Annotated in this window: 114 protein-coding genes, 1 tRNA gene and 2 pseudogenes (2 of these 117 cut by a window edge); 49 read left to right on the top strand and 68 right to left on the bottom strand. The window is 67.3% G+C overall.

Annotated elements, in window-relative coordinates; genetic code table 11:
- Positions 1-545, bottom strand: the start of a protein-coding gene (locus BLS11_RS09460; protein WP_092536484.1) for a PQQ-dependent sugar dehydrogenase. The gene continues 835 nt to the left of window position 1, outside the view; only the first 545 of its 1,380 coding nucleotides appear in the window; it begins with the start codon at positions 543-545; its stop codon lies off the left edge, out of view.
- Positions 546-666: 121 nt separating this feature from the next.
- Here BLS11_RS09460 and BLS11_RS09455 point away from each other — a divergent pair, with 121 nt between their 5' ends.
- The gene (locus tag BLS11_RS09455) at positions 667-1,650 is read left to right on the top strand and encodes an ABC transporter ATP-binding protein (protein ID WP_092536481.1); all 984 of its coding nucleotides are present in this window, start codon (positions 667-669) and stop codon (positions 1,648-1,650) included.
- The gene (locus BLS11_RS09450) at positions 1,647-2,408 is read left to right on the top strand and encodes an ABC transporter permease (protein ID WP_092536478.1); all 762 of its coding nucleotides are present in this window, start codon (positions 1,647-1,649) and stop codon (positions 2,406-2,408) included. Before BLS11_RS09455 ends, BLS11_RS09450 begins: the two co-directional genes overlap by 4 nt.
- A gap of 38 nt (positions 2,409-2,446) precedes the next feature.
- Here BLS11_RS09450 and BLS11_RS09445 read toward each other — a convergent pair whose 3' ends face one another.
- Positions 2,447-3,472 (bottom strand): DUF7972 family membrane protein, encoded by a 1,026-nt coding sequence (locus BLS11_RS09445; RefSeq protein WP_092536475.1) that lies wholly within the window; start codon positions 3,470-3,472, stop codon positions 2,447-2,449.
- A gap of 164 nt (positions 3,473-3,636) precedes the next feature.
- On the opposite strand from BLS11_RS09445, the gene BLS11_RS09440 reads away from it, so the two are divergent.
- Positions 3,637-4,293: a bifunctional 4-hydroxy-2-oxoglutarate aldolase/2-dehydro-3-deoxy-phosphogluconate aldolase gene (locus tag BLS11_RS09440; RefSeq protein ID WP_092536472.1), complete on the top strand. Its 657-nt coding sequence runs from the start codon at positions 3,637-3,639 to the stop codon at positions 4,291-4,293.
- On the opposite strand, the gene BLS11_RS09435 is transcribed toward BLS11_RS09440, so the two are convergent.
- Positions 4,290-4,982 carry a carbonic anhydrase gene (locus tag BLS11_RS09435; protein ID WP_092536469.1) on the bottom strand — a complete coding sequence of 231 codons (693 nt, stop codon included), beginning with the start codon at positions 4,980-4,982 and terminating at the stop codon, positions 4,290-4,292. The two genes, BLS11_RS09440 and BLS11_RS09435, sit on opposite strands and share 4 nt — an antisense overlap.
- Before the next feature lie 247 nt (positions 4,983-5,229).
- Here BLS11_RS09435 and BLS11_RS09430 point away from each other — a divergent pair, with 247 nt between their 5' ends.
- The 3 genes from BLS11_RS09430 (at position 5,230) to BLS11_RS09420 (ending at position 10,241) form a co-directional block, all read left to right on the top strand.
- Positions 5,230-5,703, top strand: a complete 474-nt coding sequence (locus tag BLS11_RS09430; protein ID WP_092536466.1) for an Lrp/AsnC family transcriptional regulator — start codon at positions 5,230-5,232, stop codon at positions 5,701-5,703.
- Positions 5,704-6,361: 658 nt separating this feature from the next.
- A complete protein-coding gene (locus BLS11_RS09425) occupies positions 6,362-7,846 on the top strand; it encodes a proton-conducting transporter transmembrane domain-containing protein (RefSeq protein WP_092536463.1) in 1,485 nt (494 codons plus the stop codon).
- A complete protein-coding gene (locus BLS11_RS09420) occupies positions 7,836-10,241 on the top strand; it encodes a DUF2309 domain-containing protein (RefSeq protein WP_092536460.1) in 2,406 nt (801 codons plus the stop codon). The genes BLS11_RS09425 and BLS11_RS09420 overlap by 11 nt, the downstream gene beginning before the upstream one ends.
- A gap of 107 nt (positions 10,242-10,348) precedes the next feature.
- Here the strand turns inward: BLS11_RS09420 and BLS11_RS09415 are convergent, their stop codons facing one another.
- The 6 genes from BLS11_RS09415 to BLS11_RS09395 all read right to left on the bottom strand — a co-directional run bounded on the left by BLS11_RS09415 (position 10,349) and on the right by BLS11_RS09395 (position 15,052).
- Complete coding sequence (locus BLS11_RS09415; RefSeq protein ID WP_092536457.1) at positions 10,349-11,950, bottom strand: PH domain-containing protein; 1,602 nt, start codon at positions 11,948-11,950, stop codon at positions 10,349-10,351.
- 1 nt (position 11,951) lies between these two features.
- Positions 11,952-12,419, bottom strand: coding sequence for a PH domain-containing protein (locus BLS11_RS09410; RefSeq protein WP_092536453.1), 468 nt, complete (start codon positions 12,417-12,419; stop codon positions 11,952-11,954).
- 120 nt (positions 12,420-12,539) lie between these two features.
- The gene (locus BLS11_RS09405) at positions 12,540-13,304 is read right to left on the bottom strand and encodes a DUF7260 family protein (RefSeq protein ID WP_175454417.1); all 765 of its coding nucleotides are present in this window, start codon (positions 13,302-13,304) and stop codon (positions 12,540-12,542) included.
- Complete coding sequence (locus BLS11_RS09400) at positions 13,295-14,365, bottom strand: metallophosphoesterase family protein (RefSeq protein WP_092536451.1); 1,071 nt, start codon at positions 14,363-14,365, stop codon at positions 13,295-13,297. Before BLS11_RS09400 ends, BLS11_RS09405 begins: the two co-directional genes overlap by 10 nt.
- Positions 14,362-14,496, bottom strand: coding sequence for a hypothetical protein (locus BLS11_RS19860; RefSeq protein WP_258555426.1), 135 nt, complete (start codon positions 14,494-14,496; stop codon positions 14,362-14,364). Before BLS11_RS19860 ends, BLS11_RS09400 begins: the two co-directional genes overlap by 4 nt.
- Before the next feature lie 97 nt (positions 14,497-14,593).
- Complete coding sequence (locus tag BLS11_RS09395) at positions 14,594-15,052, bottom strand: copper resistance protein CopD (RefSeq protein WP_092536449.1); 459 nt, start codon at positions 15,050-15,052, stop codon at positions 14,594-14,596.
- Between the two features lie 109 nt (positions 15,053-15,161).
- Here BLS11_RS09395 and BLS11_RS09390 point away from each other — a divergent pair, with 109 nt between their 5' ends.
- The gene (locus BLS11_RS09390; protein WP_092536446.1) at positions 15,162-15,461 is read left to right on the top strand and encodes a DUF8113 family protein; all 300 of its coding nucleotides are present in this window, start codon (positions 15,162-15,164) and stop codon (positions 15,459-15,461) included.
- A 150-nt stretch (positions 15,462-15,611) separates the two neighbouring features.
- Here the strand turns inward: BLS11_RS09390 and BLS11_RS09385 are convergent, their stop codons facing one another.
- Both BLS11_RS09385 and BLS11_RS09380 read right to left on the bottom strand, forming a co-directional pair.
- Entirely contained in the window at positions 15,612-15,863 is a 252-nt protein-coding gene (locus BLS11_RS09385) for a hypothetical protein (protein WP_092536443.1), read from the bottom strand.
- A gap of 97 nt (positions 15,864-15,960) precedes the next feature.
- Positions 15,961-16,833: an inositol monophosphatase family protein gene (locus tag BLS11_RS09380; RefSeq protein WP_092536440.1), complete on the bottom strand. Its 873-nt coding sequence runs from the start codon at positions 16,831-16,833 to the stop codon at positions 15,961-15,963.
- Positions 16,834-16,944: 111 nt separating this feature from the next.
- Here BLS11_RS09380 and BLS11_RS09375 point away from each other — a divergent pair, with 111 nt between their 5' ends.
- Positions 16,945-17,460 carry a macro domain-containing protein gene (locus BLS11_RS09375; protein WP_092536437.1) on the top strand — a complete coding sequence of 172 codons (516 nt, stop codon included), beginning with the start codon at positions 16,945-16,947 and terminating at the stop codon, positions 17,458-17,460.
- 238 nt (positions 17,461-17,698) lie between these two features.
- On the opposite strand, the pseudogene BLS11_RS19060 reads toward BLS11_RS09375, so the two are convergent.
- Positions 17,699-17,833: pseudogene (locus BLS11_RS19060) on the bottom strand (succinylglutamate desuccinylase/aspartoacylase family protein); the annotation flags it as partial.
- A 55-nt stretch (positions 17,834-17,888) separates the two neighbouring features.
- Positions 17,889-19,088 carry an ABC transporter permease gene (locus BLS11_RS09365; RefSeq protein ID WP_139172790.1) on the bottom strand — a complete coding sequence of 400 codons (1,200 nt, stop codon included), beginning with the start codon at positions 19,086-19,088 and terminating at the stop codon, positions 17,889-17,891.
- A 141-nt stretch (positions 19,089-19,229) separates the two neighbouring features.
- Between BLS11_RS09365 and BLS11_RS09360 the strand changes: the two genes are divergently transcribed.
- From BLS11_RS09360 to BLS11_RS09350, 3 genes are all read left to right on the top strand, one after another.
- The gene (locus BLS11_RS09360) at positions 19,230-20,192 is read left to right on the top strand and encodes an ABC transporter permease (protein WP_092536428.1); all 963 of its coding nucleotides are present in this window, start codon (positions 19,230-19,232) and stop codon (positions 20,190-20,192) included.
- A gap of 81 nt (positions 20,193-20,273) precedes the next feature.
- Positions 20,274-20,648, top strand: a complete 375-nt coding sequence (locus BLS11_RS09355) for a winged helix-turn-helix domain-containing protein (RefSeq protein WP_092536425.1) — start codon at positions 20,274-20,276, stop codon at positions 20,646-20,648.
- The gene (locus BLS11_RS09350) at positions 20,648-20,941 is read left to right on the top strand and encodes a DUF7521 family protein (RefSeq protein ID WP_092536422.1); all 294 of its coding nucleotides are present in this window, start codon (positions 20,648-20,650) and stop codon (positions 20,939-20,941) included. Before BLS11_RS09355 ends, BLS11_RS09350 begins: the two co-directional genes overlap by 1 nt.
- Before the next feature lie 41 nt (positions 20,942-20,982).
- On the opposite strand, the gene BLS11_RS09345 is transcribed toward BLS11_RS09350, so the two are convergent.
- The 3 genes from BLS11_RS09345 to BLS11_RS09335 form a co-directional block, all read right to left on the bottom strand.
- The gene (locus tag BLS11_RS09345; protein ID WP_092536419.1) at positions 20,983-21,318 is read right to left on the bottom strand and encodes a DUF8000 family membrane protein; all 336 of its coding nucleotides are present in this window, start codon (positions 21,316-21,318) and stop codon (positions 20,983-20,985) included.
- 179 nt (positions 21,319-21,497) lie between these two features.
- Positions 21,498-22,064, bottom strand: coding sequence for a DoxX family protein (locus tag BLS11_RS09340; protein WP_092536416.1), 567 nt, complete (start codon positions 22,062-22,064; stop codon positions 21,498-21,500).
- 134 nt (positions 22,065-22,198) lie between these two features.
- Complete coding sequence (locus tag BLS11_RS09335) at positions 22,199-24,112, bottom strand: DEAD/DEAH box helicase (protein WP_092536414.1); 1,914 nt, start codon at positions 24,110-24,112, stop codon at positions 22,199-22,201.
- A 240-nt stretch (positions 24,113-24,352) separates the two neighbouring features.
- On the opposite strand from BLS11_RS09335, the gene BLS11_RS09330 reads away from it, so the two are divergent.
- The 3 genes from BLS11_RS09330 to BLS11_RS09320 are packed head-to-tail and all read left to right on the top strand — an operon-like array spanning position 24,353 to position 27,643.
- Positions 24,353-25,804: a COG1361 family protein gene (locus tag BLS11_RS09330; RefSeq protein WP_092536411.1), complete on the top strand. Its 1,452-nt coding sequence runs from the start codon at positions 24,353-24,355 to the stop codon at positions 25,802-25,804.
- 4 nt (positions 25,805-25,808) lie between these two features.
- Complete coding sequence (locus BLS11_RS09325) at positions 25,809-26,498, top strand: ABC transporter ATP-binding protein (RefSeq protein WP_092536408.1); 690 nt, start codon at positions 25,809-25,811, stop codon at positions 26,496-26,498.
- Positions 26,495-27,643 (top strand): ABC transporter permease, encoded by a 1,149-nt coding sequence (locus BLS11_RS09320; RefSeq protein ID WP_092536405.1) that lies wholly within the window; start codon positions 26,495-26,497, stop codon positions 27,641-27,643. The genes BLS11_RS09325 and BLS11_RS09320 overlap by 4 nt, the downstream gene beginning before the upstream one ends.
- A gap of 78 nt (positions 27,644-27,721) precedes the next feature.
- On the opposite strand, the gene BLS11_RS09315 is transcribed toward BLS11_RS09320, so the two are convergent.
- From BLS11_RS09315 to ribH, 4 genes are all read right to left on the bottom strand, one after another.
- On the bottom strand, positions 27,722-28,780 hold the full coding sequence (locus BLS11_RS09315; RefSeq protein WP_092536402.1) for a zinc-dependent alcohol dehydrogenase family protein: 1,059 nt from the start codon (positions 28,778-28,780) through the stop codon (positions 27,722-27,724).
- A 91-nt stretch (positions 28,781-28,871) separates the two neighbouring features.
- Positions 28,872-29,327: a hypothetical protein gene (locus tag BLS11_RS09310; RefSeq protein WP_092536399.1), complete on the bottom strand. Its 456-nt coding sequence runs from the start codon at positions 29,325-29,327 to the stop codon at positions 28,872-28,874.
- Between the two features lie 146 nt (positions 29,328-29,473).
- On the bottom strand, positions 29,474-30,625 hold the full coding sequence (locus tag BLS11_RS09305) for a pyridoxal phosphate-dependent aminotransferase (RefSeq protein WP_092536396.1): 1,152 nt from the start codon (positions 30,623-30,625) through the stop codon (positions 29,474-29,476).
- A complete protein-coding gene (gene ribH, locus BLS11_RS09300) occupies positions 30,622-31,026 on the bottom strand; it encodes a 6,7-dimethyl-8-ribityllumazine synthase (RefSeq protein WP_092536394.1) in 405 nt (134 codons plus the stop codon). Before ribH ends, BLS11_RS09305 begins: the two co-directional genes overlap by 4 nt.
- Positions 31,027-31,212: 186 nt before the next feature.
- On the opposite strand from ribH, the gene BLS11_RS09295 reads away from it, so the two are divergent.
- The 14 genes from BLS11_RS09295 to BLS11_RS09230 all read left to right on the top strand — a co-directional run bounded on the left by BLS11_RS09295 (position 31,213) and on the right by BLS11_RS09230 (position 45,606).
- Positions 31,213-33,132, top strand: coding sequence for a flippase activity-associated protein Agl23 (locus BLS11_RS09295; RefSeq protein ID WP_092536391.1), 1,920 nt, complete (start codon positions 31,213-31,215; stop codon positions 33,130-33,132).
- A gap of 89 nt (positions 33,133-33,221) precedes the next feature.
- The gene (locus tag BLS11_RS09290; RefSeq protein WP_092536388.1) at positions 33,222-34,373 is read left to right on the top strand and encodes a 5-(carboxyamino)imidazole ribonucleotide synthase; all 1,152 of its coding nucleotides are present in this window, start codon (positions 33,222-33,224) and stop codon (positions 34,371-34,373) included.
- 4 nt (positions 34,374-34,377) lie between these two features.
- On the top strand, positions 34,378-35,013 hold the full coding sequence (gene purE, locus BLS11_RS09285) for a 5-(carboxyamino)imidazole ribonucleotide mutase (protein ID WP_092536385.1): 636 nt from the start codon (positions 34,378-34,380) through the stop codon (positions 35,011-35,013).
- A 141-nt stretch (positions 35,014-35,154) separates the two neighbouring features.
- Positions 35,155-35,568, top strand: coding sequence for an NADH-quinone oxidoreductase subunit A (locus tag BLS11_RS09280; protein ID WP_092536382.1), 414 nt, complete (start codon positions 35,155-35,157; stop codon positions 35,566-35,568).
- Entirely contained in the window at positions 35,565-36,269 is a 705-nt protein-coding gene (locus BLS11_RS09275) for an NADH-quinone oxidoreductase subunit B (protein WP_092536379.1), read from the top strand. Before BLS11_RS09280 ends, BLS11_RS09275 begins: the two co-directional genes overlap by 4 nt.
- Positions 36,266-37,933: an NADH-quinone oxidoreductase subunit D gene (locus tag BLS11_RS09270; RefSeq protein WP_092536376.1), complete on the top strand. Its 1,668-nt coding sequence runs from the start codon at positions 36,266-36,268 to the stop codon at positions 37,931-37,933. Before BLS11_RS09275 ends, BLS11_RS09270 begins: the two co-directional genes overlap by 4 nt.
- Positions 37,933-39,021, top strand: coding sequence for a complex I subunit 1/NuoH family protein (locus BLS11_RS09265; RefSeq protein ID WP_092536373.1), 1,089 nt, complete (start codon positions 37,933-37,935; stop codon positions 39,019-39,021). The genes BLS11_RS09270 and BLS11_RS09265 overlap by 1 nt, the downstream gene beginning before the upstream one ends.
- Positions 39,018-39,479: a NuoI/complex I 23 kDa subunit family protein gene (locus BLS11_RS09260; protein ID WP_092536370.1), complete on the top strand. Its 462-nt coding sequence runs from the start codon at positions 39,018-39,020 to the stop codon at positions 39,477-39,479. The genes BLS11_RS09265 and BLS11_RS09260 overlap by 4 nt, the downstream gene beginning before the upstream one ends.
- Positions 39,480-39,591: 112 nt before the next feature.
- Positions 39,592-39,852: an NADH-quinone oxidoreductase subunit J gene (locus BLS11_RS09255; RefSeq protein WP_092536367.1), complete on the top strand. Its 261-nt coding sequence runs from the start codon at positions 39,592-39,594 to the stop codon at positions 39,850-39,852.
- Positions 39,849-40,217, top strand: coding sequence for a proton-conducting membrane transporter (locus BLS11_RS09250; protein ID WP_092536364.1), 369 nt, complete (start codon positions 39,849-39,851; stop codon positions 40,215-40,217). The genes BLS11_RS09255 and BLS11_RS09250 overlap by 4 nt, the downstream gene beginning before the upstream one ends.
- Positions 40,217-40,519: an NADH-quinone oxidoreductase subunit NuoK gene (gene nuoK, locus BLS11_RS09245; protein ID WP_092536361.1), complete on the top strand. Its 303-nt coding sequence runs from the start codon at positions 40,217-40,219 to the stop codon at positions 40,517-40,519. Before BLS11_RS09250 ends, nuoK begins: the two co-directional genes overlap by 1 nt.
- Position 40,520: 1 nt before the next feature.
- Complete coding sequence (gene nuoL / locus BLS11_RS09240) at positions 40,521-42,560, top strand: NADH-quinone oxidoreductase subunit L (RefSeq protein WP_092536358.1); 2,040 nt, start codon at positions 40,521-40,523, stop codon at positions 42,558-42,560.
- Complete coding sequence (locus BLS11_RS09235; protein ID WP_092536355.1) at positions 42,557-44,086, top strand: complex I subunit 4 family protein; 1,530 nt, start codon at positions 42,557-42,559, stop codon at positions 44,084-44,086. Before nuoL ends, BLS11_RS09235 begins: the two co-directional genes overlap by 4 nt.
- Positions 44,086-45,606 (top strand): NADH-quinone oxidoreductase subunit N, encoded by a 1,521-nt coding sequence (locus BLS11_RS09230; protein WP_092536352.1) that lies wholly within the window; start codon positions 44,086-44,088, stop codon positions 45,604-45,606. Before BLS11_RS09235 ends, BLS11_RS09230 begins: the two co-directional genes overlap by 1 nt.
- Before the next feature lie 117 nt (positions 45,607-45,723).
- Here the strand turns inward: BLS11_RS09230 and BLS11_RS09225 are convergent, their stop codons facing one another.
- Entirely contained in the window at positions 45,724-46,125 is a 402-nt protein-coding gene (locus BLS11_RS09225; protein WP_092536349.1) for a DUF7522 family protein, read from the bottom strand.
- 130 nt (positions 46,126-46,255) lie between these two features.
- Between BLS11_RS09225 and BLS11_RS09220 the strand changes: the two genes are divergently transcribed.
- Together BLS11_RS09220 and BLS11_RS09215 are read left to right on the top strand one after the other, a co-directional pair.
- Positions 46,256-47,725, top strand: a complete 1,470-nt coding sequence (locus BLS11_RS09220; protein ID WP_092536346.1) for a DHH family phosphoesterase — start codon at positions 46,256-46,258, stop codon at positions 47,723-47,725.
- 92 nt (positions 47,726-47,817) lie between these two features.
- On the top strand, positions 47,818-48,606 hold the full coding sequence (locus tag BLS11_RS09215; protein WP_092536343.1) for a CBS pair associated ParBc domain-containing protein: 789 nt from the start codon (positions 47,818-47,820) through the stop codon (positions 48,604-48,606).
- Here the strand turns inward: BLS11_RS09215 and BLS11_RS09210 are convergent, their stop codons facing one another.
- The 3 genes from BLS11_RS09210 to BLS11_RS09205 all read right to left on the bottom strand — a co-directional run bounded on the left by BLS11_RS09210 (position 48,607) and on the right by BLS11_RS09205 (position 50,238).
- Positions 48,607-48,837 carry a DUF7543 family protein gene (locus tag BLS11_RS09210; protein ID WP_092536340.1) on the bottom strand — a complete coding sequence of 77 codons (231 nt, stop codon included), beginning with the start codon at positions 48,835-48,837 and terminating at the stop codon, positions 48,607-48,609. It lies immediately after the preceding gene.
- 58 nt (positions 48,838-48,895) lie between these two features.
- Positions 48,896-49,069: a hypothetical protein gene (locus BLS11_RS19395; RefSeq protein ID WP_175454416.1), complete on the bottom strand. Its 174-nt coding sequence runs from the start codon at positions 49,067-49,069 to the stop codon at positions 48,896-48,898.
- Positions 49,070-49,176: 107 nt separating this feature from the next.
- Positions 49,177-50,238: a DUF7544 domain-containing protein gene (locus BLS11_RS09205; RefSeq protein ID WP_092536337.1), complete on the bottom strand. Its 1,062-nt coding sequence runs from the start codon at positions 50,236-50,238 to the stop codon at positions 49,177-49,179.
- A gap of 108 nt (positions 50,239-50,346) precedes the next feature.
- On the opposite strand from BLS11_RS09205, the gene BLS11_RS09200 reads away from it, so the two are divergent.
- On the top strand, positions 50,347-51,459 hold the full coding sequence (locus BLS11_RS09200; protein ID WP_092536334.1) for an aminopeptidase P family protein: 1,113 nt from the start codon (positions 50,347-50,349) through the stop codon (positions 51,457-51,459).
- A gap of 28 nt (positions 51,460-51,487) precedes the next feature.
- Here the strand turns inward: BLS11_RS09200 and BLS11_RS19390 are convergent, their stop codons facing one another.
- The 16 genes and pseudogenes from BLS11_RS19390 to BLS11_RS09130 all read right to left on the bottom strand — a co-directional run bounded on the left by BLS11_RS19390 (position 51,488) and on the right by BLS11_RS09130 (position 65,837).
- The gene (locus BLS11_RS19390) at positions 51,488-51,664 is read right to left on the bottom strand and encodes a zinc ribbon domain-containing protein (RefSeq protein ID WP_175454415.1); all 177 of its coding nucleotides are present in this window, start codon (positions 51,662-51,664) and stop codon (positions 51,488-51,490) included.
- Between the two features lie 98 nt (positions 51,665-51,762).
- Positions 51,763-52,752, bottom strand: coding sequence for a DUF4382 domain-containing protein (locus BLS11_RS09195; protein WP_092536331.1), 990 nt, complete (start codon positions 52,750-52,752; stop codon positions 51,763-51,765).
- Positions 52,749-52,940: pseudogene (locus tag BLS11_RS20005) on the bottom strand (hypothetical protein); the annotation flags it as partial. The pseudogene BLS11_RS20005 and the gene BLS11_RS09195, both read right to left, overlap by 4 nt.
- Positions 52,941-53,071: 131 nt before the next feature.
- Positions 53,072-53,740 (bottom strand): dethiobiotin synthase, encoded by a 669-nt coding sequence (gene bioD, locus BLS11_RS09190; protein ID WP_092536328.1) that lies wholly within the window; start codon positions 53,738-53,740, stop codon positions 53,072-53,074.
- Positions 53,737-54,936 carry an aminotransferase class I/II-fold pyridoxal phosphate-dependent enzyme gene (locus tag BLS11_RS09185; protein WP_092536325.1) on the bottom strand — a complete coding sequence of 400 codons (1,200 nt, stop codon included), beginning with the start codon at positions 54,934-54,936 and terminating at the stop codon, positions 53,737-53,739. Before BLS11_RS09185 ends, bioD begins: the two co-directional genes overlap by 4 nt.
- 4 nt (positions 54,937-54,940) lie before the next feature.
- The gene (locus BLS11_RS09180; protein WP_092536322.1) at positions 54,941-55,969 is read right to left on the bottom strand and encodes a (S)-8-amino-7-oxononanoate synthase BioU; all 1,029 of its coding nucleotides are present in this window, start codon (positions 55,967-55,969) and stop codon (positions 54,941-54,943) included.
- A 31-nt stretch (positions 55,970-56,000) separates the two neighbouring features.
- Positions 56,001-57,113: a biotin synthase BioB gene (bioB, locus tag BLS11_RS09175; protein WP_092537232.1), complete on the bottom strand. Its 1,113-nt coding sequence runs from the start codon at positions 57,111-57,113 to the stop codon at positions 56,001-56,003.
- A gap of 345 nt (positions 57,114-57,458) precedes the next feature.
- Positions 57,459-58,544: a phosphotransacetylase family protein gene (locus BLS11_RS09170; RefSeq protein ID WP_092536319.1), complete on the bottom strand. Its 1,086-nt coding sequence runs from the start codon at positions 58,542-58,544 to the stop codon at positions 57,459-57,461.
- A gap of 4 nt (positions 58,545-58,548) precedes the next feature.
- Complete coding sequence (locus BLS11_RS09165; RefSeq protein ID WP_092536316.1) at positions 58,549-60,642, bottom strand: acetate--CoA ligase family protein; 2,094 nt, start codon at positions 60,640-60,642, stop codon at positions 58,549-58,551.
- Between the two features lie 156 nt (positions 60,643-60,798).
- A complete protein-coding gene (locus BLS11_RS09160; protein WP_092536313.1) occupies positions 60,799-61,089 on the bottom strand; it encodes a DUF7967 family protein in 291 nt (96 codons plus the stop codon).
- A 69-nt stretch (positions 61,090-61,158) separates the two neighbouring features.
- On the bottom strand, positions 61,159-62,418 hold the full coding sequence (locus BLS11_RS09155; RefSeq protein WP_092536310.1) for a putative manganese transporter: 1,260 nt from the start codon (positions 62,416-62,418) through the stop codon (positions 61,159-61,161).
- Between the two features lie 190 nt (positions 62,419-62,608).
- Positions 62,609-63,085 carry a YbaK/EbsC family protein gene (locus BLS11_RS09150; RefSeq protein WP_092536307.1) on the bottom strand — a complete coding sequence of 159 codons (477 nt, stop codon included), beginning with the start codon at positions 63,083-63,085 and terminating at the stop codon, positions 62,609-62,611.
- Between the two features lie 176 nt (positions 63,086-63,261).
- Positions 63,262-63,546 (bottom strand): DUF7545 family protein, encoded by a 285-nt coding sequence (locus BLS11_RS09145; RefSeq protein ID WP_092536304.1) that lies wholly within the window; start codon positions 63,544-63,546, stop codon positions 63,262-63,264.
- 67 nt (positions 63,547-63,613) lie between these two features.
- Entirely contained in the window at positions 63,614-63,952 is a 339-nt protein-coding gene (locus tag BLS11_RS09140) for a DsrE family protein (RefSeq protein WP_092536301.1), read from the bottom strand.
- A 276-nt stretch (positions 63,953-64,228) separates the two neighbouring features.
- A complete protein-coding gene (locus BLS11_RS09135) occupies positions 64,229-65,296 on the bottom strand; it encodes an NAD(P)/FAD-dependent oxidoreductase (RefSeq protein ID WP_092536298.1) in 1,068 nt (355 codons plus the stop codon).
- 115 nt (positions 65,297-65,411) lie between these two features.
- Positions 65,412-65,837: a hypothetical protein gene (locus tag BLS11_RS09130; RefSeq protein WP_092536295.1), complete on the bottom strand. Its 426-nt coding sequence runs from the start codon at positions 65,835-65,837 to the stop codon at positions 65,412-65,414.
- A gap of 98 nt (positions 65,838-65,935) precedes the next feature.
- Here BLS11_RS09130 and BLS11_RS09125 point away from each other — a divergent pair, with 98 nt between their 5' ends.
- Entirely contained in the window at positions 65,936-66,220 is a 285-nt protein-coding gene (locus tag BLS11_RS09125; protein ID WP_092536292.1) for a DUF357 domain-containing protein, read from the top strand.
- A 138-nt stretch (positions 66,221-66,358) separates the two neighbouring features.
- A complete protein-coding gene (locus tag BLS11_RS09120) occupies positions 66,359-67,084 on the top strand; it encodes an SOUL family heme-binding protein (protein ID WP_092536289.1) in 726 nt (241 codons plus the stop codon).
- Positions 67,085-67,153: 69 nt separating this feature from the next.
- On the opposite strand, the gene BLS11_RS09115 is transcribed toward BLS11_RS09120, so the two are convergent.
- The 3 genes from BLS11_RS09115 to BLS11_RS09105 form a co-directional block, all read right to left on the bottom strand.
- On the bottom strand, positions 67,154-67,672 hold the full coding sequence (locus BLS11_RS09115) for a GrpB family protein (protein WP_092536286.1): 519 nt from the start codon (positions 67,670-67,672) through the stop codon (positions 67,154-67,156).
- A gap of 124 nt (positions 67,673-67,796) precedes the next feature.
- The gene (gene cysS / locus BLS11_RS09110) at positions 67,797-69,284 is read right to left on the bottom strand and encodes a cysteine--tRNA ligase (RefSeq protein ID WP_092536282.1); all 1,488 of its coding nucleotides are present in this window, start codon (positions 69,282-69,284) and stop codon (positions 67,797-67,799) included.
- Between the two features lie 170 nt (positions 69,285-69,454).
- On the bottom strand, positions 69,455-69,958 hold the full coding sequence (locus BLS11_RS09105) for a DUF7523 family protein (protein WP_092536279.1): 504 nt from the start codon (positions 69,956-69,958) through the stop codon (positions 69,455-69,457).
- A gap of 169 nt (positions 69,959-70,127) precedes the next feature.
- Between BLS11_RS09105 and BLS11_RS09100 the strand changes: the two genes are divergently transcribed.
- Together BLS11_RS09100 and BLS11_RS09095 are read left to right on the top strand one after the other, a co-directional pair.
- Entirely contained in the window at positions 70,128-71,003 is an 876-nt protein-coding gene (locus BLS11_RS09100; protein WP_092536276.1) for a CbiX/SirB N-terminal domain-containing protein, read from the top strand.
- Positions 71,000-72,118 carry a DR2241 family protein gene (locus BLS11_RS09095; RefSeq protein ID WP_092536273.1) on the top strand — a complete coding sequence of 373 codons (1,119 nt, stop codon included), beginning with the start codon at positions 71,000-71,002 and terminating at the stop codon, positions 72,116-72,118. The genes BLS11_RS09100 and BLS11_RS09095 overlap by 4 nt, the downstream gene beginning before the upstream one ends.
- Positions 72,119-72,163: 45 nt before the next feature.
- Here BLS11_RS09095 and BLS11_RS09090 read toward each other — a convergent pair whose 3' ends face one another.
- From BLS11_RS09090 to BLS11_RS09075, 4 genes are all read right to left on the bottom strand, one after another.
- Positions 72,164-72,856 carry a helix-turn-helix domain-containing protein gene (locus tag BLS11_RS09090; RefSeq protein ID WP_092536269.1) on the bottom strand — a complete coding sequence of 231 codons (693 nt, stop codon included), beginning with the start codon at positions 72,854-72,856 and terminating at the stop codon, positions 72,164-72,166.
- Positions 72,857-72,948: 92 nt separating this feature from the next.
- A complete protein-coding gene (locus tag BLS11_RS09085; RefSeq protein WP_092536266.1) occupies positions 72,949-73,527 on the bottom strand; it encodes a DUF7524 family protein in 579 nt (192 codons plus the stop codon).
- A gap of 43 nt (positions 73,528-73,570) precedes the next feature.
- Positions 73,571-73,756, bottom strand: coding sequence for a methytransferase partner Trm112 (locus BLS11_RS09080; protein ID WP_092536263.1), 186 nt, complete (start codon positions 73,754-73,756; stop codon positions 73,571-73,573).
- A gap of 161 nt (positions 73,757-73,917) precedes the next feature.
- Positions 73,918-75,249 carry an adenylosuccinate synthase gene (locus BLS11_RS09075; RefSeq protein WP_092536260.1) on the bottom strand — a complete coding sequence of 444 codons (1,332 nt, stop codon included), beginning with the start codon at positions 75,247-75,249 and terminating at the stop codon, positions 73,918-73,920.
- A 241-nt stretch (positions 75,250-75,490) separates the two neighbouring features.
- Between BLS11_RS09075 and BLS11_RS09070 the strand changes: the two genes are divergently transcribed.
- Both BLS11_RS09070 and BLS11_RS09065 read left to right on the top strand, forming a co-directional pair.
- Positions 75,491-75,796: a hypothetical protein gene (locus BLS11_RS09070; protein ID WP_092536257.1), complete on the top strand. Its 306-nt coding sequence runs from the start codon at positions 75,491-75,493 to the stop codon at positions 75,794-75,796.
- 22 nt (positions 75,797-75,818) lie between these two features.
- Entirely contained in the window at positions 75,819-76,013 is a 195-nt protein-coding gene (locus tag BLS11_RS09065) for a hypothetical protein (protein WP_092536254.1), read from the top strand.
- 51 nt (positions 76,014-76,064) lie between these two features.
- Here the strand turns inward: BLS11_RS09065 and BLS11_RS09060 are convergent, their stop codons facing one another.
- On the bottom strand, positions 76,065-78,254 hold the full coding sequence (locus BLS11_RS09060) for a DUF7527 domain-containing protein (protein ID WP_092536251.1): 2,190 nt from the start codon (positions 78,252-78,254) through the stop codon (positions 76,065-76,067).
- A 371-nt stretch (positions 78,255-78,625) separates the two neighbouring features.
- On the opposite strand from BLS11_RS09060, the gene BLS11_RS09055 reads away from it, so the two are divergent.
- A complete protein-coding gene (locus BLS11_RS09055; RefSeq protein WP_092536248.1) occupies positions 78,626-79,519 on the top strand; it encodes a hypothetical protein in 894 nt (297 codons plus the stop codon).
- A 25-nt stretch (positions 79,520-79,544) separates the two neighbouring features.
- On the opposite strand, the gene BLS11_RS09050 is transcribed toward BLS11_RS09055, so the two are convergent.
- Complete coding sequence (locus BLS11_RS09050) at positions 79,545-79,886, bottom strand: hypothetical protein (protein WP_092536245.1); 342 nt, start codon at positions 79,884-79,886, stop codon at positions 79,545-79,547.
- 51 nt (positions 79,887-79,937) lie between these two features.
- Here BLS11_RS09050 and BLS11_RS09045 point away from each other — a divergent pair, with 51 nt between their 5' ends.
- Positions 79,938-81,590, top strand: coding sequence for a potassium channel family protein (locus BLS11_RS09045; RefSeq protein ID WP_092536242.1), 1,653 nt, complete (start codon positions 79,938-79,940; stop codon positions 81,588-81,590).
- Here the strand turns inward: BLS11_RS09045 and BLS11_RS09040 are convergent.
- The 3 genes from BLS11_RS09040 to BLS11_RS09030 all read right to left on the bottom strand — a co-directional run bounded on the left by BLS11_RS09040 (position 81,581) and on the right by BLS11_RS09030 (position 84,308).
- Complete coding sequence (locus BLS11_RS09040) at positions 81,581-82,171, bottom strand: DUF998 domain-containing protein (protein WP_217628993.1); 591 nt, start codon at positions 82,169-82,171, stop codon at positions 81,581-81,583. The genes BLS11_RS09045 and BLS11_RS09040 overlap by 10 nt on opposite strands.
- Before the next feature lie 61 nt (positions 82,172-82,232).
- Positions 82,233-83,087: a cytochrome c oxidase subunit 3 gene (locus tag BLS11_RS09035; protein WP_092536238.1), complete on the bottom strand. Its 855-nt coding sequence runs from the start codon at positions 83,085-83,087 to the stop codon at positions 82,233-82,235.
- 141 nt (positions 83,088-83,228) lie between these two features.
- Positions 83,229-84,308 (bottom strand): phytoene/squalene synthase family protein, encoded by a 1,080-nt coding sequence (locus tag BLS11_RS09030; RefSeq protein ID WP_092536235.1) that lies wholly within the window; start codon positions 84,306-84,308, stop codon positions 83,229-83,231.
- Positions 84,309-84,414: 106 nt separating this feature from the next.
- Between BLS11_RS09030 and BLS11_RS09025 the strand changes: the two genes are divergently transcribed.
- Positions 84,415-85,563, top strand: a complete 1,149-nt coding sequence (locus BLS11_RS09025; protein ID WP_092537228.1) for an acyl-CoA dehydrogenase family protein — start codon at positions 84,415-84,417, stop codon at positions 85,561-85,563.
- Here the strand turns inward: BLS11_RS09025 and BLS11_RS09020 are convergent, their stop codons facing one another.
- Entirely contained in the window at positions 85,564-85,932 is a 369-nt protein-coding gene (locus BLS11_RS09020; RefSeq protein ID WP_092536233.1) for a DNA-binding protein, read from the bottom strand.
- A gap of 98 nt (positions 85,933-86,030) precedes the next feature.
- Here BLS11_RS09020 and BLS11_RS09015 point away from each other — a divergent pair, with 98 nt between their 5' ends.
- The gene (locus BLS11_RS09015) at positions 86,031-86,306 is read left to right on the top strand and encodes a DUF7111 family protein (protein ID WP_092536230.1); all 276 of its coding nucleotides are present in this window, start codon (positions 86,031-86,033) and stop codon (positions 86,304-86,306) included.
- Between the two features lies 1 nt (position 86,307).
- On the opposite strand, the gene BLS11_RS09010 is transcribed toward BLS11_RS09015, so the two are convergent.
- On the bottom strand, positions 86,308-86,985 hold the full coding sequence (locus BLS11_RS09010) for a protein sorting system archaetidylserine synthase (protein WP_092536228.1): 678 nt from the start codon (positions 86,983-86,985) through the stop codon (positions 86,308-86,310).
- A 135-nt stretch (positions 86,986-87,120) separates the two neighbouring features.
- On the opposite strand from BLS11_RS09010, the gene BLS11_RS09005 reads away from it, so the two are divergent.
- Complete coding sequence (locus tag BLS11_RS09005) at positions 87,121-87,561, top strand: cupredoxin domain-containing protein (protein ID WP_092536225.1); 441 nt, start codon at positions 87,121-87,123, stop codon at positions 87,559-87,561.
- Between the two features lie 111 nt (positions 87,562-87,672).
- Here the strand turns inward: BLS11_RS09005 and BLS11_RS09000 are convergent, their stop codons facing one another.
- Genes BLS11_RS09000 through BLS11_RS08985 form a run of 4 tightly spaced genes read right to left on the bottom strand, consistent with a single transcriptional unit; the run spans position 87,673 to position 90,316 of the window.
- Positions 87,673-88,317, bottom strand: a complete 645-nt coding sequence (locus tag BLS11_RS09000) for a 30S ribosomal protein S3ae (protein WP_092536222.1) — start codon at positions 88,315-88,317, stop codon at positions 87,673-87,675.
- Complete coding sequence (locus tag BLS11_RS08995; protein WP_092536219.1) at positions 88,314-88,595, bottom strand: KEOPS complex subunit Pcc1; 282 nt, start codon at positions 88,593-88,595, stop codon at positions 88,314-88,316. The genes BLS11_RS09000 and BLS11_RS08995 overlap by 4 nt, the downstream gene beginning before the upstream one ends.
- On the bottom strand, positions 88,592-89,824 hold the full coding sequence (locus tag BLS11_RS08990) for a hypothetical protein (RefSeq protein WP_092536216.1): 1,233 nt from the start codon (positions 89,822-89,824) through the stop codon (positions 88,592-88,594). The genes BLS11_RS08995 and BLS11_RS08990 overlap by 4 nt, the downstream gene beginning before the upstream one ends.
- Before the next feature lie 24 nt (positions 89,825-89,848).
- The gene (locus tag BLS11_RS08985) at positions 89,849-90,316 is read right to left on the bottom strand and encodes a 30S ribosomal protein S15 (protein ID WP_092536213.1); all 468 of its coding nucleotides are present in this window, start codon (positions 90,314-90,316) and stop codon (positions 89,849-89,851) included.
- Between the two features lie 238 nt (positions 90,317-90,554).
- Here BLS11_RS08985 and BLS11_RS08980 point away from each other — a divergent pair.
- A tRNA-Ala gene (locus tag BLS11_RS08980) sits at positions 90,555-90,626 on the top strand.
- A gap of 190 nt (positions 90,627-90,816) precedes the next feature.
- Here the strand turns inward: BLS11_RS08980 and BLS11_RS08975 are convergent.
- Both BLS11_RS08975 and BLS11_RS08970 read right to left on the bottom strand, forming a co-directional pair.
- Positions 90,817-91,344, bottom strand: a complete 528-nt coding sequence (locus tag BLS11_RS08975) for a GrpB family protein (RefSeq protein WP_092536210.1) — start codon at positions 91,342-91,344, stop codon at positions 90,817-90,819.
- A gap of 190 nt (positions 91,345-91,534) precedes the next feature.
- Positions 91,535-92,152 (bottom strand): class I SAM-dependent methyltransferase, encoded by a 618-nt coding sequence (locus tag BLS11_RS08970; protein ID WP_092536208.1) that lies wholly within the window; start codon positions 92,150-92,152, stop codon positions 91,535-91,537.
- Positions 92,153-92,324: 172 nt separating this feature from the next.
- Here BLS11_RS08970 and BLS11_RS08965 point away from each other — a divergent pair, with 172 nt between their 5' ends.
- The 4 genes from BLS11_RS08965 (at position 92,325) to BLS11_RS08950 (ending at position 101,956) form a co-directional block, all read left to right on the top strand.
- Positions 92,325-94,622 (top strand): PAS domain S-box protein, encoded by a 2,298-nt coding sequence (locus BLS11_RS08965; protein WP_092536205.1) that lies wholly within the window; start codon positions 92,325-92,327, stop codon positions 94,620-94,622.
- Between the two features lie 279 nt (positions 94,623-94,901).
- The gene (locus tag BLS11_RS08960; protein ID WP_175454414.1) at positions 94,902-96,011 is read left to right on the top strand and encodes a GNAT family N-acetyltransferase; all 1,110 of its coding nucleotides are present in this window, start codon (positions 94,902-94,904) and stop codon (positions 96,009-96,011) included.
- A gap of 119 nt (positions 96,012-96,130) precedes the next feature.
- Entirely contained in the window at positions 96,131-101,548 is a 5,418-nt protein-coding gene (locus BLS11_RS08955) for a PAS domain S-box protein (protein ID WP_092536199.1), read from the top strand.
- A gap of 57 nt (positions 101,549-101,605) precedes the next feature.
- A complete protein-coding gene (locus tag BLS11_RS08950; protein WP_092536196.1) occupies positions 101,606-101,956 on the top strand; it encodes a DUF7344 domain-containing protein in 351 nt (116 codons plus the stop codon).
- Between the two features lie 88 nt (positions 101,957-102,044).
- On the opposite strand, the gene BLS11_RS08945 is transcribed toward BLS11_RS08950, so the two are convergent.
- Together BLS11_RS08945 and BLS11_RS08940 are read right to left on the bottom strand one after the other, a co-directional pair.
- Positions 102,045-102,263, bottom strand: a complete 219-nt coding sequence (locus BLS11_RS08945; RefSeq protein ID WP_092536193.1) for a DUF8149 family protein — start codon at positions 102,261-102,263, stop codon at positions 102,045-102,047.
- Between the two features lie 199 nt (positions 102,264-102,462).
- Entirely contained in the window at positions 102,463-103,395 is a 933-nt protein-coding gene (locus tag BLS11_RS08940; RefSeq protein WP_092536190.1) for a DMT family transporter, read from the bottom strand.
- A 123-nt stretch (positions 103,396-103,518) separates the two neighbouring features.
- Here BLS11_RS08940 and BLS11_RS08935 point away from each other — a divergent pair, with 123 nt between their 5' ends.
- Positions 103,519-104,388 (top strand): alpha/beta fold hydrolase, encoded by an 870-nt coding sequence (locus tag BLS11_RS08935; protein ID WP_092536187.1) that lies wholly within the window; start codon positions 103,519-103,521, stop codon positions 104,386-104,388.
- A gap of 22 nt (positions 104,389-104,410) precedes the next feature.
- Here BLS11_RS08935 and BLS11_RS08930 read toward each other — a convergent pair whose 3' ends face one another.
- Positions 104,411-104,701 carry a DUF8066 domain-containing protein gene (locus BLS11_RS08930; RefSeq protein ID WP_092536184.1) on the bottom strand — a complete coding sequence of 97 codons (291 nt, stop codon included), beginning with the start codon at positions 104,699-104,701 and terminating at the stop codon, positions 104,411-104,413.
- Positions 104,702-104,800: 99 nt separating this feature from the next.
- Here BLS11_RS08930 and BLS11_RS08925 point away from each other — a divergent pair, with 99 nt between their 5' ends.
- Complete coding sequence (locus tag BLS11_RS08925; protein WP_092536181.1) at positions 104,801-105,589, top strand: DUF7289 family protein; 789 nt, start codon at positions 104,801-104,803, stop codon at positions 105,587-105,589.
- A 46-nt stretch (positions 105,590-105,635) separates the two neighbouring features.
- Here the strand turns inward: BLS11_RS08925 and BLS11_RS08920 are convergent, their stop codons facing one another.
- The 5 genes in view from BLS11_RS08920 to BLS11_RS08900 are tightly spaced (at most 1 nt apart) and all read right to left on the bottom strand, a layout consistent with a single transcriptional unit that may run on beyond the window.
- Complete coding sequence (locus BLS11_RS08920; protein ID WP_092536178.1) at positions 105,636-107,090, bottom strand: DUF7289 family protein; 1,455 nt, start codon at positions 107,088-107,090, stop codon at positions 105,636-105,638.
- 1 nt (position 107,091) lies between these two features.
- The gene (locus BLS11_RS08915) at positions 107,092-108,447 is read right to left on the bottom strand and encodes a DUF7266 family protein (protein ID WP_092536175.1); all 1,356 of its coding nucleotides are present in this window, start codon (positions 108,445-108,447) and stop codon (positions 107,092-107,094) included.
- Entirely contained in the window at positions 108,440-109,465 is a 1,026-nt protein-coding gene (locus BLS11_RS08910; protein WP_139172788.1) for a DUF7261 family protein, read from the bottom strand. Before BLS11_RS08910 ends, BLS11_RS08915 begins: the two co-directional genes overlap by 8 nt.
- On the bottom strand, positions 109,453-110,043 hold the full coding sequence (locus tag BLS11_RS08905) for a DUF7288 family protein (RefSeq protein WP_092536169.1): 591 nt from the start codon (positions 110,041-110,043) through the stop codon (positions 109,453-109,455). Before BLS11_RS08905 ends, BLS11_RS08910 begins: the two co-directional genes overlap by 13 nt.
- A gap of 1 nt (position 110,044) precedes the next feature.
- Positions 110,045-110,200, bottom strand: the final stretch of a protein-coding gene (locus tag BLS11_RS08900; RefSeq protein ID WP_245698814.1) for a DUF7287 family protein. 327 nt of this gene lie beyond the right edge of the window; the window shows 156 of its 483 coding nt (coding positions 328-483); its start codon lies off the right edge, out of view; it ends in the stop codon at positions 110,045-110,047.

Here is a 110,200-nt window from a genome sequence, read left to right as displayed (position 1 = left end):
GGTTGCGGTTCGGGAATCTCCAACAGCGTTCGCTCCTCCGGCGAGGGGTCGTCCGCGCCGGGGTCCACCGTCAGTTCGCTCAGGACGAACGTGTGACTGTAGTTCGATGGCGTCCCCTCTCGGTTCGGAGCGCTGTACCTGACGAACAGGCGGCCGTTCTCCGCGAAGTCCGGATGCGCCGCCATCCCCAACAGTCCGCGCTCGGAGTAGCCGCTAACCTCGACCACCCTGTCCCGGAGGTCTAGGTAGGGCTTCTCGGCGCGTCCCTCCCCCGTCACCGACCAGACGACGCCGGGTTGGTCCACGACGAACCGACGGTCGACTCCCGCGGGCGCACAGAGGTCAACCGGCGCGGCGAACCCCTCGGCGACGCGTTCGAGTCCGACCCTCGCGTCGTCCAACGATGGAGTTCCGGCGGTTCCGGTACCGTCGACGTCAGTCGTCCCTGTGTCCGTCTGCGCCGACTCGCCGCCGCACCCGGAGAGTGCGCCCGCGAGTGCCGCGGCGGACGCGCCGAGGAACCGCCGTCTGTCCACGGAGAGCATGGGCGGACCTGCGGACGGGGCCGGATTAAAGCCACCTCCGGCGGGTCGGTCGGGTGGTACCCCGTTCGATTCCGCGCCGGATTCCGAATCGCTTACCACCGGACGACACCGAACCGGAGGTATGGACAAGGTACTCGTCGCCGAGAGCGTCCGCAAGTCCTACGGCGACGTGGACGCGCTTTCGGGCGTCTCGCTCTCCGTCGCCGAGGGCGAGGTGTTCGGACTCATCGGCCCGAACGGCGCGGGAAAGACGACGCTCGTCCGGGCGTTGACCGGGACGACGGCCGTCGAGGGGGACGTCAGCGTCCTCGGGTCCGACCCGGCGGCGGTAGAGGAGTCCCGCGTCGGCCTCCTCCCGCAGTCGTTCTCGCCCGCGGGTCGCCTGACGGCCCGCGAACTCGTCTCCTACTACGCGGGCCTCTACGACGAGGCGCGCGACCCCGACGCCGTGTTGGCCGACGTCGGCATCGAGGGCGACGACGCCGACGCGTGGTACGAGAACCTCTCGGGCGGCCAGAAGCGGCGGACCTGCGTCGCGGCGGCCCTCGTCAACGACCCCGACGTGCTGTTCTTGGACGAACCGACCACCGGCATCGACCCCGCGGGGCGGCGGTCGCTGTGGAACCTGCTGGAATCGCTCGCCGACGGCGGGACGACGGTGTTTCTCACCAGTCACTCGATGGTCGAGGTCGAACGCCTCTCGGACCGCGTCGGCTTGCTCAACGACGGCGAACTCGTCGCCGTCGGGACGCCCGCGGACCTCGTGGCGGCCCACGGCGGCGACAGCAGACTCCTCGTGGAGACGACGGCGTCCCCCGAGCCGGACGCCCTCGACGACGGCCGATTCACCCTCTCGACTCGGGGCGACGAACTCGTCTTCGAGGGCCTGACGCCCCGCGACATCGGCGACGCCGTGCGCGCGTTGGACGACGCGGGCGTGGCGTTCGACTCGTTGACGTGGACGGAACCGGACCTCGAAGACGTCTACCTGTCGCTGACGGGCGAGTCGTTCGAGGCGGTCGGCCGGACGGACGCGGCCGCGGGGGCGGACGCCGATTCGGACGCGGACGCTCCGGTCGCGGAGGCCGGAGGTGGTCGCCGGTGACGTCCGTCGGCCGCGTTCGCTCGACGTTCTTCGCGTCGTGGCACTCGTTCCTCCGCCGCCGGACGGCGGTGTTCTTCACGTTCTTCTTCCCCGTCATCATCGTCCTCATCTTCGGGGCGTTGGTGCAGACGCAACCGACCGGCGGCGGCCTGTTCGCCGAACCGCCGGGCTACTACGTCCCCGGCTACCTCGCCGTCGTCGTCCTCTTTACGCCCCTCTCGCGCGTCGGGTCGAGCATCGCCCGCCACCGCGAGGGCAACCGCTTCGAGAAACTGGCGACGACGCCCCTCACGCGCGCGGAGTGGTTGCTGGCGCAGACGCTGGTGAACGTCGTCGTCATCGGCCTCGCGGCGTTGGCGCTTCTCGTCCTCACGGTGCTCGTGACGGGCGTGTCGCTTCCGCTCACCGCCGAGACGCTCTTGGTCGTCCCGTTCGTCGCCCTCGGCGTGACGCTGTTCTGCGGCCTCGGCGCGGTCATCGGCCGCGTCGCCGACTCCCAAGACGGCGTCATCGCGGCGTCGAACGCCATCGCGCTGCCGCTTCTGTTCCTCTCTGAGACGTTCGTCACGCCGGACCTCCTGCCCGCGTGGTTCCGCCCCGCGGTGAACCTCTCGCCGTTGACGTACTTCGCCCGCGGCGTCCGCGCAGTGACGTACGCCGACGCCTCCGGGGGCGCGCTGTTCAATCTGGCCGTCCTCGCGGTGCTGGCGGCGGTGTTCTTCGCGGCGGGGGCGTACGCGATTCCGCGGACGGACTGAGCGCGTCGCCGGAGGCGCGCGGTCGGACCGCGCCCCCCTCACGGCGACTTGAACGTCGGTTGCTCCTGCGTCGGCGTGGTGAACGGCGTGATGGCGACCGTTCGCTCCGAGACGACGGAGAGACGAAGCACGTAGGAGACGAGCACCATGAGCGGTGCCGTGCCGACGGTCGAAACGACGAGGATGACGGACGACAGTTGGCCGATGCTGGCGACGGTGGACGGGGTAATCGACAGTATCGTGAGGACGGTCATCGTCAGGAGGATGGCCGGCATCCCGACGTACAGGAGGCGACGCGACAGGCGCGCGAGTTCCACCTGCATGTAGAGCGTCTTCAGGTACTGTCGCGCCACGTCTATCTGCCGGAGTCGGACGACGAGTCCTTCGAGTGTCTCCTCCATCTCGTCGGGGAGGTCGTCGCCGCGTTTCTTGCGGAACTCGACGATGTCGTACATCTCCTGTGAGTAGTTCGAGTCTAACATCAGCACGAGCGTGCCGAACACCTCGGAGTCGCTGTCCTTGATACCGCGAAGTACCGACGCCGCGTGTCTGTCGAGCGGTCTCGACCACTCTTCGACCTCCGCGTCCACCTCGCTTCCGAGGCGTTCCCGCTGGCGTTCGATGTCGCCGAGGGCGTCGCAGATACCCTCGAAGAGCACTTCTACGAACGCCGCCGGGGTGACCGGCGCGGTGTCGACGTCGGTGAGTTCCACGGCCTTCTGGCGGTAGTCCATGGCCTCGGATATCTGCTCGCGGAGTTCGCCGAGGTCACTCAACTGCCGGGAGATGACGAGTTGGTTGATGGAGAGCACGACGGAGATGAGGGTGAAGTTGCCGCCGAAGATGGCGCTCAACAGGTAGTAAACCGGCGAGAGTTCGATACGGGTCACGCCGAACCACGAGTCGAGGAGGCTCACGAACGTCCCGAACGCGACGAGGAGGACGGCGGCCAAGACCAGTCGACTCCCGTCGAGGAACACCCACTCGTGTACCTTCGACGGAACGGTTCGCGCCGTCCGGCGGTACGACCGAAGACGGACGTCCGTCTCGCGGTGCTGAACCATCGAGTCCCTGTAGCGGTGCGGCAGGCAAGTGCGTTCTGCCCCCCGAAACGGACGGTCAGCGGACGGGAACGCTCCTCGGAACGCGGACATCGGAACGGGGCCGAGGCGGTGCCGTCCGTCGGTCCCGGGGGCTTAATAGCGAACGCGGCGCAGGTGGAGACGACATGGTCGCACTCGACGTACACGAGGACATGCAACGACTCACCGAGAGCGGCGTCGTCGCGGTGATGCGCGGGGCCGACGCGGACACCGTCATCGACGTGGCGCAGGCGCTTCAGGAGGGCGGCGTCACGGCGTACGAGATAACCGCCGACAACCCCGACGCAATGGAACTCATCCGCGAACTGTCGGCGTCGTTCACCGACGACGAGGCCATCGTCGGCGCCGGGACGGTCCTCGACGGGGAGACGGCGGGGCAGGCCATCCGGGCGGGCGCGGAGTTCGTCGTCAGCCCGAGTTTCCACGAGGACGTCGTCGACACGAGCAACCGCCACGGCACCTTGGTCGCGCCGGGCATCTTCACGCCGACGGAGGCGATACGCGCCTTCGAGACGGGCGCGGACTTCGTGAAACTGTTCCCCGCCTCCACGGCGGGGCCGAAGCACCTCTCGAGCATTCAGGGACCGCTTCCGCAGATCCCCATCATGCCGACCGGCGGCATCGACATCGACAACGCCGGCGAGTTCATCGAGGCGGGCGCAGTCGCCGTCGGCGCGGGAAGCGCCATCATGGACGGAGACGCCATCGAGGCGGGCGACTTCGAGTCCATCACGGAGACGGCCCGCGAGTTCACCGACGTGATAGAGTCGGCTCGAAGTTAGAGCAGCGAACGAACGCGGTTCTCGTACTCCTCGGGCACTCGTTCGCGGAGGGCGTCCCCGTCGGTGTCGCCGTCCGCGGCGACGAGGTACGCCGCCCCGTCGTCGCCGCCGTACGCCCGTTGGAAGTCGTAGACGAACCCCGAGACGGTCACGTCCTCGGGGACGGCGTCGCTCTCGACGAGGAACGCCACCTGTTCGCGGACGAGGTACTCCACGAGGCGGTTGACCGCCTCGCTCGCCTCCGTCTCCTCGTCGTAGACGCCCGCTTCGTTCGCCTCCTCGACGTACGGGACGAGCCGAGATATCGCCTGTTCGACGCCCGGCAGGACGTCGCCCCCCTCGCCGTTAACCGCCTGATAGGCGGCGGTGACCGCCCCGCATCCGGTGTGGCCGAGGACCACCGCGTCGTCCACGTCCAACGAATCGACGGCGTAGCCGACGGCGTCGTTCGCGACGAGTTCGCCGTCCACGTCCGTCCACGCCTGATTGCCGACGTTGACCGACGTGAACAACTCGCCCGCCTCCTCGACGCCCCACGCGCCCTCGGCGGGGACGCGCGAGTCCGAACAGCTAACCGCGACCACGCCGGGGTTCTGCGCACCTCTGAGTTGCGAAAAGTAGTCCCCGGGGATACCTCGTACGTGACGTTCGTTGCCTTCGAGAAGGCGTTCGAGTCCCTTCGTGCCCATACGTGTTGGAGGGGGGCGACCCGAAAAATGGTTTCTCGTTGCACTGACTTCCCACGGCGTTGCGACCGGCGTTTTCGATACAGAGGCCGTGTGTGCCGGGGATCTCTCACCGCGAACCCCCGACACCGTCGTCACCTGATATGCTACCCGCACGAGAGCCACCCCCTCGGCAGACGAAAACAGAGAAATCGGTGCTACACCCGAGCAACGTACAAAGGTAAAGTGCCTTTGTCGCGGACACACGGGTATGGCCGAGGACGAGATCGACGACGTGGACAGAGCGATTCTGTACGCGTTACAGGAAGACGCCCGAAACATGTCGTCCGGAGACATCGCAGAGCGAACTGATACCTCCGACAGTACCGTCCGCAAGCGCATCCAGCGTCTCGAATCCGACGGCGTGATCAAAGGATACAGCGCCAGCGTCGATTATCAGAAATCGGGCTATCCGCTCCGTATGTTGCTCTACTGCACCGCTTCGATACCCGAACGCGGTGAGCTCATCCCCGAAATTCTGCAGATCGACGGCGTCGTGTCGGTCCAGGAGTTGGTCACCGGCGAACAGAACCTCCTCGTCACCGCTATCGGCGAGTCGGACAGCGATATCACGCCCGTGGCACAGGAACTCCTCGACATGGGACTCACCGTCGCCGACGAAGTCCTCGTTCGGAGCCACGAGACGACGCCCTTCGGCAAGTTCGATCCCGAGAACGGACGCTGAACGACGGCTTGTTCGCTGTTTCGGGCGCTCTCACCGGACGACTTCCCGACGAGAACGGTCCCCTCCGACTTCTTCCGTGCGAGCATCCCGCCCTCGTTGACGATACGGTTCTTCGAGTCGATCCACCGAACGTTTCGGTGCTATCAGCTCACCTCACGAGCGAATCTCCCCGAAGAATCGATGGCCGATACCGACCCGTGTGCACAGAAGCGAACGATCCGTCGATGAACGGGGACAGCATCGAATCTGTTATCGATTCAGTCCGAGGCCGGACCGAATCTCGAAGAGACCCGGTACGCGGGCCGGATGCTCGGACCCCCTCGTCGTCTCCTGTCCGACGAGTACCTGCGAACATCTGGGCCGCTTTGGCCGGTTGACGCCGCTGAAACGTCGTCGTTCAGACACTCCGGAACCAGACGCGGGAACGACGCGAGGGCGAAGCGGTTCCGGACGGCAACGTCGAACACCTCAGACTCCTGTACGACACCGACCGCACGGCACTCGAAAACATAACGTTCTATAATCGAAGATTTGCGAACATTTTGTGAGCATAGGGAGTTTTATTAGTCGAACCGTTCTCAAATACGGGTAACGACGACCAGTATGGTATTCCGATCTCGCCTCGGTCGCCAGGATGGGTCGTAAAACGGACTGAACGATGTCAGGACGCACCTCAAAGACGACGGTCGGAGCGCTCCCGGACACGACGGTGGAGTCGCCGTTCGTTCCTGTCGCACTAACGTGGCTCGTGTGGGTACTATTCGCCGCGAGTAGCGGCGTACTCGCCGCCCGAGTCCTGTTCGGTGGCGCTTGGGAGATTCCCGGCGTGGTCGCCGTCGACGGACTAACTATCCTGATGTGGGAGGTCGTCACGTTCTTCAGTGCGATCATCCACACCTACTCGCGCCGCTACGTGGCGGGTAGCTCCTACGAAACGGGCTTCTTCGTCGCGATGTTCGGATTCACCGTGGTCGTGATGGGACTCGTCGCGGCCGACCACATCGCCCTGTTCGGACTCCTTTGGCTGACGATGGGCCTGTCGATGGCGAAGCTCATCGGTATCGTCAGCGGCTGGGAACAGGCACAGGCGGCCGCGACGGTCGCCCGCAAGTACTTCCTCGTCAGCAGTGCGCTCCTCGGAGTCGCGCTGACGACGCTGTGGTGGGCGACCGGGGCGACGACGGTCTCCGGCATCGCCGCGGCGGCCGAGACGCTCGGCGGGCCGGTGTGGCTCCTCGCCGCCGGAGCCCTCGTCCTCGCGGCGATGATCCAATCCGCGCTCGTCCCGTTTCACAACTGGCTCCTCTCCTCGATGACGGCACCGACGCCGGCGTCGGCGCTGATGCACGCCGGATTCGTCAACGCGGGCGGCATCCTACTGACCCGTTTCGCGCCGGTCGTCACGGTTGACGCGACGCTCATGCTCGCGGTCGTCGTCGCCGGTGCGGCCAGCGCGTTGCTCGGGAAACTCCTCAAAACCGTCCAACCGGACGTCAAGAGCAAGCTGGCCTGTTCGACCGTGGGACAGATGGGCTTCATGATCATGCAGGCTGGCCTCGGATTCTTCGGGGCCGCTATCACCCACCTCGTTCTGCACGGCTTCTACAAAGCCTACCAGTTCCTCAGCGCGGGCGGAGAGGTCGAACGGACCAGCCCGAAGAAGGCGGCTGGACGGGAGACCGGCGTCGCCGGCGTCGCCGTGACGCTCCTGACCGGACTGGCCGGAGGCACGCTGTTCGCACTGTTGACGGGAGAAGGAACGAGCCTCGACAGCGGCCTCCTGTTGGTCTTCTTCGTGGTGCTCACCACGCTCCACGCGGCCCGAAGTACGGTCCGGCACGCGTCGCTCCCGGCGGCGGTCCGCTACGGGGCGGTCCCGTTGGTCTTCCTCCCCGCCATCGCCGTCTACGCTCTCGTCTACACGGCCGTCTCGGGTCTGCTGGCCGGACTCCCGGTCGTCACGGCGCCGACCGAACTGAGCGTGTTCCACGCCGTCGTCGCCGCCGTCTTCCTCGCCGTCTACGTCGCGATGGAAGCCGGCGTCCACGAACGCAGCCGGCGCCTCTACGTGACGCTTGTGAACGCGAGCCAACCGTCGTCCAGCACGGTCCTGACCACCAGGGAGGATTACAATGAGTACTGAATCCACTATCGAAGACAGCATCGACAAGGCAGCGACCACCGTCGGATCGGTCTGGCCGATTCACTCGTTCGTGACGGCCAACCCCCTCTCGGGGTTCGAAGACCTGCCGTTCGGCGAGGCGGTGACGCAGGCGGCCGACCTGCTCGGTGGTCGCGGCTACCCGAGCCCGGAGACGTTCCGAGCGGCGCTCGACGACGGCCAGATCGACCCCGAAATACTCGAATCGGAACTCACGGAGCGCGGCTACGAGGCCGACCCGGAGACGCTGCTCGAACGCATGGACGCCGCCGCCGATCCGGAGACGCCGGATTCCGACACCGAGCGTGCCGATCACGTACTGACGAAGTGGCTGTCGGCCTTCCTCGACGAGGGCCACGCCCAGTGGTCGATGCCGAACCGCGAAGCCGGGTTCTACGCGGCCTTCCGTGAGGTGGCCGAACACGACGGCGAAATCCCCGACGAAGGGGTCGTCGCCGCGCTGCCCGAAACGCCGACCGAGGCCATCGAGGCCGTCCTGGAGCCGTACCCGGAGAGCCAGTGGGTGCCTATCTTCGAGGAGCAACTGGCCGCGCTCCCCGGCTGGGCCGGATTCATCAAACGGCGCGCCGACGACGAGGACGTGTGGCAGTCGGCCCACCCAATCACGCTCGCGGGCTATCTCGCGGTCCGCCTCTCGTTGCTCGACGGCTTCGGCGTCGATATCGAGCCCTCGACCGGCCCCGACGGAGCCGAGACCGACGCGGCCGACGAACTCGCCGAAGCGTTCCTGAACGCGTGGGAGGCGAGTTACCGAACCGACGTCGTCGAGAGCGTCGCCGCCGAGAGCCGGTCGCTCGCCGAGAGCGAGCCGTCGGGTCGCCCGGACGCGCAGTTGGTCTTCTGTATCGACACCCGCTCGGAGCTTATCCGCCGCCACATCGAAGCCACGGGCGAGTACGAGACTCACGGCTACGCCGGCTTCTTCGGTATCCCGATGGAGTACCGGGGGTACGATGCCGAGGTGGCGGTCGATGCCTGCCCGCCGATCCTCGACCCGCAGCACCGTATCACCGAGATTCCGGCCGATAAGGACACGCAGGCGAGCCACGAGCGATGGTCGAACATCCGCGAAGCCGCGAGCGAGGTCGTCAAGACGCTGAAAGAGAACCCCGCCACCGCCTTCGGCTTCGTCGAGAACGCCGGCAGCGGGTACGGGCTGGCGCTCGCGGCCCGCACGCTCGTCCCCGGCCGCCTCTACGATCTGTTCGATACCGCCGACGACGCGGTGCCCGACGACCACGAGTTCTGCGAGCAGATCGTCGACCACCAGCACACCTACGTCGGTGATCTTCCGGTGGGGCTGACCCACGAGGAGAAAGTCGAGTACGCCGCTACCGCCTTCGAGTTGATGGGCTGGGAGGAGTTCAGTCGCCTCGTCGTTTTCGTCGGCCACGCCAGCGAGACGGCCAACAATCCCTACGACTCGAGTTTGGACTGCGGTGCCTGCGCCGGCAACCCCGGCGGCCCGAACGCCCGCGCCCTCGCGACGATCTGTAACGACACCGAGGTCAAGACGGCGCTGCGCGAACGCGGCTTCGACATCCCCGACGACACCGTCTTCCTCGCCGGCGAACACAACACGACGACCGACGAGATCGAACTGTACGACGGCGACGTACCCGAGAGCCACGCGGGGGAACTCGACCAGTTGCGCGCAGACCTCACCGTCGCTCGCGAGAACGCCGCCGCCGAGCGCGCCGAGTCGATGGGCGCCGACGGATCGACGGGCGTCAGCGAGACGGAACGCCGCGCCGCCGACTGGGCCGAGACGCGTCCCGAGTGGGGGCTGGCCGGTAACGCCGGCTTCGTCGTCGGCCCCCGCGAACTCACGAGCGACCTCGACCTCGACGGGCGCGCCTTCCTCCACTCGTACGACTGGTCGACCGACCCCGACGGCGACGCGCTGGAAGCCATCTTCGCGGGCCCCGTGGTCGTCACCCAGTGGATCAACAGCCAGTACTACTTCTCGACGGTCGACAACGCCGTCTACGGCAGCGGGTCGAAGGTGACCCAAAACCCCGTCGGCAACGTCGGCGTCTATCAGGGCAACGGCGGCGACCTGATGACCGGTCTCCCCCTCCAGTCGCTGATGGCCCGCGACGACGAACCGTACCACAGGCCGCTCCGCCTCTCGACGGTCGTCCACGCGCCGGTTCAGCGCGTCACCGACGTCCTGGCCGACTGCGAAGAGGTGACCGAACTGCTGGACAACGACTGGCTCTCGCTGACGGTCGTCGACCCGACCCAAGACCACCGCGCGTTCCGCTACGAGGACGGACTGGAGTGGACGCCGGCGTCCGTGCGGCCGGACGCCCGTCAGAAGGTGCCGAACGCTCCCGCGGCCGCGGACGACTGACCGGCGCGAATCCGCCGCGAGCGAACGGACTGCGGGCGGTACGCTGTCTTCACCACGAACGCTCCGGGAGGGAGGTGAACTCGCCGCGCCCGACGCTCTCGGACCGCCTACCCGTCGTCCCGCGTCTCACTCGGGGGTACCGAGTCGCCGTCGTCGTCGCCCCCGACTTCGGATTCTCCCTCGCCTTCGGATTCGTCCTCCGCTTCGAGTTCCGCCTCCGCGGCGGCCCGTTTCGCTCGGCGCTGTTCGGCCTGCCGGGCGGCGCGGGCGGCGATGAGTCGGTCGTCGAGTTCCTCTCGGAGTTGGTCGGCGGACTCTGCGTCGATATCGACCGCCGCGGCGTCGCTCCCGCCTATCGAGAGCGACCCCGCGGTGTCGATGGTGACGGTGGCGAGGCGGAGGCGACGCTGGAATATCGTCCGGGTGTCGATGACCGTCTGGATGCGGTAGTACGGGACGAACTTCGTCTCGCGCTTCAACACGCCGTTTCGCGTGACGACGTGGTCGGGTCCGAGCCAGTAGCCGCGGTGCTTCCACTTGTAGTGCGCCGCGACGGGAATCGCCGGCAGGACGAGACCGGTCCAGTACCACGGAATCCCGCCGAAGACGGTGTTTGCGGCGTACAGCACGCCGGTGAGAACCGACAGCGCGATGAGGTAGCGCGCGGCGTACCGGCGTCGGGTCCGCTTCGGCGGGCGTTCGAACGCCGGCGACCCGACGTGTTCGATGTCGTTCACGAGCGAGTCGATTCGCTCCCGGCGCGCGAGGGGAATCGCCGCCTCGGACCCGCGGCCGTTCTCGTTGCCGCCCGGCCCGTGCCCCGCCGTCTCGATGAGGAGCGTCGCGTACCCCGCCCACCGCTTCAGGGGGTTGTCCGCGACGGTCAGCGTCTGCACCTTGTCGAACGGAATAGATCCGTCGTACCGTTGGAGCAGTCCGCGTTCGTACTGGAGTTCGTCCTCCGACCGCACGAGGCGGAAGCCGTAGTAGTTGACGACGGCCACCGTCGCGCCGGCCAGCCACGAGACGAGCACCGCGGCGACGACGAGGACGACGACGCCGACGACGGCGGTGGGGAACCCGAACGCGTCCGGCAGGAGCGACGTGACGAACGGGACCGACCCCGAGGCGAAGATGAACACCGCGCCGGGGATGCGGAAGTCGAACGAGAGCGCGCCCAAAATCGCGAGTTCCCGGTCGTCGAGGGAGAACAGTTCCTCCGTCGGCGTGGGAGTCTCCTCGGCGACGTCCTCGCCGCGCTTGAGGCGCGGCAACTCTCGCTGGAGGCGTTTTGCCTCCTCGAAGGAGACGTAGCGGAGTTGCGCCTCGGTGCCGCTTCCGCCCGCCGTCTCGAAGTTCACCGCCGCGATGCCGACCGCTCGCTGGACGACGTTCCGAGCGATATCGACGTTCTGGATGCGCCGGAGCGGTATCTCGCGCGTCCGCCGCGCGACGACGCCGGAGTGGATGTCGAGCGTGTCGGCGGTGAGGTCGTACCTGAACAGGCGGTAGTACGCCGCCTCGTACGCGATTAGGAGGCCGACGCCGCCGCCGACGACGAGGACCACCGCCGCGGGGCCGGCGAGTCCGACGAACGGGAGGTTCATCCCGCCCGTGGCGAGGGCGAACACGACGAACGCGAGGACGCTCCCGCCTCGCTGGATGACGCGGTACGGAACCGACAGCGGCGAGAGTCGCTGTTCGGGCATCTCAGACCGCGTCCTCGCCTTCGGAGCGGATGGCGAGTCGCTTCAATCGCTCCTGCAGTTCCTCCGCGCCCTCGAGCGTGAGTCCCGGCACCGTCACGTCGGCCCCGCGGGAGCCCGCCGTGTAGACGACGGTTCGAGCCAGTCCGACGAACCGTTCGGTGGGGTTTCGGGCGGAGTCGACGTGTTGGATGCGGACGAACGGGACCACCGTGCGGACGCGGGTGAACACCCCGCGTTCGAGGTACAGCGAGTCGTCGCGGACTTCGTACGACCACGACCGGTACCGTGCGACGGCGAGGAGGGCCCCGAGGACGAGGATGGTGCCGCCGACGGCGAACGGCGTCCACGAGGGGAGAAACGGCGGAGCGAAGAAGCGGACGGCGGCGAACGCGATGCCGCCGAGTATCGCCGCGGTGATCGCCGCGCGACCGGCCCACAGCAGTTGGACGCGGGGGTGCAGTCGCGTCATCGTCGGGCGCGACCGTCGGTTACCTGTCGGGACGCGGGCGAGGCGGGGATGGTGCGCATGGGCGAGAATTTCCCCTCGTGGGATAAATAGGTGTGGCCGCGACCGACCGCCCGCGCCGCGTTACGCCGTCGTCGAGATGGCGCGGTCGGTGCGGGAGAGCGCCGTCTCCACGAGGCGACGCGCAGAGGCGAGTGCGTCCAGTCCGGGGTGCGAGCAGTCCACGTCGTGATAGAGGTACTCCGTCACGCTCGGGACCAGACCCGAGAGGGTGCGCCGGTGGGCGGCGAGCGTCCGTTGGCGCTCCCAGGCGCGTTCGTCCAGTTCGTCTCGGAGGGCGAGGACGTCCTCGCGGAGAGCGAGGAGTTCGTCGAACGACCGGGCCGAGAGCGGTCGGTCGTCCAACGAGGAGAGTTCACCGACGACCAGTTCGACGCCGTCCTCGACTTCGTCCAGCGACTCGAACTCCGCGTCCAACAGGTCGAGGAACTCCTGCCGTTCGCGGACGGCGTTGGCGGCGGCGGAGACGACGGCCCGCCGCAGTTCCGGCGAGAGCCCCGCCCCCGCGGTCATCCCGGCGGCGATTTCGTCGCCGAACTCCGCGGCGAGGCTCTCGGGGTAGGCGTCGCCGTACTCCTCCTCGTAGTGGGGAACCTCCATGACCGTCCGCTCGTACGCCCGCCGTACGGCGTCGAGGGACGGCGGCGTCTCCCGACCGACCGTCTTCACCGCGAGGGGTCCGGCCGCGGACCCGGCGGCGGTCGACGGTTGGACGTCGGTAACGGCGGAGCGGAACGACCGGAACGCCGCCTTCTCGTCCACGCACCGCCGCCGTTCGCGCCCGAGCGACTCCCTCGCGTCGTCGAGGTGCGTCCCCCTCAGCGCCATCGAATCCCCTCCGGCACGTCGTCGTAGTCGGGTCGCGTCCGACGGTTCGCGGGGGTCGGCTCCGCGTCGTTCTCGCCGGACCGGGCCCGTTCGCGCTCGTCCGCGAACGGGACGTTCGACTCCGAGAGCGCGCCGTCGGCGGCGTGGGCCGCGATGCTCCGCCCGTGGGCGTTCCCGTCGCGAGCCAACTCGTACGCCTCCGCCCGCCCGTTCGGGCCCGAGAGCGGGACCATCCGGACGTCCGTTCCCGAAGGGCCGACGTCGACGAGAAGCATCGCCTGCGGGTACGAACACGTCGCGGGCGCGATGACCTCTCGAACGCCGCGCTTCCGCGCCGTCGCGGGCCAGTGGATGTGCCCCGAGAGGACGAGCGGAACGCCTCGCTCCGAGAGGAGTTCGAGGAGGGCCTCGGCGTTGCGCAGTTGGTAGAAGTCGCCGTCGGCGAACGGGCCGGTGTGCTCCCGCGGGTGAAACAGGTTGTGGTGGAGGGCGACGACCGGCGTCTCGGCGTCCGCGAGGGACTCGTCCAGCCATTCGAGGTGGGCGTCCGGAATCAGGCCCTCGTGGGACTCGTCGAGTTCGCCGTCGCCGCTTGCGCTGTCTAACCCGAACACGTCCACGTCGCCGGCGCGGACGCGGAACGGAAGCGTCTCCGCGGCGTACCGGTCGGCGAACTCGGAGACGGGCGGCGTCTCGTAGTCGTCCCACGCCTTCGGCACGTCGTGGTTGCCGGGGACGGCGACCCACTCGCCGTCGAACTCACCGAGCACCTCGTCGGCGCAGGCGAACTCCTCGGGGCGGCCGTCCCGCGTCAGGTCGCCGAGAAACACCGTCAGGTCCGCCTCGGCGTCGTCGGCGGCGGCGACGGCCGTTCGGAGTCGCGTCTCGGTCCGGTGGTACGCCTTCCACGTCCCGGACGCCGTCGGCGTCACGTGCGGGTCCGCGACGACGGCGATGCGCGTCCTCGTCGGGGAGAGCGGACGAGAGAGGCGGGCGAGAAGCGGTCCGGCGGCCGAATCGGTGCGCTCGAACCCGTCGTCGGGGTGCGCGTCGGAACTCATCGCTCGACGGTTCGTTCGTACGTTCCGAACGCGGTGTCTCGGCGGACGACGATTCGCCCGTCCGACTCGCGGAGTTCGATGGTCAACGGGGCGTCGCTCCGATGGTTTCGCTGCGTGTCGTCCCCTTGCATCTCGTCGGGTGATGCTCCCGCACGCGGGTTAAAAATATCGGACAGATTATATGTTCTTCGCTGTATCCGTATGTTCTCTCTATAGTGACAGGTAATCTCAGTAGAACGCCGCGCCCGTCGCCAACAGACCGGCGTCGACGAGGAGGAGGACGCCGACGACCGCCGCCGCGCGGAAGACGCCGAGAGCGTCTCTCGCGGGCGCTCGAACGCGCTTCTCCTGCAGACCGTCGGTGAGTCGTCCGTTGCCGACTTCGACGAGGGCGGCGAGCACCAACCAGAGGGCGAGCATCGCGAGGACGAGGTGGCCACGACCGGTTCCTGTCAACGTCTCGACTGTGTATCTCGTCCCGGCGAGGTGGCCGCCGGTGAGAAACATCACGACGGACGCGCCGCGGGACCCCACCACGAGCGTTCGGGACATCGATTCGAGGGGGGCGGCGTCGAGCGACCCCCCGACGGCGGCGGGGAGAATCGCGCCCGCGACGAAGACGACGCTTCCGACCCACAACGCGCCCGTGAGAACGTGCAGTACCGTGACGGCGGTATCGACCAGCATACCCACACCTCCGTTCGCCGCCGTTTGAACGTTACCGGTTTCCGACCGGTCTCGCGGGCGAGGAGTCGCGCCCGGTCTGTTTTGTATCCGGCCCCGGAAAGGACGACGTATGGGAGACGACGCAGACGCAGACGGCGCCGAGGACGACGAGTTCGAGCGAGTGCGAGAACGGGCCATCGCCGCCCTCGAAGAGGGCGAGCCCATTTCGATGTACGTCGGACTGGTGCACGAGAACGGCGCGAACGAGTACTACTTCGGAAACGACGTGGACGAACGCGAACTCCGGGAGGCGGCCACCGAACAGCTCGGGATGCTGACGCGGGTGCTCGCGGACCAGTCGGCCGCGAGCGTCGAGGAGATCGCCGACCTCGCCGTCGAACGCGCCGAGTCGATGAACCTACAGCCGTAACCGTCGCGTTCGCTCGGCGGCGGGCGGAGGAGTCGCGGACGGGCGGGTCGGCTCCGACGACTCGCCCGCGGGACGTTACGCCGCGCTACGCGAGGAATCACGAGCCGACGGTCCACTTCCCGAGGAGCGGTCGGAGATACGAAACGCGGTTCAGCGCGGCGAGACGTCGTCGCGCGTCGGTCGCCAGACGTACACGAGCGACCCGGAGTCGGTCTCCTCCGGCCGACCCCACGCCGACGACTCGGCGTCCGTCCGCCGACTGCGGTACCGGCGAGCGACCCATCCTGCGACGACCAATCCGAGGGCGACGCCGAGGGAGACGTACCGAAGTGCGCTTCCGACGCCGTTTCCGTCGCCGGACGGTTCTCCGCCTCGCGTTCGGTCCGAAAGGAATCGCGCCATAGGCGTCCTACGAGGGTCGCGATTATACGTTTACGGGTGAGTGTCTCTACGTGCATTCGGCCGCGGCGTCCGCTCCGTTTCCGCAGTAAAAACGGCTCTATCGGGCTGATTCGACCGTCTCGTGCAGTTCCGACAGCGTCTCGTCGTCGCCCGCGCCGACGTAGAGTCCCTCGACGCCGCGTCCGCGCGAGCGAACGCCGCTCTCCTCGGCGAGGAGTTCGCCCGCGTGCTGTTCGTACACCTCCGGGTGGAGGCAGACGATGCCTTCGATGCCGCCGCGGGCCAGCAGTCCCCAGTCGACGCACGGCGACCACGTCTGGACGACGCGCTTGCACCGGGACCGAAGGGCCGCCTCGATTCGGTCGCCGACGGTCCTCAGTTCCGGGTCGCGGACGGCCGAGAGGCCGCGGACGAACGAGACGGTTCCCCGGTCGAGGGGAACGTCGCTCTCGGCGACGATGCGTTCGCCGTTGACCGTCGCGCCCTCGCCGCGGCGAGCGACGTACAGCGAGTCCGGGAGGGGTTCGTAGATGGCCGAGACGACGGGGTCGCCGTCTCTGAGTACGCAGACCGCGGTGGCGAACGACGGGAGCCCCGACGCGAAGTTGTTCGTGCCGTCGAGGGGGTCTACGACCCACCGAAAGCGGTGGTCGCCCTCGCGGCCGGACTCCTCGCCGTGGAAGGCGTGGTCGGCGAACGACTCGCGGAGGACGGATCGAATGCGTTCCTCGGCGATGCGGTCCGCGTCGGCCTTCACGTCGTCGGTGCCGTACTCCGCGTCGAGTTCGTCGCCGCGGAACGCGTCCCGGAGGTAGTCTCCGCTCGCGCGGACGGCCCGCGTCGCTACCGTCGCCAGTTCGTCGAGGGTCGGGTCGGCATCGCTGAGGGAACCTCGGCGGCCCGACGGACGTCGTCCGTCGGCGTCGGGAACGTCCGCCCCGGGGCCCTCGTTCGGACGATTCTCCTCCATAGCGGTTGCCGGGCGCGCGGCGGCAAGAACGGTTCGGTCGAGCGTCGAACGCGCCGACGCCGGACCTCGTCGCCCACCGACATTTTTCGTCCGTCGGCCCGTACGCCCGCTATGGAGTTCACCGTGGTTCAGGGAGACATCGCCCAGCAGTCGGCGGACGCGCTAGTCAACGCCGCGGGAACGAGCCTCCGCATGGGGTCCGGCGTCGCGGGCGCACTCCGTCGAGAGGGCGGCGAGGCGTTGAACGACGCGGCGGTCAGAAACGGCCCCATCGACTTGGGCGACGTGGCCGTCACGAAAGCCTACGAGTTGGACGCCGAACACGTCATCCACGCCGCCGCGATGCCGCACTTCGGCGACGGGGAGGCCACGGCCGAGAGCATCCGCGACGCGACGCGGAGCAGCCTCGAACGGGCGGACGAACTCGGCTGTTCGTCGCTCGTCCTCCCCGCACTCGGCTGCGGCGTCGCCGGGTTCCCGTTGGAGGAGGGCGCGCAGATAATCGCCACGGAAATCGCCGACTACGACCCCGAATCGCTCTCGGACGTTCGCTTCGTCGCCTACAGCGACGAGGACTACGAGACGATTCGGCGCGTCGCGGACGAGGTTCGCGGCGACGGGGAGTGAGGGCGGCCGATACCCTCAGTCGGGCCCGCGGACGCTCTCTCCGAACGCCGTGGACGGTTCGAGCGGATAAACCCGCTCTTCAGGCCCACGGACGCTCTCTCCGAACGCCGTGGACGGTTCGAGCGGATAAACCCGCTCTTCAGGCCCACGGGCGTTCGGAAAACTCCCCGGCGTCTATCTCTCGTTCTATCTCGGCGCACGTCGTCTCGTCCGCGCTGACAGGGTGACACAGCGGGCAGCGTTCGCCGTTGAGTATCGCGACCGGAATCTCGACCGGGTCGCCGAGGTACGTCTCGCTCACCTCGTATCGGAGGTGGCGCTTCTCGCCCGGCGGAACCTCCGTGTCGAAGCGGAACGGCTTCGGGTCGGTCATCGCCGGTTCTCGTTCCCGCCGGAGAAGAACGTTTGCTAACGACGGGTTCGGCTCGTCAGGTCTGCGGGTCCAACGCGTCCCGGAGGGCGTCGCCGAAGACGCCGAACGCCGTCGCCGTCACGACGAGACAGAGCAGGGGCCACGTCGATATCCACCACATGAGGGGGAAGTAATCGCCCATCCCCCAGCGAATCGTCTCGCCCCACGAGGGGAGTTCGATGGCGTTCAGCTTCATGAACGACAGCGACGCCTCGACGACGATGAGGTACGGAATCTGCTGGGCGGTGGAGACGACGACGGTGCCCGCGACGTTCGGCAGGACGTGCCGTCGAATCACGTCGAGGTCCGACGCCCCGGCGCTCTTGGCGGCGGTGACGTAGCGCTCGGTTCGGAGGCTCACCACCTCGCTCCGGACGATGCGGGCGACGCCGCCCCACCCGAGCAACCCGAACACGAGCACGATGAGAAACAGGCTCCGACCGTAGAGGAATATCGCGATGAAGTAGACGACGACCGCCGGGACGGTCTGTTGGATATCGACGTAGCGCATCAGCAGTGCGTCCGCGCGCCCGCCGAAGTAGCCCGCCGTCACGCCGACTGCGGCGGCGATGGGCACGATAATCGTCGAGGAGACGAGGGCGACGACGAGGGCGACGCGCGCGCCCTGCACCGTGACGAGCAGCATGTCCTTCCCGAAGGGGTCCGTCCCGAACGGGTAGCGCATCGTACCGTGACACCGCCCGGCCGCCACCTCTCCGAGGCAGTTGCCGACGATGAGGTTCGAGACGCTCCCGAACACCGGCGGTTGCTCGGCGGCGAGGAGTCCCGGCGAGGGCGGGCCGAGGACGAAGGGGCCGAACAGGCCGACGAGGAAGAACGCCGCGAGGTAGGCGAGACTCGCCGTCGCCGCGCGACTCCGTCGAACGTCCGCCAACACCGCCCGCGTCCGGTCGGGGCGGCGAACGGCGGGGACGAGAACGTACAGCGCGAAGACGCCGAGGGAGAGCCCGAACAGCCAGTCGATACCGCTTGGGTCGTATCCGGCGACAAGCGGCGTCTCCGGCGGGACGACGGCGTAGTCGTAGGCCGCGACCGACCCCGTCACGAGGGCGAGAGCGGCGAGTGCCGCGGTTCGCGGACGCAGACGTAAGCCGGACGACGCCTCGTCCCACTCGGCGTCGCCCGACGCGAGGGGGACCGACCCGCCGGGTTCGTCGGACGCCGTCACGTCTCCCGCCACTTCCGGGAGGTCCATGTAAGTTACGTCGCTCTCCCCGGTCACCCCGACCACGTCGTCCGGTCTCCCCGACAACGTTGATATGTCGTCGGGACGCACACGACCGGATATGCGCCGCGTCCGCGCCGCGTTCGGCCGTCGCTCCCGGGGGCGTTTCGCGTGAGTCGCCTCGACTTCGTCGTCCGTCGCGCCGCCTTCGCCGCCGTCACCGCCGTCGTCGTCCTCACGGCGGTGTTTCTCTTAGTCGCCGTGCCGGAGAACCCGAACGTCTCCCTCGTGAAGTTCTACGCCGCGATGGCCGGCGAGGACCCGGAGGCCGCGGCGGCGGCGTACCGCGCCTCGCACAACCTCGATAAGTCGCTCTGGTGGCGGTACACCCACTGGATGCGGAACGTGGTGACGCTACGGTTCGGTCGCTCACAGAGCATGGGCGCGCCGGTGTCCGACATCATCGTCAGGCGCGCGCCGTACACGCTCGGATACGTGGTGCCCGCCGTCGCACTCAGCGTCGTCGGCGGCGTGACCGCGGGCGTCGCCTCGGCGTTGCGGCGAGGAGACGTTTCGGACCGCGCCGGCGCCGTGGTCGCTTACCTCGGCTACGGCGTTCCGAACTTCTACCTCGCGAGCGTCCTCCTCTTGTTGGTCGGCACCGCGTTCGGGTGGGACGGGACCGGATTCGACACCGAGGCGGGGGTGCTCACCGCGAAGAACGCGAGGCGGTACGTCCTTCCGACCGCCGTCCTCGCGACGACGCTCGCGGCGAGTCAACTCCGGTACGCCCGGTCGCTGTCGGCGGACGTACTCGGCGAGGAGTTCGTCCGACTGGTGCGGGCGAAGGGCGCGCCCCCCGGACGGGTCGCCCGCCACGTCGTCCGGAACGCCGCCGTCCCGTTGGTGACGCTGACGTTCGCGGACCTGCTCGGCGTCCTCGTGTTGAACGTCTACGTGTTGGAGTTCGTCTTCGACATCCCCGGCCTCGGGGCGGTGAGCCTCGCCGCCGTCCGCGACAGGGACGTTCCCCTCGTCCTCGGGACGACGACGCTCGTCATCCTCGTCGGCGTCGTCGGAAATCTGCTTCAAGACGTGGCGTACGCGGCGTTGGACCCGCGGGTAGACGAGTGAGAAACGACCGGCGCGGGCGGGGTGACGCCGGCAAGAACGACATCCCCACGGTTATTACCCTCCGCTTCCGACGGCCAATTAATGGCACGCGAGCAGTCCGCGAGCGAGTCGGCGGAGCTCGACTCCGTCTTCGGCGCTTTGGACGACGCGGACGCCAGAGATATCATCAGAACGTTAGACGAACCCATGACGGCGAGCGAGATATCCGACGACTGCGATATCCCCCTCTCGACCACGTATCGTAAGTTGGACCTCCTCACGGACGCGAACCTCCTCCTCGAAGGGACGGAGATTCGGTCCGACGGCCACCACGCGACCACCTACGAGGTGGCGTTCGAGGAGGTCAGAATCCTGCTCACCGACGAGCGGGATCTCTCGGTCGATATCACGCGGACCGAACGCTCCCCGGAGGAACGACTCGCGGACATCTGGACCGCCGTCAGGGAGGAGACATAATGCCCCACACTACCGCATCCCCCGCCGTCACCACCGCGCTCATCATCGTCAAGACAGGCATCCTCATCCTCGGAGGCCTCATCACCTACTTCAGTTTCAAGGCGTACCGCAGAACGAGGTCGCCGGCGCTCCGCGCCTTGGCGATCGGGTTCAGCGTCGTCACCTTCGGCGCGCTCATCGCGGGCGTGATAGACACGTTCCTCGACGTCTCCCTCGCGATGGGCGTCCTCATCGACTCCGCGCTGACGTTCATCGGATTCGCCGTCATCACGTACTCGCTGTACGTCGATTGAGGAGCCTGCGACGCGGCCGGTCGGTGCGGGCAACCGCGTTCTCAGTCCTCGTCGTCCTCGTCGTCCTCGTCGTCGCCGTCGGGGAGGAGACTGACCGCCTTCAGCCACCGATCTTTGGCCATCTGTCCGGGGGCGAGCGGGTCGTGCAGGGGGTCTCCGGGCGTGTGGTACCACTCTCCGACGTTGTCGGTCTTCACCCGCCACAGGCCGACGACCATCGCGACGGCCACGAACGCGAAGAAGAGAGCCAACGCGACGCTGGCAAAACCGCCGGACCGCCGGAGGAGTGCGACCAGGAGGACTCCGAACACCCCAACCTGGACCCCGAAGACGAGGTAGACGAACGATTTACCCGATATATCGACTGACTTCCCCATTTGTCTGTTAAGTAACTATTACTGGAACGTTATATGCTTCCCCCGATTCGTCTCTTGGTTCACGTTACGGGAGAGAAGTCAGAGCAGCTCTATCACTCCTAGAGCGGAGACGCAGTATCGACCAGTGGAGCGGAGGAGTTCACGACAAAGAGGGTTTTTCGCTGCGTCCGTCGGCCATCTCAGCCGAGGATGTAGTCGAGGGCGGGGTACTTCTCGACGAGGGTCTGGCCGCCGACGTCGTAGTTCTCGACGAGGGCGTCGAGGCCGAGGATGCGGCCCGCGCCGAACGCGGCGACGGCGAGGAACACGAGCATGTAGGCGAAGTCGCCGTTGATGACGCCGTGGGCGATGTCCCAGTTTCCGAGGTAGAACATGAACATCATGAACGCACCCCAGAACGCCGCGAGGCGGGTCATGAGGCCGACGATGAGGCCGAGGCCGATGAACAGTTCACCCCACGGGACGGCGACGTTCAGGAAGGCGACGAACCACGGCGTCGAACCCATCGCGACGAACAGGTCCGCCGCGGGGCTTCCGTTCGCCACGGTGGCGCCGACGAGGTAACCCTGCGCGCTGAACCCGCCGAGGACCTTCTCCGCACCGGCCCACGTGAACGCCACGCCCATCATGAGGCGAAGGGCGAGAACGAACCACGCGCTGAGCGAGTGGGCGCGGCCCCGAACGGTCGTGCCGCCGAGGGTGCTCTCGAAGGTGTTGCTGAGTTGGGTGTTGGTGGAAGTTGCCATCGTAATGTTCCTCTTACAACTGTACTAACGGCGGGTAACAGCATATATACGATAGGCGATTCTCACGGCGTTAGAAACGCTACTGTCCGATATGGCGCGGTATCAACTATCACGGGACGCTGAGCGTCCGCGGCTCAGAGGCGCGACCGGACGGCGCGGAACACGCTGGGGTCTGCGTCCACGACGCCCGCGACGGCGTCCGCCGCCCCGAGAAGCCACTCCGCGCGTTCGATGCGGGACTCCAAGTCGCCCGGACCGATGCGGTAGTTCTCCACGATGGTCTCGACGGACTCGCCGTCGGCCCACTCGCGGAGGATGCGCGCGAGTTTGACCGCGCTCAGCCACTCCTCGAAGTTCTCCGTCGCGTTCATGTCGGTGGTGAACTCCGCGGCGTGGCGGGTGGCGAAGCGGTACATCGCCGCCCGCTCCCTGTTTCCGAGGTAGGTGCCGTACATGTCCGGCGTGTCGCAGACGATTTCGAGGGCCGTCAGCGCCGTCACGTTCTCGTCGGCCATCCCCTCGGCCGTCCGGATGCCGGAGACGAGGCGCGCGCCCGTCTCGGGGCGGACGTACTGCCGGGACACCTGTTCGCCCAACGTCGTCGCCGCGAGGGCGTCGCCCTCGACGGTCAGCATCGACATCTCCGCGAGTTCGGCGGCCACGTCGTCCACGAGTCCCGAGAGGTCCACGCCGGGAGACTGGTGAGCGAAAAAGGACGCGTCCAAGAGGTCCAACACGCCGGATTTCGAGTCGGCGAACCCGGAGGCGACGACGGAGAGGACGTGCGTCCGGAGGGCGTCGCGGGCGGCGAGTTTCGACTCCACCGCCTCCGGTCCCGCCTCGACGTATCGCTCCCACAACTCCTCGCGGGACCGGTCGTCGCCCACGAGGACCGCCTCGCCGTACGGGTCGAGGTGGGGCCGGCCCGCCCGGCCGCACATCTGGTGGACTTCGAGGACGGGAAGCCACGCCATCTCCTCGCCGGTGTAGCGCTTCTGGTCGCGGACGACGACGCGACGGGCGGGGACGTTGACGCCCGCCGCGAGCGTCGGCGTCGCGCAGATGACCTTCAGTTTCCGGTCGCGGAACGCCGACTCGACGAGGGCGCGGTGGCCCGTCCGGAGTCCGGCGTGGTGGAAGGCGACGCCGTTCCGGACGCAGTCGGCGAGTCTCTCGCCGGTCTCCGTCCCGTCTAACTCGGTGACGGCGTCGGCCATCTCCGGGCGGGAGACGAGTTCCTCCCGCGCGAGGCGTTCGGCCAGCGATTCGGCCTCGCGGCGCGACCGGACGAACGCGACGCTCTGTCCCCCGTTCTCGACGGCGTCGGTGACGAGTGCCGCGGTGGCCTCGGTGTCTCGGTCGTCGTTCGGCCCCACGTCGCCCGGCGGACACTCGAGCGTCGAGTCGTCGTCGAACGCCACGGCCCCCTCGGCGTAGACGCCGGTTCGGAGCGAGACGGGTCGCCACGTCGTCTCGACGAGTTCGGCGTCCAACCACTCGGCGATGTCCTCGGGGTTGTCCACCGTCGCCGAGAGGGCGACGATTTGGACGCCGGGCGCTCGCCGTTGGAGGGTGGCGAGCGTGACTTCCAGCGTCGGGCCGCGGCCGTCCGACCCGAGGAGGTGCACCTCGTCGACGACGACGCAGGCCAACTCCGACACCCACGACGCGCCGTTTCGGATGGCGGAATCGACCTTCTCTGCGGTGGCGACGACGATGTCGTTGTCGCCCAAATCCTCCGCCGGCGAGTCGAAGTCGCCCGTGGAGATGCCGACGCTGACGCCGGGCAGTTCCGCGAACGTCTCGTACTTCTCGCGGGCGAGGGCGCGCAGGGGGACGATGTACAACGCGGGGCCGTCGGCGGTGAGCATCGCCAGTTCCGCGATGAACGTCTTCCCGGAGGCGGTGGGGATGGCGGCGACCAGACGGTCGCCGTCGGCGACGCCCGCCTCGACTGCGGCGGCCTGTGGCGGGTAGAGCTGTTCGATACCCTTCGACTCGTAGTGGGCCCGTATCCGGTCCGGCAGGGGGAGGTCCCGGACGTGCATTGTCCGTGTCTGGTGCCGTGTTACCATAAAAACTCGCGCGGATGCACGGGACGGGAACGAGAGACGGGACGGCGAATCGCCGCCGCGAGACGCGCGGCGAGACGCCGCGCGGAGGTGACGGTCCCCCTCGACCGAACGCGGACGACCGTTCGGCGCGTTCGACTGGCGAAGGTCGCTTCCCTCCCGCGAATACCAGCGGTACTCTTTTGAGACGCCGCGCAAAGATATGATTCAGTTTACATGAAGCGAGCCCTCCTCCTGACGGCGGTGGTCGTCGCGTCCGCGTTGGCGGGCGTCGGCGCGGTAGACGGCGCTCCGGCGACCGCCTTCGTCTCGAACGTCACGGTGTCGCCCGACCAACCCGCGCCCGGCGAACAGTTCACCGTCTCGACGACCGTCAGAAACGCCGACCAGAGCGGTTCGTCGTTCGAGATTACCGACGTGTACGTCCGCACCCGCGGCGGGACGAACGACATCACCCGGGTGGAGGACCTCGGGACGATACCGCCCGGGGCCGAAATGAAGGTCCCCCTCACCGCGTCGTTCGACGACCCCGGGACGCGCGAACTCCGCGTGTTCGTCGTCGGGCGGAGCGACGGCGAGTACGTCCGCCTGCAGTACCCCGTCGTCGTGACCGTCAGGCAGGGCGGACCGCAGATCAGCATCGACGCCGACGACGGTGTGGTCGGCGCGGAGAACGATATCGAGGTGACCGCGACCAACGGCGAGGACGCGCCGGTTCGGAACCTCCGACTCTCGCTCTCGGGAACCGACGCCGACGTGGGGAACGCGACGCGCGTCCTGCCGACCCTCGCCGCCGGCGAGTCGCGCACGTTCAACGTCTCCGTGACGCCGTCGGCGCGGCGGTCGCAACTCGAAGCGCGCCTGCAGTACACGACCCGGGGCGGGAACACGCGCGTCGCCGCCGACACGGCGACGCTCCGATCCGACCCCCTCCGAGAGGACGTGCGGGTCGACGCGAGCGTCGCCGCGTCGGGGGCGTCGCCGCCGATAGTCGTCGACGTCTCGAACCTCGGGAACGCCCGCCTCGAAGAGACCGTAGTCGAGGGCGTCCGGAACGGCACCGTCGTCTTCCGACGGCCGATGGGCGCGGTGGCGGCCGACGCCGCCACGACGAAGCAGTTGAACGTCTCGGGCGTCTCCGGCGGTCCCCTCGACGTGCGCCTGCGATACCGGACGGGCGGACGGGAGAGCGAAACGACGACGACGCTCAACTACACGGCCAACCCCGGCGCGGTCGAGCTAACGGGTATCGACTACGAGATGGAGGAGGGCCGACTCCACATCTCCGGAAGCACCAGCAACGTCGGCCTCTCGCAGGTCGATAGCGTCGTGGTCCGCGTCCTGCCGACGGAGAACGTCACGCCGGCCCGCCCCAACCGGGAGTACTTCGTCGGGTCGATCCCGTCCAGCGACTTCGTCTCGTTCGACGTGTACGCTGAAATCGACGAGAACGCCTCCGAAGTGCCGTTGGAGGTGACGTACCTCTCGAACGGCGAACGGCGGACGAAGCGAACTGCGGTGGACGTGCGCGACCTGCAACCGGCCGAACCGGTACAGAGCGGTGGCGGCGGCGGCGGTTCGCTCCCCAGCCTGCCGCTCCTCGTCGGCGGTATCGCCGCCCTCCTCGTCGTCGTCGGCGTGGGAGCGTACGCGTACAGACGACAGTAATCCGATGTCGATAATCGAACTCGTCGACGTGTGGAAGCGCTACGAGAGCGGTACGGAGACCGTCGAAGCGCTGAAGCAGGTCGATTTCGCCGCCGAACCCGGGGAGTTCGTCGCGGTCATGGGGCCCTCCGGCAGCGGCAAGTCCACGATGCTCAACGTCCTCGGACTCCTCGACGTGCCCTCCGAGGGCGTCGTCAACCTCGACGGACGCGACGTGACCGACCTCTCGGACGAGGAGATGACGCGGGAGCGGAAGCGCTCCATCGGCTTCATCTTCCAGAACTTCTACCTGATCCCGACGCTGTCGGCCGTCGAGAACGTCGAGGTGCCCACGCTGTTCGGCGACGACCCGACGGCGAGAGAACGAGCGACGCGACTGCTCGACCGGGTGGGCCTCGGCGAACGACTCCACCACCGTCCCGACCAACTCTCCGGCGGGCAGAAGCAACGCGTCGCAATCGCCCGGGCGCTCATCAACTCGCCGCGCATCCTGTTGGCCGACGAACCGACGGGGAACTTAGACCGGGAGACGGGACGCGACGTGCTCGAACTGTTCACGGAGCTCAAAGTCGAGGAGGACGTCGCCGTCATCGCCGTCACGCACGACGACCAACTGCGGCAGTACGCCGACCGCGTGGTGAACTTGGTGGACGGGCGACTCACCGAGGAAGCGACGGAGGAGTACACGACATGAGCCGACTCGACGAACTCTACCGGCGGTTCCCGGCGCTTCTGATGGCCCGGCGCAACCTCACTCGGAACCGACTCCGCTCGGCGCTTGCGGCGTTGGGCATCATCATCGGCGTCGTCGCCATCGCGTCGCTCGGGATGTTCGGCACGACGCTCCGCACCGGCGCGACCCAGCAACTCGGCGACATCGGCAACGAGATATCCGTCTCGCCGAACCCTCAAGCGGGGTACGAGACGCTCTCGGACCGCGACGTGACGGACATCCGTCGCGTCGCAGACAGCGAGGCGGTGGTGGTCCCCGTCAGACAGCGGAGCAGCACGGTCGTCCGCGGGCGGGAACAGTCGATAGTGACGACGTACGGCATCTCGAACCCGGGGACGCTGTATTCGGCGTCGGACGGCCGCGTCCCCGACAGACTCAGGCAGGACGCTCTCGTCGGGGCGTCGACGGCGGAGCGGTTCGACATCGAGGCCGGAAACAGCATCACCGTCGACAACCGGACGTACCGCGTCGCCGCCGTCATCGAAGAGCAGAACAGTCTCTCGCTGATGACCCCCGACAACGCCATCATCATCCCCGCGGAGGACTTCAACGAGTCGGGCTACTCGCAGGTGGTCATCAAAGCCCCCTCGGGAACCGCGGCGAACGAGACGGCAACCGCCGTCCGCGAGACGCTGAACGAACGCGAGGAGAAAGTCTCGGTCTTCGAGTTACAGAGCCTCACCGAGGGCATCGGCCAGTTCTTCGGTATCCTCAACGCCTTCCTCATCGGCATCGGCTCCATCTCCTTGGTCGTCGCGGGCGTGAGCATCCTCAACGTCATGCTGATGAGCACCGTCGAACGGCGACAGGAGATCGGCGTCCTCCGCGCCGTCGGCGTCCAGAAACTCGACGTGGTCCGCATGATTCTCGCCGAAGCGGGCTTGCTGGGCGTCGTCGGCGGCATCATCGGGGCGATCCTCTCCGTGGGCGCGGGACTCCTCCTCAACACCGCCGTCATCTCGGATCCGTGGCTCACGTTCGCGCCGGCGAATCTGCTCTACATCGGCCTCGCGATGCTGTTCGCACTCGTCACGAGCGTCCTCAGCGGACTGTACCCGGCGTGGAAGGCGGCCAACGAGACGCCCGTCGAGGCGTTGCGGAAGTAACTCCCGACTCGCGTTCCCGCCACCTCGTTTCCGCCGCCTCGTTTCCGCCGCCGCGACCCACCACCCCTCCCGTCGCCGTCAGAACTCTACCACGGGGATGCCGGTCGTGTCGAACTCCGTCATCGCGGCGAGTCTCTCGGGGACGTCTTCGAGCGACACCGTCTCGGACACTATCGCCTCGGGGTCGAGCTTTCCGTGTTCTATCATCCGGAAAATCTCGTCGTAGCGGGGCCGCGGCATCCCGACGGCCCCGACGAACTCTATCTCCTTGAGGACCATCCGGTCGGTCGGAAGCGACACCTCGCCGCCCTCCTCGCTCGACGTCAGGCCTATCTGGACGTGCTGACCGCCCTTCCGGAGGCTCAGAATCGAGTTGCGACACGTCTCGGCGATGCCGAGGGCGTCGACGGAGACGTCCGCGCCTCCGTCGGTTATCGCGGCCACCTCCGTCGGCACGTCGCCCACCTCCTCCGCGTTGACGGTCGCGACGGCACCCAACTCGGCGGCGAACGCCAGTTTCTCGTCGAACAGGTCGACGGCGACGACGTTCGCTCCGAGGGCGTCGGCGACGTGGACGGCGGACAGTCCGACGCCGCCGCACCCGTGGACCGCCACCCAGTCGCCCGCGGTGACGTCCGCCCGGTGGACGAGTCCGTGGAACGAGGTCATGAACCGACAGCCCATCCCGGCCATCTCGACCTGCGAGACGCCGTCCGGCAGGGGGACGACGTTGAAGTCGGCCCACGGGACGTGAAATCGCTCGCCGAAGGCACCCTTCGACTCGGGTGCGAGGCCGAGCGGAATTCGGTTGTCGCAGCGGTTCGAGTGCGCGTTCCGACAGGAGGGACACGTCCCGTCGGCGAGGTTGAACGGCACGGTGACTCGGTCGCCCTCCCGGACGTGTTCGACTTCCTCGCCGACGTCGACGACGACGCCGGCGGGTTCGTGGCCGAGCACGTGCCCCTCCTCGAACCCCCGCGACTCCCAGACTGGGTCGCCCTGCCAGGCGTGCCAGTCGCTCCGGCAGATGCCGCAGACGTCCGTCTCGACCACGACCCCCGTCGCGTCCGGTTCCGGTTCGGCAATCTCCCTGATTTCGAGCGGTTCTCCGTGGCCGGTGAACACTGCTGCGCGCATATACTGCGTCAATCGCTGGCACGCGGCATAATTTCGAGGGTCGGTCGTCGGTACCACGACTACGGGTCTGTTGTTCGAGACGCGCCCCGTCTCACCGCCGCCACGTTCGGTACTGTGCGAGGCCGATAGCGGCCAGCGCGGTGAGGAAACTGCGGACGAGAGGCGCGAGGAACTCCTGCCAGTGCAACAGGGTCACCGGCGACGGATAGAGCAGATTCCGCTGCAGAGCGGTGGAAAACGGCGTGGGTACGTGCCAAACCGTCCACCCGACGAACTGTCCGAACAGCGACCCGACGACGACGGCGGCGGCGAGAGCCGAGAGGAGTAGGACCGTCGGGAGTCGTTCGTCGAGGCGACGGCTCAGGTAGTAGAGACCGACGAACAGCAGTACCGGTTCTACGACGAACGAACCGACGCTAAGCGCGACCCACTCTCCGGTCGCGAGGGACCAGAATCGGCTCAGTGCGCGGAGGAGAGACATCTGATAGGCCGAGACCACCTCGTGGAGGAAGAGGAGAGCCGCGGTGAACGCGGCAACTAATACCACCCTACGGTCGGTGTACCGCCGAATATCGTGGAAAGTGGGGACCATCGTTCCGTCCGAACCCGCGTCGCCGCGGGTATTTAGTTACACCTTTCTCGTGAGTGAAACGTAAGGCGAGGAAGAGAACCCGGAGACGCGGGAGCGCCGAGTTAGATGTAGTCGTGTTCGGCGAGGCGTTCGACGGCCTCGCGGAGGCGTTCTTCGCTCGCGGCGTAGGAGATGCGGGCGTAGCCGGGCGACCCGAACGCGCTACCGGGGACGGTGGCGACGTGGGCGTCCTCTATCGCGCCCTCGCACCACGCTTGGTCGTCGTCGTCGACGGGAATCATCATGTAGAACGCGCCGTCGCCGACGGGTACGTCCACGTCGTGGTCCGCAAAGAGGTCCACGAGCATGTCGCGGCGTTCGCGGAAGGCGTCGCGCATCTCGGTGACCGCTTCGTCCGTGTTTTCGAGGGCCTCGATGCCGGCGTGTTGGACGAAGTTGACCGCACACGAGACGGAGTGCGAGTGGAGTTTCGCCGCCTGCGAGACGAGTTCCTCGGGCGCACAGAGGTAGCCCAGACGCCACCCGGTCATCGAGTACGCCTTCGAGAAGCCGTTGATGGTTACCGTGCGGTCGCCCATTCCGTCCAGGGAGGCGAGACTCGTCGGTTCGACGCCGTACGTTATCTGCTCGTAGATCTCGTCGGAGATGACGGTGATGTCGTGTTCGACGGCCAAGTCGCGGACGCCTTCGAGGGCGTCGTCGGAGTAGACGGCCCCCGTCGGGTTCGACGGCGAGTTGACGACGAGCAGTTCCGTCTCGTCGGAGACGGCCTCGCTCAGGTCGTCGAGGGCGGGTTCCAGTTGGAAGTCGTACGGCGCGAGGTCCACGCGGTTGAGCGACCCGCCGGCGAGTTTGGCCATCGCCTCGTAAGACACCCACGCAGGGTCCAAGAGGACGACTTCGTCGCCGTCGTCGATGAGCGACTGGAACGTCTCGAAGAGGGCTTGCTTGCCGCCGGGCGTGACGATGACGTTGTCCGACGTGCAGTCGATGCCGTCGCCGCGGAGTTTCTCCGCGATGGCCTCGCGGAGTTCGGGGACGCCGTTCGAGGAGGTGTAGCCCGTGTGTCCGGACGCCATCGCGTCCTGTCCGGCTTCGACGACGTTCTGCGGCGTGGGGAAGTCGGGTTCGCCGACCGAGAGGTCGACGACGTCGACGCCGTCGGCCTCAAGTTCTCCGGCGAGGTTGCTTATCGCGAGCGTTGCGCTCGGTTCGACGCGTTCTACGCGGTCGGCGAAGTCGAAGTCGCTCATGCTAACACCTCCACCATATCGACCGCGGCGTTTACCGCTTCCGCACCTTTCCCGACGCGCTCTCTGGCCTCGGCACCGCTCTGTCCCGGGCCGGAGACGCCGAACGTGACGGGTTTGTCCCGTTCGACGCTCACGTCGGTGAGTCCCTGCGCCGCCGCGTCGGCGATGACCCTGTCGTGGTCCGTGTCGCCGGTGACTATCGCGCCGACGACGGCGACGGCTTCGACGTCCTGCCGCCGCGCGAGTCTGTCGGCGGCCAACGGCGAGTCGTACGCGCCGGGGACGCGGACGACTTCGACCACGTCCGCGTCTCGTTCCGCGGCCGCGTCGAGTGCGGCCTCTTCCATCTGTTCGGTGACCGAGGAGTTGAACTGGGCCACCACCAGTCCGAGTGCGACCATACGCGTCCGGTTCCGTGCGGCGATAAAAGAACTACCGAAGCCCGCAGACGCCGCCACGGCGACGGGCGGCCCTCGACGGGGCGATAATGCGTCGCGCGACTGTGACGCGCCCGGCGATTCGAGACCGACACCCACGAGCTACGAGCAAACACAAGAGTTGTAGTCTCGGAGGGGCGATGAGAGTCCATGAGTTCCGACGAGGTGTCGTCTTCGTCCACCTCTTCGTCCGCGTCTTCGTCCGCGACGGTCGAGGAATCGACCGCGACCCGGACGGACGCGAAGACCCGGGCGGAGCGTCGCCACCGCCACGGCTACTCCCGCGCCCTCCTCGGCGTCATCGCCGCCGCCGCCGTCGCACTCGTCCTCCGCGTCGTCGCCCTCGGCGGCCGCATCATGCACTGGGACGAGGGGCGCGTCGGCTACTGGATTCTCAGGTACCACGAGACCGACTACTTCGTCTACCGCCCCATCGTCCACGGCCCGTTCCTCCAGATAGTCAACGACTGGCTGTTGGCCGTCGCCGACCCCTCCGACTTCCTCGTTCGCCTCCCCGTCGCCGTCGTCGGCGGACTCCTCCCCATCGCGGCGTGGTTGTTCCGCGAACGCCTCGAACGGACCGAGGTGGTGGCCTTCGCCGCCATCCTCGCGTTGAACCCGCTCTTGGTCTACTACTCGCGGTTCATGCGCAACGACGTGCTCGTGGCGGCGTTCTCGCTGTTCGCGCTCGGGTTCGTCGTCCGCGGGTTCGACACCGGGAAACTCCGGTACGCCTTCCCCGCCGCCGCCTCGATGGGACTGGCGTTCACGACGAAGGAGAACGCCATCCTCTATCTGGTCTGTTTCCTCGGCGCGGCGTTCCTCTTGGCGGACCACCGACTGCTGTCGGCGACGGCGCGCGGCGAGTCCGCGGGCGAGGTGTTCGGCCGCCGGTGGCCCCGCGCCGTCGCCGCGCGACTCCGCGGCCACGGAGAGACCACGGGACGGAGCCTCCTCCGCGTCGGCGGCACCCTCGTCGCCTCGGCGCTCCTGTTTCTCGGCATCGTCTGGTTCTTCTACGCGCCGCGGCCGGACCTCTGGCAGGCCTTCGGCGGGTCCGCGTCGCTGACGAACGTCCTCGAGGCCGGAACCGTCGGCGCGGCGGAGAAGTTCGCGGACACGTGGGCCGGCGGCGGCCATCAGGACCACGCGTACCTCCCCTTCCTCCACGACTTCCTCGAGACGATGGTGTACGGCGCGCCCGCGGTCATCGCCTTCGCCGTCGTCGGCGTCTTCGTCGACCGGTACGGCTTCCGCGGCGGCCGCTACCGCGAGTTCGTCGCCTTCGCGACGTACTGGGGCATCGCCTCCGTCCTCGGCTACCCCATCGCCACCGACATCGAAGCGCCGTGGGCCGTCGTCCACGCCGTCGTCCCGTTGGCCGTCCCGGCGGCGGTCGGCGTCGCCTTCGTCTTCGAGTCCGGCCGGGAGGCGCTCTCGGCCGACGACGCGGTGAGCGTCGGGTTGGCCGCGCTGGTCGTCCTCGCCTCCCTCGGCGGCGTCGCCGCCGCCAACGCGGCGTACTTCAACAGCGCATCCGAGGAGAACAAGCAGGTCCTCCAGTGGGCGCAACCCGAGAACGACCTGAAGCCGACGATGGAAACCGTCGGCGCGGTGGCGCAGGCCAACGAAGGCACGGACGTGCTGTTCTACGGGACGACGGCGCCCGGGAGCGACGACGAGTTGTTCTACGTGGAGGACGAGTCGTCGCTCAGGACGCCGCCGCCGGGCGGCCCGGCGTGGCACGACCGCCTGCCGCTTCCGTGGTATCTGGAGATGTACGGCGCGGAGGTGACGAGCACGTCGCCGGACGCCTCGCCCGAGGAGGCGTTGCAGGACGCCCCGCCGGTCGTCATCGCGAAGGACTTCAGCCGCGACGAGGTCGAACCGCACCTCGACGGCTACGAGGCGTTCGAGCACAAGTTCCGCCTCTGGAACGACGGCGTCGTGGTGTTCATCGACCGGGAGGCGCTCAACGGCGTAAGCGGCCCCGACGTGAACGTCGACTCGGCCGACAACCTGCGGTCGGCGGGCGGCGGCGGCGCGACGAACGCCTCGGTCCCGGCCTGACGACTCGGCGGCCGTTTTGGGCACGAACGTGTTCATATTCTCGTCCGCTTCGGCAACGTTTATGCAGTGTTCTCCACAATCGAGCGACTGTGACCGTCACCGTACCCGGCCCGACCCTCGGCGTCGTGGGCGGCGGCCAACTCGGGCGCATGCTCGCGGAGGCCGCGGCCCCCCTCGGCGTCGACGTGGTCGTCCTCGACCCGACGCCAGACTGTCCCGCCGCGCCCGTCGCGCGAGAACAGATCGTCGGCGGTTTCGACGACCCCGAGGCGTTCCGCGAACTCGCCTCGCGGGTGGACGCCCTGACGTTCGAGATAGAACTCGCGGATTCGGACCTCTTAGCGGAGGTATCCGAGGAGTTCGGTCTCACCGTCCACCCCTCCCCGGAGACGCTCCGAACCATCGAGGACAAACTCGTCCAAAAGCGGGCCCTCCAGGAGGCGGGCGTCCCCGTCCCGCCGTTCCGCCGCGTGGACGACGAGGCGGACCTGCGCGAGGCCCTCGACGAGTTCGGGAGCGTCATGCTGAAAGCCCGGACCGGCGGCTACGACGGCCGCGGGAACGTCCCCGTCCGCGACGAATCGGAGGCCGAGGCGGCCCTCGAACGACTCGGCGGCCCGGCGATGGCCGAGGCGTTCGTCGACTTCGAACGGGAACTGTCCGTCATCGCCGTGCAGGGCGACGGCGAGGTGCGGACGTTCCCCGCGGGCGAGAACGTCCACGAGGAGGAGATTCTCCGCGAGACGCTCGTCCCCGCGCGGACGACAGAGGGGGTGCGCGAACGCGCCGACGAGGTGGCCCGGAACGTCCTCTCGATGCTCTCGGGCCGCGGCGTCTTCGGCATCGAACTGTTCGAGACGGGCGAGGGCGAGATTCTCGTCAACGAGATCGCCCCGCGTCCGCACAACTCCGGCCACTGGTCCATCGAGGGCGCGCGCACCTCCCAATTCGAACAGCACGTCCGGGCCGTCCTCGGGTGGCCCCTCGGCTCGACCGCCCTCCGGTCGCCCACCGTCTCGGCGAACGTCCTCGGCACCGTCGAGGAGACGCGGGCGGCCCGCCTCGGCAACGTCGAGTCCGTCCTCTCGGCCGAGGCGGCGTCGCTCCACTGGTACGGGAAAGACGACGTGCGCCCCCTCCGGAAGATGGGCCACCTCACCCTCACCGGCGAGGCGGACGCCGACGTGACCGACCTTCTCTCGCGCGCCCGCGACCTGCGGGACGGACTGACCTTCGAGTGAACCCATGAGCGACGACACAGACGCAGACAACGTGGACGTACAGGACCTCATCGACCGACTCCGCGCGGAGGCGAACGCGGACGTGGACCCCGAGACGACGCCCGAGGTGGGCATCATCATGGGGTCGGACTCGGACCTCGACGTGATGTCCAGGGCCCACGACGCCCTCGACGAACTCGGGTTCGAAGAGCAGACCGACTTCCGCGACGCGCCCGAGGCGCGCTTTACGTACGAGACGTACGTCGTCTCGGCGCACCGGACGCCCGAACTCATGTACGCGTACGGCGAGACGGCGGCCGAGAGGGGCCTCGACGTGATAATCGCCGGCGCGGGCGGGAAGTCCGCGGACCTGCCGAACATGACCGCCTCCATCGCGTACCCGCTTCCGGTCGTCGGCGTGCCGGTTCAGGAGAAGTCCGTCGATTCGGTCATCGGGATGCCGACGGGCGCGCCCATCGTCGCCGTGGACGCGGGCAAGTCGTTCAACGCGGCGCTCTCGGCGACGCAGATACTCGCTCGGCGGCACGAGGAACTCGAAGAACGCCTCGTCGAGTACCACGAGGAGTTGGTGTCGGGCGTCGCCGCGGTGTCTCGGGACCTCCACGACACGGGCGTCGAGGCGTTCCGAGAGTCGAGGTAGCCGCCGCAGAGAGACGGTTCGAGAAGCAGTCCGTTCGTCCTTAGGGCTTCGGCCATATGAGCCCCCCGAAACCGCGAGAGGCGCCAAAATCAACGCTTATAGGGGGAGCCTTCTAACCCACGAACGTCAGGAGACTACGGTATGAGTGATTGGATCGCAATCGGTGCGTTGGGCCTCGTCGGCGTCGGCATCCCGCTGGGGATGATGGCGGTGTCGGCGCTCCTGCGTCCAACAGTGCCGGAACAAGGGAAGAGCGCCACCTACGAGAGCGGTGAGGTACCCACGGGTACGGCGCGCGTCCAGTTCAACATCCAGTACTACATGGTCGCGCTGCTGTTCCTCGTGTTCGACATCGAAACCGTTCTCCTATTTCCGTGGACGGTCATCTACCGCTCCGCGTTGGCCCAGGGTGCTAGTTTGACGCAGGTGTTGCTGCCGATGCTGGTATTCATCGGCATCCTCGTCGTCGGCTTGGTCTGGGCGTGGCGCAACGGCGCTATCAGGTGGGTCAAAAGCCCGCTTGCGAACCGTCGGAAGACAGAGAGACAAACATGAGTAGCGAACACAACCGACCTTTCGTCACGGACAACAGTAGGGTACAGAACGAGACACAGGACGCCCGAATCACGGGTGCGGACGACCGCTTCAACTCGAAGCTTCGGGAGGCGTTCGGCTCCTCGCCGTTCATCCTCACGAAGTTCGACAAGTTCATGAACTGGGTCCGCGGGTCCTCGATGTTCATGCTGCAGTTCGGTATCGCCTGCTGCAGCATCGAGATGATGCACACGTACGCGGTGAAGCACGACCTCGACCGGTTCGGGTCGGGCGTCCCCCGGGCGTCGCCGCGACAGGCCGACGTCATCATCGTGCCGGGGACCATCGTCTCGAAGTTCGCCCCGCGGATGAAGCGCGTGTACGACCAGATGCCCGAACCGAAGTTCGTCGTCGGCATGGGGTCGTGCACCATCTCCGGCGGCCCGTTCCAAGAGGGCTACAACGTCATCAAGGGGGCCGAAGAGGTCATCCCCGTGGACATCCACGTTCCGGGATGCCCGCCGCGCCCCGAAGCGCTCGTCTACGGCGTCGTCAAACTCCAAGAGCGCATCGCCAACGGCGAGTCCTCGCCGGTGACGGTGAAGCCGTACGAGCTCGAACAGTTCGGCGACCTCCAGCGCGACGAGATCGTCGACAAGCTCGCCGAACAGATCGACGAAGACGAACTCATCATGAGATACAACTGGGCTGATTCACCATGAGCCTGGAACGACAGCAGACTCCCGAGAGCGTCTCGGCCGTTCCGACGACGGGCGACGAGCTCGCCGACCTGCTCGGCGACCTCGTCATCGGTCGCGAGGAACACGTGAACGCGCCCGGACTCGTCGTCCGCCCGGACGACGTACAGGAGGCGCTGTTCAAACTCCGCGACGAGGCGGACTTCGACCACCTCTCCTGCGTCACCGCCGAGGAGTACGAGGACCGCTACGAGTCTATCTACCACCTCACGAGCTACGACGACCGGACGCGGGAGGTCAGCGTCGTCGTACCCACCTCGAAGGACGACCCGCGGAGTCAGTCCGCCGAACCCGTCTACCGGACGGCCGACTGGCACGAACGGGAGGCGTACGACCTCGTCGGCATCGAGTACGACGACCACCCGGACCTGCGTCGCATCCTCCTCCCGGAGACGTGGCAGGGCCACCCCCTGTCGATGGACTACGACCAGGACCGGCCGCAGATAGTCACGCTCAAAGAGCACGCGAACCCGTTGCAGGAGGACCACCGGGACGAGGACGGCAACACGATGTACATCAACGTCGGGCCGCACCACCCGGCGACCCACGGCGTCCTCCACGTGAAGACGGTCCTCGACGGCGAGCAGATAGCCGACGTCGAACCCGACATCGGCTACCTCCACCGCTGCGAGGAGCAACTCTGCCAGAACGGGACCTACCGGCACCAGATTATGCCGTACCCGGACCGGTGGGACTACGCCTCGGCCGGACTGCTCAACGAGTGGGCGTACGCGCGCGCCGCGGAGGACCTCGCGGACATCGACGTGCCGGAGTACGCGCAGGTCATCCGGACGATGAGCGCGGAACTGTGCCGCATCGCCTCTCACATGCTCGCGGTGGGGACGTTCGCGTTGGACATCTACGGCGACTTCACCGCGATCTTCATGTACGCGATGCGGGACCGCGAGAAGGTCCAGAACATCTTAGAGGACCTCACCGGCCAGCGGATGATGTTCAACTACTTCCGCCTCGGCGGCGTCGTCTGGGACCTCCCCGAACCCCGCGAGGAGTTCTTCGGGAAGATTCGGGACTTCCTCGACGACCTGCCGACGGCGCTGGAGGAGTACCACGACCTCATCACCTCGAACGAGATTCTGCAGACTCGGACGGTAGGGACGGGCGTCCTCCCCGAGGACGTCGCGAAGTCCTACGGCGCGACCGGTCCCGTCGCGCGCGGGTCGGGCGTCGATTACGACCTGCGCCGCGACGACCCCTACGGCTACTACGAGGAACTCGAGTGGGACGTCGTCACCGAAGAAGGCGGCGACAACTTCTCGCGCCTCCTCGTGCGCATGCGCGAAGTCGAGCAGTCAGCGAAGATAATCGAGCAGTGCGTCGACCTGCTCGAAGACTGGCCCGAAGACGAGCGCGACATCCAGTCGAACGTCCCGCGGACGCTCCGCCCGGACGACGACACGGAGATATACCGCGCCGTCGAGGGCGCGAAGGGCGAACTCGGCATCTACATGCGCGCGGACGGCACCGAGAAGCCGGCGCGGTTCAAGATTCGCAGTCCGTGCTTCTCGAACCTCCAGACGCTGCCGGAGATGTCCAACGGCGAGTACATCCCGGACATGATCGCCAGCCTCGGTAGCCTCGACATCATCCTCGGCGAGGTGGACCGCTGATGTCCGCGACGGTCCTCCTCCAGAGCGGTGGGGGCGGCGGGAACGACCCCGTTCTCCTGCCGGAGACGATAGCGAACCTGCTCGGACTCTCCGGCATCGTCGGCGACATCGTCGGCGGACTCATCGGGGCGTTCCTCATCGCCAACATCATGCTCGCGATGACGGCCGTCGCCGGACCGTGGGCAAAGCGGAAGATAACCGCGGCGTTCACGGACCGCATCGCGGTCAACCGCATCGGGCCGTTCGGCCTGCTCATCATCGTCGCGGACGCCGTCCGTCTGCTGTCGAAGGAGCTCATCGTCCCCGAGGGAGTCGACCGTCCGGCGTGGGACCTCGGGCCGCTTATCGTCCCCTTCTCCGCACTTCTGGGCTTTGCGGTCATCCCGATGGGGAGCGGCATCCAACTGGCCGACCCCGAGACGGGCGTCGTGTTCGCGTTCGCCGCCTCCTCCATCGCGTCGCTCGGCCTCGTGATGTGCGGATACGCCTCGAACAACAAGTACTCGCTCCTCGGCGGCCTCCGCGCCGTCGCGCAGAACATCGCGTACGAGATTCCGCTCATCGTCACGGCGGCGTCGGTGATCATCTTCACCGGCACGCTGCGACCGAGCGAAGTCGTCGCGGTGCAGGCCGAACCGCTTCTCACCGTCGCCGGCGTGACGATTCCGCAGTGGTTCGCGTTCGTCAACCCGTTCGCGTTCGCGCTGTTCATGCTGGCGAACCTCGCCGAAATCGGACGGAACCCGTTCGACATTCCGGAGGCGCCGACCGAAATCGTCGCCGGGTACCAGACGGAGTACTCCTCGGTTTACTTCGTCCTCATCTACCTCGGGGAGTTCATCCACATCTTCCTCGGCGGCGCGCTCGTCGCGCTGCTGTTCCTCGGCGGTCCCGCGGGGCCGGTCCTGCCGGGCATCGTCTGGTTCATCATCAAGATCTGGGCGTTCTTCCTGTTCACGCAGTGGGCGCGGTCGGCGATTCCGCGCCTCCGCATCGACCAGCTCATCGAAGTCGGTTGGAAGGGGATGCTCGTGCTCTCCTTCGCCAACCTGGTTCTCACGGCCATAATCGTGGGGGTGATCGCATGATTGGAATACTGAAAGGCATGGCGACGACGATGAAGCACGCATTGGACGGCAAGACGTTCACGGTCGAGTACCCGGACGTCGCGCCCGAAGTGAGTCCGCGCTTCCGCGGCGTGCACAAGTTCAGCCAAGAGCGCTGTATCTGGTGCCGCCAGTGCGAGAACGTCTGTCCGAACGACACGATCCAGATAATTCAGGACGAACAGCGCAACGGGGAGCAGTACAACCTCCACATCGGGCAGTGCATCTACTGCCGACTGTGCGAGGAGGTCTGCCCCGTAGACGCCATCCTGCTCACGCAGAACTTCGAGTTCACCGCGGACACGAAGGACGACTTCGTGTACAACAAAGAGCAGCTGAAGAACGTCCCGTGGTACAAGGACATCGACCCACTCAACTCCCGGAATCCCGACCGCGACGCGTGGATCGGCGAGGGAGAGGGCGAAGTCGACTACCAGTGAGGTGACCGCGAGGTCGCTTCACCGAACGTAGACGTCCGCGGACGAACCGGCTCGGTTCCCCGTTCGGACGTTCTCGAAATCTACAAAAGGATTCCTCAAGGAGACACAAACAATGGTTTATGAAACCATCGCGTTCGCGCTGTTCGCCCTCGTTACCGTGGGCTGCAGCCTGGGCGTCGTCCTCGTGCGGGACATCTGGCACTCCGCACTCTTGCTGGGGGGCGCGCTCCTGAGCGTCGCGGTGCATTACGTGATGCTGCAAGCGGAGTTCCTTGCAGCCATGCAGATTCTCGTCTACGTGGGCGGGGTCCTCATACTCATCACGTTCGCCGTGATGCTGACGCGAACAGAAGCGGAGGTGAGTAGCACATGACAACCAAACCGGAACTGAAGCTCGGGTCGCACCTGATACCCGGTCTGGCCGCAGTCGGACTGTTCGTCGTGATGGCCGCCGCGTTCCTCACGTCGGCGTTCCCGCAACCGCAGGGGTTCGGCGACGTGAACATCACGGCCAGCATCGGCTACGCGATGTTCAACCTCGGGTTCGGACAGGTGCCGGGAGAGAGCTTCCTCGTCGCGTTCATCGTCATGGCGATAACGCTCGACGTGGCTCTCGACGGCGCACTCCACCTCGCGAAGCACGAGGGTGACGAAGGACAGGCCGAGACGGTGCTTCTGGCCGACGGCGGCCGAAAGATAAAACGAGCGCTCTTCGACGACGGGGAGGGGGAGGACTGATGGTCCCGCCGCAGTACTACCTCCTCCTGTCGGCCGCGATGTTCTGTATCGGCCTGTTCGGCATCCTCACGCGGCGCAACGCGCTGCTGCTGTTGATGTCGGTCGAACTGATGTTGAACGCCGCGAACATCAACCTCGTCGCGTTCTCCTTCGTCTGGGGGAACGTCACGGGACAGACGTTCGCGCTGTTCACGATGGCGCTCGCCGCCGCCGAAGTCGCGATCGGACTGGGCATCGTGCTCGTCCTCTACCGCAACTTCGACGGCGTCGACGTGACCGAAGCAACGACGATGAGGTGGTAACATGGCAGGAATACTCGACTTCACACCGGCGATCGTCTTGTTGCCGTTCGTCTCGTTCCTGGTCGCCCTCTTCCTCGGCAACCGCCTGCCGAAGGGCGGCGCGCTGGCGGGCATCGCCGCGACTGCGGGTTCGCTCGTACTGTCGCTGGCGACGTTCTTCGCCGTCAGTCAGGGACAGACGATCGACACGACCATCTACACGTGGGCCACCGGCGCACAGGACGCGCTGACGCTCACGTTCGGTATCCTCATCGACCCGCTGTCGGCGATGATGCTCGTCATCGTGACGCTCATCGCCTTCCTGGTCCACATCTTCAGCCTCGGATACATGAACGACGAGGGCGAGGTCGGCCTCCCGCGCTACTACGCCGGGCTCGGCCTGTTCACCGCCTCCATGCTCGGGTTCGTCGTCGCCGACAACCTGCTCATGGCGTTCATGTTCTTCGAGCTCGTGGGCCTCTGTTCGTTCCTCCTCATCGGCTTCTGGTTCCGCGAGCGGGGACCGCCGAGCGCCGCGAAGAAGGCGTTCCTCGTCACCCGCTTCGGTGACTACTTCTTCCTCGTCGGCGTCGTCGCGGTGTTCGCGACGTTCGGCACCGCGCAGTTCTCCGGGGCGGAGTCGTTCCCGGCGCTCGCGGAGGAAGCGCTCGCGTCCGGCGCCGCGGAGGGAATCAACACGTTCGGCTTCGCGCCGCAGACGTGGTTCACCGTCGTCGGACTGCTGATTCTCGGCGGCGTCGTCGGGAAGTCCGCGCAGTTCCCCCTCCACACGTGGCTCCCGGACGCCATGGAGGGTCCGACGCCCGTCTCCGCGCTCATCCACGCCGCGACGATGGTCGCCGCCGGGGTGTACCTCGTCGCGCGGATGTACGGCTTCTACGCGCTCTCGCCGACGGCGCTCGCCATCATCGCTCTGGTCGGGGGCTTCACCGCCCTCTTCGCCGCGACGATGGGCGTCGTCAAGCAGGAGATAAAGCAGGTGCTGGCGTACTCGACCATCTCGCAGTACGGGTACATGATGCTCGCGCTGGGCGCGGGCGGGTACGTCGCCGCGACGTTCCACCTGCTCACCCACGCCTTCTTCAAGGCGCTCCTGTTCCTCGGCGCGGGGTCGGTCATCATCGCGATGCACCACAACGAGAACATGTGGGACATGGGCGGTCTCAAAGAGCGGATGCCCGTGACCTACTGGACGTTCCTCTCGGGGTCGCTCGCGCTCGCCGGCATCTTCCCGTTCTCGGGCTTCTGGTCGAAAGACGAGGTGCTGTTCGAGGCGCTCAACCACGGGCTCGGAACCGAGGGCGGCCTCGGGACGGTGCTTCTCGTCGCGTACGCCTTCGGCCTGCTCGCCGTGTTCTTCACCGGCTTCTACACGTTCCGCATGGTGATGCTCACCTTCCACGGTGAGCCGCGGACCGAGACGGCGCGGAACCCCCACGGCGTCGGCTGGAACGTCAAGTTCCCGCTGGCGGTGCTGGGCGTCCTCGCCGCTGTCATCGGCTTCGTGAACATGGTGCCGGTCGAGGAACTGACGGGCATGCACCTGACGTTCCTCCACGACTGGCTCGACCACGGGTTCAGCGGGCTGACGGCCCACCACTACCTCGAAGTCCTCGAATCGGACTTCGGCGCCGGCATCCACGCGGCGGGCTTCGACGCCCTCGTCTCGGGTGCCGTCTCGCTGGCCCTCGCCCTCGCGGGCGCGGGGCTGGCGTTCTTCCTGTACAACGACCCCGAGCCGACGGAACACACCGACAAGCTCGGCGGCATCAAGACGGCGCTGTACAACAACTACTACCAAGACGAGTACCAGGTCTGGCTGGCCACCGGCGTCGTGCAACCGCTTTCGCGCGCCGCGGACAAGTTCGACAACGGCGTCGTCGACGGCGTCGTCAACGGCGTCTCCAGCGTCAGCCTGCTCTCGGGTAGTCGCGTCCGTCGGATTCAGACGGGTGTCGTGAGCAACTACGCCGCGCTCCTCACCTTGGGTCTGACGGCGTTGCTTCTCGGATTCGGCATCATCGGAGGGTGGTTCGTATGATAATCGAAGCGCTCATCGCAGTCACGTTCGTCTCCGCGCTGGTCGTGTTCGTCGCGCCGCGGCAACACGCCGGCGAGTTGGCGGCCGTGCTCAGTCTGCTCCCGGTCGTCGGGAGCCTCTACATGTGGTCACAGTTCGACGCGACCGGAAACGCCCTCCTGGGCGGTTCCATCGCGTTCGAGACACAGTTCACTTGGCTCACGCTGGGCGGACTCGACCTGAACTGGTACGTCGGCGTCGACGGCATCAGCCTGCCGCTGGTCGTCCTCACGACGATACTCACGACGCTGGCGATAGTCAGCGCGTGGACGCCCATCACGTCCCGGCAGTCGCAGTTCTACGGCCTCATGCTGTTCATGGAGGCGAACCTGCTGGGCGTGTTCACGGCGCTGGACTTCTTCGTGTGGTTCATCTTCTGGGAGGCCGTCCTCGTGCCGATGTACTTCCTCATCGGCGTCTGGGGCGGTCCGCGCCGGAAGTACGCCGCTATCAAGTTCTTCGTCTACACGAACATCGCGTCGCTCGTGATGTTCATCGGCTTCATCGCCCTCGTGTTCGGGCTGGGCGACTCCGTCAGTTCGCTCGGCTTACCCGAGATATCGCAGGCGTTGCGGGCCGGCGAACTCGGCGGCTACGGCGCGCTCGACGCCGCGACGCTGAAACTCGTCGCCTTCGTGGCGATGTTCCTCGGCTTCGCGGTGAAGGTGCCCGTCGCCCCGCTTCACACGTGGCTCCCGGACGCTCACGTCGAAGCGCCGACGCCGGTGTCCGTGATGCTGGCGGGCGTCCTCCTGAAGATGGGGACGTACGCCCTGCTCCGGTTTAACTTCACGATGATGCCGGACGTGGCGCAGGCGCTCGTCGTTCCCATCGCGGTCATCGCCGTCGTCAGCGTCATCTACGGCGCGATACTGGCGCTGGCCCAGCAGGACCTCAAGCGCATCGTCGCCTACTCGTCGGTGTCGTCGATGGGGTACGTCATCCTCGGACTCGTCGCGTACACGACGTACGGCGTCGGCGGCGCGACGTTCCAGATGGTCGCTCACGGCCTCATCTCCGGTCTGATGTTCATGGCCGTCGGCGTCATCTACAACACCACGCACACGCGCATGGTGGGCGACATGTCCGGCATGGCGGACCGGATGCCCGTCACCTCGGGCATCTTCGTGGCCGGCGCGTTCGGCTACATGGGCCTGCCGCTGATGGCCGGCTTCGCCGCGGAGTTCTTCATCTTCCAGGGCTCCTTCCAGTCGACGGTCCACGACGCGATGCCGCTGTTCACGGCGGCGGCGATGTTCGGCATCGTCATCGTCGCGGGTTACCTGCTGTTCGCGATGCAGCGCACGCTGTTCGGGCCGTTCCGGTTCGACGGCGACTACGAGGTGACCGAGGCGGCGTTCCACGACGTGGCGCCGCTCGCGGTGCTTCTCGTGCTCGTCATCGCACTCGGCGTGGCGCCGGACATCTTCTTCGAGATGATTCAACAAGCGGTTAATCCGATCCTCGAGACGGGAGGTGGCGTCTGATGTCCGCGAGCGCACTCGCGCTTCAGAGCACGCTCCCGAACTGGGCGGCGACGGCTCCGGCGCTCATCTTGGCGCTGACGGGGCTCGTCCTGCTCCTCATCGACAGTATCCACACCGCCCGCGAGGGCGTGAGCAACGCCGTGCTCGCCGGCGTCTCGGCCGCGGGGTCGCTGTTGGCGTTCGCCGTCGCGGGCTGGTTCCTCGTCGCCGGGACGGGACAGCCCGCCACGGGCGGCGCGATATCGCTCTACGGCGACGCGATAGTCGTCGACGGGATGAGCCTGTTCTTCACGCTCATCTTCACCGTCGTCGCCGCGATGGTCTCCGTCGCGAGCTACGACTACCTCGAAGCGCAGACGACGCGCGGCGAGTACTACTCGCTCGTGATGTTCGCCGCCACCGGCATGACGCTGATGTCGATGGCGAACTCGCTTGCGACGGTGTTCGTCAGCCTCGAACTCGCCTCGCTCCCCTCCTTCGCCCTCGTGGCGTTCCTGAAGACGGACCGCGGGAGCATCGAGGCGGGTCTGAAGTACTTCCTCATCGGCGCGCTCTCCTCTGCGGTGTTCGTCTTCGGCATCAGCCTCGTCTACGCGGCGACGGGGTCGCTGCTGCTCGCCGAAATCGCCTCCTCGATCGGCGACACGCAGATGATCGGCGTGCTCGGCATCGGCGTGCTGATGCTCGTCGGCGGGTTCTCCTACAAGACGGCCTCCGTGCCCTTCCACTTCTGGGCGCCCGAGGCGTACGAGGGAGCGCCCGCGCCCATCTCGGCGTTCCTCTCGTCGGCGTCGAAGGCGGCCGGCTTCGCCGTCGCCTTCCGCGTCTTCCTCGTGGCGTTCCCCCTCGGGCAACTGCCCGCGGGACTCGACTGGGTGCTCGTCTTCCAGATTCTCGCCGTCGTCACGATGACGCTCGGTAACTTCGCCGCGGCGACCCAAGAGAACGTAAAGCGGATGCTCGCGTACTCCTCCATCGGACACGCGGGCTACGCGCTCATCGGTCTCGCGGCGCTCTCCGTCGGCGGGCCGAACGCGGACGTCCTCGGCGCGTCGATGGCGCACCTGATGGTCTACGGCTTCATGAACACCGGCGCGTTCCTGTTCATCGCGATGGTGGAACGCTGGGGCGTCGGCCGCACGTTCGAGGACTACAACGGCCTCGCGACGCGCGCGCCGATGGCCTGCGTCGCCATGACCGTGTTCATGTTCAGCCTCGCGGGCCTCCCGCCGTTCGGCGGCTTCCTCTCGAAGTACGCCCTCTTCTACTCGGCCATCGAGGCCGGGTTCTGGTGGCTCGCCGCCTTCGGCGCGATAAACAGCACGCTGTCGCTGTTCTACTACAGTCGCGTCGTCAAGGCGATGTGGATAGAGGACCCCAAGGAGGGGCTCGAACTGGACACGAGTCCGGTCGGCCTCTACACGGCCGTCATCTTCGCGGCCGTCGGCACGCTCCTGTTGCTGCCGGCGTTCGCGCCCGTCATCGAGACGGCCCAAACCGTCGCCGCGGCCCTCTTCTGAGGGGCCGTTTCGGTTCGGCGACTCACCTCCGTTTCTTTCTCTTCGCGGACGCAAACCGACCGCGAGAGCCGCCGCTGGCGTTCGCGTTCGCGTCGGAGTCGGTCGGGGCGAAAGCCGCTACGCGGTAGACGCCACCTCTCGCTCCGTGAGAACCTCCTGTAGCGCCGTCGCCACCTCCTCGGACCGGCGCATCGTCAGTCCGTCCGTCGTGACGAACACGCCGTGCCCGCCGGCGGTGACGCGGGTGAGGTAGCCGTTCTCGAACGCCCGGATGGAGAACTCGTAGTCGCCGAGTTCGGAGCCTCGGTACGCTCGCTTCGCTCGAAAGCCGTCGGTTTCGTGCTCGACGAAGCCCGCCAAGTCGGCGTCCGAGTCGAGGTCAGACCGGAGGTACACTTGCGTGAACTGCTCGGGTGTGAAGTAGGTGATGCTGCGGAGACTATCGCCGACTGCCGTCCGGCAGGCCGCTTCGAGTGACTCTTCGAACTCCGTCCCAACGAGGTCGGGGTCGGCGTCCATGACATGACGTACCACATGTGGACGAGGTATAACTCCATCGACGGATCGACTGCGTCGCCGCCGGGGTGAAATCGGGGGCGGCCGCATCCGTGACGGTAGGGTTTTCCCGCCAGAGACTGACGTTTCGGCCATGACACGGCGGTTGGTCCTCGGGTGCGGGACGGCCGCGCGCCGGTCCATAGAACGGATGGCCGAGTGGCCGGGCGAACTCACCGTCCTCTCGCGGCGCGGGGGGGTCGTAGACTCCTTCCGCGAGGAGGGCGTCGACGCCGACAGACGCGCGCCCGACGACGAGGAGGCGTACCCCGACCACGCCGACGTGGTGTTCGTCGCCAGCGACGACGCCGCGACGAACGTCGACGCCGCGCGCCTCGTCCGCGAGAAGTTCCCCGACGCCTACGTCGTCGGTTACCTCGGACAGGACGCCGACCACGACGTCCGAGAGACGCTCACGTCGCTCGTAGACCGCACGATAGACGGCCGAGCGGCGCTTTTCAACCGACTCATCGACCTCGCCGGCGGGCAGTCCGCGGACCGCCTCCACCGACTGTACCGCGTCCTCCGGAGCATCGACGGCCGCCTCGCGGTCGTGATGCACGACAACCCCGACCCGGACGCGATAGCGAGCGCCATCGCGCTCTGTCGCATCGCGGAGTCGGTGGACGTGCCCGCAGACCCCTGTTACTTCGGGGAGATATCCCACCAGGAGAACCGCGCGTTCGTCAACCTGCTCGACCTCGACCTGCTGGAACTGGACTCGGAGGCGACCGTCGAGGCGTACGACGGCGTCGCCCTCGTGGACCACTCCCGGCCGGGGGTCAACGACGGCCTCTCGCCGGAGGTGAACGTCGATATCGTCATCGACCACCACCCGCCGCGCGCGCCGGTCGAAGCGCGGTTCCTCGACCTGCGCCGCGACATGGGTTCGACGAGCACGCTCTTGGTCGACTACCTCCGTCGGTTGAACATCGACCCCGGCGAGACGGTGGCGACGGCGCTCCTGTTCGGCATCCGCGTGGACACGAAGGACTTCACGCGGGAGGTGTCGTCCGCGGACTTCGAGGCGGCGGCGTTCTGCCTCCCCGCCGCGGACCTCTCGTTGCTCCAACGCGTCGAATCGCCGAGCATGAGTTCCGAGGTGCTCGAGACCATCGCCCGCGCCGTCCGCAACCGCGACGTGCGCGGGGAGGCGTTGGCGACGAACGTCGGCGAGATACGTGACCGAGACGCCCTCGCGCAGGCGGCCGACCGCCTGCTCGGCATGGACGGCGTGAAGATAGCCATCGTGTACGGCTTCATGGACGGCACGGTGTACGTCTCGGGGCGCGCCCGCGGGACGGAGGTGGACCTCGGAGAGACGCTCAGAGACGCGCTCAGCCCCATCGGGAGCGCCGGCGGGCACGCCGACATGGCGGGCGCGCAGATTCCGCTCGGCATCCTCGCGGACGTGGGCGAAGACTCCCGGGAGTCGCTCGAACGCGTCGTCGCGGAGGTCATCGCCGGCCGGTTCTTCGAAACGCTTGAGGACGCGACGATGATGCTCACGGCCGACGACGACGGCACCGACCTCACCTTCGAGTTCCCGATGGACGAGTGGTGAACGCGGGCTGACGGCCGAGTGACGGCCGAGTGACGACGGCGCGGGGACGCGTCGGAGTCACCCTTTTGGTCGGCACCCTCGTATCTCCGACGATGATTGGAAAGGCGACCGTCGAGGAGTACATGACGCGCGAAGTACAGACCGTGTCACCGACGGATTCGGTCGCCGACGTCGCCCGTCGCATCGTCGAGAGCGACGGCCACAACGGCTTCCCGGTCTGCGAGGGGCGGCGCGTCGAGGGGTTCGTCACCGCCCGGGACCTCCTCTTGGAGGACGACGAAGCGCCCATCTTCACGGTCATGACGGAGAACATCATCGTCGCGCACCCGGAGATGAAGGTGACCGACGCCGCGCGCGTCATCCTCCGGTCGGGCATCCAGAAACTCCCCGTCGTGGACGACGCGAGCAACCTCGTCGGCATCATCTCGAACACGGACGTCATCCGCTCGCAGATAGAGCGCGCGACGCCCGAGAAGGTCGGGAAGCTGATGCGGACGCTCGAACAGATACACGAGATACACGTCCACGAGGAACGGCAGACGGTCGAACTGTCGAAGCTCATCCCGACGCAAGGTCGAGTGTACGCCGACGAACTCGAGGGCCGAAAGTACGAACTCGAACGCGGACTAGCCGAACCCCTCGTCGTCATCGACAATCAGGGGACGTTGCTCCTCGCTGACGGCCACCACCGGGTGATGGCCGCAGACAGGGTCGGCGTCGAGGAGATGGACGCCTACGTCATCGTCCTCGACGACCCAGTCGAACTCGGCATGCAGCGAACCGCCGAGAAGGAGGGGTTAGAGTCCATCGACGACATCGAGGTGGTGGACTACGCGCGTCACCCGTTGGTGGAGACGACGCACCGCCTCCAGCAGTCCTGACTACGCCTCGTCGTCGAACTCCGCCATCCACTCCTCTGCGAGTTCCCGCGCCGCCGCCTCGGAGTCGGCCCGTTCCCGCCGGTACCGTCGCTCCTCGGAGTCCTGATACAGTTGGTCGAGTCGGACGGCCCACGTCTCGTCGGGTCGCCTGCGGACCCGTACCGTCACGTACCCGTCGTCGCGTTCCCACTCGGTGATTCGCTCGTCCGCTCTGACCTCGCTCCAACCCATACGCCTCGTGTGGACGCGCCCGGTACAAGTGCTTCCCTCTCTCGCCTTCGACCCGCCGTCACTCGGCGGCCTCGGCCGCCCGAGGGTCGGATTCGACGGACGCCAGCGGTCCGCTCCGCTCCCCGCAGAGCGGACAGACCGAGTAGCCGAGCGGGTCGTATTCGACCGCGTCGGCCCTGGCGAGTTCGCCGCACGTCGCGCACTCGAAGTACGACACCCATTCGAATGACATACATTCTCTACGTGGTGTATATCACATAGTTAATCGGCGGTTACCGTCGATTTCGACCGTCTCGACGCGTCGGGGTCGGAGGGGAGAACGGAGTAAGGGCGGCTTACTCAGAGCCTGTCGGCGTCCGCGTCGGTGGGTCCCGCGTCCGGTCCGCCCTCCGCCGGTCGCTCCGGCGCGTCGGGTCGGTCCACGAGTGCGAGTTCGGAATCGGCGCGCGCGAGGAAGTACAGCGAGTAGTACCGGAAGTACGCGGCGACCGGAACGGTGACGAACAGGCCCGCGACAGTGAGGCAGGCGACGTACAGACCGACGAGAGCGCCGAGGAGAACCGTCCCGGGCGTCAGGGCGACGGCGAACGGGGAGAACGCTGTCCAGATGACGCCGCCGACGAGGACGAACGGCACCGCGACGACGAGGGCGACGAGGCCGAGGGCGACCGAAAGAAGCGCCCCCGAGAGGACGTTGAGCGCGATTCGGAGGACGACGTAGAGGGCGAACTCCTTCCACTCGGCGCGCATCGTCGGGAGGACGCGCCGCCACCCCGAGAGGACGCCGCGGTCCTCGACGAGCATCGTCGGAACGACGAAGTCGCGGGTCAACCCGAGGACGAAGGCGACGACGACGGCGGCGAGGACGCCGAGGAGGACGAGAGGAATGAGGGCGAACAGTGCCCCCGAACCGAGGGGGACGGCACCCAAGAGGACCATCGCGACGGGGACGGCGATGAGCGAGAGTGCGGCGGCACCGAGGACGGACTCGAACGCGAACAGTCGTATCCCGTCGAGGAGGTGCCTCCGAAACGGACCGCGGAGGCGCACGCGGGGGGACGTGACGTTGTCCACGAAGACGAACTCGAAGACCGAGCCGAGAAACGAGTAGAGGAGATACAGAAGGACGAAAACGGCGAGGAGGCCGACGAGGAGCGACGCCAGATCGACCGACGCGACCAACTCGTCCGGCGAGAACGTCCCGAGGTCGAAATCGGACGTCGAGGCGACGTTGCCGCCGGAGGACCCCGACCCGTTCGCGGTCATCGAGGCGTTGGTCCCGGTGCCGACGAAGAAGACGACGAGCGAAAGCTTCGCCCACGTCCCGAGGTCGAACGGGAGGAGGAGCGACTGCGTCGCCGCGCGGGCGTCCGAGAGGGCGTCGACTGCGTTCCACGACATGTGGGGGAGGTGAACATCGGACCGGGATAAAATCACCTGTCGGCGGGGGGTCGAAGCGACGTTCCCCGGTCCCCGCAGGTATTTGTCCCGCGACGCGGAAGCGGTGCTATGCCAACTGCCTTCGAACGGCGGACGCGCGACGCGCAGGCGGCCCTCTCGGACGGCGATGCGGACGTGCTCGTCTGCTTCCCCAGTCGGAACCTGTTTTACCTCTCGGGGTTCGCGGAGGACCCCGGCGAGCGACATCTCCTCTTTTTCCTGCCCGCCGAGGGCGACCCGACGTTCCTCGTCCCGGAACTGTACGGGAAACAGGTCCGCGCGGAGTCGTGGGTCGAAGACGTGCGGACGTGGGCCGACGACGACGACCCGCGCGCCGCCGTCGAGTCCGTCGTCTCGGACCTCGATTTGCCCCCCGCGCCGCGCGTCCTCGTCGACGACACGATGTGGGCGCGCTTCACCCACGACCTGCGGGCGGTGCTCCCGGAGGCGACGTTCGGACTGGCGAGCGACGTGCTGTCTGACCTCCGAGTGCGGAAGGACGAGGCGGAACTCGACGCCTTGCGTCGGGCCGCCGCCGCGGCGGACGAGGCGATGGCGTCGGTCCGCGAGATGGGTTCGGACGCCGTCGGACTGACCGAAAGCGAACTCGCCCGCGAGATAGAGCGACTGTTGGCGGAGGCGGGCGGGGAGGGCGTCTCCTTCGAGACCATCGTCGGGTCGGGACCGAACGGCGCGATGCCGCACCACGCCCACGGCGACAGGGAGATACGCGCGGGCGACCCGGTGGTCCTCGACTTCGGGACGCGCGTCGGGGAGTACCCGAGCGACCAGACGCGGACCGTCGTCTTCGACGGCGACCCTTCGGAGACGTTCGCGGAGGTCCACGCCGTCGTCGAGGAGGCGTTGGCGGCGGGTATCGAGGCGGTCGAACCCGGCGTCGCCGCGGAGTCCGTGGACCGCGCCGCCCGCGAGGTCATCGAGGCGGCGGGCTACGGCGACCGGTTCGTCCACCGGACGGGCCACGGCGTCGGACTCGACGTCCACGAGGAACCGTACATCGTCGAAGGAAACGGTCGAGAACTCGAACCGGGGATGGTGTTCAGCGTCGAACCCGGCGTCTACCTGCCCGAGGAGTTCGGCGTCAGGATAGAGGAGTTGGTCGTCGTCACCGAGGAGGGGTGCGAGCGGTTGAACCGCACCGACCGCGGGTGGGAGTGCTGAGGCCGGCCGCGGGCAATCCCCGACGGCGTCACTCGACCGGTTCGACCGCCGCGTCGCCGCAGTGCGGGCAGTGGTCGTAGTTCTCGTTCACGGCTCGCTCGCAGGAGCGACAGACGTAGTCGGGGCCGTCCTCGGCGTCCGCCCCGCCCACGAACGAGCGTTTCGTCTCCTCGAACTTCCGCCCGGCTTTCTCGAACAGGCTCATCGATAGACAGACGGTTGGAACGCGAATAAGCGTTGGGCCGGCGTCCTTCCGTCCGCGGGTGACGGTGGAAGAGCGGGTTCGTACCGGGAGCCCTCGTCTCAGTCGTCGGTTCCGGTCGCCGTCGTCGTCGCGTCGCCGCCGTTTTCGCGTCCGACCTCCTCGACCTCGACGTCGCGGCCGGCGACGCCGCTCTCGGAGATGACGGGGAGGAGGTTGTAGGCGTCCGATCGACCCTTCTTCACGACGTTGATGTCGAAGACGAAACTGAGCGTCTCGCCCGGGACGACCTCGAAGGGCTTCGTGAGTTGGAGTTTTCCGCTCGGTATCTTGACGTCGACCGCCTCGCCGTCCACGATTCCCTCCACGTCGGCGGCGTGGAGTTCGATCTTGGCGTACCGGCCGGCTTCCAACTCGCCGTCGAAGACGCCCATCGCCTTCTCGCCGACGACCTGCGTCAGGTCGACCGTCGCGCCGCCGAGGTCGACGACGAAGAAGCCGCGTTCGCCCTCCGAATCGCCGCCTTCCTTCGGTTCGCTGTCCTCCGATTCCGTCGCCGTCTCAGTCGGAGTCGGCGTTTCGGTCGTTGTCGCCGTCTCGGTTGTCTGTGTTGCGGTTGCTGTCGTCGTCTCGTTCGCCGTTCCGGTGGCAGTTCCCGTCGCCGTTCCGGTCGTTCCGGCGTCGGTCGTCGTCGAATCGTCTTCGTCGCCCTCCGTTTCCTCACCGTCGTCGTCTTCCGTTTTTTCCCAGTCGCCCTTGGCGCGGAAGATTCGGGCGCGGTCGAACGACACGTTGAGTTCCTCGAAGTCGTCTATCGCCGCCGGTCGGTCGCTGATCAGCAGTCTGAACGCGCCGGCCTCGGGGGTCGTCTCTTCGGTCGTCTCGTCGTCGCTCGTCGTCTCCGACGGCGTGTCCGCGTCCGTCGCCGTCGCGGTGTCGCCGTCGCCGCCGGACGCCGGCGTCTGTGACGTACATCCGGCGAGGAACGTCGCGCCGACGCCCGTTCCGATCGTCAAGAGGCGTCGCCGCCGGAGGTGCGTCGTCTCCGAGTCGTTCGAGTCGTGGTTCGAAGAATGTCTCTTTTGACTCATCGTTCACCGTTCTCTCCCTCGGAGGGATATAATAGGCGGTCCTTCCGTCCGAATTCACCCGAATAACGGCGGTTCCCGGAGGCCGTCTGGACCGTCTTCCGGGGCGTCCTCTTCCCACGCTCACGCCTCGTACAGGTGAATTTTGTCGTCTTTCGCTCTCGTAGCCTCAGTTCCTCTGTGCTAGCTTGTTCTTCTGATGGTGCCGGATCGAGTCGTCGAGCAGTTTTCGATGCCGCCTAGCCCGTCTCCCGAGAACACGCTTGATTCGCTGTCGTCAGGTAACGAAGGCCAATCGAATCCGTAGTGTCGTACGAGAGGGTCACTCCCTCAGCTGTCTGTGGAGCGGCGGAAGGCTTTCGGCGAGTTTTCGGACGTCCTCTGGCGTCTCCAACTCCGACTCCGACAGCGTCCAGACCGGACAGTCACACATCCGTTCGACTTCCTCGGGATTGGTGCGCTCGGCGACCGACGCACCTTCATAGCGGTTCAGCGCGACCCCGAGGACCGAGATGTCGCGGGCGCGGAGGGCCTCGACGGTCAGCGCTGTGTGGTTCAGGGTGCCGAGCCCCGACCGTGCAACCACGAGTGCCGGCACGTCGAGGTCCGAAACGAGGTCGACGATCTCCCGTCGAGGCTCGTTCGACAGCGGGACGCGAAGCCCGCCAGCGCCTTCCACGACACCGACGTCGGTGTTCGCCATCGCCCCACGGGTGTCCTCCAGTAGCGTCTCGTAATCGATAGGGTCGTCGGCCCGCCGTGCCGCAACGGCGGGCGCCAGCGGCTCCCCGTACGTTCGCAGGCGGACGGCGGCCGCCTCGTCCTCGCAAACACAGCGGACGTAGTCGGCGTCGTCATCCTCCGGAAATCCGGTCTGGGCGGGTTTGATGGCTCGGGCGTCGGTCCCCTGGGCTCGCAAGCGTACGACAAGCGCCGCCGTGACGACTGTCTTGCCGACGCCCGTATCGGTTCCGACGACCGCGACGCTCACAGCAAACCCACCTCCTCGCCGGCGGCCTCGAAGCCGGCCAGACAGCGGTCGATGTCCGCCGCCGTGTGGGTCGCCTGCGGTGCCAGTCGAATCCGGCTGGTGCCCTCGGGGACCGTCGGCGGCCGGATGGCCGGGGCGACGATGCCGTCCTCGCGCAGGCGGTCGTCCAGGGCGAGAGCAGCCTCGCGGTCGCCGACCACGACGGGTAGGATGTGGGTGTCACCCCAGACCTCGTAACCCATCGCTTCGAGGCCCTCACGGAGGCGTTCGACGTTCGTTTTTAAGGCATCGCGCCGTTCGGACGCCAACGCTAGTGCGCGTTCGGCCGCGGCTGCCGCCGGCGGTGCCAGTCCTGTCGAGAAGACGAACGACCGGGCGGCGTTGAGCAGGTGCTCGACGAGCGTCTCGTCGCCGGCGACGAAGCCGCCCTGTGCCCCGAGCGCCTTCGAGAGCGTTCCCAACTGCACGTCGACGCGGTCGGTCAGGCCGCGCTCGCCGACGATACCGCCGTCGTAGACGCCCGTGGCGTGGGCCTCGTCGACCATCGTCCACGCGCCGTAGTTCGTTGCAGCCTCACAGATAGCGTCCAGCGGTGCCACGTCGCCGTCCATCGAAAACACCGAGTCGGTGATGATGAGCCACGAGTCGTCGGGTTCCGCTATCTCGGCACGGTCGGCCATGGCTTCGGTGAGCGCGTTCGCATCGCAGTGGTCATAGATTACGATGTCGGCGCCCGAGAGTCGCGCGCCGTCGACGATGCTGGCATGATTCAACTCGTCGGAGAAGATGACGTCGGGATCCAGCGCGGTGATCGTCCCGACGTTTGCGGCGTAGCCCGACGAGAAGGCCAGCGCGCGCTCGGCGTCCTTCTCGTCGGCCAGTCGCCGTTCGAGCGATCGATGGGCGGGCGTGTCGCCGACGACGAGCCGGGAGGCACCGGCGCCGGTGCCGACCTCGCGGGCCGCCTCGGCGGCTGCCGTTGCGACGCGCTCGTCGCCCGCCAAACCGAGGTAGTTGTTCGCCGCGAAGACGAGTCGCTCCTCGTCGAAAGACGGCGTCTCGCCTGCGGAGTCGTCGGCGACACGGGCACGCGCCGACACCTCCTCGATGGGGTCCAACGACCGACGAAGGTCGGCCCGTTCCCTTTCGCGGAGGCGCGTTTGAAGGTCGAAGCCGTGGGCGTGCTGGTGGTCCATGCCGTCAGAACCCTGGCATCAGATCAGCGGGACCGAAGACGCCGTACTCGCCTGCGCGGTTCCGGCGAACGCCCGCCTTCATGTAACCGAGGGCAGGGCCGTTGACGTTGGCTTCCATGCTCGTGACGTCGTCGAGTTGGAACGTGTTCGTCCCGCGCTCACCGTCGAAGGTTCGACCCGTAACGCTGACGGTGGTCGTCGTCGGCTTCTCGTCGGAGCGGACGTCGAGGATGCCGCCGACGGTGACGTCCTCGGCGTCACAGATGCCGGCCCGTTCCAGGAGGACGTCATCGGCGTGCTCCATATCGTTGAACTCGATGCGGCCATCGTGTTCCTCGACGATCTCCTCGATCTCCTCGTCGGTGAGGTTGCGGGCCGTCTCGATGTCGTAGCCGTCGAGGTGGGCGATATCCTCGCGGACGGTGCCACGGTTGTCCTCGTAGCCCGATTTGAGGCCGACGCCCCACCAGATTTCGACCTCTTCGATTTCGACGAAGGACTGCGCGGCGAGTGCGGCCGCTCCCGTCAGGAAGCCGGGGGTCGCGCCCGCGCCGCAGACGAACGTGATGCCCGAATCCTCGTAGGTCTCCTCGCGCGCGTCGAGGATGTCGATGACGCGGGAGCGCTTGAGTACGTCCACGAGCACGCCTTCGTAGCCGGCTTCGGCGAAACGCTCGCCGACGTTCGGTACGAAGTCGTGCTCGAGGTTCGGCAGGGCGATGAGTACGGCGTCGATGGCGTCCGATACGTCGATGATATCGTCGATGGGCGTTTCGGTGGGATCGGCCTGCGCGGAGGCGGCGACGCCCTTCATCGAACCCGATTGCTTGACGGTCTGTGTGCCGCCGTCGTTTGCGATATTTCCTTCCGTCGCCGCCAGCAGTTCGTCCACGTCGAGGCCGTCGTGGTCGACGGCGACGCCATGCCGGTCACAGGCCGCAACTGGGGTGAGATGGTCTTTCTGTGTGGAGTAGTCGAGTGCTCGTCGACCGATACCTCCGGTACCGAGAACTGCGAAATTGATCTCGTCCATAGTTGGTATGATGGTGTGTCGAAATCGCTGATCAGTCGTCCAGTTCGTTCGTCGCGTTACTCGTTGCGGTGCCGGCGGCGGTGTCCGGCGTCGGCTGGTGGTGCCGTTCCTTGACCTCGGCGGGGTCGAACTCGTTGACCTCGCGGTTCGGCTCCAGTCCGGCCCGCTGCACGATCTCGATGTCGTCGCCGGGGTCTTGGCCTTCCGTCGTGAGATAGTCGCCGGTCAGCAGGCCGTCCGCCCCGGCCTCGAACGGGAGATGTTGCTCGTGGGGCGCGAGGTTGACCTCGCGGCCGCCGGTCAGCCGGACCCTCGAATCGGGATGCAAGAAGCGGTAGACCGCGATGGTCTTGAGGATCTCCGTCTTCGAGATGGAAGCGTGGTCGGCATCGCCCAGGGGGGTCCCTTCGACGGGGTTGAGGATGTTGACCGGCAGCGAGGAGACGCCGATATCCTGCAGTTCGATGGCGGCATCAACCCGGTCAGTCGGCGATTCGCCCATGCCGAGAATGACGCCGGCACAGAGATCCATGCCCGCATTCTTGGCGCGTCGGAGGGTCTTGAGGCGGTCCTCGAAGGAGTGGGTCCCGATGATCTCAGGGAAGTAGCGCCGCGAGGTCTCGATGTTGTGATTGTAGTGGTTGAGTCCCTCGGCGGCGAGTTCGTCGGCCTCTTCCTGCGTCAGCAGACCGAGTGAGGCGTCGACCTCGACATCGGTTTCGTCCCGGACGAGGCGGATGGCCTCGACGATTTCGTCCCACTCGTCGGGCCGGTGTTCCTTCGAGACGCCCTTCTCGGCGACGACGATGCCGAACCGCTGGGCGCCGTCCTCCTCGGCTCGTTTCGCGGCTTCGAGCACCTTCTCCGGCCCGAGAAAGCCGTAGGTGTCGATTCCGGTGTCGAAATGGGTTGACTGCGCACAGAAGCCACAGTCTTCGGCGCAATTGCCCGCCTTGGCGTTGACGATACTGCAGGCGTCGACCGTGCCGTCCGAGTAGTGGCGGCGTACGATGTCGGCGCCCGCGGCCAGCGCGTCGGGCGGTTGGGCGATAAGCGCCAGCCCATCGGTCCGATCGAGGGTTTCGCCGTCGAGAACCCGCCGGACCGCGTCGTCGACCGTCTCGTTTCCCGTCTCGTAAACCACGATAGACATGGCAGTTGACGAGACAATAAATCTACCGGGGCTTAGGGGTCTAGTTGGCGAACGCGTGCGCGGGGCCCGGATCAACAGCCAGGCGCAAAAATAACCTCGAAAAGTTCGATCGGCGTGGGTTTCGGTTTTCGGAAGAACGTCTCGACCGGGAACATCGTTCGTCGGGTGACGCGGTTGCGTCACCCGTACACGTGGTGACTTCCAACGGCTGAGAGTCGACTACCCGAGAGCGATGGCGGTCCAGTCACTCGGACGAGAGGCGACCGACGGCCCGTCGGTCGGCGAACGAGCGACTACTTCCCCTGTGAACGGCGGAAAAGCGGAATTCGGGCCGGTTCAGGACTCTTCGTCCTCGTCGGGGGCGACTTCGCCGACGAGTGCGTCCACGTCGGTGTGTTCGAAGAGCAGGTCGCGCATCAGGTCCACCGTGCGTTCGTCGCGGGTGCGGCCCGAACGGATGACGTCCTCCGCGCGGTCCACGACGGTGAGGGTGTCGCCGTTGACCATCATCACCGGCACGCCCTTCGATTCGGCCTTGCCGAGAACCGCGCCGGAGGGCCGGTGGCCGCCGGTGAGGATGATGGTCTTGACGCCGGGCGCTTCGAGGGCCGCGGTGATTATCTCGGAGCGGTCGCCGCCGGTGATGACCGCGGCGTCCTTCGTGCGGCGGAAGTACCGCAGGGCGGCGTCGCCGCCCATCGCGCCGACGAGGAAGCGTTCGACGTAGGCGTCCGTCTCGCCGCCGGTGACGAGGTTCGCGCCGAGTTCGTCGGCGAGTCCCTCGACGGTGACGCCCGCGAGTTCCTGTTCGCGCGGGACGACGCCGAGGACGGGGATGTCGCGGCCTTCGAGGAAGGGGACGACCTCCTGTTCGAGTTCGTCGAAGGCGCTGTCCGTGACGCCGTTGAAGAGGACGCCCGTCAGTCGGTCGCCGAACTGCTCTGCGGCGGCGATGACGTCGTCTAAGTCGGTCGTCTTCTGGTAGTCGGCGACGAGGAGGACGCCCGCGTCGAGGCGGTCGGCCACGTCCACGTCCGTCAGGTCCACGATGCCGCCGGTGGACCAGACGCCGCCGCCCTCGACGAGCATGAGGTCTTTCCCCTCCGCGAGTTGGCCGAAGTACTCCTCGATTATCTCGCCGAGTTCCTCGCCGTCCTCCTGTCCGCGGATGGCCCCGTCGATGAACGTCGGCGAGTAGACGACGGGCTCCATCTGGTGCATCTCGGCGTCGAGGTCGAGCACCTCGCGCGCCAGCATCGGGTCCTGATCGAGCGTCTTGCCGACGTTCGACTGCAGGCGCGTGCCCTTGGGCTTCATGTAGCCCACGTCGAGGCCGCGTTCGTTCGCGAGTTGGCCGAGCGCGAGGGTGACGGCCGTCTTGCCGGTACTTTCGTGGGTCGAGGTGACGAGTAGCGTGTTCATGGGTCTACAGTTGGTCGGGGTCGACGGTGAGTCGCACGTCCACGGCTTGCACGCCGTCGGGCGTGGCGACCAGCGGGTTGATGTCCAGTTCGAGGATGGCCGGGAAGTCCGTGACGAGTTGCGAGAGGCACTGGATGGTCTCCGAGACGCCGTCTACGTCCACGGGGTCGCGGCCGCGCGCGCCGCGGAGAAGCGGCGCGGAGTCTATCTCTTCGGTCATCTCTGTGGCTTCGGACTCGGAGACGGGCGCGACGCGGAACGTCGTGTCTTCGAGCACTTCGACGAAGATGCCGCCGAGACCGAACATGAGTAACGGTCCGAACTGCGGGTCCTTGTTCATGCCGACGATGGTCTCGACGCCGCTGTCTAAGTCCACCATCTCTTGGACCTGCACGCCGATGATGTTGGCGTCGGGCTGGTAGTTCCGCGCCCGCGTGACGAGGTCCTCGTAGGCGTCGTACACCTCCTCGTCTGCGACGCCGACTTTGACGCCGCCGATGTCGGACTTGTGGAGGATGTCGGGGCTGACTATCTTCATCACCACGTCGCCCTCTATCCCCTCTGCGACTTCGAGGGCGTCGGCGGGCGCGTCCACGATGTCGCCCTCCGGCGTCTCGATGCCGTAGGCGTCCAAGAGGTCCATCGCCTCGACGCCGAGGCGGGTGTCGTCGCGGCCCTTCACGCTCTCGAGAATCTCGCGGGCGCGCTCTCGGTCCACGTCGAACTCGACGGGGTCGTCGTACTCGCGTCGGCTGATGTCGCGGAACCGCGAGAGGGCGTCGAGGCCGCCGACGGCGCGGGCCGGGTCGAAGTAGTTGGGGATGCCGGCGTCGGTGAGCACCTCGGCGGCGGATTCGACGCGTTCTCCGCCCATGAAGCAGGCCGCGACGGGTTTGTCGTGTTTCTCCTGCAGTTCGACGGTGTCCTCGGCGAGTTGCCCGTAGTCGAGGACGGCCGTCGGACAACTGAGGACGAGGGCCGCCCCGACGTTCTCGTCGGCGAGGGCCACGTCGAGAGCCTCGCGGAACCGCTCGTTGTCGGCGTCGCCGACGATGTCGACGGGGTTGAAGATGTTCCCCTCTTCGGGGAGCGTCTCAGAGAACGTATCGAGCGTCTCGTCGGTGAACTCCGCCATCGAGAGGCGGGAGTCGCCGACGGCGTCGGTGGTCATCACGCCGGGACCGCCGGCGTTCGTGATGACGGCGATGTCGTCGTTCTCGGGGAGCGGCTGGTTTTCGAGGACGCGCGCGGCGTCGAACAGTTCTTGGACGGACTCCGCGCGGATGACGCCCGCCTGTTCGAGGCCCGCCTCGTACGCCTCGTCGGACCCCGCGATGGTGCCCGTGTGACTGGAGGCGGCCTGCGCGCCGGCGTCCGTCCGGCCGGACTTCACGAGGACGATCGGCGTGTCGCTCGTGACTTCGCGCGCGGTGTCGATGAACGCCCGTCCGGCGTCGATGCCTTCGAGGTAGCCGATGATGACGTCGGTGTCCTCGTCGTCGCCCCACGTATCGACGAAGTCCGCCTCGTCCAAGACGGCCTTGTTACCCAAGGAGACGACGTCTTTGAAGCCGATTCCCTGGTCGTTGGCCCAGTCGAGCACCGCGGTGATGAACGCGCCCGACTGGCTCATGAACGACATCGACCCCGACGTGGCGTTCTCGGGGCCGAACGTGGCGTTCATGCCGTTCGGCGTGGACATGATGCCGAGGCTGTTCGGGCCGACGAGGTTCATGTCGTACTCCTCGGCGACGGCGGTCAGTTCCTGCTCCCGCGTCGCGCCCTCCGTCCCCGTCTCGCCGAACCCGGCGGTGATGACGACGACGTTCGAGACGCCCGCCTCGCCGGCGTTCTCGACGACGTCCACCGCGATGTGCGGCGGGACGACGACGACGGCGAGGTCCGCCTCGGCGTCGCCGACGCCCGAAACCGCCGGGAGACCGAAAACCTCGTCGTACTTCGGGTTGACGGGGACGACCTCCCCGTCGAAGTCGTCCACGAGGTTCTCCATGATGGCGCGACCGACGGAGCCTTCGCGCTCTGTCGCACCCACCACGGCGATTCGCTCGGGCACGAACAACTCAGATAACTCTCCCATCGCACGACGGTACTCACCCTCACCGCATAAATCCGGGCATGTTCTTTATCACATGGACCGTGAGGGCAGTTCTCGGTCACGGTCTTTGATAATTGTCAACGGATTATTGTTCAAGTGTACAGTTCGAAAGGTGAGCGAGCGGGCGCGCCGAGGCGATCAAATCAGGTCGTCGGGGCCGTACTGTTCGCGGGTTCGCTCGACTTCCGCGGCGTACTGCTCGCGTTGCTCCGGGTCGTCTACGGTGCCGAGGCTTCCGGGCTTCGCCTCTATCGCCGCCGTCGTGTCGCGCACGTCGCCGAAACTCGTCAGCGACCGCTCCTTCCTGAGGTACTTCGACCCGTCGGGCGTCGCGTACACGAGGATGATGATGTTCTGTTCGTCGTCGGAGTACGTCCGTTCGACGAGCCATACCCGCTCCGTCTCGGCGGATTCGGCGTTCTCGGACACGGTGATTCCTCGGAAGAACTGACGGCGCGCGAACAGATACGTCTTCCGTGCGCCGCGGGTCGCCCGCCGTCAGCCGATGACGCCGAAGCCGAACTGCGGGAGCCCGAACACGGCGGTCCACGTCAGGTGGAGTACGACGCCGACGGCGAGTGCGGGCACCGTGGTGTAGATGCTCGCGACGACTGCGGCCGTCTTGTCGATGGCGATGAGCGGAAAGAGGGCGTCGCCGTCCTGACTGATGGCGTTGGCAACGAGCGCCGAGAAGGGGATAGCGCCCTCCGCGTAGGCCGCAGAGAGGACGATTTGCGGGCCGCAGCCGGGGATGAGTCCGAGGGCCGCGCCGCCTATCGGGGCGAGAATCCCCGCGGCGGCGGCGACGGAGGCGATATCGACGCCCGAGAAGACGACGGCGTACTCGTAGACGAGGTAGGCGGCGACGACCCAGACGGTGACGAACGACGTCTCCATCGCCGCGTGCGTGAGCGTCTCGGCGGCGCTCTCGAAGGAGTCCTCGCCCTCGCCGACGCGCCCGTGGCCGACGTAGCGCCGGCCGACGACGTAGAGGAACGCCGACAGCGCGGTCCCCGCGACGCCGACGGCGGTGAAGACGCCAGCGTACGAACCGCCGAGCGTCAGCGGAACCTCCGGCGCGCCGCGGAGCAAGTAGAGGACGCCGACGACGAGGGCGACGGCGGCGGCGACCCACCACGCGCCGAGTGCGAGTCGGGAGACGCGCCGCCCGAGCGACGAGTCGCGCGTCGGTCCCTCGACGGTGCACCCGTCGATTTCGTCGTAGTGGTGGACTTGGTTACCGACGGCGGGGGCCGCCGTATCGCCGGACTGCGTCCGACCGCCCGTGAGACTGCGTCTCGCGCTGCCGCCGTCCGAGACGGCGGGCCGGAGGCTCGCCACCGCGGCGTCCACGCGCCCGACGCCGAATCCGAACCGGTCGATGGCGTAGCCGAAGGTGACGGCGGCGACGAGGGCGATACCGTAGGCGTACAGCGCCGCCTTCGGGGCGAGCGCCAACAGGACGAACGCCGAGTCGCCCGTGGTGGCGACGAGCGTCGCCACGACGGTGCCGAACGAGACGGTGCCGCGGACGTACAGCGGCATCATCACGATAGCGCCGCCGCACCCCGGCGTCAGTCCCATCAGCGCGCCGACCAGCGGTCCGGCGCGGCGGTTCTCCTCTAACCGACGGACGAGTCTCCCGTCCGTTCGGTACTGCACGTAACTGAAGAGGAGAACCGTCACGGCGACGAACGCGCTCACCTGCACGAACCCGTCGCGGACGGACGCCGCGAAGATATCGAACAGTTCAGCCATCCGAATCACCCGCGCCGCGCCGCGGCGTTCGCGTCCGCCGCGGAGAAATGTTGTCCATGTCTCACTAAAGGATTAGACACCTCTAAAAATAAATCTGTGCGTCCGGGCGGAGACTGTGAACTCACGGGAGAAACTGCCAAAAACGAGAGGGACGGGTCCTGTAATCGGCGTGACGACAGAACGGCGGCGCTTACTCGGCTACGTCGGCGGGCGTCGCGTCGGCGAGGCGGCGCAGTTCTTCGGGGGAGACGGGGAACATCGCACTCGGCGTCCCAGCCGCCCCCCAGACGGTGTCGTACTCCGAGAGGGACTCGTCGAAGAGGACGCGGAGGTCGGTTTCGTGGCAGAACGGCGGGACGCCGCCGATGGACCATCCGACCACCTCGCGTATCTCCTCGGGGTCGGCCATCGACACGTCGCCCTCGTCGAGTCCGAGGTGGGCCGCGAGTTTCGCCTCGCTGACCCGGTTCGCACCGCTGGTGACGACGACGACGAGTTCGCCGTCGCAGTCGAAGACGAGACTGCTGGCTATCTGCCCGACGTCGCACCCGACGGCGTCGGCGGCGTCCGCCGCCGTCTTCGTCCCCTCGGGGAACTCCTCGACGGTCACCTCGAAGTCGTACCGTTCGGACGCCTCGCGGGCGAACGTCCTCGCTCTCTGATGCACACTACCGTGTCGCACGGAGCGAAGCGAAAAGTGGTTCGCTTCTCTGCGGCGTCACCGTCGCCGGGAACCTCCGCGTCGCGGCGACGGTGCCGTCGCTCTCCGTCTGAGCGTCTCGGCGGCCGAACCCGGCCGCCGCGATTCGAAATCGTGCGAATATGCGCCGAGAATCGCCCGCGTTAGTGGCTGTGACCCATCGCTTCCGAGAGGGGGACGCCGAAGCGTTCCTCGAAGATGTTCTCCATCTCCTCGTTGAGTTCCGAGAGGTCGGCCGCCGTCTCGCCTTCGCTGTGGTGGACGACGACGTGGGCCTGCTGTGCGAACGCCTGCACTACCAGGTCGCCGACGACGCTCGTCGGTTCCTCGCCCTGTTCGGCGAACACGTCCACGAGACCCTCGGGGAGTTCGATAGATTCGACGTCGCCGTTCGGGCCTTCGATGGTGTAGATTTCCGTATCGACCATACGCTCCGTGGGGCCTCTCGACTTAAGGATGTGTGGGAATCGGAGGTGACCGGTTCGGCGGCGTGAACTACGGGCGGATGTACGCGTAGCCTTCCGTCTGCAGGCGCGTCACCTCGACGGCCCCCTCGGGAACCGTCTCGATGCCGCCGACGAGGTCCGACTCCTCTAAGCCCTTCATCTGGAGGGTGTTGCTGCAGGCCTTGAACTCGACGCCGTCGGCGAGGAGGTTCTCGACGTCCTCGCCTTCGTCCTCCTCGGTCGTCACCCGCTCTATCCCGCCGGCCTGCGCGACGACAGCCACTTGGTCGATGGTTCCCGACTCGTCGTCGACGAGGTTCCGCACGATGTTCAGCGCAGTCTGCTGTTCCGTCTCGTCCGCGGAAACGAGGTGGACTACTGTCTTCATGTACTCGTCCGTCGTTCGGACGCGGGGAAGTCCTCGTGCTTGCACACTGGCGAACGTGTTCGGCGGGAGGCGTTTCGGCCGCGGGCCCGAACGCCCCGCCGATGACGACGGGACGGAGCAGTCGCCGGTCGCGCCGGTTTTCTCGCCTTCGGCGCCGCCTTGCTCCTCGTCTGGCGCGTCGGCGTACGCGTACCTCCTCGTCGGACTGTTGCTCGACGTCGGCGCTCGACAGAAGAGAAATCGGCGGTCGAGAAGCGAGAACGGTCGGTAGCGCGCTCAGTCGTCGGACTCGACGGCCGCGGGTTCCTCTTCGGCCTCGGCGCGCCCGTCGCGTTCGAGTTCTTCGAGGTAGTCGTCGGCGTCGAGTGCGGCCTTCACGCCCATGCCGCCCGCCGTCGCGGCCTGTTGGTAGTGGTAGTCCACCACGTCGCCCGCGCCGAAGATGCCGGACACGTCGGTCGCCGTCTGCCCGCCGTCGGTGCCGCCCTTCGTCTTCACGTACCCCTCTTCGTCGCGTTCGACGCCCGTTCCTTCGAGGTAGTCGGCGTTCGGCGTGTGACCGATGGCGTAGAACACCGCGCCAACGTCGAAGTCGAACTCCTCGGTCTCGGGGTCGTCGAGTTTGTCCGTCGGGTGTCCCTCGGGGTTGCGGACGAGGGTGACGCTCTCGACGCCCTCCTCGGCCGACCCGTGGAGTTCGGTCACCTCGGTGTTGAGCATCAGTTCTATCTCGTCGTCGTCGACCTGCTCTTGGACGCGGTCGACCCAGTAGTCCTCCGCGCGGAACTCCTCGCGGCGGTGGACGAGGTACACCTTCGAGGCGAACTTGGTGAGGAAGCTCGCCTCCTCCATCGCGGCGTCGCCGCCGCCGACGACCAGTATCTTCTCGCCGCGGAAGAACGCGCCGTCGCAGGTGGCGCACGTCGAGAGGCCGTACCCCATCAGTTCGTCCTCGCCGGGGACGCCGAGCGTCCGGGCGGACGCGCCCGAGGCGGCGATGATTGCGTCCGCGGTGTAGACGTCGCCGTTGCTCAGCGTCACCGTGAAGGGGCGGTCATCCGCGTCTACCGACTCGACGATGCCGTGGCGAATCTCCGCGCCGAAGCGCTCGGCCTGTTCGCGCATGTTCTGGATGAGTTCCGGCCCGGAGATGCCCTCGGGGAAGCCCGGATAGTTGTCCACCTCGGTGGTGAGCGTCAACTGTCCGCCGGGTTCGTCCCCCTCCAACACGAGCGGGTCGTTGTTGGACCGCCCGGCGTAGATGGCCGCCGAGAGGCCCGAGATACCCGAGCCCGCGATTATCAGTTTCCGGTGTTCAACGAAATCGTCCGCGTCGTCGCTCATGTCTCAGAATTCGAGACTGCCTCCCTTTTAGGTTCCGCTGTCGTGCGCGCGGCGCGGGGTAACCGGCACGTCAACACATCGCAGGAGAGACCGCTCGTACCGACGGTACCGCGCCTCAGACCGCGTCGGTGGCCGGTCGGACCGCCCCCGCGAGGCGAGAGAGCGTCGCCCCCGCGACGAATCCGAGCGACGCGTACGCGAGGCCGACGAGGAGCGACGGACTCGTCGCCGCCAGCAGAAGGCTACCTGCGGGCGTCGGTTCGAGGCCGCCGAAGTGATAGAGGTCGTACCCCACCGTCGGGCAGAGGCCGACGACCCAACAGACGAGGAGGCCGTCGTTGCGGTACGCGTGCGCCGCGGCGGCGGCGACGGCGACGCCCGCCACGGGGTAGGGGTACCAGACGGCCCCGCCGAGGGCGGAGTGGAGGACGAGTTCGTACGCGGCGAAGACGGCGACGCCGAGGACGGCGGCGAGGGCGACGGCGCGTCGCGACGCGTCGGACTCCCGTCCGAGCAGGAGAGCGTGTAGTGGAGGGCGCATACGGCTCGATTCTCGTCGCGTCGTAAAGTCGTTCCGTGTACGTCGCGCCGCCGACACGAACGGACGGCTTCTTGGTCCGCCGCCGTCCACGGGGAGGTATGCCCGCGGACCTCCACGAGAAGACCGACCGCTACGAGGGGATGTTGGCCGACGCGCTCTCGGAGGCGGACCCCGCCGTCCCGGCGGGGACCCCCCTCGGCGACGCCGCCGAAGAGTGCCGCGAGATGGCGCTTTCGTACCTCGAAGACGGGCGGCACTTCCGCGCGGACGACGACTGGGTGAACGCCTTGGCGTCGTTCTCGTACGGCTACGGGTGGCTCGACGCGGGCGTCCGGATGGGACTGTTCGACGTGCCCGACGACTCGCACCTCTTTACGATGTGAGACGGGCGGACTCACGGCGCGCAAGGGAGAGTCGCCGCACCACTCGCGGGTCGTCCCTCCCCGCTCTCCGCGGCCTCACTTCGTTCGACCACGCGAACGCCCACAAGAGACTATGGTCCGCGCGACGCTTCTGACGGTATGGTCAGAAAGCGCACCCTCGCCTACGGCGGCCTCGCCGCCGCCTCACTCGTCGCCGGTGCCGCCGCGAGAGTCGTCCACGAGAGGCGTTCGACGCCCTCACTCCCTTACGAGTCGGTCGGCACCGTCGGCGGCGCGGAGTTGCGACGCTACCCGACGACGACGGTCGTAGAGACGGTCGCACCGTCCGAACATCAGGCGTTCGGCAGACTCGTCCGCTACGTCTCCGGGAACAACGAAGCCGAGGCGGACCTCTCCCCGCTTCCGACCGTCGTGAGCGAGGGCGAGACGCGCCGTTCGCCCGCCTCGGAGTCGAAGTCGGCGTCGGACGCCGTCTCCGTGACCGCCTCCGACTCCGCCGGCGGGCCCGTCTCCGTGACCGCCCCCGGCGGTGAGGAATCGGAGGCGGACGGCGTCCGGATGGCGTTCTACCTGCCCGAGTCGCACGACTTCGAGTCGGCCCCGCGGCCGTCGGACCCCAAGGTCAGGGTGGTCGAACTCCCGGAACGAACGCTCGCGGTGACGTCTCTCCCGCGGTGGAGCATCGGGAACCGCGCCGAACGCGAGGGCGAGAAACTCCGCTCGACGCTTCGAGAGGGGAGCGAGGACGTACAGGTCGTCGGCGACCCGTTCGTCCTGCGCTACGACGGGCCGGGCGCGTCGTCGTTCCTCCCCCCGAACGAGGTGGCCGTGGAAGTGCGGCGCGTCGCCTCGCGGTCGGAGTGAGCACCGTTCGCGGAACCGGTACAAAGTACGCGTACGGGCAGTGGAGCCTCAGTATCGGTAGAACGGCCCCTATCCGTCCATCGCCCGGTCGAGAACGTCTCGAACGAACTCTCCTTTCTCCTCGGTGTACCTCTCCCTGTTCTCCGGGTACTTCTCCGCCAGTCCCTTCTTTACGGAAGCGTACCGTTCGGCGACGTCAGGGTGTTCACGGAGATAATCCCTGAACGCGATTTTCTCTCTGTAGAAGTCGCTCCCTTGCTCCGTGATCGAGAGGTAACACGTACGGTTCGTGCGCGGCCCCTTGGCAAAGAACAGGCGTCCCTCTACCTCTCCGGGACGATACTCGAACTCGCGTTCTTCGAGTACGGGGACGAGGTCCGTAGCCTCGTCCAGTTCTTCGACGACGGCGAGGACGTCGATTATCGGTTTCGCGGGCATCCCCTCGATAGCGGTGCTACCGATATGCTCGAAATCGAGGAAGCTCTCACCCGCGATGTTCTTCAGTTGCTGTACTTCCTCTTCGTAGAGCCTCGTCCATTCTTCGTCGTACGGCTCCAACTCGACGGTTCCCCGTTCCAGTCCGACCATTAGTTCCGGGAATCAGAGTAACTGCATCAGTTTTGGTATCAATCGTTAATCTCTACGCAGACGGGGTCACCGACTCATGTCGTTCAGTTTCCACTCGTCTCGGAAGGGAAGCCGCCGACGTTCGTCACTCGAAACGGAACGCCGGCCCGTCGTCGGAATCCTGCACCTCGACGCCGAGTGCCGCGAGTTCGTCGCGGAGTTCGTCGGCCCGGTCGTAGTTGCCGGCCTCGCGTTCGGCCTCGCGCACGTCGAGGACGAGTTCCACGAGGTCCTCCGCGACGGAGACGTCGCCGCCCTCCCCGGCGTCGCCGAAGGAGAGGCCGAACACGTCGCCGCCGAGGTCCTCGAACGCCTCGACGGCCTCGCGTAGCGCGCGGTAGTCGTACCGCTCTCGGCCGTCGAGGTGGCGGTTGACCGCCCCGGCGAGTTCCAGCAAGGCGGCCATCGCCTCGCGCACGTTGAAGTCGTCGTTCATCGCCTCGCGGAACTCCGTGCGGACCGTCTCGACGGACTCGCGGAACGCCTCGTCCTCGACCGTCGCGTAGGCGTCCACGCCGTCGAGGGCGTCGAGAGCGGCGTCGTAGGCGCGTTCGAGGCGGTCCCACCGCTCCTCGGCTTCGGCCATCGCGTCCTCGCCGAACGTCTGCTCGGACCCGTACGCCGTCGAGAGGTAGAACGTCCGAATCACGTCCGCGCCGAACTCCTCTAAGGCGTCGTTCACGTAGAAGAAGTTACCCAGAGAGGAGGACATCTTGTCGCCCTCCGTCTGGAGCAAGCCGACGTGAAGCCAGTAGCGCGCGAACGTCTGGCCCGTCGCCGCTTCGCTTTGGGCCACCTCGTTCTCGTGGTGCGGGAAGACGAGGTCACGGCCGCCGACGTGGATGTCGATGGTCTCGTCTAAGTGCGTCATCGACATCGCCGAGCACTCGATGTGCCACCCGGGACGGCCCTCGCCCCACGGCGACTCCCACGTCTCGCCGCACGGTTCGTGGACCGGTCCGAGTTCGTCGGGGCGGTGTTCCGCCACGTCGTCCGGCGAGACGGCACCCGCCTTCCAGAGGGCGAAGTCCGAGGGGTTGCGCTTCTCTCTGCGTTCGTCCTCGGGGCCTTGAGACTCCATCTCCTCTATCTTCTGGTTCGAGAGTTTGCCGTAGTCGTCGAACGCGGAGACGTCGAAGTACACCGACCCGTTGGACTCGTAGGCGTAGCCCTTCTCTATCAGCGTCTCGATGAGGTCGATAATCTGGGGAACGTGCTCCGAGACGCGGGGGTACACCTCCGCGCGCTTGAGGTTCAGGCCGCGCATGTCGCGGATGACGTTCCCGGTGAAGTGCTCCGCGACGTCGGCCTCGGAGTCGCCCAGTTCGTCGTCGCCGATTCTGGCGGCTATCTTCTCGTTCACGTCGGTGAAGTTCTCGACGTGGTGCACGTCGTACCCTTCGTGTTCCAGCCATCGGTGCATCACGTCGGCGTGCATCCACAGGCGGGCGTGCCCGAGGTGCGCGTCGTCCGAGACCGTAAGCCCACAGACGTAGAGCAACACGTCGTCGTCTGCTCGTGGCTCGAACTCCTCGCGTTCGCCCGTCAGGGTGTTGGTCACGGACAGCGTCATCGTCGCGGATTTGTCTGCGTTCGGTGTTGAATGCGTCGGTAGCGTTGCCGAACGAAGTGAGGCGACGAAAACGCGAACGGGGAACGGAGTGACCCGTGAGCAACGGTAGCGTTGCCGAACGAAGTGAGGCGACGAAAACGCGAACGGAGGAACCGAAGAGAGACGGAGCGCTACCGAGCGACTTCGTGAAGCGCCCCCTCGACGATTCGGAGGGCGTTCGCGCCCTCCCGCCGCGGGACGACGATAGCGAGTTCGTCGTCGGCGACGCCCGCGGCGTCCACGACGACGTCTTCGGCCGCGAGGCGGTCCACGGCGGCCGAGAGTGCGCGCGCGTCCACGTCGCCCTTCGCGACGAGGGCGGTCATCGGCCCGTCGGCGGCGACCATCTCGACGCCGCCGACGGTCACCACCCGGTCGTCGGCGTCGGCGGCCTCCACGTCCTCGCCCGCGAGGCCGACACCGCTTCGCATGCGCACCGTCGCGTCGCGGTACTCCGTCGTCAGGTCGGGGAGGTCGTCGGCGAACCGGCGCAGGGCCGTCGCCACGGAGTCGGTGTCGCCCTCCACGTCGAGCGATTCGGCGGCGGCGGTGTAGTTGACGACGCCCGCGCGGAGGGCCGAAAGCAGGTAGGGACGTTCTCGCACGGCGTCGCGCGTCTCGGCGGCGAGTGACATAGCAGGGAGGTGGCGAGACGGGATAAAAAATCCCGCGGCGCGTCGGCCCGCGGGCGACCGCCCCTCACTTAGTCTATGATGAAGGCACTCCGAATTTCGGCTTCCGTTTCGACAAAATTCCTTTCGGAGATGCGAAGTCCCTAAGGCGGTGCTGTCGTAACCTACTCGTATGCAAGCGCTGGTCATCGTGGCGCACGGGTCGCATCTCAACCCGGACTCGCGCGCGCCGACCGAGAATCACGCCGACACCATCCGCGCGGCGGGGGCGTTCGACGAGGTGAAGACCGGATTCTGGAAGGAAGAGCCCCACCTCCGGGAGGTTCTCCGGACGGTGGAGTCCGACGAGGTGTACGTCGTCCCCCTGTTCATCAGCGAGGGGTACTTCACCGAACAGGTCATCCCGCGGGAACTCCGCCTGGAGGGGTGGGACGTCTCCCAGTGGGAGTCGAACGGCCTCGACGCCGACACCGCGACGTTGGAAGCCGAGGACACCGGACAGACGGTCCACTACTGCGGGCCCGTCGGGACGCACGAGGCGATGACGGACGTTCTCGTCCGCCGCGCCGAGACGGTGACGGGCGACCCGGACGTCGGCGAGGGGTTCGGTCTGGCCGTCGTCGGCCACGGCACCGAACGGAACGAGAACTCTGCGAAGGCCATCGAGTACCACGCCCAACGCGTCCGCGAGATGGACCGCTTCGACGAGGTGCAGGCCCTCTACATGGACGAGGAACCAGAGGTGGACGACGTGACGGACTACTTCGAGTCCGACGACGTGGTGGTCGTCCCCCTGTTCGTCGCGGACGGGTTCCACACGCAGGAGGACATCCCCGAGGACATGGGCCTCACCGACGACTACCGGACGGGGTACGACGTGCCCGCGGAAGTCGACGGCCACCGCATCTGGTACGCCGGCGCCGTCGGCACCGAGGGCCTCATGGCCGACGTCATCCTCGAACGCGCCGCCGACGCCGGCGCTGACGTGGGTGCCGCGATAGACGCCGTACGGAAACGCACCCGAGAGACGCAGGCGGCGGGGGACTGACCGTGCGCGACTCGCAGTTCGAGGCGCTACTGGACGCCGCCGAGTCCGAACCCGTCGAGTTCGACGGCCTCTCCGTCGCCGCGAGCGAGGGGGAGTACAGCCTCGAAACGCCCGAGCAGTCCCGTCACGGCCTCTCGGAGTCGGAACTCCGCGAGGCGGCCGAAGACGCCGCGGCGTACGTGACGAACTGGCACTACTGGGAGCGAACGGTCGGCGCGGGGCGGCACCGCCGGGCGTTCCTCCGGTGGGTGGAGGGCGCGGCGGAGCACTCGGTGCCCGAACGGTACGAGGCCCTCGAACGCGGCGTCGCCGTCGAGTGGGGACAACTCGCCGTCTCGGTCGAACTCGGGCCGGACGGCGAACGGCGGTACGACGTCCGCCACGTCGAGGACGCCGACGCGTCCCCCGAAGAACTCGACGTCTACGAGGACCCGTTGGACCTCCGCGAGGTGACGACGTACGACGAACGCGGCCGGTACCGGCCGCTGAAGACGGCTCCGACGCTCGTCTCAGGGTGGGCGCTTCCGGACGTCGACGGGCGCGACGCCGTCGAAGCCGTCGATACCGTCTACCCGGCGACGGTGGCCAACTGGAACCTCGAACGCGAGGGCGAACTCGACGTGAGTCACTGGCGGGACACCGCCGAGCGTCAGACGGGCATCTACGACATCGTCGACGAACTCCCGCGGGAGGCAGTCGAGTGGGTCGCAGAGACGTGCTGCGTCGATTCGCAGTGTCTCAGGCGGCGCGAGTGGGAGTTCGACGAGGGCGAGGAACTCGACGCCGACGGCGGCGACGGGCCGTTCCCGTGCCGCGAACCCTGTTCGCTCGTCGTCGCCGCCGCGCGGCAGTGGACGAAGTTAGAGCGAGAGGAGACGCGGACGTACGAGTTCGAACTGACGCCCTCCGAGAAGGAACAACTCGAAGCCATCGTCGACGCCGTCGCCGACGGCCGCACCGAGGAGATTCGGGAGGCCGACGTGTACGAGGGAGCGAACCGGTACCGCGCGCGCTACCTGCGCGCCAAACGCTTCGACGAGGAGGGCAACCTCTCGGGCACGCCGACGCACCCCGACGGGGACGGCGAGGCCGAACCCGCTCACGGCGACGACTGAGGCCCGAGGCGGCGACGCCACCGCGGCGACTCGCGCCTCGCGGGCCTACCGCCCGTTCGAGGACGGCTCCGCCGGTTCGGTGCGAGTCAGCGTCGTCTCGACGAGTTTCTCGACGCCGCCGCGGACGCGTTTCGAGACGGCCTGCGGACTGACGCCTAGCTCCTCCGCGAGTTCGCCGAGCGACGCCCGACTGGGCGTCTCGAAGTACCCCCGGCGGGCGGCCAACGCCACCGCCTCGCGTTGCTTCTCCGTGAGTCGATTCTCGCCGAGCGACGGGGCCGTCTCCGAGTGTATGCGGTCTATCTCGACGTTGGCACCGGCCTCGCACACCGCCGTCTTCAACGCCTGTAGCGCGTCGTACGACGGGAAGCGAGCCTCGATGTGAGCGCCGCGAACCGTCCGAGACGAGTTCAACACGGTGATGTCGTTGTCGCGGAAGAACGGGTACAGCATCTGCCACTCGGCGGGGACCGGTTCGCTGACGACTCGGTAGAGGCGGCGGCTTCCCACGTCGGCGAGCCTCCTGAACTCGTCGACCGTCGGGTCGTTCGTCAACGCGCGTTCGTGTTCGTCGAAGTCGCACCCCGAAATCCAAGAGAAGAACACGTACCGCCGCTCACCGGAGGCGTCCTCGATGTAGTGGTAGTTTTCGAGCGTGCTGTGCGCGTCCGGAACCGCGTCGAACGTCGCCTGAAACAGCGGGGGGTCGAGGATAGTGACCGTTGCGACGAAGCTCACTGGGTCGTGGTAACGGCCCGCCGGAGTATGAACGCTACTCAGGGAAAACAGACAGTCAGTGGAGGTTACCGTCAGCTCCGCCGAGTCGGCGGTCAGCGGATGAGGAACGCCGTCGCGACGAGCATCGCGCCGAGGACGACGCCGACGCCGAGGACGAGTGCCGTGCTATCGACGGTGGCGACGACCACGGCGGCGACGAGGAGAGAGAGACCGACGAGGCCGAGAAACGGAACGACGGTGCGCGAGGGGACGGGAATCGCCTCCCGCAGTTCGTCGACGGGGGAGGATTCGGGCTCCCTCCGCGGCGGCCGGGAGAACTCCTCGTCGACCTCGACTTCGGATTTCTCCGCCGCGGCGGGGTCGAGCGTCACGCGGACGTGCGCCTCCTCCGCGCCGTACCCGGTGACGACCCGGAGCGTTCCGGTCACCGGTTCCGCGCGCGAGGAGGCGCCGACCCGGACGCGTTGCGTCCCGCCCTCCTCGACGTAGTGGTTGCCGCTTTCGAGTCGCGCCGCGGCGGAGAGCGCATCGTCGAGATGGACGTGTACGTGGACCGCCGCGCCGGCGTTCTCGAGGACGACCACGAACGGGCCGTCGGCCTCGAACTCGGGCGGCGCGGTGATGGTGTGGAGACCCTCTCCGTTTAGTTCGACTCTCAGCGACTCTGACACGGTGTGTCCCTCTCGGCGTGTAGTGAAAAACGTTCAGGTCCGACTAGTCGTCGCGCATGTCCGGCGGCAGCAGATTCGGGATGCCGTCCTCGATGGGGTAGACCTCTCCGGTGACCGTCCCGACGAGACGGCCTTCGAGTATCTCGTCGCCGTCGCGTTCGTCGACCTCCAGTTCGAGATCGCTCTTGTCGAGGGGGTCACAGAGGATGTCCATCAGGGATTCCTTCATCGTGCGACGGATGGACGGGGTGAAACAAAAGGGTACGGATTCTCCGATTCGACGGAAGGGAGGCGCGAAGTCGGGGACGAACGCCGCCGTTCGGTGACGGCGCTCTCACCGACACGGTGCTCGTAAAAATCGACGCGGGGTAAGCGGTCGAACGGACCGACTTACCGCTCGAAGGGGTTGACGAGTTCGACGGTTTCGGCGCGGTCCGGGCCGACGCCGACGGCGTAGACGGGCACGCCCATCTCCTCGGTGAGGTAGTTGAGGTACGTCCGGGCGTTCTCGGGGATGGCGTCGTACCCCTCCTCGGCGACGGCGGTCCAGTCGACTTCCGGCCACGGTTCGAACTCGCGGAGGGTCGGTTCACAGTCCGCCCACCGTTCGGTCGTCGCGGGCATCGTCAGCAGTTCCTCGCCGTCTAACTCGTAGGAGTGGCCCACCTTCACCTCGTCCAGTCCGGCGAGGACGTCGAGATGGTTGACGGCGATGCCGGTGAACCCGCTGACGCGCGCGGCGTGGCGGAGCATCGGCATGTCGAGCCAGCCGATTCGGCGGGGGCGACCGGTGACGGTGCCGAACTCGCCGCCCTTCTCGCGGATGAAGTCGGCGAGTTCCTCCTCGCGTTCGTCGTCTTTCAGTTCGGTGGGCATGGGCCCCTCGCCGACGCGCGAGAGGTACGCCTTGACGATGCCGACGACTTCGCCCCGCCCGACGACGGTCGGACCGACGCCGGTGCCGGTGGACGCGCCGCCGGCGGTCGGATTCGAGGAGGTCACGTACGGGTAGCTCCCGTGGTCGATGTCGATGAGCGTCCCCTGTGCGCCCTCGAACATCACCCGCTCGCCGGCCTCGCGGCGTTCGGCGAGGAAGTCGCCGCAGTTGACGGTCATGTTCTCGGCTTCGAGCCGTTCGCCGACTTCGACGAACTCCTCGAAGAGGGCTTCGACGTCGCACTCCTCGCCCGCTTCGAGGCCGTACACGTCCTCGATGAGGGCGCGCTTCTGCGGGACGACGTACTCCAGTCGCTGCCGGAGCACGTCGGGGTCCAGAAGGTCGCCGACGCGGATGCCGCGGCGTCCGACCTTGTCCTCGTACGTCGGGCCGATGCCTCGACCGGTCGTCCCGACGGTCATGTCCGAGTCGGCCTTCGCCTCCTCTTCGATACCGTCGAGACGGCGGTGGTACGGCATGATGACGTGCGCGCGGCGCGCGAGGCGGACGTCGGGGTCGAGTCCGCGTTCGCGCAGCGAGTCTATCTCCGAGAAGAGCGTCCGCGGGTTGATGACGCACCCGTTGCCGAGGACGCCGACCTTCCCCCGAACCGCACCGCTCGGGACCAGCGACAGCTTGTACTCGGTTCCGTCTTCGACGACGGTGTGGCCAGCGTTGTCCCCGCCCTGATAGCGGACGACGACGTCGGCGTCTCCACCCCAGAGGTCGACGAGCGCACCCTTGCCCTCGTCGCCGAGTTGGGAGCCGACGATTGTGACGGTCATGGTCGGCGGTTCATCCCCCCTGATTAAACAGATTACGGTCCCGCACCGAGAGATATACACGTATGTGTAACTCAAACCTAATCGAGGGGCTGCGCTACGCACTCATGTGCATTTTCCCCGCGAGAACCACACCCAAACCGTTATCTACACCTCACGCGAAACGAGAGTCATCGCGTGCGGTCCTATCGAGCAATTGGAGAGGGCAACTTTTAAAACCTGCAAAGACAAGTTAACAAATGCCATGATAGACCGACTTGAGAAGGAAGTGGACATGTTGGAGCGGCACCTGCAGGTTCTGAAGATGGTCATCGAGAGCGAACCTATCGGTATCGTGAAGATGTCCAACGAGACGGGCTACCCGCACCACAAGGTCCGCTACTCCCTCCGCGTCCTCGAAGAGGAGAACCTCATCGAACCGTCGAGCCAAGGCGCAATCACGACGGAGCGCACGGCCGAGTTCGTCGACGAACTCGACGAGAAGCTCGACGAAATCGTCGACAAGCTGGACTCGATGAAAATCGAGGAAGCGGCCGAGATAGAGGGCTAACGCGACCTTCTGCAGATACGGAGTGCGCCGTGCGACGCCTCCGTACAGCGACTGCACCGCGCCGCCGCCGCCGCACCTCTCTCTTTTCGGCGACGCCGGCGCATCGCACGGGTACCACCCCGGACTGACCGCCGAGAGCGGAACCGACGCGAGTACCGACCCGAGCGACTCGCTTCTCGTCGCGGACCGCTACCGCACCGCTTGCTACGCGCCGTAGTCGCGACCGGCGTACCTCGGGAACCGCGAGAAAACCGGGCAGTTCGCCGACTCAGAGGTCGGGGACGTTCACGTGGAACTCGTTGTTCCGCGCCTCGACGAGACAGAGGTGAAAGCCCTGCTTGCGCGAGAGCTTCACGAACGACTTGCGCTTCGACCGCGAGAGGAACCCGCCGCCCGTCTCCTCGGAGACGGCTTCGAGTGCCTCGGGGTCGAAGAACGACTCGGTGACGTAGAACGCCGTCGAGAAGCCGTCGTCGCCCTCCGCGACGGTTCGGGCGTTCTTGATGAGAGAGCCGACCATCGCCTGCGTCGTCGCGTTCCGCGAGGTGTTCATGTCCGCGACGAACAGGGCGTCGCCCATCTGGTCGCGGAAGATGACGTCGAAGTCGCGTTCCTCGACGCCCTCCTCGGTTTCGACGCCGACCGTGCCGTGGAGTTCGACGCGGTCTATCTTCGGTATCGCGTCGAACAGTTCCCGCAGCGAGTTTCGGTTGCCCGTCTCGCCGATTTCGTACAGGAGGTCGGTGACGACCCACTTGGCGAAGCCGTACTCGGTGCTGTCGTGGAGGAACTCCGCGTACGGTTCGCCCTCGACGCCGAGTCCCTCGGTGTCGAACGTCGTGTGGTGTTCGAGTCTGAGGTTGTCGTTGACCTCCTCGCGCGTCACCTCGCCCTTGTGGGCGCGTTCCAGCGTCGCCTCGCCCTTTCGGTCGTAGCGGACGAACAGGTTCGTCCCCGAGAGCGCCTGCTTCGGCGGCATCGACTCCTCGGCGACGAAGCCGCCCGACTGCGCTTCGAGTCGTTCCGTCAGGCGCTCGACTTCGGCTTCGAGCTCTTCGACTCGCGCCTGCAGTTTCTCGGCCCGTTCTCGCTGTTCGTCGCGTTCCTCCTTCAGGTCGTCTCGCTCGGCTTCGAGCACCTCCCGCCGCTTCCGAACCGCTTCAAGCTTCTGCTTCAGCGCTTCGGCGGGTCCGCCGTCCGCCGACTCGCCGCCGCTCTCGGCCGTCGACGACTTCGAGACGCTCTCGGACGATCTCTCGCGCTTCGACGCGGCCGCCGAGGACGAACTACGGGAACGCGACACCGACTGCTTGTTCTGCCGCCGGCGCTTCTGGGCCGCCTGTTGGCCGCCCCCCTTCGACCGACTGCGGGACTTCGTCGCCGCCTCGGACCCGTTCTGCGTACTCGACTCCGAAGGGTCGAGCGACGGGATGGAGCGCGCTTCGCGCCACTTCTCCTCGGCGGAGAAGGGGTCTTTGTCCGACCCGGACGCGTCGCCTTCGTCCTCGTCGGCCGCGTTCGACGACGAGCGCCGCCGTTGCGCGCGTTCGGCGGCGCGCCGCTTTTGTTCGCCGTCGTCGTCGGCCGAACTCACCACCTCGCCGGACTCGCTGCCCGAACTCGGGGTCGTCCGCGCGCCCGCGGCGTCCGTCGTCGCCGCGTCGGGGGTCGCGTCCGCCTCTGCGGCGTCCGGCGCGTCCGTCGCGTCGGCGGTTTCCGTCGTCGAGGCGGGGTCTGCGGCGTTCGGCGACTCCTCCGGCGTCTCGTCCGCCTCGGCGGGTCCGTCCTCCGCCGCGTCGGCGTCGGCGGCCGTCGGTTCGTCGGGCGACTCCTCGTCGGCGGCGTCGGCGACGGAGGCGTCCGGTGCGAGCGTCGCGTCGTCGTCGCTCTCCGGTTCGTCGGCGGCGGCGTCCCCTTCGATTTCGGGGAGTTCGACGACGTCGATGTCCGCCTCCTTCACCTCGTAGATGCCCACCTCGTCGTTGGCCTTCTCGAACGCCTCGTCGCCGGTGACGAGGCGGCGACTGCTGCCGACGAACGCCGCGCTCATCGACTTGCCGCCGTGGTAGACGACGTAGTAGTCCCCCGAGAGGACGTTCTCGCTCAGTTCGATGTACCCGGTGAACCCGCCCGCAGAGAGCGTCGAGTCGGCGTCTTTGAGGGGCGTCTCGTTCGTGTAGTACTTCGCTCGCGTCTCGCCGCCCGTCTCCATCATGGTAAACAGAAGCGGAAGCGACGCGTCGGGCGCGCGGTACGCGGTCAGATCCGCGTCCTCGAAGTCCTCGATACTCCCCTCGAAGACGCCGATAACGCGTCCGTTGAGTACAAACGCCCACGTCATGCCCGTCGAAACGGCCCCGGTGAAATCGCCGTCGGCGAGGCGGTGGAGTCCCTCGTACCCGCCGTCTACGGAGACCGCGTCCCACTCGGTCACCGAGTCGATGATTTGGCTATCCATTTGTCGGTATATCACAGAATGCGAATCAAATACTTTCCGGAGGATTTCGCCCCCGAACCTCCGATTTGCGTCGGACGCACGTCATATCCGGCGGAGGTAATGCGCGGTCGGCGCACAGCCGCGGCGGGCCGCTCACCGAAAAAACCGCACGACGCCGCCGCCGTCGGACGGATTCGGAGCTTCGACGTGACGGCCCACTGAGAGGTACGTTCCCGCCGCGGACGGCTCTCGGGGTGCGCGCGCGACAGACCCGCCGCGCGCACCGACGCGCGGCGGGATAACGGCGTTCTCGCTCCGCGCTCCGGGGACGGCTCCGGCGACGGCGCGACCGAGACACGAGGATTTTTGTCAGGGCCAAATTATTTTCGTCCGTGCCTCCCACGCTACCCGAGACGTACTCGTACACGCGGTTCCTCCGCGCGCAGGAGTCCATCGACGACGCCGCGCTTCACCGGCCGACGCTCGACCGGTTCCGCGCCGAACTCGACAGGCTCGCAGAACGGTCGGCGAACCCGCTCCGAATCGTCGACGTCGGCGGCGGCATCGGGTCGATGTGCCGCCGCCTCTTCCAGTGGGACGTTCTCCCGGAGAACGTGACGTACGTCGTCCTCGACGCCGACCCCGAAACCGTCCGCATCGGTTGCGAGACGGTGCGCGAGTGGGTCCGAGACAGTAACCGAGCGGCGACGTGGGAGTCAGAGAACCGACTCTACCTGCCGGACGCCTCGACGACGGTCAGGTTCGTCGCCGACGACGCCTTCCGCCACCTCGACGCGCGGACGTACGACGTGTTAATCGGGCACGCCTTCGCCGGCACCATCGACCTCTCGAACGGTCTGCCGGCGCTTCTCGACGGCATCGAGTCCGGCGGCGTCTGTTACTTTCCGATAACGTTCGACGGCCAGACCGCCTTCCGGCCGTCCGGCCGCGCCGACGAGAGGCGGGCGATACTCGACGCGTACCACGCGTCGATGAGTTTCGACGGCGGGTCCGCCCAGTTCGGAGGTGCCCTCCTCGACGCCGTCGCCGCCGCGGACGCGGAACTGCTCTCCGCCGGCGGGTCCGACCGGGTCGTCTCGCCGCCGTACGACGGCGAGCAGAAATACTTCCTCCATCACCTCCTCCACCGCGTCGAACAGGCGGTCGGCGACGAGGTGGACGACGACGCGGTGCGGCGGTGGGTCGGCGGGAAGCACAGAGCGGTCGCGGAGGAGGAACTGACCTACCTCGCACAGAACGTGGACGTGCTATTCCGCGTCGACTGACGGCGGTCACTCGACCGACGGGCGGTCACGCGTCTCGAAGCGCACCTCGGAGCGAGACGGTTCCGAGGACGAGCAGGTACGTCGCGAGGCCGGCCACCAGTACCGTCACGGCGACCGGACCGACCCCCGCGACGCCGACGGCGGCGGCGACGAACGCCGCGAGGACGGCACCGCCTCGGACGGCCGGTCGGTCCCACGCGCGGCGGACGCGCGGCGCGTCGAGCGAGAGGAGGCCTTCGAGTACGAGTGCGCCCGCCGCGCCGAGGGCGGCGGCGAGAGGGTCGGCCGGGGCGTCGAGGAGGACGCCCGCGCCGACGAGCGGAATCGAAACGAGGACGGTCAGGAGTGCGTCGCGGCGACGGCCCATGGGTGACGTACTCTCGGGGGACTTTTAGCCGCGGAGGGTTCACGCCGGAGTATGCCAAACGGGTTGGAGTCGAGGATTCCCGACGCCCGCCGCCGGTTCGTGCTGTTCGCGATCGGCTCCGCGGTGTTGATGCTGGCCTACGCGGCGGTGTACCAGTGGGCGATGGGAACCTTCGAGGGGGTGCCCATCTCGTACGTGCAGGCGCTTCAGGTCGTCGTCGAGACGTTCTCCACCACTGGCTACGGCGAACAAGCGGGGCTGTGGTCCACGACGCCGATGCTGGGTCTGATGATTGTCATGCAGATGACCGGCGTGGCGGTCATCTTCCTCACCCTTCCGCTCTTCTTGGTCCCCCTCGTCGAGGACGCGCTTCGAACGTCGCCGCCGTCCTCCATCGACCGCTCCGACCACGTCATCGTCTGCACGTTCACCCCCCGCGGCGACGTTCTCGTCGACGAACTCGACTCGATGGACGTCCCGTACGTCGTCGTCGAGGAGGACCGCGAACGGGCCGAAGAGTTGCACGCCGAGGGGTACGACGTGATTCACGGCGACCCCGAAACCGTCGAGGCGTTGGAGAACGCCAGCGCCGAGGACGCCGTCGCACTCGTCGCCGACGACGACGACGAGACGAACGCGAGCATCATCCTCTCGGCGAAGCAAGTCGCGCCGGACCTCCGCGTCGTCAGCATCATCGAGGAGAGCGACGCCGCCGACTACCACGAGTACGCCGGCGCCGACAGCGTCATCTCGCCCCGCCGACTCGTCGGAGAGAGTCTCGCGCGGAAGGCGGCGACGCCCCTCTCGACGTCGGTGAGCGACGCCGTCGAAATCGGCGACGACTTCGAGATAGCCGAGGTGTTGGTCAAGCGCGGGAGCGAACTCGAAGGCGAGACTATCGCCGAGAGCGCCATCGGCCGGCGCACCGGCGTGAACATCATCGGCGCGTGGTTCAGAGGCGAGTTCGTCAGTCCGCCCGCGCCGACGGACGTCATCGACGAGCACACCATCCTCCTCGTGGCGGGGCGAGAGTCCCAACTGGAGGAGGTGAAGCGACTCACCCGGTCGCAGACGCGCAGACACAGACACGGGAAAGTCGTCGTCGCCGGGTACGGCGAGGTGGGGACGACGGTGGCCGACTCCCTCGGGGGCGCGGGCGTCCCGAGCGTCGTCCTCGACGTGGTGGAGATGCCCGGCGTGGACGTCGTCGGCGACGTGCGGGACGAACAGACCCTCCGGGCGGCGGACATCGAGGAGGCCCAGAGCGTCGTTCTCGCCCTCGACACCGACACGAAGGCCGTCTTCGCGACGCTCGTGATAAAGCACCTCTCGCCGGAGACGGAGGTCATCGCCCGCGCGAACGAGAGCGAGAACGTGGCGAAACTCTACCGCGCGGGCGCGGAGTACGTCCTCGCCCTCTCGACGGTGAGCGGTCGCATCCTCGCTTCGAACCTCACCGAGGAGACGGTCATCGCGCCCGAGTCGCAGGTGGAACTCGTCCGGACGAGAGCGCCGGACATCGCCGGCAAATCGCTCGCCGAGGCGGACGTGCGCGCCCGGACGAACTGCACCGTCGTCGCCGTCGAACGGGACGGCGAGCTCATCACCGAGGTGGGCCCGGACCTCGTCGTCCGGTCGGACGACACGCTGGTCGTCGCCGGGACGGACTCGGACATCAACTCGTTCTACGAGCGCTACACCTGAGACGGCGCGTCGGCGTTCGCGGGAGAGAGCGGTGCGGGCGGCGAGAGGGCGACCACCCACGCCGCGAACGCGACTGCGCCCACGTACTCCGGGACGGCCAGCCCCGGACCGAACCGCACGCCGCGGAGCCAAAGCGCCCACGAGACGACGTGCGCCGCCGAGAGCGCCAGCGCGAGTTTCCCGGTCCGTGTCCCCCGTCGGGCGAGTCCGTCGGCGACCATCGTCGCCGTCAGCGAGACGAAGAAGGAGGCGGCGACGGGGAAGTGAAGCGCCGTGCCGGCGGGGAAGACGCCGACGAGCCCCATCGACGCGACGGCGACGGCGTAGCAGGCGGCGACGACGCCGGAGTGCCGTCGGAGGGCGAGGGCGTATCCGAGTGCGACCGCACCGCCGATTGCGAGACTGGCGTTGAACAGGAGCGCGGTCGGCGGTCGGACGCCCAGATCCGAGAGCGCGCTCGCGGGCCACGAGAACGTCGGCGAGAGGACCGTCGCGAGCGTCACGCCCCCGAGCGCGACGAGCGAACCGAACGCTCCGAGGGCGCGCGCGACGCGGCGAGAACGGGCGGAGAGTCGTATCACGAGCGGGGTTCGAGGAAAACGGGTGCAGTCCCGCCGGATGCGGGTCGCTGACGTCGGAGCGTCAGGCTCCGATCTCCGCGCCGGCGTACAGGACGACGACGAGGAAGATCCAGACGACGTCCACGAAGTGCCAGTACATCGACGCCGTGCTGACGGAGACGTGCCGTTCGGCGGAGTACTGACCCATCAGCGCGCGGACGAAGACGATGCCGAGGATGACCGCCCCCAGACTCACGTGGAGGCCGTGGAGGCCCGTGAGGCCGTAGAACGCGGTGCCGAAGATGCCGGTGGTGAGCGAGAAGTCCGAGTGGACGATGAACTCGTAGTACTCGTACACCTGCCCGCCGATGAAGATGAGGCCGAGAAGCAGGGTGACGGCGAGTCCGCCGACGAACTTCTTGCGGTTGTTCTGGCGGATGCCGACGTGCGCCCAGTGGAGCGTGAGCGACGAGGCGATGAGGAGCGCCGTGTTCACGAGGACGAGCGACCCGAGGAGGTGCGGTAGCTCCTGCGGGGGCCACGCGCCGGCCCGGATGTAGAAGTAGTATCCGAACAGCGCGCCGAACGTGCCGAGTTCGGACCCGAGGAAGGCAAGCATGCCCCACCTCAGTTTGCTCTCGCCTTTCTCGCTGGCGGTACGCGACCAGAAGTGGCTCACGAACGCGTGGTAGAGCCACCCGTATATCCCCGCGAGGAACAGCGCGACGCTGCCGACGAACACCGCCGGACCCACTACGGGGCCGACGATTGCGTTCTCGCCGCGCCCGAGGATGTAGAGTGCGGCGGCCACGTAGATGCCTGCGCCGCCCACCGCGGTGACGAAGGGCCACCAACTGGCCTCTCCGAAGCCGCGAGGCCAGTCCTCGACGGCCGGTAAGTGGTGGCCGTGGTCGTCGTGTGTTTCTTCGGTACCCATGGACGGAGGTTGCTGTTCGACTACTAAAAATCCTCCCAAGTTTCCCCCGCAACGAGGCGACGAGGGGACGCCTCGCTCCGAACGCGGAGCGCAGATTCGGGTCGGCGGCCCGCGGCCGCCGTTCCTCCGGGGCGTCGAGCGTCAGTCGGCGGTGGACGCCGTCCGGTGGTACGGGCGGGAGAAGATTTCCGTCCGCAGGTCGGCGAGGGCGTCGCGTTCGACGGGGCCGCCGGTCATCGCGGCGACGACGGCGAACACCTCCTTTCGGGACACCTTCACGCCCTTCGCGGAGACGGCGTCCTCCGGGTTCGCGAGCAGTTCGCGGAGCGTCCCGACCGAAAGCAGGAACGGAATCGCCCACGCGGCCAGCGTGTTACCGTTTCGGAGCGGAACCGTCTCCAAGTACGTCTGCGCGTCGTCGAGGAACGACGCGGCGTGTTCGGCTGTCCGGCGGACCACCGAGGAGACGGCGCTCTCGTTCTCTTCGGCGAGTATCTCCTCTTGGGAGACGCCCTCCTCGGCCAACCACTCCTCGGGGAGGTAGACGTTGTTCTCGGCGGTGTAGTCGTCGTGGACGTCCTTGGAGATGTTCACCAGCTGCAGGAGGAGACCGAACTCCTCGGCGGTGTCGTACAGGCGCGACCGGCGCTCTGCGGTCAGGTCGTGGCGCGTGACGAGGTTGGTGATGAGGTTGCCGACGGTGCCGGCGGCGTAGTAACAGTACTCCTCCAGTTCCTCGGCGGACTTGATTCGCAGGCCGCCCTCGTCGGCGTAGCGTTCGACGAACATCACCATCCCCTGAACGAGTTCTCGGACCGGGGGTCGAACCGCATCGCGGACGTCCGCCGGAAGCGCCTCGAACGTGCGGACGACTCGGGGGGCCTCCGCGACGACTCGCCAGTCCTCGTTCATCTCCTCGTCGGGCGGGAGGTACGGTTCGACGGCGTCCGTGAACGCCTCGACGCCCGCCTCGTCGTCGGGGTCCAACGCCGCGTCGTACGCCCGCAGGATATCCGCCTGCGCGTCCGGTGGCACGTCCGATGCGTCCTCTACCGTGTCCGCGACGCGGCAGAGGAGATACCCGATACAGATGTACGAAGACATCGGCTCGTCGAGAACGTCCACCGTCAGCGCGAAGGTGCGAGAGACCCCTTGAACCGACTCGTGGCACCACTCGAGGTCGGACCGGTCGACGTGGGGGCGGTCATCCTGCTGAGACATTCGAAGTAGGTCAATCTATGACGTGAGACATAAAAAGTTCGTGGGCACGGTCGGAGCGAGCGAGAGCGAGGCGAAACCTGAAGTGTCGACCATGAGAGATATGCGCATGGACTTCGCGCTCTCCCCCGAACAGCGACAGATACGAGACGTGGTCTCGGAGTTCGTCGACAGGGAGGTTCGGCCGCGGGCCGCCGAGATAGACGAGACGGACGAGTACCCCGCCGACCTGATTTCGGAGATGGCCGACCTCGACCTGATGGGGATGCCGTTCCCGGAGGAGTACGGCGGCGCGGGACTCGACTACCACTCCTACGCCATCGGCCTCGAAGAGATAAGCCGCGGGAGCGGCGGACTCGGCACCATCGTCGCCGCCCACACCTCCCTCGCCGGGAACATGCTGTACGAGTTCGGCGACGACGACCAGAGAGAGCGGTTTCTGACGCCGCTGAACGCGGGCGAGGACCTCGGCGCGTTCGCCCTCTCGGAACCGCAGGCGGGGAGCGACGTGCCGGCGATGGACACGATGGCGACCAGAGAGGGAGACGAGTACGTCCTCGACGGCGGGAAACTGTGGACCTCCAACGGGTCGGAGGCGGACACCGTCGTCGTCTTCGCGAAGACGAACCCCGACGCCGGGCGGAAGGGCATCTCCTCGTTCGTCGTCCGCCCCGAGGAGGACGACGGCTTCGTCGTCGAGGGGACGGAGCACAAACTCGGCGACAAGGGGTGTCCGACCGCAGAACTGCGGTTCGACGAGATGGCAATTCCCGCGGACCGCCGCCTCGGCGAGGAGGGCGAGGGGTTCCTGCAGGCGTTGAAGACGCTCAACGGCGGCCGAATCACCATCGCCGCGCGGAGCGTCGGCATCGCGCGGGCGGCACTCGACGACGCCGCCGCGTACGCCGAGGACAGAGAGCAGTTCGGCGAACCCATCGGCGAGATACAGGCGGTGAAGCACAAACTCGCCGACATGGACACGAAGGTGCAGGCGGCGAAACTGCTGATGCACAGGGCCGCCGACCTGAAGATGCGCGGCGAGTCGTACGTCAAGGAGGCCGCACAGGCGAAACTGTACGCGAGCGAGGTGAGTCGGGAGGTGGCCAACGAGGCGATTCAGATCCACGGCGGGTACGGCTACACGACGGACTTCCCCGTCGAACGCTACTACCGCGACGCGAAACTGAACGAGATTTACGAGGGGACCAGCGAGGTGCTCCGCAACACCATCGGCGACAGGGTGCGAAGCGAGCGGTGATTACTCCGTCGGGCGCGCCTCCTCGCCCGCCTCGTCCGACTCCTCACCCTCGTCCGACCTCTCGGACCCGTCCGACTCGTCCGCTTGCGCCGTCCGACCCGCCTCGACCCGTTCTGTCAGCCACTCGTAGTACGACTCGACGCCTTCCTCGCCGCGTTCGGTGAGGCCGTACACCTCGTGGATGTCCTCCGTCCGACGAGAGAGGTGGCCCTTCGAGACGAGGGCGTCGAGCGTCCCGTAGAACGATTGGGGGTCGAGTCGGGTGTCGTAGTGCGCCTCGACCCGTCGCTTCAACTGCTGTCCGCGGAGTTCGCCCGCGTCGTAGAGGATAGCGCAGAGGTCGCGGCGACGACCGCTCTGGAACCACATGGGCGGACCGTGGGTCACCGAGCACACGTCAGTTTCGTTCCCTACCGACCGGCGGTCGAACCGGTAGTTTCGATTACCGGCCCTCCCTACGCCCGCCCATGAGCGAACGCGAGGCGACGGCGAACGGTATCACCGGCCGCTACTACGAGACGGACGCCGAACGCGTCTTGGAGTTCGTCGGCGAACGCGGGACGGCGGCGGTGGCGCAGAACATCGAAGGCTACGCCATGCTGAAGGTGCGCCCGACGCCCGACGGCGACGAACTCGAACGTTACTACGGGTTCGACATGGCACTCGACCACGCCGCCGAACTGCTCGGCGTCTCGCCGTCGGACCTGCCCGTCCCCGACCCCGCCGCCGACATGGGGATGTGACTCAGTCGCGCCGCCAGTAGAACACCGGCCCGAAGAACAGGTACGCCAGCGCCAAGAACAGCAGTCCGAACGCGAACACCTCCCCGGGTTCGCCGGTCAGAAGCACCGCCAACGCCTGCACGACGCCCATGATAATCGCGTCTTGGGCGTGCAGGTCGGGGTAGATTATCGTCGTCACCATCAGGGCGGCGAGCAGGTAGACGAGGGGGACGAGCACGACCGGTTCCGCAAAGCCCGCGAGGACGCCCGCCGAGAGAATCGTCGCCGCCAGCGTCGTCTGGACGCCCTTCGTCTCCGCGAGGTCACTGTCGTAGGCGGTGTAGAGACCGAGTCTGACGACGGCCATGGCGACGAACCCCGCCGCCCCCGCGAGGCCGACGGCGAGTCCGACGTCGCCCGCCCACCGCATCTCCAAGACGACGGTGGCGACGAGGAACGCGGGCGCGACGCCGAACGACGCCACGTCGGCCAACGCGTCGAGGTACTCGCCGACGACCGTTCCGCCGCGGCGGCGGGCGATGACGCCGTCTAAGGCGTCGGCGATGGCGGCCAACAGGATGAGTCGCGCGGCCAAGGAGATATCGACCATCGCGGCCACGGTGGCCAGAAATCCGAGGCCGGCGTTCGAGACGGTTACTGCGTCGGCGAGTCCCAGTTTGCCGACGAACCGAGGCATCATACTTCGGCGTCGGCGACCGCGGTTTTTAGCTTTTACATCTCCGCGTCCGCCGCTCGCCGCGCCGTCCCCGACTGCGACCCGACGTTCGACGCACGAACCGGGCCGCATTTACCCCCCGCGTCCCGAGGGACGAACATGAACGGTCTGTCGCGCCGGAGATTTCTCGTCGGCGTCGGTGCGGTCGGAGTCAGCGGTCTCGCCGGGTGTTCGGGCGTCTCCGGGTCCGGGTCGGACTCCGGGTCCGACGACTACGACGTGGGGATGACCGCCGTCGCGTTCACCCCGGCGGAGATAACGGTGTCCGTCGGCGAGGAGGTCGTCTGGCGGAACACGAGCTCTCGGGGCCACACCGTCACCGCCTACGAGGACTCGATTCCCGAGGAGGCCGAGTACTTCGCAAGCGGCGACTACGAAAACGAACAGACGGCGCGAACGGAGTTCAGAAACGGCGTCAACGGCATCATCGAGAGCGGTAGCTCGTACTCGCACACCTTCGAGGTGCCCGGTACCTACGAGTACGTCTGCATCCCGCACGAACAGTCGGGGATGATCGGTACCGTCGTCGTCGAGGAGTAGTCGCGCCGTCCCGTTTCGGTCGTCGCGGCGAGAGCGGACGCGTCGCTCTCCGTCTCCGATCGAGCGTCAAAAAGTGCGAGTCGGTCGAATCGACCGACGAAGGCTTCCGAGTTAGGCTTCGTCGACGGCGATGTCTTCCTCGTCGACGTCCACGGCGGCCTCCTCCTCGGCGGCGACCTCTTCGGGACGCGCTTCGAGGGAGAGCTTCTGGACCTCGACCCGGCGGAGCGGGTAGATGGTCTTGGCCTCGCCGTAGATGGCCGAGGAGAGGCGGCCCTCGACGATGCTGTCGACGAGTTCCGCGAAGGTACGCTCCTCTGCGGACTCCTCCACGAGGTCGATCATGACCCGGCGGATGGCCTGCTCTTGGGAGCGGTCGGCCTTCTTCGTCGTGAACGCCACGGGCTGGACTTGGACGCGGTAGTCGTCCGTCGTCAGAATCGTGATGTTCGCCGACACTTTCGACGCGCCGCGGCGGACGAGACTACGGAGGTAGTCCCGCGTGAGTTCGTGCTGGACGAACTCCGTGTACGCCGCGTCGCTGGACACGTCGTTCACCTTGAAGGTGAGCTTCGTGTTGTTCGCACCCTGGTCTCCGGTGAGTTCGCCGAGGGTGACCTCGACGGTGCGTCCGTACACCTTCTCCGGCTCGTCGGCCATCGTGGAGCCGATTTCCTGCCGGTCGAACTGCTCCGGAGCGATGAGGGTGTACCATCGCTTCCCGCGCTTCTGCTTCGAGACTGATCGTTCGCTCATGATTTGTAGTTGCGTGCTGTGTCGATGACGGCGTCTGCCACCGTCAGGTTGACCACGGCGTCGTCCACCGTGGACTGCAACCCGCCCGTCGTCTCCCGTTCGACGGTCGTCGTGAGGGTCTCGCCCTCGACGACCATCCGGATGGAGTCGGTGTTGTCCGGACGGAGCGATTCGGCCACCGCGTCGGCGGCCTCGTGCGTCGTCCGGAGGCGGGCCGTCCGGGACTCGACGGTCCCGGGCGTTTCGCTGTCGTGTACGGTTCGATTCTCGCGCGTCACGTCGACGCCTCCCTGACCGCTGCGATTACCTCCGCTTCCTCCGAGTCCGCGTCGAATCTCGCGACCGCTCGCGTCGCGTCGCCGTCCCACGCGCCGGTGTCGTCGCCGAACTCCTCGGCGACTGCGGACATCGCGTCGGCCGCCCCGCGTTCGACCGCCGCGGCGGCCGCGAGGCCGTCGCCGACGGCGAGGACGAACGGTTCCGGCGACCGGAAGTCGCGGACGAGTCGCGCGACGGTCGCGAGGCGACCGACGCTGTCGGCCGTCCGGTCGGTCGCACGGACGACGAAGACGCCCTCGTAGCGTCCGGTGTGGGCCTCTCGGACGTCCGCGTGGACGGCGACGGCGTGGTCGCGCCACGCCTCGAGCGCCGGCACGCGAGCGTCGTATCCCAACGCGAGTGCGACGCCGGTGCCGGGTCGTTCCCGGGCCGCCGCGTCGAGGACGTCGGCGAACCCGCCGAGCGTCGCGAACGTCGCGTTCGGCGTCGCGTACGGGCGGACGGCGCGTTCGACTGCCTCCGCCGCGCGCGTCGTCGCGGCGTCGTCGCCCGCGACGTCGAGTGCGAGGACGGACGCCACGGTCCGGTGCGCGTCCGCGTCGAGTTCCGCGGGGAGGTCGAGTTCCGCGAGCGCCGCGGTGGCCGCTTCCCTGTCGCCCGAGAAACTCGCGTGCGCGAGCGTGCCGTGGGCGAGTCCGTCCGCGATGTCGGCGACGGGCGCGGCGATGCCGGGCCGTCGCTCCACCGCGCCGGTCCGTTCGGCGACGGCGAGGAGGCCGCCGTCCGCCGCGCCGGGGTGTTCGCCGGCGGCGACGACGCCCGCGAGGGCGAGAAGCGGGTCCGGCCCCGCCTCCCCCTCGGGCGTCAACGCCTCGGCGACGCCGTGCGCGCGGAGACTGGCCGTCCCGTCGCCGGGCGCGATGGTCGCGTCCGCACCGGAGACGCGCGTCCCCACCGAGAGGAGCGCGTCGTCGGCGCTCCCGCCGACGGCCGGTTCGCTCTCGGAGTCGTCCGCCGAGGACGTGACCGCGTCCTCGGGAAACGCGACGGCGCGCACGTGGAACGGCACGCCGGCGCGGCGGAGCGTCCGGGCGACGAGGCCGCCCGCCGCGAGCGCGTCGCCGTCGGCGCGACAGACGACCCTGACGAACGGGGCGTCTCTCAGCGCGGCGGCGACGCTCTCTACGGGGGCGTCCGGGGCGTCGGCCGGGTCAGGTCGTGCGGACATCGGAGTCGGTATCGAGGTGGGTCGTTAGTCTTCGAGGAGGCGGACGGCGACGTCGTAGCTGTAGGTGAAGTCCTCGTCGAGCTCGTCGCCTCGGTAGTAGTTGACGAGGCGGCGAATCTTCGACTCGGTGTTCTGGAGGGCCCGCTTGTTCTGCATGTCCTGGGGGTTCTCCTCCATGTGTCGTCGGAGACCGATTGCGCGCTCCATCAGGTTCCGGAGGTCTTCCGGAAGCTCGGGCGCGGCGTCGTTCTCCTCGAGAATCTCGGTGACCTTCTTTCCGGTCGCCAGCTTGACGCTGGGGACGGGAGTGCCTTTGACGCCTTCGTCGCGGAGCTTCAGACCGATCTGACTGGGGTCGTAGCCCTGTTCCGCGAGTTCGACGATGCGCGCTTCGACGTCGTCCGCATCGACGTCGCTCCACTCCGGGGGTTCGTCTGCCACCGGCTTGTCCGAGCTGGACGAGCCACGGCGGCGGGTGTGCATTCGTGCCATTGTTGTTCGGTTGGAACGGCACAGACCGCAGAAATACGCGACTGGCAGCTGACCGCGACCGGTCGAGCGCCACACTTCCGCAATCCCAAGCCGCGAAACGCGGCGAGTCAGATTTGCGGCCGTGCTGTTCCCGTGTGAGTCCACCCGCGCTCCGCGGAAAAGGGTTGCGACCCGCGCCGCCGGCTCCGAAAGTCGAAGCCCTTAATACCGACACCGGAAAAGCAGAGAGTGCGTTCGAGGGCTCGTAGATCAGTGGTAGATCACTCCCTTGGCATGGGAGAGGCCCCGGGTTCAAATCCCGGCGAGTCCACTCACTTCCTTCCGTCGCTACGCTCCGTCAGTCGTTCGTGGACTCGCCGACGTCCCGCTCGCTCGTTTCACTCGCTCGCGGGACTCCCGGCGAGTCTACCAACCTCTCTCGACACTACCGGCGAGCGAAACGAGCCGCGTCTGTCGAGCGTATTCGTGTTCTGCCCGAGTTACCTCCCCGTTCGCAGTGTTCATACGAACCCTGGGAGGCGCTCCTCGTACCCCTCTTTACGCGCTCGTTCCAGTATCGAAGCGACCACCTCCGATTTGGCTTTCGTGTACGTCTCTAAGTCCTCCGGATGTTCCTCCAGAGCCGTCCGTTTGATACGCTCGTATTCGTTCCGCGCATCGGGGTTCTCGCGGAGATACTCCCGAAACACGAGTTGGTTACGCACCCGCTGGTCGTCTTGCGCGTGCAGTTTCACGAAGACTGCGTACTCGTCCTCCCATCGGACGACTGTGGAGTCAGATTCCCGCTCGTACCCCTCCCTTTCGTCGAGTTTCTCTGCGGCCGTCTGCACGGATTCTTCGTCGGTGTACACCGCGACGATGTCCAGTGCTGGCTTCCCCGGCAGATCGCGGATTGCGGTACTTCCGACGTGGAAAACACCGAGAAGTCGGTCGCCCGCAACTTCCAGCAGCCGTTCGCGCTCGTCTTCGTATCTCTCTGGCCAATACGGGTCGGATTCGAACGTGACGTTGCGGTCTTTCAAATCCATCGCGAGTCCTTATCCTTGTTACCGCTACTCGCAGATAGTTCTATCCACTATGTGAAATTTAAATTCTACTTACTATTTCGCCGCCTGCGGCATTATGTGTTTTGGAGGGGCAATTACCGTATTTGCGCAATCACACACCCCCGCTTCGACACGACTGGCGACTAAAATCCACTCCGCCTCGAACGGACCCTCACAGAACCCGAAACACCCGAACCGTATCCCGCTTGCCCGGTTCGGACAGCAACTGCGCCAGTCCCAACTCCGAGAAGACGCGTTTCCAGTTTCGATGGAACAGCGGAAACTCGTCGTTGACGTAACTCACTTCCGCGCCCTCGCGTCCGCGGTGGGGGCTGTTGCCCTCGTTCTCGGCGGTGATCAGCAGGTCCGAGGTGACGCGGATGAGTTCCTCGAACACCCACTCCTCGTCGGGGTGGACGTGTTGGAGCGTCTCCACCGAGTAGACGACGTCGAACTCGTCGTCGTCGAACTCGGGGAGGACGTCCTCGAGTGCGCCCGTGTAGAACGTCCCCGTCTCGGCGAGTTTCGGGAAGTACTCCGCCATCACGTCGAACGATTCGTCGTTGATGTCGATGCCGGTCAGGTTCTCGTACCCGTTCTCTCGGAGGTGCGCGAGGTGGCGACCGGAACTGCAGCCGACTTCGAGGACGTCGGCGTCGTCGTCCACGTAGTGTTCGAATACTGCGAGGAGCGTCTCGCTGACTTCGTTCGGTCCGATCTGCGCGTAGTACTCCGGAGAGAAGTCTCCGGAGCGTTCGGCCCACCCGCGACGGTTGTCGTCCGGTTCCACGGGCGGTGCGACGAGTTCGAGGGATATAGAATTCGCGAAGTTCCCGTCCCGTCCGGTCCCGGCGGATTCGGCCGAACGAGCGCCCCGAGCGCGGCATCCTGCGGTGCGCCGTCGAATCCGCGCGGCGCGCGTGCAGAAGCCCTTATACACTGTCCCCTGATAGATGGAATGAATGACTTCGTCTCCTGACGCGGATGCCGATTCGGCGACACGCATCCGCCAGCAGGAGGTCGTTGCGGAACTCGGCCAGCGAGCGCTCGAAACGGACGACCTCGACCAACTGATGCGCGACGCCGTCGTCGCCGTCGCCGAGACGTTGGACGTCGAGTACGCGAAGGTACTCGAGTTGCTCCCCGACGGCGACGAGGTGTTCCTCCGGCAGGGCGTCGGGTGGCGCGAGGGACTCGTCGGGTCGGCGACGGTTCCGACCGACGCGGACTCGCAGGCGGGCTACACACTCGACACCGAACGGCCGGTTATCGTCGACGACCTCCGCACCGAGGAACGGTTCTCCGGACCCGAACTGCTCACCAGCCACGACGTCGTCAGCGGTATCAGCGTCGTCATCGGGTCCGTCGCGGAGCCGTGGGGAGTGCTGGGAACGCACACGACGGAGAAGCGGGAGTTCACGCAGTACGACGCTAACTTCGTCCAGAGCGTCGCGAACGTCCTCGCGACGGCGATAGAGAACCGAGAGACCCGACGGGAACTGGAGGAGATTTACGGTCGCATCTCGGACGCGTTCTTCGCGTTAGACGAAGAGTGGAACTTCACCTACCTCAACGAACGCGCGCACGAACTCATCAACCCGGAGAACCGGGAGTTGGTCGGGGAGAACATCTGGGAGGTGTTCTCGGCCGCGCTCAGTCGGGCGTTCGAACAGGAGTACAAGCGAGCGATGTACGAACAGGAGACGGTCTCCTTCGAGGAGTACTACCCCGAACCGCTCGATACGTGGTTCGAGGTGCGCGCGTACCCCTCCGAGACTGGACTCTCCGTCTACTTCCGCGACGTGAGCGACCGAAAGGAGCGCGAACAAGAACTGGAACTGTTCCGGACGCTCCTCGACAACACCACCGACAGCGTCCTCGTCATCGACCCGGAGACGGCCGACTTCGTCGACGTCAACGAAACCGCCTGCCGCCAGCTCGGGTACGACCGGGACGAACTGCTCGACCTGTCGGTCCCGGAGATGGAACGGCGCTTCGCCGACATCGAAGACTGGAACGCTCACGTCGAACAGGTGAGAGAGGAGGGTGCGGTGACCGCCGAGGGAGTGCACGTCCGGAAGGACGGGACCACGTACCCCGCGGAGGTCAACGTGACGTGGGTCGAACTGGACCGAGAGTACATGGTCGCCGTCGCCCGCGACATGACGGAGCGTCGGAAGCGTGAACGCAGGCTCAGGGAGTCCGAACAGCAGTACCGAACGCTCGCCGAGAACATCCCGAACGGCATCATCACGCTGTTCGACGACGACCTCCGGTACTCGCTCGCCGCGGGGCGGGCGTTCGACGAACTCCCCATCGCGCCGACCGACGTGGAGGGTCGGTTGGTCGGGGACGTGTGGCCGGATAACGTCTCCGACGCGCTCGAGTCCGCGTATCAGGCCGCGCTCGACGGCGAGGCGCAGGAGATCGAGTTCGAGTACGCCGGCCGAGAGTGGATAGTGTACGTGGTTCCGATTACGGACGTCGACGGCGAGGTGTTCGGCGGAATGACCATCGGTCACGACATCACCGAGCGCAAGGAGTACCAGCGGAGACTGGAAGAGTCCAACGAGCGCTTAGAGCAGTTCGCCTACGCCGCCTCTCACGACCTCCAAGAACCGCTCCGGATGGTGTCGAGCTACCTCTCGCTCATCGAACGGCGGTACGGCGACCAGTTGGACGAGGACGGCGAGGAGTTTCTCGAGTTCGCCGTCGACGGCGCGGACCGCATGCGCGAGATGATAGACGGGCTGTTGGAGTACTCCCGCGTCGATACGCAGGGCGACCCGCTGGAACCGACCGACCTGAACGAGGTTCTCGGGGACACGTTCGAAAACCTGCAGATGCAGATAGAGGAGACCGACGCCGAGATAACGACGGAACCGCTCCCCGTCGTCGAGGGCGACGCCAGCCAACTCAGGCAGTTGTTCCAGAACCTCCTGAGCAACGCCATCGAGTACTCGGGGGACGGACCGCCGCGAATCCGCGTCGAATCGGAACGGGACGGCCGAGAGCACCTCGTCTCTGTCCACGACGACGGTATCGGTATCGACCCCGACAGCCAGGACCGCGTCTTCGAGGTGTTCCAACGGCTCCACAGCCACGAGGAACACCCCGGCACCGGAATCGGGCTGGCGCTCTGTCAGCGAATCGTCGAGCGTCACGGCGGACGGATATGGGTCGAGTCGGAACCCGGCGAGGGGGCGACGTTCTCCTTTACCCTCCCCGCGGTGGACTCCCCCGACGAACGGAGCGACTGACCCGTGTTCGAGTTTCGGACGGCCGCGGGAGTCCGGCGAGTCCGAGAGACGCCCGGCGCGTCGCCGCGGGGAAACTCCGCGCCTGCGCTACCGTCACCGTTGACTGTTGATTAATCTGGGAGGTACGTCGAGACGCGCCCTACCGAGGCGTCTGAAACTCGGTGGAAACGTGAAACGGTCGGGGGATTCGCCGCGTCGGTCCGACGGACGTTCGCGCCGTCCGACGCGTTCGGCGCTACGGTGACGATAACTATGCGGTACCCTCCCGTAGGACCGTCCGTGAGTCAGTCAGAGGCACACGAAAACGAAACCGAGTACACCATCCGGGCATTTCGGGCGGCGGACGTAGACGACTTTCTCGGTCTCTTCTCGGAAACCTTCGGCTCCGAGCGCAGTCGGCGGTGGTTCGCGTGGAAGTACGAGGACAACCCGTACGTGGACCACGTCCCGATATTCGTCGCGGAGGCGGACGGGACGCTCGTCGGCGCGCGACCGTTCTTCGCGCTCGATATGTCCGTCGGCGGCGAGCGACGACTGGCGCTGCAACCCGCGGACACGATGGTCCACCCGGACCACCGGCGGCGGGGCCTGTTCACCCGGATGACGGAGACGGCTATCGACGAGTACGGCGACGCCGAACCGAGCTTCTTCTTCAACTTCCCCAACGAGAACTCCAGTTCCGGCTACCTGAACCTCGGGTGGCGGAAAGTGACGGAGCAGCCGACGTACTACCGGATTCAGAACCCGAGCGAACTGGCGCGACACCGCGATTCGGACGCGTTGGCGTCAGTCGGCGGCGCCGTCTTGGACCCGTTGGTCAGCGGATACAATCGACTGTCGAACGCTCACGCGCCGTCCGAAGGTGGCGTGACCGTCACGCGACACGAGTCCGTCCCGGCGGCGACGATGGCGGCGATAGCGAGCGGAACACCGGAGCGCGGAGTTCACGTCCGCCGGGACGAACGGTTCTACGACTGGCGGTTCGGCAACCCGAACTGGGAGTACGTCGCGTACGTCGCACGGGAGGCGGGCGAACCGGTCGCCGGGATAGTCGTCGGCACCTCGGTCGGTTCCGGGCCGACGACGACGAAGGTGACGGACGTGGTGCCGGTGCCCCGAGAGTCCGCGAGCGACGGACTGGAGGCGTTGCTCCACCGGGCGGTGGGCGACCACGCCGACTCCGACCTGTTGGCCGCCCCGGCCGCACTGCCGGCGTCGTCGGCCCGGAGGGCGGGCTTCCGCGCCGACGACCGGCCGCCCATCTCCTACGTGTCGAGTCGGACGACGCACGTCGTCCGGCCGTTCGACGGCGAGTGGGTGCAGAACGGCGTGGACATCGCGGACGAGGAGAACTGGCGGTTCACGTTCTCCGAACAGGACACGAGTTGACGGACGCGGCAATATTTACGGGCGGCGTCGCCCGGCGGGTCGCGCCGAGTAAGATTCCCTGAAACATACGAAAATGGGACGGACAGGGGGTTTATCCCGAATCGGCCCCCCCATATCGTATGGTGAATCACTCGGAGGAGACCCCGGATTTTTTCCGGCGTGACGACGGCGAATCCGAGGTCGGGGAGCGGTTCGAGGCGCTGGCGAGTTCGCTCGCGGACGGGGTGTACGAACTCGACACCGACGGGCGATTCGTCGCGGTCAACGACGTGCTCTTCGAGACGTTCGGGTACGACCGGAGCGACCTGCTCGGAGAACACGTCTCGGTGCTCCTCGACGAGGGCGGCCGCACTCACTTCGAGAACGTCGTCGAGACGCTTCGAGGCGGGAGCGGCGCTATCGCCACGTTGGAACTGACCCTCGAACGGGCGGACGGCGGGAGCGTCCCCTGCGAACTGCAGTGTAGCGCCCTCCGCGCCGACGGCGAGTTCCGCGGGACGGTCGGCGTCGTCCGCGACGCGACGGGCGGACGGGAGACGGCGGACTCGCTGGAACGCTCCGAGGGGGCGCACGCCCGTCTCGTCGAGAACGTACCCGGCGTCGTCTATCGCTGCCGGAACGAACCGGGGTGGCCGATGGAGTTCCTGAGCGACGGGTGCACCGAACTGACGGGCTACGACCCCGAGGAGTTCGTCTCCGGAGCGAGACGGTGGGAGAAGGACGTGATTCACCCGGACGACGCCGACCGGGTGCGAGCGGAGGTTCGTCGGGGCGTCGAACGCGGCGAGACGTTCACCGTCGAGTACCGAATCCGAACGGCGGACGGCGAGACGCGGTGGGTCGCGGAGCGCGGACGGGCGGTCGAACCGGACGGCGGCGAGAGCGCCGACGGGGACGCGGAACCGGCCGCGCTCGAAGGCGTCGTGACGGACATCACGGAGCGAAAGCGGACCGAGAAGGAACTTCGGGACCGCGAGACGGAGGTTCGGTCGCTCGTGGAGGCCGTCGAGGGGTACGCGCTCGTCAGACTCGACGTCGAGGGGTACGTCGAGAGCTGGAACTCCGGGGCCGAACGGATGGCGGGGTACGAACGCGACGACATCGTCGGCGAGCACGTCTCGACGTTCTACACCGACGACGACGTCGAAGCGGGCGTTCCCGACCGCACCCTCGTCGCGGCGGCCGAAACCGGGCGGGCGGAGCACGAGGGGTGGTTCGTCCGCGAGGACGGGTCGACGTTCTGGGCGGACGTCACCGTCACCGCGATTCGCGACGGCGAGGGCGAACTGCAGGGGTTCGCGACGGTTGCGCGGGATATGACCGAACGGCGTCGGCGCGAGCGTCAACTCCGCGAGGAACGCGACCTGCGGGACCGCGTGTTCGAGACCAGCCCCGTCGGCATCGCCATCTTCGACCCCGACGGCCGATTGGCCAAGGCGAACGAGCGGATGGCGGAGCTGCTCGACCTCTCGACCGACGCGTTCGACGGGTACGAGATGGGCGACAGGGAGTTCTTCGACGAGGACGGCGAGCCCCTCCCGTACGACCGACGCCCCGGCGTGCGCGTCATCGAGACGGGCGAACCCGTCTCGGATCAGCGGGTCCGAGTCGCGACGCCGGAGGGCGGGACGCGGTGGCTGTCGATAAACGCCACGCCCCTCACGGACGACGACGGGGGGCTGAGCTACGTCGTCGCGACGGTCACGGACATCACCCAACTCGAAGAGCAGACGCGGCGGCTGAGTCGTCGCCGCGACGAACTCGAGTCCGAACTCGCGGACGTGTTCGACCGCGTGACGGACGCGTTCTACGCGCTCGACGAGGAGTGGCGGTTCACGCACGTCAACGACCGAGCCGAGGAGATGCTGGAACGCGACGCGTCCGAACTGCTCGGGGCGCGCATCTGGGACGAGTTCGAACACGCCGCGAACTCCCCCTTCCGCGCGCAGTACGAACGCGCGATGGAGCGACAGGAGTCGGTGACGTTCGAGCACTACTCGCCGTCCATCGACGCGTGGTTCGAGGTGCGCGCGTACCCCTCGGAGACCGGCCTGTCGGTGTACTTCCGCGACGTGACCGACCGGAAGGAGCGCCAACACGAACTGGAGGAGTACGAGACCATCGTCGAGACGGTGGGCGACGGGGTGTACGTCCTCGACGAGGAAGGACGGTTCCGTCGGATGAACGACGCCTGCGCCGAGATAACCGGGTACGACCGCGGGGAGCTCTACGGGTCGCACTACTCGCTCGTCGTCGGCGAGGACGTGACCGAACGCATCGCCGAGTTCGAGGCCGCCATCGCGGCCGGCGAGGTGAAGAACAAACGGATGGAGTTCGAGATACGACGGCGGGACGGCGGCACGCTCCCCGTCGAGAGCACGTTCACGCCCCTCGTGAGCGACGGCGAGTTCCGCGGGACGGTCGGCGTCGTCCGCGACATCTCGGAGCGGAAGGAGCGAGAGCGAGAGCTCGAACGGTACGAGCAGTTGGTCGAGACGGTGTGGGACGGCCTCTACGCCCTCGACCCCGACGACCGAATCGTCCTCGCGAACGAGGCGATGTGCGAACTCACCGGCTACGACCGCGAGGAACTGCTGGGCGAACGCCCGACGCTCATAACCAGCGCGGAAGTGAACCGGGCGGCGAACGAACTCCAAGACGAGATGCTGTCCGGCGGCGAGACGGAGGGCGCTCTCCAGTTCGACATCCACCGGAAGGACGGCGAGACGGTCCCCGCCGAGGCGCGACTCGGCCCCTACGAGTACGACGACGGGGTGTACGGTCGCTGCGGCGTCATCCGCGACGTGACGGAGCGAAAGCAGTTCGAGGAGACGCTGACCGCGCTCCACGAGTCCTCGCGCGCCTTCCTGAACGCCGTCTCGGACGACGACGTCGGCGAGATAATCATCGACGCGGCGACGGACGTCCTCGACCTCTCGGGCGTCGTCGTCTACCGGTACGACGAGGCGGCGGACCACCTCGTCGCGGACGCCAAATCGGTGAAGGCGGGCATCAGTGCCCACGAGTTCCCGCCGGTGGCCGACAGGGACGGCAGCCTCATCGGCCACATCTTCTCGACGGACGAAGCGAAGTACTACGACGACATCCGCGAGTCGCCGACGCTGCAGGTTGACAGAACGATGACGAGGGTCCGGAGCGGATTCGGCGTGCCGATGGGCGACTACGGCGTCCTCGCCGTCGGGTCCACCGAGTCGGACGTCCTCGACGAACAGACGCGGGAACTCGTCGAGGTGCTCGCGGCGAACGCGGAGGCGGCGTACGCCCGCGTCGAACACGAGAGCGAACTTCACGAGCGAGTCCGACAGCAGAACGTCGTGGCCGACCTCGGCCAGCGTGCGCTCTCGGAGCACGACATCGACGCCCTCGCGCAGAACGTGGCCGAGACGGTCGCGGAGACGCTCGATATGGACTACTGCGGCGTCCTCGACCTGCAGCCCGACGGGGAGAATCTGCTCCTCAGGGGCGGCGTCGGGTGGGGCGAGGACGTCGTCGGCTCCGCGTTGACGGAGGCCGACGAGAACCGCCAAGCGGGCTACACGCTCCGCTCCGCCGGCCCCGTCATCGTGGACGACTTCGACGACGAGACCCGGTTCGAGAACCCGGCTTTCGAGGAGTACGGCGTCAAGAGCGGGATGACCGTCGTCGTCGGTTCGCAGGACGACCCGTGGGGAGTTCTCGGCGTCCACGACACGGAGAGACGGCAGTTCACGGAGCGAGACGCGAACTTCCTGCAGAGCGTCGCGTACGTCCTCGCGGCCGCCATCGACCGCCGAACGTACGAACGGGAGTTGGTCGATCAACGAGCGGAACTGCAGAAACGCGAACAGACCCTGCGCAACGCGTACGAGGTAATCGCGGATCCCGACCTCTCGTTCGACGAACGAATCGACGACCTCCTGCGAATCGTCCGCGAGGCGGTGGGGACCGAGTACGCGACGCTCTCGCGGGTGCACGAGGACGAGTACGTCTTCGAGGCGATAGACACCTCGTCGGAGGCCGGGTTCAAACCGGGCGACTCGATACCGCTGTCGGCGACGAACTGCGAACGCGTCGTCGAGATGGAACGGACGCTCGTCCTCAGGGACGTGGCGACCGACGCCCCCGAACTTGCCGACCGGGCGGGGAACGCCGAGTGGGGAATCACGAACTACCTCGGCGCGCCGGTGTTAGTCGACGGCGAGGTGTACGGCACGTTCTGCTTCTACGGCACGGACGAGCGAACCGAGAAGTTCACCGACTGGGAGGCGACGTTCGTCGACATCCTCAGCAACTGGGTGGGCAACGAGTTCGAACGACAGCGCAACACCGACCGACTCACCGCACTCAACAGTCTCAACGAAGTCGTCCGGGAGACGACGGAGGCGGTCATCGAGCAGTCCACCCGCGAGGAGATAGAGAAGACGGTTTGTGAGGCCCTCGCGGAGTCGGAGTCCTACGAGTTCGCGTGGGTCGGCGCGGTCGCGCGCGGGGGCGACGAGGTGTACGTCCGGCAGGAGGCGGGCGTCGAGAACTACCTCGAAGGGACGCGGATATCGGTCGACGAGGACCACCCGTCGGGTCGCGGGCCGACGGGGCGAGCGTTCCGGACCCAGGAGATTCAGGTCGTCCGGAACGTGATGAACGACCCCGCCTACGAGGAGTGGCGGGCGCGAGCGGAGGAGTACGGCTACCAGTCGTCGGCGTCGATTCCCATCGTCCACGAGGGCGTCGTCTACGGTACCCTGAACGTGTACGCGGCGCGCCCGGACGCGTTCGCCGACGAGGAACAGGAGGTCATCGGCCAACTCGGCGAAATCGTCGGCCACGCCATCGCCGCCGTCGAACGCAAGCGCGCGCTCACGAGCGACCAGATAATCGAGGTCGAATTCGAGATACCGGACGTGTTCTCGGAATTGGACATCCCGGCCGGAACGGACGAGGAAATCGTGCTCGAACAGGCGGTCCCGACCGACCACGACGACTACCTCGTCTACGGGACGACCACCGAGGGCGGCGTCGAAGCCATCGAAACCATCGTCGAGAGCGTCCCGCACTGGGCCTCCGTCCGCGTCGTCGGCGACGACGTCGGGCGGGTGCGGTTCGAGGCCAGACTGGAGGAACCGCCGGTGTTGATGGCGATGGCGTCGCTCGGCGGGTACGTCCATCAGGCGCAGATTCGCGACGGCGATTACCAGATGGCGGTTCACCTCCCCGTCGGAACGGACGTTCGCGACGCCATCGAACGCGTCCAATCGGCGTACCCCGCCGCGCGGGTGCGCGCCCAACGGCAGAGAGACCGCACGGAGAGGGGACCGAACCGCATCGTCTCCGCACTCAACGAGGAGTTGACCGACCGACAGCGGAGCGTCCTCGAATCGGCGTACTTCTCGGGGTTCTTCGAGTGGCCGCGGGAGAGTAGCGGTCAGGAGGTGGCGAACTCGCTCGGCATCTCCGCGCCGACGTTCTCCCAGCACATCCGATCCGCGGAGAACAAGATATTCGGGGCCCTGTTCGAGCGATCCGGGACGGTCCACTGACTGCCTAAAGGCTTTGGTGATAGCCTTAACCAGACGTAGTGACTTTTCACGGCTACGATGAGTGGCACAACCGAACCCCCCCGTGCGACGCTCGAGCCGTTGACGTTGGACCAGAAGTTCGCGCTCTTGGCCGACCGACAACGACGCACGCTCCTGTTGGTCCTCGGGAGCGTCGGCGACCCCGTCTCCATCGACGGCCTCGCCGAACGGTTCCTCGCCCGCGAGGACCCCGCGTCCGCGACCGATTCGGCGGCGCTCGAGGAGTTGGAACTGAAACTCCACCACGTCCACGTTCCGAAACTCGCCCGACACGACATCTTAGAGTACGACGCGGAGTCGGGCATCGTCTCCCGCGGCCCGCGCTTCGACCGCATCTACTCGTGGCTCGAGTCGCACGACGAGCGATAATCTCCGGTCGGTCTGCCACTCCGTCCCCCACGCGATTTCTCCGCCGGTCGCTCTCCGTTCGATACGCCTCGACTGCGCAGAGAGTCGGCTACTCTCCGTCCCCGGTCAGACCGAGGTCCTCGGCGGCGAGGTCGGTCACGTGACGGACTATCTCGGGGTCGATGCCGGCCACGTCGTCGCCGTCGTGTAACCTGTCGTTGTGCTTCGCTATCGCGTCGGCCACGTCGGGGAGGGGCACGCGGGACGTCGTCTCGCACTCGTCGCAGACGATGGGAACGCGCGGTTCCTCGTCGGAGTCACCCGTCATCGACTCGGGGTTCTCGGGACGACGGAAAAACACAATCGGTTCGCCGGGGGCGTTCGTCCCCCTCTCGCTCGTTCCCGCCGGACGTTCTCGCGGCGATAGACACCCTCGCTGGTATCCCCTCGAAACGCGTCTCTCCGCCTGTGAAGACGCTCTTCCGAATCGCCCTCGCGGTCCTCTCGATCGGCGGAGTCCGAGGCGGTCACTCGTCGGTACTGACGAGGTAGACGCCGAGCGACATCACGACGCCGCCGGCGACGAACGCCGGGCCGACGCTCTCTCCGAGGAGCGTCACGCCCAGCAAGGTGCCGACGACCGGTTGCGCGAAGAAGAACACCGCGACGGCCCCGGCGTCCAGCGATTCCAGCCCCTTGTACCACGCGTACCACGCCGCGGCGGTGCTGAAGACGCCGAGGTAGACGACGGCGGCGGCGAGCGTCGGCGTCACCGTCGTCGTCGCGGGCGCGTCGAAGACGAACAACTCCACGGGGACGAAGACGGCGACCATCGGGACGGCGGCCACCGTCGAGTACGTCGCCGCCTCTATCGCCGAGTACCGCCGGACGAGAGGCGCGCCGTACACCGTGTAGCCGGCCCACCCGAGGCTTCCGAGGAGTAGCGCGCCGACGCCGAGGAGGTTCGACCCGCCGAGCGACGAGAGGTCGTACTGCCCGCCGACGACGACGAGCGTTCCGACGACGGCCAGCGCCATCCCGACCGTCCGCCGCCGCGTCAGCGACTCGCCCAAGACGGCGACGCCCAACAGCAAGGTGAAGACGGGCGTCGAGACGGTCAGGAGCGACCCCTGACTCGCGTTCGTGAGGTCCGTGCCGACGAACTGCGCGACCAACGTGAGGCCGACGAGCGCGCCCAACCCGACGAACTGCCGGCGTTCCGACGCGGAGAACGACCGGCCGGGCCGCGTCAGGCGGACGACGACCAGAAGCGTCGCCGCCCCCACCGCGAGGCGCAGGAACGTGAGCGTCACGGGCGGGACGGCGGCGAACCCCCACTTACTCACGACGTACATGCCACCCCACAGCGACGCCGCGAGCAACGGTCCGGTCGCGGCGGGCGCGAAGGCTCCGCCGTCCGCGGCGGACGCCCGTTCGGTCTCCGTCTCACCCGAGCCCATGCGAACGACGTGCGGACACGGCCCCCATTACTGTTCCTCTCCGCGTCTCCACCCGCGTCCCTCCGTCCGTCCGCGTCTACGACCCTCGGCGGGTTCATCTCGTCGCGAGTGCTACTGTAACCCATGCCCACCGTCCGGACGAACGACGTAGAGACGTACTACGAACGACGCGGAGACGGCCCGCCCGTCGTGTTCGTCCACGGCGCTATCCTCGACGCCGCGCAGTGGACGCCGCAGATGAACGCCCTCGAAGGCGAGTACACTGTCGTCGCCTACGACGTGCGCGGCCACGGCCGCACCGGCGGTTCGGCGAGGGAGTCGTACTCCGTAGAACTCCTCGCGGCGGACCTCCGCGCACTCGTCGCCGCCTTGGACCTCGACCGGCCCGTCGTCTGCGGGCTCTCGATGGGCGGATGCATCGCGCAGGTGTACGCCGCCGCCCACCCCGACGAGGTGGCCGGTCTGGTGCTCGCCGACACGTTCACGCCGGAGTTGTTCGACCGGCGCGAGTGGCTTCAGCGCTCGGCGATGCTTCGGGCCACCGTCCCGTTCGTCCGACTCGTCGGTTACGAACGGGTGGAGCGAGCGATGGTGTGGCTCCACGAACGCTTCTCGAAGGGGGTCAGCGGCGACTACGGGCGGATAGAGAGCCTGCGGGCCGAGGGGCCGAAGATGGAGACGGCGGAGTTCGCCAAGGTGGTCCGCGCCGTCGCCGCCTTCCACGAGACGACGGTGGACTACTCGGCCGTCGCCGCCCCGACGCTGGTCCTGTACGGCGAGTTCGAACCGTCGTTCGTCCGGCGGCACGCGGCGAAGATGGCGGCCGAGATTCCGCGCGTCACCGTCCGGGAGGTGCCCGGCGCGGGGCACGCCTCGAACCTCGACGACCCGGACTTTTTCACCGACGCGGTGCGGGCGTTCCTCGCGGTCATCGACTTCGGTGCCGACGGAACGGAGACGGGGACGCGCGAGGGCGCGTCGGGACCGGAGTGACGGCTACGTCGGGGTCGAGCGTTCACCGCGAGTCGCGGTTCGTCTCATCTAACGCGTCGGCGATGCGTTCGGTCGTCTCCGCGTCCATTCGCTCCAACGCGTCGGCGATGCGTTCGACCGCATCGACGAGTCGGAGGAAGGCGAAGACCACCCGCACTCCGAGGACGAGGAGGACGACGAGAAAGAGGAGGTAGAACCACAGCAGAATCTGTCCGGCGATGATGACGGAGTACGTGAGCGAGACGACGAGCGCGACTGCGATCGAGACTTTCGCGGCCGAGGAGAGCTCTCGACCGAGGAGGGCGTTCGACATAGTCGAGATAGTCGGGTGACACATATCTAAACGCTACGACTGTCTCGTATCGGCGAATTAACACGCAGACTTAATGGGGGTACCGAGGAAGGCGTAGATGTGAAACTCCGGACCGACCGGCGCGGCGTCAGCGAGGCTATCAGTTTCGTCCTCATCTTCTCGCTCATCGTGACGTCCGTCGCCCTCGTGTACGCAGTCGGGGCGCAGGAACTCACGGACGTGCGGGACTACGAACGGTTGAACAACGCCGAACGGGCGTTCGACGTGTTCGCGGACAACGTCGAGGACGTGAGCCAACGCGGCGCGCCCAGTCGCGGGACGGAGATAAAACTCGCCGACGCGTCGCTCCGAACGGAGGGGGTGGCTCGCATCAACGTGACGGGCGACTACCGCACGGGATCGACCGACCCCGCCCGCGACTTCACCACCGGGAACATAACGCTCTCGCCTCTCACCTTCGAGGCGGGCGGGACCGGTCGCATCCGGTACGTCGGCGGCGCGGTGGTCCGCGACGACGGCGAGGTGGGCGACGGGCGGATGGTGCGCCCGCCGGCGAACGTCCTCGACGAGGACCGGACGGTGCTCACGGTGATACAACTCGAACCGCGCGGGTCGCCGGTAGTCGCGGGGTCCCAGACCGTCCGCATCCGAACCGAACAGTCCGCCCGCGACGTTCTCGTCGCGGACTCCGGGAGGTTCGACGAGGTGACGGTGAACGTCACCTCCCTGTACGCGCCGGCGTGGGCCGAGTACTTCGAGTCGGAGGGGTTCTCCTGCACGACGCTGGCCGCGCCCGACGGCGACGACCCGGGCCGCGTCTCCTGCACGAAGACGGACGTGCGCCGACTCCACCTCGTCTACGTGAAACTCACGACGACGTTCGAGTGAGGGGGCGTTCGAAACGAACGGAGAGAGGAAGGTAGCGCAGTCGAACTCAGCGGAACCGGACGCTGACGTTGTTCTCGGTGACGTGGAGGTAGGTGATGTACCGCGACCCGGTGGAGGTGTCGTAGTACAGCGCACCGGACGAACCGCTCCCGTCCACGTGGGCGGTACCGCTGGACCCGCCGCCGTGGTACACTTTCAGTTTGAAGTCCGAGCCCATCTCCGTGAGGTAGTGACGCGAGAGGTTGCCGACCGTCTCGGAGTTGCCGGTGGTGTGGGTCTTGTTCTCGCCGTCGTACCCGGAGTGGTTGAACGACGCCGAACTCGCACTCGGGTCGTCCCACGCGAGGCCCGTCTTCGAGGGGAGCGAGGGGTCGCCCATCCGGAGCGTGGTGTCGTCCGTGAGGTAATCGACGACGATGCGCGTGTCCTTCCCGTCGCACTCCAAGCGAATCGGACCGCTGTCCGCGGGGATGCTGTCGTTCACCCACGCGTGCTTCGGCTTGCCGTCGTCCGGGTCGTCGTAGAGAACCCACATCGTGAGCGTGTCGCTGCTCTTTATGTTGCAGTTCCCGCGGTCTTTGTCCACGCGGAGGAGCACCTCGTACTTGCGGCCCTCCTGCTCGGCGTAGAAGGAGAACTTCATGTTGTTGAACGACCCGCCCGACTGCGCGATGTCCACGGCGAACTGGTCCACCGAGTGGCCGGCGGCCTTCCCGCGCACCTCGACGCCGTCGCCCTTCGAGGGGAGCGCGAAGTCTCCGACCTGTCCGACCGTCTCCAAGACGACGGTGGCCGTCCGCGTCGAGTGGTCGACGGTGACGTTCCCCGTCGTCCGTTCGCGGAAGTAGTCGGCCCACCCCCGGTAGTAGACGCTCTGTACCTCGACCGAGACGGTCCCGTTTCTGACGGGGTTGTGGTAGCGGAGCGACCCCTCTTCGTACGTCGCACTCTGGTTCGGGTAGACGCGGAGCGTCTCGCTCTCCCGCTTTACGAACGCGCTGGACGGCCCGCCCGAGGCGTCTCCCGACGTGACGCGGATGACCGGCAACGTGAGCGTCGCGTCGCGGTAGTGGAACTCCGGCGGCGACACCATCACCGTGCCGTTGTCGGTGTGCCGCCAGACGCCGCCGCCCTGATACGCGACGACGGTGTCGCCGTTCGAGTACGTCACCTCGCCGAGCGACCGGTTGTACAACTCCTCGTCGTACGTTCCCGTGTAGTTCCTGTGTCTGACGACTATCCGGCCGGTGTTCGGCGTCGCCTCGTACGTCCCGCCGGAGGCGCGACCGAGCGTCACGGACTGGCCGCCCGTCTCCCCGAGGCCGACCATCGCCGTCCGCGCGTCGAACAGCGTCATCGCGTGTTCCGCCCGGCTGAGTTCCGTCGTCTGCGTCGTCCCGTCGATTGCCGTCGAACCGAGCGCGACGGTCAGTCCGGCGGCGGTGACGGTCATCCCCACGAGGAGGACGACGGCAACGGTGGAGGACAGCGCGCGGTCCATCTCAGGCCACCCCCGCGGCCGTATCGACCGCGATTCGGTTCCCGTCGCCGTCCGTAACGGCGTTCGACGCCCCCGAGAGGGTGACGACGCGGAGTTCGTTCGTGCTCGAATCGACGTAGACGACTTCGAGGGCCGAGTCGCCCTGCCAGTCGACGCCGGTCGCCGCGGCGGGTTCGACCCCGCCCGTGACCAGCGTGTCGTTGATACCGCTCTCGTAGACGATGTGTAGGTTGTTCGTGTTCACGACAGGTACCTCCGCGGGGTCCGTGGCCGTCAGGCGACGCGGCGCGCCGACGCCGTCGGAATCGACGGCGACGCCGGTCGACTCCGTCGCGTTCGCCGACTGGTTCACGTACTTGAGTTCGGACGACTCGACGTAGGCGAGGTCGGTGACGGCGTCGCCGTCGTAGTCGGCGGGTCCGGCGACTGCGTCCGCGGCGACGCCGCCGCCCCCGGTTTCGACGCGCCGCGGCGGGTTCGCCGTCGAGGCGCGGTACACTCGCGAGGCGTCCGAGGCGTTCGCGTAGAAGACGCTCGTCTCGCCGCGGAACGTCCCGACGGCGAGCGTCGTCTCCGACGTTTTCGCGCCCGTCGCGACCGTCTGGGTCCGGTTGTTCGCGTCCACGAGGCGGACGTGCCCGGCGGCGGTGACGTACGGAATCTCCCGGAGGCCGTCGCCGTCGAAGTCCACCGCCTTCGGTCCGACCGCCGTCACGGCGTCGGCGTCGTACCGGGTCTTCGTCCCGTCGGGCGACAGCGACGTGAGGACGCCCGAGGGCGTCACGTACACGAGTTCCTCGTGTCCGAGGGACGCGGCGGCCGCGTCCGGCGACAGCGACTCCGTCGTCGTCACCAACTCGCGCGCGTCGTCGCCGTCGGCGTCGCGGACGACGACGACGAGGGGCCCGCCGGACACCGCCCTCGGGGCCGCCTCGCGGGCCGTCGGAACCGTCACCGACGCGGAGACGCCGCTGACGGTGTCCGAGAGGGTGACGACGGTTCTGTTCGGTTTGTCGGGCGGCGTCGATTCGTTCGACACTTCGACGAGGTACGCGTTCCCGGCGACGCGCGTCGGCAGGTCCACGGCGACGCGGACGGTTCCCGCCTCGTCGCCCGACGAGAGGCGGTCCGCGTCGGCGACGCCCGCGGCCAACTGCTCTGCGAGCGTCGATAGCTCCTCGCGGACGACCTGTTCCCGTTCGTCCTCGACGAACTGCCCGGACGCGAACAGGAGTCCGGAGACGAGCATGGTCGTGATGATCAGGGTGAGGACGTACCCGATGGCCGTCGAGACGGCCCGGTCGGTCCCCGAGAGGGCGGCGAGCGTCGGCCCTCGACGGTCATCCGACTCACGCATTCGGAATCACCGCCGCTCTCGACGCGTACTGCGTCGAAGACGTTCTGTACACCAGTTCGAGTTCGACGCCGTACAGCGCGTGCGTCCGGTAGGGCGACCCGCCGCCGTCGTTCGCGAAGTCCTCGCCGTACTCGCCGTACGGCGTGTCCGTCACGAGCGAGTACGTCCCCCCGGCGGCGTCGCCGTCGCCGTACCGGAGCGTGAAGGTGTCGCGGACGCCGTCCTCGAAGGTGAGCGCCTCGCAGTCCGCCCCGCCGACGGTGCCGTCGGAGAAGTCGACCGTCGCGTCGCCGCCCGACGCGGCGGTGCAGGTGGCGCGGTGCGTCCCCGACGGGCCGAACACGGAGACGACGACGTTCGACGACCCGTCGCGGCCGACGAAGGCGGTGTACTCCTCGCCCGCGTCGGTTTCGAGGGTCACGTGGAACACGCTCGCCGCGTCCAGAACGGACGCGTCGGTCAGGTCGGTCCCGCTCACGTCGGTCAGCGCAGACCGGTTGACGGTCATCGAGAAGTCGCGGTACGCGCCCGCGCCCTCCGCGACGGACCAGTTTCCGGCCCCCGTCTCGTTCAGGAACTCCCGGTCGAAGTCGTCCTGTCTGAGTCGCGTCCCCCGCGTCCGGGCGGCGACGCGCAGTTCCGTCGCGGAACTCGTGACGGCGCGGTGGCGACTCGTCGCGGCGTCCCAGTCGCGCATCGCCGCGCCGAACGTCGTCTCCAGTTCCGCGTAGTCGGAGTTGTTGTGGGCGTTCACCCGTCGGAGCGACTCGTCGGCGGCGTCGGTCGCGGCGGTTCGGTACTCCGCGATTACGTCGGAGTCGCCGCCGACGGACCGCGTGGCGAGGTTACCCGTGTAGATGACGGTGTTCAGGAGCAACGCCAGCGAAACGAAGAGCACCGCCATCGCCAACGCGGCGACGAGCATCAACTGCGCCCTATCGTCGCGGCGGCGTCCCCGGGTGGACTCTCCGCCCCTTCGGGCGTCGGTCGGCGGCCGACGCGGCGTCACATCCGCCACGCGACCACCTCCACTTCCACGACGTTGTACAGCGGAGAGTCCGGCGACACGTCGGGCGCGTAGAACTCCGTCGTCTCCGAGACGGCGGTCCCCGACGGGTTCCGGTTCGCGTCGAGGAGTACGTCGTCGTCGTAGAGGGTGACGGTGCGCGTCGCGACCGACGCGTGGTCGCTCGGCTGTCCGAGGTAGACCATCCGAACCCGCCGCCGTTCGTCGCTCCGCATGTAGTAGACGTTCACGTTGAACGCGATGCCTCTGTCCGCGAGCGTCTCGTTCAGCACCGCGCCGAACGGCGTCGGCGGCCCGCCGAGGGGGTAGCCGTCGCTCGTCGCGCCGTGCCAGTTCGACCCCGAGGCGTTCCAGTACAGCGTCGTCGGCTTCAGCGTCCCGTTTTCCGCCTCCGAGGCGAGGATGCCGTCGGCGATGGACGCCTGCTGGTTCTCGATGTGCTGACTCGACGTACTGCCGGTCAGCGGCGTCACCGCCGTCACCTGTAGCGCGAAGACGAGGCTCGAAAGCAGGAGGATGCCCGCCGCAAGCGCCTCCAACGTGTGCGCTTGGGCGCGTCTGTCCGTCATCTCACCACACCCTCACGAACAGGAAGTACGTCGTCCCGTTCAGGCGGACGGCGCGGCGGGCCGTCGTCACCGACCGGTCGTCGGGGACGGCGTCTCCCGCCGCCAGCGTCGTTCCCCCGAGGGCGGCGATGTCGCCGCCACGGTCCCTGACGGTGAC

The organism is Halopelagius longus (genome assembly GCF_900100875.1).
Classification (GTDB): Archaea; Halobacteriota; Halobacteria; order Halobacteriales; family Haloferacaceae; genus Halopelagius; species Halopelagius longus.
Note: the sequence above shows the minus strand (reverse complement) of the source record. Positions and strands in the feature narration are given on the sequence as shown.

What these genes read in the sequence shown, in the direction of transcription:
- BLS11_RS09035 (WP_092536238.1), bottom strand. Translation starts at nt 83,087, where the DNA reads ATGGGTACCGAAGAAACACACGACGACCACGGCCACCACTTACCGGCC.
- BLS11_RS09210 (WP_092536340.1), bottom strand. Translation starts at nt 48,837, where the DNA reads ATGGGTTGGAGCGAGGTCAGAGCGGACGAGCGAATCACCGAGTGGGAA.
- BLS11_RS08915 (WP_092536175.1), bottom strand. Translation starts at nt 108,447, where the DNA reads ATGCGTGAGTCGGATGACCGTCGAGGGCCGACGCTCGCCGCCCTCTCG.
- BLS11_RS08905 (WP_092536169.1), bottom strand. Translation starts at nt 110,043, where the DNA reads ATGACGGACAGACGCGCCCAAGCGCACACGTTGGAGGCGCTTGCGGCG.
- BLS11_RS09015 (WP_092536230.1), top strand. Translation starts at nt 86,031, where the DNA reads ATGAGCGAACGCGAGGCGACGGCGAACGGTATCACCGGCCGCTACTAC.
- purE (WP_092536385.1), top strand. Translation starts at nt 34,378, where the DNA reads ATGAGCGACGACACAGACGCAGACAACGTGGACGTACAGGACCTCATC.
- BLS11_RS09180 (WP_092536322.1), bottom strand. Translation starts at nt 55,969, where the DNA reads ATGGACGAGATCAATTTCGCAGTTCTCGGTACCGGAGGTATCGGTCGA.
- BLS11_RS09315 (WP_092536402.1), bottom strand. Translation starts at nt 28,780, where the DNA reads ATGCGCGCAGCAGTGTTCACCGGCCACGGAGAACCGCTCGAAATCAGG.
- BLS11_RS09080 (WP_092536263.1), bottom strand. Translation starts at nt 73,756, where the DNA reads ATGAAGGAATCCCTGATGGACATCCTCTGTGACCCCCTCGACAAGAGC.
- nuoK (WP_092536361.1), top strand. Translation starts at nt 40,217, where the DNA reads ATGGTCCCGCCGCAGTACTACCTCCTCCTGTCGGCCGCGATGTTCTGT.
- BLS11_RS09270 (WP_092536376.1), top strand. Translation starts at nt 36,266, where the DNA reads ATGAGCCTGGAACGACAGCAGACTCCCGAGAGCGTCTCGGCCGTTCCG.
- BLS11_RS09395 (WP_092536449.1), bottom strand. Translation starts at nt 15,052, where the DNA reads ATGCTGGTCGATACCGCCGTCACGGTACTGCACGTTCTCACGGGCGCG.
- BLS11_RS09185 (WP_092536325.1), bottom strand. Translation starts at nt 54,936, where the DNA reads ATGGACCACCAGCACGCCCACGGCTTCGACCTTCAAACGCGCCTCCGC.
- BLS11_RS09225 (WP_092536349.1), bottom strand. Translation starts at nt 46,125, where the DNA reads ATGGACGCCGACCCCGACCTCGTTGGGACGGAGTTCGAAGAGTCACTC.
- BLS11_RS09005 (WP_092536225.1), top strand. Translation starts at nt 87,121, where the DNA reads ATGAACGGTCTGTCGCGCCGGAGATTTCTCGTCGGCGTCGGTGCGGTC.
- BLS11_RS09120 (WP_092536289.1), top strand. Translation starts at nt 66,359, where the DNA reads ATGGTCAGAAAGCGCACCCTCGCCTACGGCGGCCTCGCCGCCGCCTCA.
- BLS11_RS08945 (WP_092536193.1), bottom strand. Translation starts at nt 102,263, where the DNA reads ATGACGGGTGACTCCGACGAGGAACCGCGCGTTCCCATCGTCTGCGAC.
- BLS11_RS09275 (WP_092536379.1), top strand. Translation starts at nt 35,565, where the DNA reads ATGAGTAGCGAACACAACCGACCTTTCGTCACGGACAACAGTAGGGTA.
- BLS11_RS09380 (WP_092536440.1), bottom strand. Translation starts at nt 16,833, where the DNA reads ATGGAGGAGAATCGTCCGAACGAGGGCCCCGGGGCGGACGTTCCCGAC.
- BLS11_RS09145 (WP_092536304.1), bottom strand. Translation starts at nt 63,546, where the DNA reads ATGGTCGATACGGAAATCTACACCATCGAAGGCCCGAACGGCGACGTC.
- BLS11_RS09200 (WP_092536334.1), top strand. Translation starts at nt 50,347, where the DNA reads ATGCCAACTGCCTTCGAACGGCGGACGCGCGACGCGCAGGCGGCCCTC.
- BLS11_RS08975 (WP_092536210.1), bottom strand. Translation starts at nt 91,344, where the DNA reads ATGGATTTGAAAGACCGCAACGTCACGTTCGAATCCGACCCGTATTGG.
- BLS11_RS09455 (WP_092536481.1), top strand. Translation starts at nt 667, where the DNA reads ATGGACAAGGTACTCGTCGCCGAGAGCGTCCGCAAGTCCTACGGCGAC.
- BLS11_RS08935 (WP_092536187.1), top strand. Translation starts at nt 103,519, where the DNA reads ATGCCCACCGTCCGGACGAACGACGTAGAGACGTACTACGAACGACGC.
- BLS11_RS09115 (WP_092536286.1), bottom strand. Translation starts at nt 67,672, where the DNA reads ATGGTCGGACTGGAACGGGGAACCGTCGAGTTGGAGCCGTACGACGAA.
- BLS11_RS09335 (WP_092536414.1), bottom strand. Translation starts at nt 24,112, where the DNA reads ATGCACGTCCGGGACCTCCCCCTGCCGGACCGGATACGGGCCCACTAC.
- BLS11_RS09025 (WP_092537228.1), top strand. Translation starts at nt 84,415, where the DNA reads ATGGACTTCGCGCTCTCCCCCGAACAGCGACAGATACGAGACGTGGTC.
- BLS11_RS09325 (WP_092536408.1), top strand. Translation starts at nt 25,809, where the DNA reads ATGTCGATAATCGAACTCGTCGACGTGTGGAAGCGCTACGAGAGCGGT.
- BLS11_RS09235 (WP_092536355.1), top strand. Translation starts at nt 42,557, where the DNA reads ATGATAATCGAAGCGCTCATCGCAGTCACGTTCGTCTCCGCGCTGGTC.
- BLS11_RS09445 (WP_092536475.1), bottom strand. Translation starts at nt 3,472, where the DNA reads ATGGTTCAGCACCGCGAGACGGACGTCCGTCTTCGGTCGTACCGCCGG.
- BLS11_RS09125 (WP_092536292.1), top strand. Translation starts at nt 65,936, where the DNA reads ATGCCCGCGGACCTCCACGAGAAGACCGACCGCTACGAGGGGATGTTG.
- BLS11_RS09260 (WP_092536370.1), top strand. Translation starts at nt 39,018, where the DNA reads ATGATTGGAATACTGAAAGGCATGGCGACGACGATGAAGCACGCATTG.
- BLS11_RS09205 (WP_092536337.1), bottom strand. Translation starts at nt 50,238, where the DNA reads ATGTCGTGGAACGCAGTCGACGCCCTCTCGGACGCCCGCGCGGCGACG.
- BLS11_RS09195 (WP_092536331.1), bottom strand. Translation starts at nt 52,752, where the DNA reads ATGAGTCAAAAGAGACATTCTTCGAACCACGACTCGAACGACTCGGAG.
- BLS11_RS09440 (WP_092536472.1), top strand. Translation starts at nt 3,637, where the DNA reads ATGGTCGCACTCGACGTACACGAGGACATGCAACGACTCACCGAGAGC.
- BLS11_RS09375 (WP_092536437.1), top strand. Translation starts at nt 16,945, where the DNA reads ATGGAGTTCACCGTGGTTCAGGGAGACATCGCCCAGCAGTCGGCGGAC.
- BLS11_RS09345 (WP_092536419.1), bottom strand. Translation starts at nt 21,318, where the DNA reads ATGGGGAAGTCAGTCGATATATCGGGTAAATCGTTCGTCTACCTCGTC.
- ribH (WP_092536394.1), bottom strand. Translation starts at nt 31,026, where the DNA reads ATGGTCGCACTCGGACTGGTGGTGGCCCAGTTCAACTCCTCGGTCACC.
- BLS11_RS09045 (WP_092536242.1), top strand. Translation starts at nt 79,938, where the DNA reads ATGCCAAACGGGTTGGAGTCGAGGATTCCCGACGCCCGCCGCCGGTTC.
- BLS11_RS09425 (WP_092536463.1), top strand. Translation starts at nt 6,362, where the DNA reads ATGTCAGGACGCACCTCAAAGACGACGGTCGGAGCGCTCCCGGACACG.
- BLS11_RS09420 (WP_092536460.1), top strand. Translation starts at nt 7,836, where the DNA reads ATGAGTACTGAATCCACTATCGAAGACAGCATCGACAAGGCAGCGACC.
- BLS11_RS09295 (WP_092536391.1), top strand. Translation starts at nt 31,213, where the DNA reads ATGAGTTCCGACGAGGTGTCGTCTTCGTCCACCTCTTCGTCCGCGTCT.
- BLS11_RS09365 (WP_139172790.1), bottom strand. Translation starts at nt 19,088, where the DNA reads ATGGACCTCCCGGAAGTGGCGGGAGACGTGACGGCGTCCGACGAACCC.
- BLS11_RS09410 (WP_092536453.1), bottom strand. Translation starts at nt 12,419, where the DNA reads ATGACGCGACTGCACCCCCGCGTCCAACTGCTGTGGGCCGGTCGCGCG.
- BLS11_RS09405 (WP_175454417.1), bottom strand. Translation starts at nt 13,304, where the DNA reads ATGGCGCTGAGGGGGACGCACCTCGACGACGCGAGGGAGTCGCTCGGG.
- BLS11_RS09415 (WP_092536457.1), bottom strand. Translation starts at nt 11,950, where the DNA reads ATGCCCGAACAGCGACTCTCGCCGCTGTCGGTTCCGTACCGCGTCATC.
- BLS11_RS09255 (WP_092536367.1), top strand. Translation starts at nt 39,592, where the DNA reads ATGGTTTATGAAACCATCGCGTTCGCGCTGTTCGCCCTCGTTACCGTG.
- BLS11_RS09320 (WP_092536405.1), top strand. Translation starts at nt 26,495, where the DNA reads ATGAGCCGACTCGACGAACTCTACCGGCGGTTCCCGGCGCTTCTGATG.
- BLS11_RS09385 (WP_092536443.1), bottom strand. Translation starts at nt 15,863, where the DNA reads ATGGCGCGATTCCTTTCGGACCGAACGCGAGGCGGAGAACCGTCCGGC.
- BLS11_RS09350 (WP_092536422.1), top strand. Translation starts at nt 20,648, where the DNA reads ATGCCCCACACTACCGCATCCCCCGCCGTCACCACCGCGCTCATCATC.
- BLS11_RS09250 (WP_092536364.1), top strand. Translation starts at nt 39,849, where the DNA reads ATGACAACCAAACCGGAACTGAAGCTCGGGTCGCACCTGATACCCGGT.
- BLS11_RS09355 (WP_092536425.1), top strand. Translation starts at nt 20,274, where the DNA reads ATGGCACGCGAGCAGTCCGCGAGCGAGTCGGCGGAGCTCGACTCCGTC.
- BLS11_RS08930 (WP_092536184.1), bottom strand. Translation starts at nt 104,701, where the DNA reads ATGTCGAACGCCCTCCTCGGTCGAGAGCTCTCCTCGGCCGCGAAAGTC.
- nuoL (WP_092536358.1), top strand. Translation starts at nt 40,521, where the DNA reads ATGGCAGGAATACTCGACTTCACACCGGCGATCGTCTTGTTGCCGTTC.
- BLS11_RS09430 (WP_092536466.1), top strand. Translation starts at nt 5,230, where the DNA reads ATGGCCGAGGACGAGATCGACGACGTGGACAGAGCGATTCTGTACGCG.
- BLS11_RS09215 (WP_092536343.1), top strand. Translation starts at nt 47,818, where the DNA reads ATGATTGGAAAGGCGACCGTCGAGGAGTACATGACGCGCGAAGTACAG.
- BLS11_RS19395 (WP_175454416.1), bottom strand. Translation starts at nt 49,069, where the DNA reads ATGTCATTCGAATGGGTGTCGTACTTCGAGTGCGCGACGTGCGGCGAA.
- BLS11_RS09220 (WP_092536346.1), top strand. Translation starts at nt 46,256, where the DNA reads ATGACACGGCGGTTGGTCCTCGGGTGCGGGACGGCCGCGCGCCGGTCC.
- BLS11_RS09265 (WP_092536373.1), top strand. Translation starts at nt 37,933, where the DNA reads ATGTCCGCGACGGTCCTCCTCCAGAGCGGTGGGGGCGGCGGGAACGAC.
- BLS11_RS08965 (WP_092536205.1), top strand. Translation starts at nt 92,325, where the DNA reads ATGACTTCGTCTCCTGACGCGGATGCCGATTCGGCGACACGCATCCGC.
- BLS11_RS09100 (WP_092536276.1), top strand. Translation starts at nt 70,128, where the DNA reads ATGCAAGCGCTGGTCATCGTGGCGCACGGGTCGCATCTCAACCCGGAC.
- BLS11_RS09230 (WP_092536352.1), top strand. Translation starts at nt 44,086, where the DNA reads ATGTCCGCGAGCGCACTCGCGCTTCAGAGCACGCTCCCGAACTGGGCG.
- BLS11_RS09130 (WP_092536295.1), bottom strand. Translation starts at nt 65,837, where the DNA reads ATGCGCCCTCCACTACACGCTCTCCTGCTCGGACGGGAGTCCGACGCG.
- BLS11_RS08920 (WP_092536178.1), bottom strand. Translation starts at nt 107,090, where the DNA reads ATGGACCGCGCGCTGTCCTCCACCGTTGCCGTCGTCCTCCTCGTGGGG.
- BLS11_RS08990 (WP_092536216.1), bottom strand. Translation starts at nt 89,824, where the DNA reads ATGTCCGCACGACCTGACCCGGCCGACGCCCCGGACGCCCCCGTAGAG.
- BLS11_RS09105 (WP_092536279.1), bottom strand. Translation starts at nt 69,958, where the DNA reads ATGTCACTCGCCGCCGAGACGCGCGACGCCGTGCGAGAACGTCCCTAC.
- BLS11_RS09330 (WP_092536411.1), top strand. Translation starts at nt 24,353, where the DNA reads ATGAAGCGAGCCCTCCTCCTGACGGCGGTGGTCGTCGCGTCCGCGTTG.
- BLS11_RS09400 (WP_092536451.1), bottom strand. Translation starts at nt 14,365, where the DNA reads ATGAGTTCCGACGCGCACCCCGACGACGGGTTCGAGCGCACCGATTCG.
- BLS11_RS09280 (WP_092536382.1), top strand. Translation starts at nt 35,155, where the DNA reads ATGAGTGATTGGATCGCAATCGGTGCGTTGGGCCTCGTCGGCGTCGGC.
- BLS11_RS09135 (WP_092536298.1), bottom strand. Translation starts at nt 65,296, where the DNA reads ATGAGCGACGACGCGGACGATTTCGTTGAACACCGGAAACTGATAATC.
- BLS11_RS09140 (WP_092536301.1), bottom strand. Translation starts at nt 63,952, where the DNA reads ATGAAGACAGTAGTCCACCTCGTTTCCGCGGACGAGACGGAACAGCAG.
- cysS (WP_092536282.1), bottom strand. Translation starts at nt 69,284, where the DNA reads ATGACGCTGTCCGTGACCAACACCCTGACGGGCGAACGCGAGGAGTTC.
- BLS11_RS08985 (WP_092536213.1), bottom strand. Translation starts at nt 90,316, where the DNA reads ATGGCACGAATGCACACCCGCCGCCGTGGCTCGTCCAGCTCGGACAAG.
- BLS11_RS08955 (WP_092536199.1), top strand. Translation starts at nt 96,131, where the DNA reads ATGGTGAATCACTCGGAGGAGACCCCGGATTTTTTCCGGCGTGACGAC.
- BLS11_RS09000 (WP_092536222.1), bottom strand. Translation starts at nt 88,317, where the DNA reads ATGAGCGAACGATCAGTCTCGAAGCAGAAGCGCGGGAAGCGATGGTAC.
- BLS11_RS09165 (WP_092536316.1), bottom strand. Translation starts at nt 60,642, where the DNA reads ATGGGAGAGTTATCTGAGTTGTTCGTGCCCGAGCGAATCGCCGTGGTG.
- BLS11_RS09020 (WP_092536233.1), bottom strand. Translation starts at nt 85,932, where the DNA reads ATGTGGTTCCAGAGCGGTCGTCGCCGCGACCTCTGCGCTATCCTCTAC.
- BLS11_RS09155 (WP_092536310.1), bottom strand. Translation starts at nt 62,418, where the DNA reads ATGGCTGAACTGTTCGATATCTTCGCGGCGTCCGTCCGCGACGGGTTC.
- BLS11_RS19860 (WP_258555426.1), bottom strand. Translation starts at nt 14,496, where the DNA reads ATGCAAGGGGACGACACGCAGCGAAACCATCGGAGCGACGCCCCGTTG.
- BLS11_RS09030 (WP_092536235.1), bottom strand. Translation starts at nt 84,308, where the DNA reads ATGTCTCAGCAGGATGACCGCCCCCACGTCGACCGGTCCGACCTCGAG.
- BLS11_RS09050 (WP_092536245.1), bottom strand. Translation starts at nt 79,886, where the DNA reads ATGGGCCGTCGCCGCGACGCACTCCTGACCGTCCTCGTTTCGATTCCG.
- BLS11_RS09070 (WP_092536257.1), top strand. Translation starts at nt 75,491, where the DNA reads ATGATAGACCGACTTGAGAAGGAAGTGGACATGTTGGAGCGGCACCTG.
- BLS11_RS09390 (WP_092536446.1), top strand. Translation starts at nt 15,162, where the DNA reads ATGGGAGACGACGCAGACGCAGACGGCGCCGAGGACGACGAGTTCGAG.
- BLS11_RS09340 (WP_092536416.1), bottom strand. Translation starts at nt 22,064, where the DNA reads ATGGCAACTTCCACCAACACCCAACTCAGCAACACCTTCGAGAGCACC.
- BLS11_RS08940 (WP_092536190.1), bottom strand. Translation starts at nt 103,395, where the DNA reads ATGGGCTCGGGTGAGACGGAGACCGAACGGGCGTCCGCCGCGGACGGC.
- BLS11_RS19390 (WP_175454415.1), bottom strand. Translation starts at nt 51,664, where the DNA reads ATGAGCCTGTTCGAGAAAGCCGGGCGGAAGTTCGAGGAGACGAAACGC.
- BLS11_RS09010 (WP_092536228.1), bottom strand. Translation starts at nt 86,985, where the DNA reads ATGATGCCTCGGTTCGTCGGCAAACTGGGACTCGCCGACGCAGTAACC.
- BLS11_RS09435 (WP_092536469.1), bottom strand. Translation starts at nt 4,982, where the DNA reads ATGGGCACGAAGGGACTCGAACGCCTTCTCGAAGGCAACGAACGTCAC.
- BLS11_RS09060 (WP_092536251.1), bottom strand. Translation starts at nt 78,254, where the DNA reads ATGGATAGCCAAATCATCGACTCGGTGACCGAGTGGGACGCGGTCTCC.
- BLS11_RS09170 (WP_092536319.1), bottom strand. Translation starts at nt 58,544, where the DNA reads ATGAACACGCTACTCGTCACCTCGACCCACGAAAGTACCGGCAAGACG.
- BLS11_RS09305 (WP_092536396.1), bottom strand. Translation starts at nt 30,625, where the DNA reads ATGAGCGACTTCGACTTCGCCGACCGCGTAGAACGCGTCGAACCGAGC.
- BLS11_RS08950 (WP_092536196.1), top strand. Translation starts at nt 101,606, where the DNA reads ATGAGTGGCACAACCGAACCCCCCCGTGCGACGCTCGAGCCGTTGACG.
- BLS11_RS09075 (WP_092536260.1), bottom strand. Translation starts at nt 75,249, where the DNA reads ATGACCGTCACAATCGTCGGCTCCCAACTCGGCGACGAGGGCAAGGGT.